General features: G+C 37.0%; 116 protein-coding genes, 1 other RNA gene and 2 other annotated features (1 of these 119 running past the window's edge). Of the genes, 98 read left to right on the forward strand and 19 right to left on the reverse strand.

What is annotated here, in order from left to right; genetic code table 11:
* Positions 1 to 649: 649 nt before the first annotated feature.
* Positions 650 to 2,185, reverse strand: coding sequence for an N-acetylmuramoyl-L-alanine amidase family protein (locus FG382_RS07235; RefSeq protein WP_142538235.1), 1,536 nt, complete (start codon positions 2,183 to 2,185; stop codon positions 650 to 652).
* A 113-nt stretch (positions 2,186 to 2,298) separates the two neighbouring features.
* Positions 2,299 to 2,535 (forward strand) — a binding site (T-box leader).
* Between the two features lie 197 nt (positions 2,536 to 2,732).
* On the opposite strand from FG382_RS07235, the gene hisS reads away from it, so the two are divergent.
* The 5 genes from hisS to FG382_RS07260 all read left to right on the forward strand — a co-directional run bounded on the left by hisS (position 2,733) and on the right by FG382_RS07260 (position 7,204).
* Positions 2,733 to 4,028 (forward strand): histidine--tRNA ligase, encoded by a 1,296-nt coding sequence (gene hisS, locus FG382_RS07240; RefSeq protein ID WP_142538236.1) that lies wholly within the window; start codon positions 2,733 to 2,735, stop codon positions 4,026 to 4,028.
* Positions 4,025 to 5,791, forward strand: coding sequence for an aspartate--tRNA ligase (aspS, locus tag FG382_RS07245; RefSeq protein ID WP_142538237.1), 1,767 nt, complete (start codon positions 4,025 to 4,027; stop codon positions 5,789 to 5,791). The genes hisS and aspS overlap by 4 nt, the downstream gene beginning before the upstream one ends.
* A 112-nt stretch (positions 5,792 to 5,903) precedes the next feature.
* A non-coding RNA gene (gene ssrS / locus FG382_RS07250) (6S RNA) lies at positions 5,904 to 6,091 on the forward strand.
* Positions 6,092 to 6,180: 89 nt separating this feature from the next.
* Positions 6,181 to 6,942 (forward strand): tRNA threonylcarbamoyladenosine dehydratase, encoded by a 762-nt coding sequence (locus FG382_RS07255; protein ID WP_142538238.1) that lies wholly within the window; start codon positions 6,181 to 6,183, stop codon positions 6,940 to 6,942.
* A 67-nt stretch (positions 6,943 to 7,009) separates the two neighbouring features.
* Positions 7,010 to 7,204 carry a hypothetical protein gene (locus FG382_RS07260; RefSeq protein ID WP_142538239.1) on the forward strand — a complete coding sequence of 65 codons (195 nt, stop codon included), beginning with the start codon at positions 7,010 to 7,012 and terminating at the stop codon, positions 7,202 to 7,204.
* Between the two features lie 685 nt (positions 7,205 to 7,889).
* Here FG382_RS07260 and FG382_RS07265 read toward each other — a convergent pair.
* Positions 7,890 to 9,176 (reverse strand): replication-associated recombination protein A, encoded by a 1,287-nt coding sequence (locus tag FG382_RS07265; RefSeq protein ID WP_142538240.1) that lies wholly within the window; start codon positions 9,174 to 9,176, stop codon positions 7,890 to 7,892.
* A 324-nt stretch (positions 9,177 to 9,500) separates the two neighbouring features.
* On the opposite strand from FG382_RS07265, the gene cymR reads away from it, so the two are divergent.
* The 17 genes from cymR (at position 9,501) to mtnN (ending at position 26,687) form a co-directional block, all read left to right on the forward strand.
* A complete protein-coding gene (cymR, locus tag FG382_RS07270) occupies positions 9,501 to 9,923 on the forward strand; it encodes a cysteine metabolism transcriptional regulator CymR (RefSeq protein ID WP_142538241.1) in 423 nt (140 codons plus the stop codon).
* Between the two features lie 12 nt (positions 9,924 to 9,935).
* On the forward strand, positions 9,936 to 11,066 hold the full coding sequence (locus FG382_RS07275) for a cysteine desulfurase family protein (RefSeq protein WP_142538242.1): 1,131 nt from the start codon (positions 9,936 to 9,938) through the stop codon (positions 11,064 to 11,066).
* A 28-nt stretch (positions 11,067 to 11,094) separates the two neighbouring features.
* Positions 11,095 to 12,207 (forward strand): tRNA 2-thiouridine(34) synthase MnmA, encoded by a 1,113-nt coding sequence (gene mnmA, locus FG382_RS07280; RefSeq protein WP_142538243.1) that lies wholly within the window; start codon positions 11,095 to 11,097, stop codon positions 12,205 to 12,207.
* 14 nt (positions 12,208 to 12,221) lie between these two features.
* Positions 12,222 to 12,878, forward strand: coding sequence for a tetratricopeptide repeat protein (locus tag FG382_RS07285; RefSeq protein WP_142538244.1), 657 nt, complete (start codon positions 12,222 to 12,224; stop codon positions 12,876 to 12,878).
* Positions 12,879 to 12,908: 30 nt separating this feature from the next.
* Positions 12,909 to 15,320 carry an SF1B family DNA helicase RecD2 gene (gene recD2, locus FG382_RS07290; RefSeq protein ID WP_142538245.1) on the forward strand — a complete coding sequence of 804 codons (2,412 nt, stop codon included), beginning with the start codon at positions 12,909 to 12,911 and terminating at the stop codon, positions 15,318 to 15,320.
* A 37-nt stretch (positions 15,321 to 15,357) separates the two neighbouring features.
* Positions 15,358 to 15,573 (forward strand) — a binding site (T-box leader).
* A gap of 46 nt (positions 15,574 to 15,619) precedes the next feature.
* Entirely contained in the window at positions 15,620 to 18,253 is a 2,634-nt protein-coding gene (alaS, locus tag FG382_RS07295; protein ID WP_142538246.1) for an alanine--tRNA ligase, read from the forward strand.
* Between the two features lie 98 nt (positions 18,254 to 18,351).
* The gene (locus tag FG382_RS07300) at positions 18,352 to 18,618 is read left to right on the forward strand and encodes an IreB family regulatory phosphoprotein (RefSeq protein ID WP_093266172.1); all 267 of its coding nucleotides are present in this window, start codon (positions 18,352 to 18,354) and stop codon (positions 18,616 to 18,618) included.
* Positions 18,619 to 18,620: 2 nt separating this feature from the next.
* A complete protein-coding gene (gene ruvX / locus FG382_RS07305; protein WP_142538247.1) occupies positions 18,621 to 19,040 on the forward strand; it encodes a Holliday junction resolvase RuvX in 420 nt (139 codons plus the stop codon).
* A 10-nt stretch (positions 19,041 to 19,050) separates the two neighbouring features.
* Entirely contained in the window at positions 19,051 to 19,338 is a 288-nt protein-coding gene (locus tag FG382_RS07310) for a DUF1292 domain-containing protein (RefSeq protein WP_142538248.1), read from the forward strand.
* A 103-nt stretch (positions 19,339 to 19,441) separates the two neighbouring features.
* The gene (gene mltG, locus FG382_RS07315) at positions 19,442 to 20,560 is read left to right on the forward strand and encodes an endolytic transglycosylase MltG (RefSeq protein WP_142538249.1); all 1,119 of its coding nucleotides are present in this window, start codon (positions 19,442 to 19,444) and stop codon (positions 20,558 to 20,560) included.
* Between the two features lie 246 nt (positions 20,561 to 20,806).
* Entirely contained in the window at positions 20,807 to 21,442 is a 636-nt protein-coding gene (locus FG382_RS07320) for an O-methyltransferase (RefSeq protein WP_142538250.1), read from the forward strand.
* 4 nt (positions 21,443 to 21,446) lie between these two features.
* Positions 21,447 to 22,376, forward strand: a complete 930-nt coding sequence (locus FG382_RS07325) for a peptidase U32 family protein (protein WP_142538251.1) — start codon at positions 21,447 to 21,449, stop codon at positions 22,374 to 22,376.
* A gap of 17 nt (positions 22,377 to 22,393) precedes the next feature.
* Entirely contained in the window at positions 22,394 to 23,668 is a 1,275-nt protein-coding gene (locus tag FG382_RS07330) for a peptidase U32 family protein (protein ID WP_142538252.1), read from the forward strand.
* Complete coding sequence (gene udk, locus FG382_RS07335; RefSeq protein WP_142538253.1) at positions 23,668 to 24,306, forward strand: uridine kinase; 639 nt, start codon at positions 23,668 to 23,670, stop codon at positions 24,304 to 24,306. Before FG382_RS07330 ends, udk begins: the two co-directional genes overlap by 1 nt.
* A 113-nt stretch (positions 24,307 to 24,419) precedes the next feature.
* Positions 24,420 to 24,893: a transcription elongation factor GreA gene (gene greA / locus FG382_RS07340; protein ID WP_142538254.1), complete on the forward strand. Its 474-nt coding sequence runs from the start codon at positions 24,420 to 24,422 to the stop codon at positions 24,891 to 24,893.
* A gap of 359 nt (positions 24,894 to 25,252) precedes the next feature.
* On the forward strand, positions 25,253 to 25,936 hold the full coding sequence (locus tag FG382_RS07345; RefSeq protein ID WP_142538255.1) for a YrrS family protein: 684 nt from the start codon (positions 25,253 to 25,255) through the stop codon (positions 25,934 to 25,936).
* Positions 25,937 to 25,994: 58 nt separating this feature from the next.
* Positions 25,995 to 26,687, forward strand: a complete 693-nt coding sequence (gene mtnN, locus FG382_RS07350) for a 5'-methylthioadenosine/S-adenosylhomocysteine nucleosidase (RefSeq protein WP_142538256.1) — start codon at positions 25,995 to 25,997, stop codon at positions 26,685 to 26,687.
* A gap of 197 nt (positions 26,688 to 26,884) precedes the next feature.
* Here the strand turns inward: mtnN and sigK are convergent, their stop codons facing one another.
* Together sigK and pssA are read right to left on the reverse strand one after the other, a co-directional pair.
* On the reverse strand, positions 26,885 to 27,613 hold the full coding sequence (sigK, locus tag FG382_RS07355) for an RNA polymerase sporulation sigma factor SigK (protein ID WP_142538584.1): 729 nt from the start codon (positions 27,611 to 27,613) through the stop codon (positions 26,885 to 26,887).
* A 269-nt stretch (positions 27,614 to 27,882) separates the two neighbouring features.
* On the reverse strand, positions 27,883 to 28,422 hold the full coding sequence (pssA, locus tag FG382_RS07360) for a CDP-diacylglycerol--serine O-phosphatidyltransferase (protein WP_142538257.1): 540 nt from the start codon (positions 28,420 to 28,422) through the stop codon (positions 27,883 to 27,885).
* An 89-nt stretch (positions 28,423 to 28,511) separates the two neighbouring features.
* Here pssA and FG382_RS07365 point away from each other — a divergent pair, with 89 nt between their 5' ends.
* From FG382_RS07365 to FG382_RS07420, 12 genes are all read left to right on the forward strand, one after another.
* Positions 28,512 to 29,294 (forward strand): phosphatidylserine decarboxylase, encoded by a 783-nt coding sequence (locus FG382_RS07365; protein ID WP_142538258.1) that lies wholly within the window; start codon positions 28,512 to 28,514, stop codon positions 29,292 to 29,294.
* A 38-nt stretch (positions 29,295 to 29,332) separates the two neighbouring features.
* Positions 29,333 to 29,854, forward strand: coding sequence for a YqeG family HAD IIIA-type phosphatase (locus tag FG382_RS07370; RefSeq protein ID WP_142538259.1), 522 nt, complete (start codon positions 29,333 to 29,335; stop codon positions 29,852 to 29,854).
* Positions 29,851 to 30,954: a ribosome biogenesis GTPase YqeH gene (yqeH, locus tag FG382_RS07375; RefSeq protein ID WP_142538260.1), complete on the forward strand. Its 1,104-nt coding sequence runs from the start codon at positions 29,851 to 29,853 to the stop codon at positions 30,952 to 30,954. Before FG382_RS07370 ends, yqeH begins: the two co-directional genes overlap by 4 nt.
* A 12-nt stretch (positions 30,955 to 30,966) precedes the next feature.
* Positions 30,967 to 31,797, forward strand: a complete 831-nt coding sequence (gene aroE / locus FG382_RS07380; protein ID WP_142538261.1) for a shikimate dehydrogenase — start codon at positions 30,967 to 30,969, stop codon at positions 31,795 to 31,797.
* A complete protein-coding gene (gene yhbY / locus FG382_RS07385) occupies positions 31,784 to 32,089 on the forward strand; it encodes a ribosome assembly RNA-binding protein YhbY (RefSeq protein WP_142538262.1) in 306 nt (101 codons plus the stop codon). Before aroE ends, yhbY begins: the two co-directional genes overlap by 14 nt.
* Complete coding sequence (locus FG382_RS07390) at positions 32,086 to 32,658, forward strand: nicotinate-nucleotide adenylyltransferase (RefSeq protein WP_142538263.1); 573 nt, start codon at positions 32,086 to 32,088, stop codon at positions 32,656 to 32,658. Before yhbY ends, FG382_RS07390 begins: the two co-directional genes overlap by 4 nt.
* Entirely contained in the window at positions 32,648 to 33,223 is a 576-nt protein-coding gene (yqeK, locus tag FG382_RS07395; protein WP_142538264.1) for a bis(5'-nucleosyl)-tetraphosphatase (symmetrical) YqeK, read from the forward strand. Before FG382_RS07390 ends, yqeK begins: the two co-directional genes overlap by 11 nt.
* Positions 33,220 to 33,573, forward strand: a complete 354-nt coding sequence (rsfS, locus tag FG382_RS07400) for a ribosome silencing factor (RefSeq protein WP_142538265.1) — start codon at positions 33,220 to 33,222, stop codon at positions 33,571 to 33,573. The genes yqeK and rsfS overlap by 4 nt, the downstream gene beginning before the upstream one ends.
* A complete protein-coding gene (locus tag FG382_RS07405) occupies positions 33,573 to 34,310 on the forward strand; it encodes a class I SAM-dependent DNA methyltransferase (RefSeq protein WP_142538266.1) in 738 nt (245 codons plus the stop codon). Before rsfS ends, FG382_RS07405 begins: the two co-directional genes overlap by 1 nt.
* A 70-nt stretch (positions 34,311 to 34,380) precedes the next feature.
* Positions 34,381 to 35,013: a helix-hairpin-helix domain-containing protein gene (locus tag FG382_RS07410; RefSeq protein WP_229677368.1), complete on the forward strand. Its 633-nt coding sequence runs from the start codon at positions 34,381 to 34,383 to the stop codon at positions 35,011 to 35,013.
* A 62-nt stretch (positions 35,014 to 35,075) separates the two neighbouring features.
* A complete protein-coding gene (locus FG382_RS07415) occupies positions 35,076 to 35,639 on the forward strand; it encodes a ComE operon protein 2 (RefSeq protein ID WP_142538267.1) in 564 nt (187 codons plus the stop codon).
* Between the two features lie 14 nt (positions 35,640 to 35,653).
* Positions 35,654 to 37,924 carry a DNA internalization-related competence protein ComEC/Rec2 gene (locus FG382_RS07420; RefSeq protein ID WP_229677367.1) on the forward strand — a complete coding sequence of 757 codons (2,271 nt, stop codon included), beginning with the start codon at positions 35,654 to 35,656 and terminating at the stop codon, positions 37,922 to 37,924.
* A gap of 45 nt (positions 37,925 to 37,969) precedes the next feature.
* Here FG382_RS07420 and FG382_RS07425 read toward each other — a convergent pair whose 3' ends face one another.
* Complete coding sequence (locus FG382_RS07425; protein ID WP_093266124.1) at positions 37,970 to 38,104, reverse strand: YqzM family protein; 135 nt, start codon at positions 38,102 to 38,104, stop codon at positions 37,970 to 37,972.
* Between the two features lie 155 nt (positions 38,105 to 38,259).
* Between FG382_RS07425 and holA the strand changes: the two genes are divergently transcribed.
* Both holA and FG382_RS22925 read left to right on the forward strand, forming a co-directional pair.
* Positions 38,260 to 39,264 (forward strand): DNA polymerase III subunit delta, encoded by a 1,005-nt coding sequence (gene holA / locus FG382_RS07430; RefSeq protein ID WP_142538268.1) that lies wholly within the window; start codon positions 38,260 to 38,262, stop codon positions 39,262 to 39,264.
* A 191-nt stretch (positions 39,265 to 39,455) separates the two neighbouring features.
* Positions 39,456 to 39,692, forward strand: a complete 237-nt coding sequence (locus FG382_RS22925; protein WP_211356374.1) for a hypothetical protein — start codon at positions 39,456 to 39,458, stop codon at positions 39,690 to 39,692.
* Between the two features lie 322 nt (positions 39,693 to 40,014).
* On the opposite strand, the gene rpsT is transcribed toward FG382_RS22925, so the two are convergent.
* Positions 40,015 to 40,263, reverse strand: coding sequence for a 30S ribosomal protein S20 (gene rpsT, locus FG382_RS07435; RefSeq protein ID WP_142538269.1), 249 nt, complete (start codon positions 40,261 to 40,263; stop codon positions 40,015 to 40,017).
* A gap of 159 nt (positions 40,264 to 40,422) precedes the next feature.
* On the opposite strand from rpsT, the gene gpr reads away from it, so the two are divergent.
* From gpr to recO, 24 genes are all read left to right on the forward strand, one after another.
* Entirely contained in the window at positions 40,423 to 41,436 is a 1,014-nt protein-coding gene (gpr, locus tag FG382_RS07440; protein ID WP_142538270.1) for a GPR endopeptidase, read from the forward strand.
* 55 nt (positions 41,437 to 41,491) lie between these two features.
* On the forward strand, positions 41,492 to 42,307 hold the full coding sequence (spoIIP, locus tag FG382_RS07445; protein ID WP_142538271.1) for a stage II sporulation protein P: 816 nt from the start codon (positions 41,492 to 41,494) through the stop codon (positions 42,305 to 42,307).
* A gap of 234 nt (positions 42,308 to 42,541) precedes the next feature.
* Positions 42,542 to 44,371 (forward strand): translation elongation factor 4, encoded by a 1,830-nt coding sequence (gene lepA / locus FG382_RS07450; protein WP_142538272.1) that lies wholly within the window; start codon positions 42,542 to 42,544, stop codon positions 44,369 to 44,371.
* 63 nt (positions 44,372 to 44,434) lie between these two features.
* The gene (gene hemW, locus FG382_RS07455) at positions 44,435 to 45,571 is read left to right on the forward strand and encodes a radical SAM family heme chaperone HemW (RefSeq protein WP_142538273.1); all 1,137 of its coding nucleotides are present in this window, start codon (positions 44,435 to 44,437) and stop codon (positions 45,569 to 45,571) included.
* 87 nt (positions 45,572 to 45,658) lie between these two features.
* On the forward strand, positions 45,659 to 46,696 hold the full coding sequence (hrcA, locus tag FG382_RS07460) for a heat-inducible transcriptional repressor HrcA (protein ID WP_142538274.1): 1,038 nt from the start codon (positions 45,659 to 45,661) through the stop codon (positions 46,694 to 46,696).
* A 15-nt stretch (positions 46,697 to 46,711) separates the two neighbouring features.
* The gene (gene grpE / locus FG382_RS07465) at positions 46,712 to 47,278 is read left to right on the forward strand and encodes a nucleotide exchange factor GrpE (RefSeq protein WP_142538275.1); all 567 of its coding nucleotides are present in this window, start codon (positions 46,712 to 46,714) and stop codon (positions 47,276 to 47,278) included.
* A 49-nt stretch (positions 47,279 to 47,327) separates the two neighbouring features.
* Positions 47,328 to 49,160: a molecular chaperone DnaK gene (gene dnaK / locus FG382_RS07470; RefSeq protein WP_142538276.1), complete on the forward strand. Its 1,833-nt coding sequence runs from the start codon at positions 47,328 to 47,330 to the stop codon at positions 49,158 to 49,160.
* Between the two features lie 129 nt (positions 49,161 to 49,289).
* Positions 49,290 to 50,411 carry a molecular chaperone DnaJ gene (gene dnaJ, locus FG382_RS07475; RefSeq protein ID WP_142538277.1) on the forward strand — a complete coding sequence of 374 codons (1,122 nt, stop codon included), beginning with the start codon at positions 49,290 to 49,292 and terminating at the stop codon, positions 50,409 to 50,411.
* A gap of 13 nt (positions 50,412 to 50,424) precedes the next feature.
* Positions 50,425 to 51,369 (forward strand): 50S ribosomal protein L11 methyltransferase, encoded by a 945-nt coding sequence (gene prmA / locus FG382_RS07480; protein WP_142538278.1) that lies wholly within the window; start codon positions 50,425 to 50,427, stop codon positions 51,367 to 51,369.
* Positions 51,370 to 51,379: 10 nt separating this feature from the next.
* Positions 51,380 to 52,120, forward strand: coding sequence for a 16S rRNA (uracil(1498)-N(3))-methyltransferase (locus tag FG382_RS07485; RefSeq protein WP_142538279.1), 741 nt, complete (start codon positions 51,380 to 51,382; stop codon positions 52,118 to 52,120).
* Between the two features lie 15 nt (positions 52,121 to 52,135).
* Entirely contained in the window at positions 52,136 to 53,479 is a 1,344-nt protein-coding gene (mtaB, locus tag FG382_RS07490; RefSeq protein WP_142538280.1) for a tRNA (N(6)-L-threonylcarbamoyladenosine(37)-C(2))-methylthiotransferase MtaB, read from the forward strand.
* A gap of 85 nt (positions 53,480 to 53,564) precedes the next feature.
* Positions 53,565 to 54,236, forward strand: coding sequence for a deoxyribose-phosphate aldolase (gene deoC, locus FG382_RS07495; RefSeq protein ID WP_142538281.1), 672 nt, complete (start codon positions 53,565 to 53,567; stop codon positions 54,234 to 54,236).
* Between the two features lie 103 nt (positions 54,237 to 54,339).
* A complete protein-coding gene (rpsU, locus tag FG382_RS07500; protein WP_016426884.1) occupies positions 54,340 to 54,513 on the forward strand; it encodes a 30S ribosomal protein S21 in 174 nt (57 codons plus the stop codon).
* A 256-nt stretch (positions 54,514 to 54,769) separates the two neighbouring features.
* Entirely contained in the window at positions 54,770 to 56,095 is a 1,326-nt protein-coding gene (locus tag FG382_RS07510; protein ID WP_142538282.1) for an NfeD family protein, read from the forward strand.
* Positions 56,095 to 57,099 (forward strand): flotillin-like protein FloA, encoded by a 1,005-nt coding sequence (floA, locus tag FG382_RS07515; RefSeq protein WP_142538283.1) that lies wholly within the window; start codon positions 56,095 to 56,097, stop codon positions 57,097 to 57,099. Before FG382_RS07510 ends, floA begins: the two co-directional genes overlap by 1 nt.
* A 29-nt stretch (positions 57,100 to 57,128) precedes the next feature.
* Entirely contained in the window at positions 57,129 to 57,572 is a 444-nt protein-coding gene (locus FG382_RS07520) for a hypothetical protein (protein WP_142538284.1), read from the forward strand.
* Between the two features lie 289 nt (positions 57,573 to 57,861).
* Positions 57,862 to 58,968, forward strand: coding sequence for a sporulation protein YqfD (locus tag FG382_RS07525; RefSeq protein ID WP_142538285.1), 1,107 nt, complete (start codon positions 57,862 to 57,864; stop codon positions 58,966 to 58,968).
* The gene (locus FG382_RS07530; protein WP_142538286.1) at positions 58,965 to 59,924 is read left to right on the forward strand and encodes a PhoH family protein; all 960 of its coding nucleotides are present in this window, start codon (positions 58,965 to 58,967) and stop codon (positions 59,922 to 59,924) included. Before FG382_RS07525 ends, FG382_RS07530 begins: the two co-directional genes overlap by 4 nt.
* A 124-nt stretch (positions 59,925 to 60,048) precedes the next feature.
* Positions 60,049 to 62,160: an HD family phosphohydrolase gene (locus tag FG382_RS07535; protein ID WP_229677366.1), complete on the forward strand. Its 2,112-nt coding sequence runs from the start codon at positions 60,049 to 60,051 to the stop codon at positions 62,158 to 62,160.
* Between the two features lie 20 nt (positions 62,161 to 62,180).
* A complete protein-coding gene (gene ybeY, locus FG382_RS07540) occupies positions 62,181 to 62,666 on the forward strand; it encodes an rRNA maturation RNase YbeY (RefSeq protein ID WP_142538287.1) in 486 nt (161 codons plus the stop codon).
* Positions 62,653 to 63,018: a diacylglycerol kinase family protein gene (locus FG382_RS07545; protein ID WP_142538288.1), complete on the forward strand. Its 366-nt coding sequence runs from the start codon at positions 62,653 to 62,655 to the stop codon at positions 63,016 to 63,018. The genes ybeY and FG382_RS07545 overlap by 14 nt, the downstream gene beginning before the upstream one ends.
* An 11-nt stretch (positions 63,019 to 63,029) precedes the next feature.
* Positions 63,030 to 63,437 (forward strand): cytidine deaminase, encoded by a 408-nt coding sequence (locus tag FG382_RS07550; protein WP_142538289.1) that lies wholly within the window; start codon positions 63,030 to 63,032, stop codon positions 63,435 to 63,437.
* Complete coding sequence (gene era / locus FG382_RS07555; RefSeq protein ID WP_142538290.1) at positions 63,424 to 64,344, forward strand: GTPase Era; 921 nt, start codon at positions 63,424 to 63,426, stop codon at positions 64,342 to 64,344. The genes FG382_RS07550 and era overlap by 14 nt, the downstream gene beginning before the upstream one ends.
* Before the next feature lie 175 nt (positions 64,345 to 64,519).
* Entirely contained in the window at positions 64,520 to 65,302 is a 783-nt protein-coding gene (gene recO, locus FG382_RS07560) for a DNA repair protein RecO (RefSeq protein WP_142538291.1), read from the forward strand.
* Positions 65,303 to 65,598: 296 nt separating this feature from the next.
* Here the strand turns inward: recO and FG382_RS07565 are convergent, their stop codons facing one another.
* Complete coding sequence (locus FG382_RS07565; RefSeq protein ID WP_142538292.1) at positions 65,599 to 66,981, reverse strand: glycine--tRNA ligase; 1,383 nt, start codon at positions 66,979 to 66,981, stop codon at positions 65,599 to 65,601.
* Positions 66,982 to 67,545: 564 nt separating this feature from the next.
* Between FG382_RS07565 and ccpN the strand changes: the two genes are divergently transcribed.
* From ccpN to FG382_RS07665, 19 genes are all read left to right on the forward strand, one after another.
* Complete coding sequence (ccpN, locus tag FG382_RS07570) at positions 67,546 to 68,184, forward strand: transcriptional regulator CcpN (RefSeq protein WP_170206467.1); 639 nt, start codon at positions 67,546 to 67,548, stop codon at positions 68,182 to 68,184.
* Between the two features lie 11 nt (positions 68,185 to 68,195).
* Entirely contained in the window at positions 68,196 to 69,005 is an 810-nt protein-coding gene (locus FG382_RS07575; RefSeq protein WP_142538293.1) for a pyruvate, water dikinase regulatory protein, read from the forward strand.
* Positions 69,006 to 69,222: 217 nt separating this feature from the next.
* The gene (dnaG, locus tag FG382_RS07580; protein ID WP_142538294.1) at positions 69,223 to 71,052 is read left to right on the forward strand and encodes a DNA primase; all 1,830 of its coding nucleotides are present in this window, start codon (positions 69,223 to 69,225) and stop codon (positions 71,050 to 71,052) included.
* Positions 71,053 to 71,080: 28 nt separating this feature from the next.
* Positions 71,081 to 72,205: an RNA polymerase sigma factor RpoD gene (gene rpoD, locus FG382_RS07585; RefSeq protein ID WP_142538295.1), complete on the forward strand. Its 1,125-nt coding sequence runs from the start codon at positions 71,081 to 71,083 to the stop codon at positions 72,203 to 72,205.
* An 81-nt stretch (positions 72,206 to 72,286) separates the two neighbouring features.
* A complete protein-coding gene (locus FG382_RS07590; protein WP_142538296.1) occupies positions 72,287 to 72,850 on the forward strand; it encodes a hypothetical protein in 564 nt (187 codons plus the stop codon).
* Between the two features lie 432 nt (positions 72,851 to 73,282).
* On the forward strand, positions 73,283 to 74,239 hold the full coding sequence (locus tag FG382_RS07595; RefSeq protein WP_142538297.1) for a sugar kinase: 957 nt from the start codon (positions 73,283 to 73,285) through the stop codon (positions 74,237 to 74,239).
* A 9-nt stretch (positions 74,240 to 74,248) separates the two neighbouring features.
* Positions 74,249 to 75,268, forward strand: a complete 1,020-nt coding sequence (locus FG382_RS07600; RefSeq protein ID WP_142538298.1) for a zinc-binding alcohol dehydrogenase family protein — start codon at positions 74,249 to 74,251, stop codon at positions 75,266 to 75,268.
* Positions 75,269 to 75,282: 14 nt separating this feature from the next.
* Positions 75,283 to 75,903: a bifunctional 2-keto-4-hydroxyglutarate aldolase/2-keto-3-deoxy-6-phosphogluconate aldolase gene (locus FG382_RS07605; RefSeq protein WP_142538299.1), complete on the forward strand. Its 621-nt coding sequence runs from the start codon at positions 75,283 to 75,285 to the stop codon at positions 75,901 to 75,903.
* 18 nt (positions 75,904 to 75,921) lie between these two features.
* Positions 75,922 to 76,998 (forward strand): mannonate dehydratase, encoded by a 1,077-nt coding sequence (gene uxuA / locus FG382_RS07610; RefSeq protein WP_142538300.1) that lies wholly within the window; start codon positions 75,922 to 75,924, stop codon positions 76,996 to 76,998.
* Positions 76,995 to 77,831: an SDR family oxidoreductase gene (locus FG382_RS07615; protein ID WP_142538301.1), complete on the forward strand. Its 837-nt coding sequence runs from the start codon at positions 76,995 to 76,997 to the stop codon at positions 77,829 to 77,831. The genes uxuA and FG382_RS07615 overlap by 4 nt, the downstream gene beginning before the upstream one ends.
* A gap of 96 nt (positions 77,832 to 77,927) precedes the next feature.
* On the forward strand, positions 77,928 to 78,953 hold the full coding sequence (locus FG382_RS07620) for a LacI family DNA-binding transcriptional regulator (RefSeq protein ID WP_142538302.1): 1,026 nt from the start codon (positions 77,928 to 77,930) through the stop codon (positions 78,951 to 78,953).
* A 34-nt stretch (positions 78,954 to 78,987) separates the two neighbouring features.
* Entirely contained in the window at positions 78,988 to 80,241 is a 1,254-nt protein-coding gene (locus FG382_RS07625; RefSeq protein ID WP_142538303.1) for an MFS transporter, read from the forward strand.
* A 77-nt stretch (positions 80,242 to 80,318) separates the two neighbouring features.
* Entirely contained in the window at positions 80,319 to 81,830 is a 1,512-nt protein-coding gene (locus FG382_RS07630; protein ID WP_142538304.1) for a UxaA family hydrolase, read from the forward strand.
* Between the two features lie 12 nt (positions 81,831 to 81,842).
* Positions 81,843 to 83,327, forward strand: a complete 1,485-nt coding sequence (locus FG382_RS07635) for a tagaturonate reductase (RefSeq protein ID WP_142538305.1) — start codon at positions 81,843 to 81,845, stop codon at positions 83,325 to 83,327.
* A 3-nt stretch (positions 83,328 to 83,330) separates the two neighbouring features.
* Positions 83,331 to 84,344 carry a zinc-binding alcohol dehydrogenase family protein gene (locus tag FG382_RS07640; protein WP_142538306.1) on the forward strand — a complete coding sequence of 338 codons (1,014 nt, stop codon included), beginning with the start codon at positions 83,331 to 83,333 and terminating at the stop codon, positions 84,342 to 84,344.
* Positions 84,345 to 85,125: 781 nt separating this feature from the next.
* A complete protein-coding gene (locus FG382_RS07650) occupies positions 85,126 to 86,265 on the forward strand; it encodes an acyl-CoA dehydrogenase family protein (protein WP_142538308.1) in 1,140 nt (379 codons plus the stop codon).
* 136 nt (positions 86,266 to 86,401) lie between these two features.
* Positions 86,402 to 86,776 (forward strand): cytochrome c550, encoded by a 375-nt coding sequence (gene cccA, locus FG382_RS07655; RefSeq protein ID WP_142538309.1) that lies wholly within the window; start codon positions 86,402 to 86,404, stop codon positions 86,774 to 86,776.
* 96 nt (positions 86,777 to 86,872) lie between these two features.
* A complete protein-coding gene (locus FG382_RS07660) occupies positions 86,873 to 87,565 on the forward strand; it encodes a tRNA (adenine(22)-N(1))-methyltransferase (RefSeq protein WP_142538310.1) in 693 nt (230 codons plus the stop codon).
* 3 nt (positions 87,566 to 87,568) lie between these two features.
* Complete coding sequence (locus tag FG382_RS07665; RefSeq protein WP_142538311.1) at positions 87,569 to 88,687, forward strand: Nif3-like dinuclear metal center hexameric protein; 1,119 nt, start codon at positions 87,569 to 87,571, stop codon at positions 88,685 to 88,687.
* Between the two features lie 40 nt (positions 88,688 to 88,727).
* Here the strand turns inward: FG382_RS07665 and FG382_RS07670 are convergent, their stop codons facing one another.
* The gene (locus FG382_RS07670) at positions 88,728 to 89,708 is read right to left on the reverse strand and encodes a 4-hydroxy-3-methylbut-2-enyl diphosphate reductase (RefSeq protein WP_142538312.1); all 981 of its coding nucleotides are present in this window, start codon (positions 89,706 to 89,708) and stop codon (positions 88,728 to 88,730) included.
* 327 nt (positions 89,709 to 90,035) lie between these two features.
* On the reverse strand, positions 90,036 to 90,644 hold the full coding sequence (gene vrrA, locus FG382_RS07675; protein WP_142538313.1) for a VrrA/YqfQ family protein: 609 nt from the start codon (positions 90,642 to 90,644) through the stop codon (positions 90,036 to 90,038).
* Between the two features lie 104 nt (positions 90,645 to 90,748).
* On the opposite strand from vrrA, the gene FG382_RS07680 reads away from it, so the two are divergent.
* Entirely contained in the window at positions 90,749 to 92,047 is a 1,299-nt protein-coding gene (locus tag FG382_RS07680) for a DEAD/DEAH box helicase (RefSeq protein ID WP_142538314.1), read from the forward strand.
* Positions 92,048 to 92,060: 13 nt separating this feature from the next.
* On the forward strand, positions 92,061 to 92,945 hold the full coding sequence (locus tag FG382_RS07685) for a deoxyribonuclease IV (protein ID WP_142538315.1): 885 nt from the start codon (positions 92,061 to 92,063) through the stop codon (positions 92,943 to 92,945).
* An 18-nt stretch (positions 92,946 to 92,963) separates the two neighbouring features.
* Here the strand turns inward: FG382_RS07685 and FG382_RS07690 are convergent, their stop codons facing one another.
* A complete protein-coding gene (locus FG382_RS07690; RefSeq protein WP_142538316.1) occupies positions 92,964 to 93,224 on the reverse strand; it encodes a hypothetical protein in 261 nt (86 codons plus the stop codon).
* A 105-nt stretch (positions 93,225 to 93,329) separates the two neighbouring features.
* Here FG382_RS07690 and FG382_RS07695 point away from each other — a divergent pair, with 105 nt between their 5' ends.
* The 3 genes from FG382_RS07695 to FG382_RS07705 are packed head-to-tail and all read left to right on the forward strand — an operon-like array spanning position 93,330 to position 95,349.
* Positions 93,330 to 94,097 (forward strand): metal ABC transporter ATP-binding protein, encoded by a 768-nt coding sequence (locus FG382_RS07695; protein WP_142538317.1) that lies wholly within the window; start codon positions 93,330 to 93,332, stop codon positions 94,095 to 94,097.
* Positions 94,094 to 94,939, forward strand: coding sequence for a metal ABC transporter permease (locus FG382_RS07700; protein ID WP_142538318.1), 846 nt, complete (start codon positions 94,094 to 94,096; stop codon positions 94,937 to 94,939). The genes FG382_RS07695 and FG382_RS07700 overlap by 4 nt, the downstream gene beginning before the upstream one ends.
* Positions 94,939 to 95,349, forward strand: a complete 411-nt coding sequence (locus tag FG382_RS07705) for a Fur family transcriptional regulator (RefSeq protein WP_142538319.1) — start codon at positions 94,939 to 94,941, stop codon at positions 95,347 to 95,349. The genes FG382_RS07700 and FG382_RS07705 overlap by 1 nt, the downstream gene beginning before the upstream one ends.
* Before the next feature lie 134 nt (positions 95,350 to 95,483).
* Here the strand turns inward: FG382_RS07705 and FG382_RS07710 are convergent, their stop codons facing one another.
* From FG382_RS07710 to FG382_RS07730, 5 genes are all read right to left on the reverse strand, one after another.
* Complete coding sequence (locus FG382_RS07710) at positions 95,484 to 96,014, reverse strand: GNAT family N-acetyltransferase (protein WP_142538320.1); 531 nt, start codon at positions 96,012 to 96,014, stop codon at positions 95,484 to 95,486.
* 143 nt (positions 96,015 to 96,157) lie between these two features.
* Positions 96,158 to 96,739, reverse strand: a complete 582-nt coding sequence (locus FG382_RS07715) for a hypothetical protein (protein ID WP_142538321.1) — start codon at positions 96,737 to 96,739, stop codon at positions 96,158 to 96,160.
* Positions 96,740 to 96,751: 12 nt separating this feature from the next.
* Entirely contained in the window at positions 96,752 to 97,873 is a 1,122-nt protein-coding gene (gene ispG / locus FG382_RS07720) for a flavodoxin-dependent (E)-4-hydroxy-3-methylbut-2-enyl-diphosphate synthase (protein ID WP_188713322.1), read from the reverse strand.
* Positions 97,874 to 97,973: 100 nt separating this feature from the next.
* Positions 97,974 to 98,297, reverse strand: a complete 324-nt coding sequence (locus FG382_RS07725; RefSeq protein WP_142538323.1) for a hypothetical protein — start codon at positions 98,295 to 98,297, stop codon at positions 97,974 to 97,976.
* A gap of 48 nt (positions 98,298 to 98,345) precedes the next feature.
* Positions 98,346 to 98,705: a DUF1189 family protein gene (locus FG382_RS07730; RefSeq protein ID WP_244950524.1), complete on the reverse strand. Its 360-nt coding sequence runs from the start codon at positions 98,703 to 98,705 to the stop codon at positions 98,346 to 98,348.
* 319 nt (positions 98,706 to 99,024) lie between these two features.
* Here FG382_RS07730 and FG382_RS07735 point away from each other — a divergent pair, with 319 nt between their 5' ends.
* The 9 genes from FG382_RS07735 (at position 99,025) to phoU (ending at position 108,921) form a co-directional block, all read left to right on the forward strand.
* Positions 99,025 to 100,656 (forward strand): Na/Pi cotransporter family protein, encoded by a 1,632-nt coding sequence (locus FG382_RS07735; RefSeq protein WP_142538325.1) that lies wholly within the window; start codon positions 99,025 to 99,027, stop codon positions 100,654 to 100,656.
* Complete coding sequence (locus tag FG382_RS07740) at positions 100,656 to 101,141, forward strand: DUF456 domain-containing protein (protein ID WP_142538589.1); 486 nt, start codon at positions 100,656 to 100,658, stop codon at positions 101,139 to 101,141. The genes FG382_RS07735 and FG382_RS07740 overlap by 1 nt, the downstream gene beginning before the upstream one ends.
* Positions 101,142 to 101,396: 255 nt before the next feature.
* Positions 101,397 to 102,005, forward strand: coding sequence for a superoxide dismutase (locus tag FG382_RS07745; RefSeq protein ID WP_142538326.1), 609 nt, complete (start codon positions 101,397 to 101,399; stop codon positions 102,003 to 102,005).
* 95 nt (positions 102,006 to 102,100) lie between these two features.
* Positions 102,101 to 104,335, forward strand: coding sequence for a peptidoglycan D,D-transpeptidase FtsI family protein (locus FG382_RS07750; protein WP_142538327.1), 2,235 nt, complete (start codon positions 102,101 to 102,103; stop codon positions 104,333 to 104,335).
* Positions 104,336 to 104,514: 179 nt separating this feature from the next.
* Positions 104,515 to 105,510, forward strand: a complete 996-nt coding sequence (locus FG382_RS07755) for a PstS family phosphate ABC transporter substrate-binding protein (RefSeq protein ID WP_142538328.1) — start codon at positions 104,515 to 104,517, stop codon at positions 105,508 to 105,510.
* A gap of 83 nt (positions 105,511 to 105,593) precedes the next feature.
* Entirely contained in the window at positions 105,594 to 106,541 is a 948-nt protein-coding gene (gene pstC, locus FG382_RS07760; RefSeq protein WP_142538329.1) for a phosphate ABC transporter permease subunit PstC, read from the forward strand.
* Between the two features lies 1 nt (position 106,542).
* Positions 106,543 to 107,421 carry a phosphate ABC transporter permease PstA gene (gene pstA, locus FG382_RS07765; RefSeq protein WP_142538330.1) on the forward strand — a complete coding sequence of 293 codons (879 nt, stop codon included), beginning with the start codon at positions 106,543 to 106,545 and terminating at the stop codon, positions 107,419 to 107,421.
* A 20-nt stretch (positions 107,422 to 107,441) separates the two neighbouring features.
* Positions 107,442 to 108,242, forward strand: coding sequence for a phosphate ABC transporter ATP-binding protein PstB (gene pstB, locus FG382_RS07770; RefSeq protein WP_142538331.1), 801 nt, complete (start codon positions 107,442 to 107,444; stop codon positions 108,240 to 108,242).
* 19 nt (positions 108,243 to 108,261) lie between these two features.
* Positions 108,262 to 108,921: a phosphate signaling complex protein PhoU gene (phoU, locus tag FG382_RS07775; protein ID WP_142538332.1), complete on the forward strand. Its 660-nt coding sequence runs from the start codon at positions 108,262 to 108,264 to the stop codon at positions 108,919 to 108,921.
* Positions 108,922 to 109,061: 140 nt separating this feature from the next.
* Here the strand turns inward: phoU and FG382_RS07780 are convergent, their stop codons facing one another.
* Positions 109,062 to 109,529 (reverse strand): endolytic transglycosylase MltG, encoded by a 468-nt coding sequence (locus FG382_RS07780; protein WP_142538333.1) that lies wholly within the window; start codon positions 109,527 to 109,529, stop codon positions 109,062 to 109,064.
* A complete protein-coding gene (locus FG382_RS07785) occupies positions 109,526 to 109,879 on the reverse strand; it encodes a hypothetical protein (protein ID WP_142538334.1) in 354 nt (117 codons plus the stop codon). Before FG382_RS07785 ends, FG382_RS07780 begins: the two co-directional genes overlap by 4 nt.
* A gap of 174 nt (positions 109,880 to 110,053) precedes the next feature.
* Here FG382_RS07785 and rpmG point away from each other — a divergent pair, with 174 nt between their 5' ends.
* The 5 genes from rpmG to FG382_RS07810 all read left to right on the forward strand — a co-directional run bounded on the left by rpmG (position 110,054) and on the right by FG382_RS07810 (position 114,398).
* Positions 110,054 to 110,203, forward strand: a complete 150-nt coding sequence (gene rpmG / locus FG382_RS07790; RefSeq protein ID WP_093265860.1) for a 50S ribosomal protein L33 — start codon at positions 110,054 to 110,056, stop codon at positions 110,201 to 110,203.
* Positions 110,204 to 110,274: 71 nt separating this feature from the next.
* Positions 110,275 to 110,847 carry a 5-formyltetrahydrofolate cyclo-ligase gene (locus tag FG382_RS07795; RefSeq protein WP_142538590.1) on the forward strand — a complete coding sequence of 191 codons (573 nt, stop codon included), beginning with the start codon at positions 110,275 to 110,277 and terminating at the stop codon, positions 110,845 to 110,847.
* 1 nt (position 110,848) lies between these two features.
* Positions 110,849 to 111,043, forward strand: coding sequence for a YqgQ family protein (locus FG382_RS07800; protein ID WP_142538335.1), 195 nt, complete (start codon positions 110,849 to 110,851; stop codon positions 111,041 to 111,043).
* Between the two features lie 222 nt (positions 111,044 to 111,265).
* Positions 111,266 to 113,170, forward strand: a complete 1,905-nt coding sequence (locus FG382_RS07805) for an LTA synthase family protein (RefSeq protein WP_142538336.1) — start codon at positions 111,266 to 111,268, stop codon at positions 113,168 to 113,170.
* A 115-nt stretch (positions 113,171 to 113,285) separates the two neighbouring features.
* Complete coding sequence (locus tag FG382_RS07810; protein ID WP_142538337.1) at positions 113,286 to 114,398, forward strand: YqgU-like beta propeller domain-containing protein; 1,113 nt, start codon at positions 113,286 to 113,288, stop codon at positions 114,396 to 114,398.
* 47 nt (positions 114,399 to 114,445) lie between these two features.
* On the opposite strand, the gene FG382_RS07815 is transcribed toward FG382_RS07810, so the two are convergent.
* Both FG382_RS07815 and FG382_RS07820 read right to left on the reverse strand, forming a co-directional pair.
* On the reverse strand, positions 114,446 to 114,625 hold the full coding sequence (locus FG382_RS07815) for a DUF2759 domain-containing protein (protein WP_142538338.1): 180 nt from the start codon (positions 114,623 to 114,625) through the stop codon (positions 114,446 to 114,448).
* A 210-nt stretch (positions 114,626 to 114,835) separates the two neighbouring features.
* Positions 114,836 to 115,343, reverse strand: the final stretch of a protein-coding gene (locus FG382_RS07820) for a recombinase family protein (RefSeq protein WP_142538339.1). It continues 905 nt past the right edge of the window; the window shows 508 of its 1,413 coding nt (coding positions 906-1,413); its start codon lies beyond the right edge, outside the window — the gene reads right to left on this strand; the stop codon is at positions 114,836 to 114,838.

Consider the following 115,343-nt stretch of genomic DNA (forward strand, 5'->3'; position numbering starts at 1 on the left):
TCCTCATAACTTTCATTGCCTTCTAAATAGCGCATTATCATATTGAATTTTTCTTCGGCTGTAAATCTAGCCATAAAAAACACCCCGCAAATGTTAGTTTAGCGTCTAACATTTACGGGGCAGTTCAATGCAATTTTGGCTGCTCATCGCTTCATTATTAGTTGTCGCTTACTATTGTAAAAAATTTATCACTTTTCTAGTTAGTGACCTTGATTCAAAAGTATTTGAAAAATAAGTAAGAGACTTCCTGTTATGAAAATAAATGTGCAAGTTACATACCATCTTCACAGGCTAATTTAGAAGAGTATCTCCGCTAATTTTCCACTCTTAGTAAAAGAGAATCTGCTCGAAAATAAATAGCAGTAATTGTTAAAAGAAGTACTCGAGTGTCCGAAATTGTATCTTCGGGCACTACTATTACTGGTAGGAAAGTATCTTTTCACTAATTATCCAAAAAGATTTAGACCTTATTCTTACTGTTGAAAAATGGCGACGGACAGATTAACGCAATATGATTACCGAAAAAAGAAAAGCTGGTCGTGACGAAAGTCACGACCAGCTTTTCTAATAAATCAAACGTTAATGATATTGCAAGTTAGTCTGTCCAAAAACCTCCAGGTATTATCCTTAAATGTCACTGACACTTTTCTTAGTCTAACTCATTATCAAAATAATTAATAATTCCATTATAGATTCCATGTGTTGCTTGATCTCTAAAATGTCTTGTAGTGACATTGCGTTCTTCGGTAGGATTACTCAAATACCCTAACTCTATTAAAATTGCATTTTGTTTATTTTCGCGTAAAACTAAATAATTTCCTGGCTGTGTTCCACGATCTTTAAGGGGAATCATATTACCTAAACCAGCGTGTACATATTCCGCTAGTTTCTTTTGATAACCGTGCATATAATACGTCGTATATCCACGGACAGTGCTATTTTCCACCGCATCATAATGTAAACTAATAAATGCATCTGCTCCTGCTTGGTGACCGATTGAAACCCGTTTACGCAGATCCACGTAAACATCTGATTGTCTTGTCATAATGACGTTAGCACCAGCTGCTTGTAATTTAGAAGAAAGCAATTCAGCTGTCAACAAGGTAATATCCTTTTCATCTGTTCCAAGAGCTCCTGTAGTACCGCGGTCATTACCTCCATGTCCTGGATCAATTACAATGGACAAGCCTTTCAACGTACCTTTTTTTCTAGGTTTCTTTTTTTCTTGTATTGGCAAATCCGTAGTTACAACCGAATTTGATGACGAGACTAGCCAGCTTGCTACATAGGCTATTGATTGGTTCTCCAAAATAACTTTATACCAATCGTTTACTTTGTCAGTTACTTCAAATGTTTCTCCGGCATCTACTCGCTTTACAACCGCACTATTAGTCGAGCCATCTGAACGTAAATTAGTCCCATTGTATAAAATGGTAATCGTATTAGTTGTTGCGGTAGATGTGGAATTGCTCGGTTCATTTAAGAATGTACCGTAAAAACTGTATATCCATCCAATTTTTCCGTTTTCTAATTGTACCTTGACCCAATTATGATTTGTATCAAGTACTTCAAATTGAGCTCCTCTGGCGACTTTTCCAATTTGCTTAGAGGAAAGGTCCGCTTTTGCCCGAACATTCAATACATCCACAGATACAACAAAAAGCTTCTCAGAATTTTTAGTGTTAGAGCTCGTTTTTTCATTTCCCGATTGGTCGGCAATTGTAATATATGCTGTGTTTACCCAGCCTTTTCTCCCTTGAAAATCGATTTCAATCCATTCACCCTCTGATTTATAGGCAGGGGTTTGATCTCCTTCACTAAGCTGCCCGATAACGGCAGAGGAGGTAGATGGTTCTGTTCGTACATTTAAGCGATTTACTTTAGAAACGATTTGTTTATTTGTCATTTCAATTGCTTCGCTTGATGTATACCAACTGGCAACCCAACCAGTCGTGGATCCATATTTAATTTGAATCCAATCATTTTCTTTGTCGATCACAACTAGTTTGTCACTTTTTGTAACTGCACCAATTGTATCGTATGTAAGTCCTGGGCCTGATCGAACTTTCAACGAAGGAACATTTACGGTTACTTCGTTTTCCTGTGCATCTACTGAAATAGTTGGTATTAGTAGAATGACAGCAAGGATTAAAATGGTCATTTTTTGCACTATTTTATCTTTCATTGAATCACTCCCACTACCATTGTAAATATTCTGATATAAAATTTCTACCTTTTCTTCAAAAGGGTTGACTTATTTCCCTTACGTTATTAAGATAAAGTATAATTAAAAACTAAAACAAACCGATGACCGAAAAAGTAACTGTTTTAAGCGGATGGTAAGAGAAGGAAAGACGTGGCTGAAATCTTTCCTACAGACGAACTCAGTGAACAACATTCGAGAGGATTTTTGTCGAAAAAGATTTTCTTTAGTAGGCAAAAACGGACCTGGCCGTTATCCAGAGTTGAGAGGGTCAGTTTTTTTGACCAACTAGGGTGGAACCGCGGAAGCTTATATAAGCTCTCGTCCCTTGCTATATGCAAGGGATGAGGGCTTTTTTATTTTTATTTAACGGGTGTTAGATGCTCGTTGAATAAAAATAAAGTCTCCGCCGGCATGTCTCAGTTCGCGACGTCCTGCATGACCTACCTCCTGTAGGCCTCAAGCTCGGTTCATAATCTGGACACAATTACTCCAGGTCGTAAATGAAAAAAAGAAAGGGGCAATAGCCATGGATATTAAAGTGCCAAGAGGAACACAAGACATTTTGCCTTCTGAAACAGCAAAATGGCAAGTGGTAGAAGATTTAATAAGAGAAACTTGCCGTATGTACCAATACAAAGAAATTAGAACACCTATTTTCGAACATACGGAACTATTTACAAGAAGTGTTGGAGATACTACAGATATCGTCCAAAAAGAAATGTATACGTTCCAAGATCGTGGGGATCGTTCCCTTACACTTCGTCCGGAAGGTACAGCATCTGCGGTTCGTGCATTTGTTGAGCATAAAATGTTCGGATACCCGGATCAACCAGTGAAGTTATATTATATGGGTCCTATGTTCCGCTATGAAAGACAACAAGCAGGTCGTTATCGTCAATTTGTTCAATTTGGAATCGAAGCAATTGGAAGTGCAGACCCAGCTATTGATGCAGAAGTAATTTCACTTGCAATGTCGGTTTATCAAAAAGCAGGCTTAAAAAAGCTAAAGCTCGTTATTAACTCGCTTGGTGACACGGAAAGTAGAGTGGCGCACAAAGAAGCGTTAGTAAATCATTTTGAACCGCATATTGAAGAGTTTTGTTCGGATTGTCAAAATAGATTGCAAAAAAATCCACTTCGTATTTTAGATTGTAAAGTAGATCGAAATCACCCATTAATGGCAACAGCTCCTTCTTTAACCGATTATTTAAACGAAGAATCCGCTGCTTATTTTGAAAAGGTAAAAGAATATTTAACACTTTTAAATATTCCGTTTGAAGTAGATCCTAACTTAGTACGTGGACTGGATTATTATAATCACACTGCTTTTGAGATTATGAGTGCAGCTGAAGGTTTTGGCGCAATTACAACACTTGCAGGTGGTGGAAGATATAACGGACTAGTGGAAGAGCTTGGAGGACCGGCTTCACCAGGTATCGGATTTGCAATGAGTATAGAACGATTATTACTTGCGATTAATGCAGAAAATAATCAATGGTCAGATCTATCTTCTTTAGATGTATATGTAATTGGAATGGGGGAAGCTGCAAAGAAAAAAGCAGTCGAGCTTACCTATGAATTACGTCAAAATAATATCACCGCAGAGATGGATTATTTAGACCGAAAAATAAAAACACAAATGAAATCAGCGGATCGTCTAAAAGCAAAATTAGTGCTTGTTATCGGCGATGATGAACTTGAAAAACAAAGTGCAATGTTAAAGGTTTTGGCTACATGCGATCAGCATCTTGTACCGTTTAGTGCTTTGATTGAACAAGTACAAAGTAATATATTGACCCAAGTGGAGGCAGAAGAACAATGAACAGAACGCATACAAGTGGACAGTTAAATGAACAGCATATTGGAGAGTCCGTCCAGTTAATCGGATGGGTACAAAAACGAAGAGATTTGGGAGGATTAATATTTGTAGACGTTCGCGATCGCTCAGGTTTAGTCCAAGTTGTATTTAACCCAGAGATTTCGGAAACAGCAATCCAAGTTGCGGAAAAACTTCGTAATGAATACATCATTCAAGTAAAAGGAACAGTTATTGCTCGTGCAGAAAACCAAGTGAATCCAAATATTCCTTCTGGTGCAATTGAAATACATGCGCAAGAAATTGAAATAATCAACGAAGCGAAAACTCCACCATTTGCAATCGAAAACAATACAGATGCTGGAGAAGATGTTCGTTTAAAATATCGTTACTTAGATTTAAGAAGACCGGCTATGTATGACACATTTAAAATGCGTTCTGACATTACCAAAACGGTAAGACGTTTCTTAGATGACGAAGGATTTTTAGAAGTGGAAACCCCGATTTTAACAAAATCCACACCAGAAGGAGCACGTGACTATTTAGTGCCTAGTCGTGTGCATAATGGAGAGTTTTATGCGTTACCGCAGTCTCCTCAATTATTCAAGCAATTGTTAATGGTCGGTGGATTTGAACGTTACTATCAAATCGCTAGATGCTTCCGTGATGAAGATTTACGTGCAGACCGTCAGCCTGAATTCACCCAAATCGATATGGAAATGAGTTTCTTATCGATGGATGAAATTTTAGAGATGAACGAGCGCATGATGAAAAAAATCATGAAAGAAGTCAAAGGCATTGATGTCACTATTCCTTTTGCACGCATGGATTATGATGAAGCAATGGCCCGTTACGGATCAGACAAACCAGATGTGCGGTTTGGTTTAGAGTTAGTAGATTTATCGGAAACTGTTAAAGATAGCGCATTTAAAGTATTTGCTTCTGCAGTTGAAACTGGCGGGCAAGTAAAAGCGATTAATGTAAAAGGAGCAGCGGCTAATTATTCACGCAAAGATATCGATGCGTTAGGTGAATTTGCCTCTGTGTATGGTGCAAAAGGTCTTGCTTGGTTAAAGGTGGACGAAGAAGGGCTTAAAGGACCTATCGCTAAGTTTTTCGAAGGAGAAGCAGCATCTAGCTTAATCCAAACATTAGAAGCTTCTGCAGGAGATTTATTATTATTTGTAGCCGATAAAAAATCAGTTGTAGCAGATGCTTTAGGCGCACTTCGTTTAAAATTAGGAAAAGATTTAGGATTAATTGATGAAAACAGCTTCGAATTTTTATGGGTTGTGAACTGGCCATTATTTGAATACGATGAAAAAGAAGGGCGTTATTACGCTGCACACCATCCGTTCACACGCCCATTCGATGAAGATCTTTCATTAATGGATACTGACCCAAGTAAAGTGCGTGCGCAAGCGTATGACTTAGTATTAAATGGCTATGAGCTTGGTGGCGGATCATTACGTATTTATTCGAGAGAGGTTCAAGAGAAGATGTTTGAAATTCTTGGATTCTCAGAGGAAGAAGCAAAAGCACAATTTGGCTTCTTAATGGAAGCTTTTGAATATGGAACACCTCCTCATGGTGGAGTAGCATTTGGTTTAGACCGTGTAGTAATGTTGCTTTCTGGTAGCACAAACTTACGTGATACCATTGCTTTCCCGAAAACAGCAAGCGCTAGTGACTTATTAACGCAAGCACCAAGTCCGGTAGCACAAGCGCAACTGGAAGAGTTAAATTTAAAAATAAGTAATACACAATGATTTCATTTAGAAATATGAAAAAAGTCATGAAACACATCGTTCAGAATAGTTAGAAAATAACACGATAAAATGATTGAAGTTTCATAAATCGTATGCTATTATACAAGTAATACGAATCCTGATGTGTTCGCAACATGCAATCAGTTTTGACCGAACAATTTCTATCGTCGGGAGTCTGACTTTTATTATGAATGACATGCCCTAATATAAGGGACGTCAAAATTAATAAAGAGGACACCCACCTGCTGAGTGCGGGTTCAAAACGATACGCTTTATATTGTCGGCACGATTGGGATTCGTCCTAGATTACTAATGTCCCTCTAGCAATTGTTGCTGGAGGGTTTTTGTTGGGTTAAAACCAACTAATTTGATACAGATGGAGTGTTTATATGTTACATCAATTTTCTAGAAATGAATTATCAGTAGGAAAAGAAGGCGTAGATTTAATCAGAAACACGACAGTCGCTATTTTAGGTGTCGGGGGAGTAGGCTCTTTTGCGGCAGAAGCATGTGCAAGAAGTGGAGTCGGTCGAATTATTTTAGTGGACAAGGATAATGTAGATATTACAAATATTAATCGTCAGTTAGTAGCATATATGTCAACAATCGGTCGTTCAAAATCAGCAGTGATGAAAGAACGAATTGCTGATATTAATCCAGAATGTGAAGTAATTGATATGCATATGTTTTATACAGAAGAAACGTATGAACAATTTTTTGCGATGGATATAGATTATGTTATTGATGCATCTGATACTATTATTTATAAAGTGCATTTGATGAAAGAATGCTTAAAACGTGGTATTAAAATAATTTCAAGTATGGGAGCGGCTAACAAAACAGATCCTACTCGTTTCCAAATTGCCGATATTTCCAAAACGCATACAGATCCTATTGCAAGAGTAATCCGTACGAAATTACGCAAGGAAGATCATATTACAAAAGGGATTCCAGTTGTGTTTTCCGATGAAAGTCCAATTGTTGTACGTGAGGATGTTGTAGGAACAGTAGGAAAACCAGATGCGGCAATCCGTAAAGCAAAAATGCCACCGTCTTCCAATGCTTTCGTTCCATCTACAGTAGGGCTGATATGCGCTAGCTGGGTTATCAATGATATTACGAAAGAAATTCCTATTAATCGAGTAAAGTAATTAGTTGCAGTTTTTTCCTTTTCCCTTATACTAAAGTTAATACATTGAGGAATGAGAGGGATAGATAATGACAGAATCGACTAATCAAGAAGCACCTAAAAAGAAAATGTCTTTGCAAGAAGCAGTGAAACAAAAGCTAGAAGAAAAGAAAAACCAAGCAAATGGTGGTAAAGCCCAAGCAAATGGACCAGTAGCTAACCAAAAAGCAAAAAGCCAAATGACGAAAAAAGTAAGCAATACACGCCGTAAAATGGGTGTGTAATCGTTTTCCATTAAAAAGCATCTCATGAGATGCTTTTTTTGGTGAGAAAATTGGTTAGTTGGAATAATTTCAGTTTTAGTTGGAAAATGGAGAGGTTTAGTTGGAAAAACCCTCACTTTAGTTGTAAAAAAAGCATATTTAGTTGTAATATCCATTTTTATGGGAATGGATGTGTGCAAACTATGATAAAACCTGCCATAGATAGAGTGCATCTAGTCATTTTAAAAAGCATCTCATGAGAATCCTCTCGTGAGATGCTTTTTTTGATGAGAAAATTGGTTAGTTGGAATAATTTCAGTTTTAGTTGGAAAATGGAGAGGTTTAGTTGGAAAAACCCTCACTTTAGTTGTAAAAAAAGCATATTTAGTTGTAATATCCATTTTTATGGATTGGATGTGTGCAAACTATGATAAAACCAGCCATAGATAGAGTGCATCCAGTCATGTTAAAAAAGCATTTCATGAGAATGCTCTCGTTGGATCCTTTTTTGTGTGAAAATTGGGTACTTGGAATAATTTCAGTTTTAGTTGTAAAAAAGTATACTTAGTTGTAATATCCATTTTTATGGGAGATTACGAGTTGCCTAAGTTATATCCTCGCTAAACTTGTGTACCGACCCAATCCAACCAGTATTCTATATAAAAACCCAGATTAGCACCACACCGCGCTAATACGGGTTTGAACACTATTTTTCTTTTTTAAACTTTTCTAAACGATTATATATAGCAGCTAACCGTTTTTCTTCTCCTGCTTCAATCGGCTCGTAAAATTTTGTTCCAACTAAATTATCCGGTAAATATGTTTGGTTTACCCAGCCGCCAAAAGTTCCGATTTTATGATCATGTGGATATATATATCCTCCGTGTCCAAGCTCTGCTGCTCCCGCGTAATGGGTATCCTTTAAATGTTTTGGAATTTCTCCAGTTTTCCCAGCATGAATGCTTGCGATTGCGGAATCGAGCGCTGAATATGCTGAATTGGATTTCTCTGATAAACACATAAGCACCACTGCATTTGCTAATGGAATACGAGCTTCTGGTAATCCCAGCCTTTCTGCAGACTGAATTGCTGAGAGTACTTGTGGACCAACAGAAGGATTTGCTAAGCCAATATCTTCATAGCTCATAACAAGCAGTCTTCTAGAAACTGCAACTAAATCTCCATTTTCAAGCAAATGAGCCAAATAATATAGTGCCGCATCGGTATCGCTTCCTCGTACAGATTTTTGCAGGGCGGATAATAGATTATAAAAGTGTGATCCTTTTTTATCACCAAAAACTCCGACTCGGTCAACTAAGCTGTTCAATATACTATCTTCAACTTTAGTCACGCCATCTTCTTCGAAGCTTGCAAAAATAGTAGACTCTAATAAAGTTAATGCTTTTCTTGCATCTCCATTTGCTGCGTCCGCTATTTTTTTTCGCTGTTCATCTGTAATGGCAATGGCCATTTTTCCTAACCCTTTTTCCTTATCAAGCAATGCTCGCTCTAGAAGGCTGTCCACATCTTCGGTTGTAAGTCGTTTTAGTTGTTTTATTTCCCCGCAGCGAGAGCGGATCGCGGGATTTACATCATGAAATGGATTTTCGGTAGTAGCGCCAATTAAAATGATCGAGCCATTTTCGACATGGGGAAGAAGGGTATCTTGTTGCAATTTATTGAATCGATGAATTTCATCTAGAAATAAAATCACTTTCCCGCTAATTCGTGCATCTGCTACTACATCTTCCACATCTTTTTTTCCAGCTTTCGTTGCATTGAGAGCGACAAAAGGTAGCTTCGTCGTTCCTGCAATAGCAAATGCTAACGAAGTTTTTCCTACCCCAGGATCTCCATATAAAAGCATAGAAGGGACATGACCATTTTTTATCATTTTATATAAAGCGGTATCTTTTCCGATAACATGTTGCTGTCCTGCAATTTCATCGATCGTTTGTGGTCTCATTCGATATGCTAAAGGTTCGTTGCTCAAAACAATCTCTCCTCGTTCAAACATCTGTTCTTTAATTATAGCGAAGTTTCTAGGAAAAGTCATTTTGAATTCGCTCTAGCCCTTAGTTATGCTATACTTATGAAAGTATTTTTTACTTTTTCAACAGAAGTGTATCGCTTCTGCTGAAAAAATTAAAGCCCCCGGCGAATGTCACAGATTTTGAAAGAAGTTAAGGAAGGCAGTATAATTTCGAGACGTACTGTCCCAACGACTTTATGAGCAACATCCTGTTGACTTTCATTCAAAATCTGGACGCAATTACGCCAAGGTGTAATTGATATAAATTTAATGAGGTGGAATATATTGAAATTTTCAACAAAAGGTCGATATGGATTAACGATTATGGTCGCTTTAGGAAAACAGTATGGTGAAGGACCTATCGCTCTTCGACAAATTGCAGCAGAGTATAATTTATCAGAGGCATACTTAGAGCAAATCGTTTCTCCATTGCGAAATGCAGGACTTGTTAAAAGTGTGAGAGGTGCTTACGGAGGATATATGCTATCGAGTAAGCCGAATGAGATTACTGCTGGTGATGTAATTCGTGTTTTGGAAGGACCGATTCAAATAGTAGAAGGTATTGAAGAGGAAGAACCACCACAACGCGAACTATGGATGCGTATACGAGACGCAGTAAAAAATGTGTTGGATACAACGACAATAGAAGATTTGGCTAAATATACAGAAGATAATCCAGATGATCCTGGATACATGTTTTATATTTAAGGAGTCGTACAAATGACTAGAATTTATTTAGATCATGCTGCTACTTCCCCAATGGCGGAAGAAGTTATACAAACATTTACAACAGAAATAAACGAAGAATTTGGGAATGCATCAAGCATTCACCAAACAGGTAGAAATGCAAGAAAAAAATTAGACCAAGCACGTAATGTTTTTGCAGCTAGTATCGGTGCTCATGAAACAGAAATTACGATAACAAGCGGCGGGACGGAAGCGGACAACTATGCCTTATTTGGTATTGCATACGCTCGAAAAAACGAAGGCAAGCATATTATTACAACGCAAATTGAACATCATGCAGTGTTGCATGCTTGTGAACAATTAGAACGTGAAGGATTTGAAGTAACGTATTTACCAGTGAATAAAGAAGGCGTCATCGATATCAATGACTTGAAAAATTCGCTGCGAGAGGATACTATTTTAGTTTCTGTTATGTATGCAAATAATGAAGTTGGGGTGATTCAACCAATTCAAGCTATTGGAGAGTTATTAAAAGATCATCCAGCTTATTTTCATACAGATGCAGTACAAGCATACGGTAGTTTTGAGATAGATGTGCATGCATTACATATCGATTTACTTAGTGTGTCTAGTCATAAGATTAACGGACCAAAGGGAATAGGATTTTTATATGCACGTAAAGGAATCTTATTAAAACCTTTGTTTTATGGTGGGCAACAAGAACGAAAAAGACGTGCAGGGACTGAAAATATTCCAGCGGTAGTTGCTTTTGCAAAAGCAGTGGAACTAAAGCAAGCAAATTTACAAGAAAGCATTTCCCGAAATGTTCAGTTGAAACAAGCTTTCCTAAAGCAACTCGAAAGTAATGGTGTTCAGTTCACAATAAACGGTTCACAGGAAAATGTATTGCCGCATGTATTGAATATTAGCATCCCGAAAACGGATGTAGAAACGTTTTTAGTACAACTTGATTTAGCTGGAATCGATGCTTCAAGTGGCTCTGCATGTACTGCAGGTTCTATTGATCCATCACATGTTTTAGTAGCGATGTATGGGGAAAACTCACCGGAGCTACGCAACTCTGTCCGCTTTAGTTTTGGGATCAATAATACAGAGCAGCAAGTAATTGAAGCTGCAAATAAAATAAGTAAAATTGTTCATTAAGTTGAATGATTGAAATGAGTGATTAAAAGTGAAAAAAATAGAAGATACACGGGTAGTGATCGGAATGTCAGGTGGAGTGGACTCCTCCGTTGCTGCTTATTTATTGAAAGAACAAGGATATGACGTTATCGGTATTTTCATGAAAAACTGGGATGATACCGATGAATTTGGCGTTTGTACTGCTACCGATGATTATGAAGATGTTATTAAAGTGTGCAACCAAATTGGAATTCCTTACTACGCGGTGAATTTTGAAAAACAATATTGGGATAAAGTATTTTCCTATTTCTTAGAAGAGTACAAAGCGGGTAGAACACCAAATCCCGACGTTATGTGCAACAAAGAAATTAAGTTCAAAGCATTTTTAGAGCATGCATTGGCATTAGGCGCTGACTATTTAGCGACTGGGCACTACGCTCAAGTAGAAGTACGTGATGGGCAAACTCGCATGTTACGCGGTAAAGACAATAACAAAGATCAAACCTATTTCTTAAACCAATTAAACCAAGAGCAATTAGATAAAGTTATGTTCCCAATAGGCCATTTAGAAAAGAAAAAAGTTCGAGAAATCGCATTAGAACAAGGTTTAGCAACTGCAACGAAAAAAGATTCTACTGGTATTTGTTTTATCGGAGAAAGAAACTTCAAAGAATTTTTAGGTCAATATTTACCAGCCCAAAAAGGTGTTATGGAAACAATGGATGGTAAACAAATGGGGCATCATGATGGATTAATGTACTATACAATTGGACAGCGCCATGGTTTAGGCATTGGTGGCTCTGGAGACCCTTGGTTCGTTATTGGAAAAGATTTAGAACGAAACGTATTATTAGTAGGTCAAAATATTAATAATGACGCACTTTTTTCAACAAGTTTAACTGCAACTAATCTATCGTTCACGACGACATTAGAAAAACCAACTACCTTTAATTGCACAGCAAAATTCCGTTACCGTCAAGAAGATGTTGGTGTTCATGTAGAGCTACTTTCGGAAGATAAAGTACTTGTAACATTTGACCAACCAGTTCGCGCAATTACACCAGGACAAGCAGTTGTATTTTATCAAGGCGATGAATGCCTAGGTGGAGCAACAATTGATGAAGTGTTTAAAGATGGACTGAAATTGGACTACGTCGGGTAACTGGAGGTTTTACCATGAATTACAATGAATTAGGTATTCAAGCAATACAAGAAGAAAATTATGAAAAAGCAGCAGAATTATTTACAAAGGCGATCGAAGAAAATCCTAACGAAGCCATTGGTTATGTAAATTTTGGAAATCTACTTTCTTCTATGAATGAAAATGATCGTGCAGAACGATTTTTTCAAAAAGCAATTACATTGGATGAGCACGCTGCAACTGCCTATTATAGTCTAGCAAATTTATACTATAATGCAGACCGTTTCGAGGAAGCTGCAAAGCTTTATGAAAAAGCAATTGCCAACGGAATTGAAGGAGCAGATGCATACTTTATGCTAGGGAAAAGCTTTGAAAAAGAAGGACATACAAAGCTTTCCTTGCCATATTTACAACGTGCTAATGAACTTGCACCAGAAGATATTCAGGTTGCTCTTTCCTACGGTATAGCACTAGCAAGTATGGAAATGTTTGAGCAAGCAGAACCTATTTTTAAAAAGATTGTAGCTCAAGAAGCAGAAAATGCGGATGCACATTACAATTTAGGTGTATTGTATGCTGTATCAACTACAGATACAGAAGCTGCTCTGCATCATTTGAAAGAAGCATTTACAATCCAACCAAATTATGATCAAGCGCGCTATGTGTACGACATGATTTCCTTACGCAATTAATCGAACAGTTTAAACCTCGGAGGCGATAGTATGACAAACGAAATGAACAAGGATAAGCAGTTTATATCGGGTCGTCCTATCGTCTCTATTTTTCATAATCCTCAAAACCTATTTTCCATCATCAAATTAAAAATTAAATCTACGAATACTACATATACCGATAAGGAAATAATTGTCACTGGTTATTTTCCGTCACTTGTTTTAGAAGAAGCTTATAAATTTACTGGATTTATCAAAAATCACCCAAAATACGGTGTTCAATTTCAAGTTGAGACCTTTCAAAAGGAAGTACCAGCAACTGAGCAAGGAATTGTTCATTATCTGTCGAGTGATATGTTTCCTGGAATAGGGCGCAAAACAGCCGAAACAATCGTGAAAAAACTCGGTTCAAATGCAATTAATAAAATATTGGACGATCCACAAGCTTTAGATGTGATTCCGCGCCTTGCAGAAGAGAAAAAACAAACGTTACGATCCGTTTTAGAACAAAACTTAGGTTTAGAAAAAGTAATGATTCAACTAAACGAATGGGGTTTTGGACCTCAAATTGCGATGAAAATATATCAAGCATATCGGGAAGAAACGGTTACTGTTTTAACGAAAAATCCATACCGTTTAATCGAAGAAGTGGAAGGTGTGGGATTTGTCCGGGCGGATGAGCTTGGCTATAAATTAGGTATTCAAGGAAATCACCCGGATCGTATAAAAGCAGCTATTTATCATCTATTGCAAACCGCTTCTTTAAGTGAGGGGCATGTCTTTTTATATGCAGAGCAGTTGTTGGAATCAGTGAAAAAGTTACTAGAAACCGCTCAAAGAGAAGAAATTCCGTTTGAAGCGATTTCCAAATGCTGCATCGAACTTGCGGAAGAAAGCCGAATCGTTGGGGAAGTGAATCGTTTTTATATTCCTTCACTTTATTACTCGGAAGTTGGAATTGCTTCTAAAATTGAAACACTGCTTGGTGAAAATGACACACATCATAAATTTCCACTAGCCGAGATGAAAAAGCATTTAGGCGGGATAGAAGAAAGGCTAGGCGTTCAATATGCTACTACTCAAGTAAAAGCAATTGAAACGGCTTTAAATGCTAGTATGTCGTTATTAACAGGAGGGCCGGGTACTGGTAAAACAACAGTAGTCCGGGGAATCGTTGAGTTGTATGGAGAACTTCATGGGCTTTCACTCGATCCAAAAGAATGGGCAAAGGATAAAAAGCCATTTCCTATTGTGTTAGCTGCTCCAACTGGTAGAGCCGCAAAACGGTTGAGTGAGTCAACGGGATTACCTGCTATGACTATTCACCGACTGCTAGGATTTACAGGTCAAGAAGATGACGATGCTGAAGGAAATGAAATTGAAGGGAAGCTTATTATTATTGATGAGACATCCATGCTCGACACATGGCTCGGACATCAATTGTTAAAAGCAATCCCAAAAGATGCCCAAGTGATTTTTGTAGGAGACCAAGATCAATTGCCTCCGGTTGGACCAGGGCAAGTGCTGAAAGATTTACTTGCTTCTAAACGAATTCCAACCGTCGAACTAATAGATATTTATCGCCAATCTGAAGGTTCTTCTATTATTGAATTGGCCCATGATATGAAAAAGGGAACGGTTCCGCAAACATTATTGGATAAAACGAGAGATCGCTCATTTATTAAGGCTTCGACGGAACAAATACCAAAAGTCGTGGAGCAAGTTTTGAAAAGTGCTTTATCCAAAGGTCATTCTATCCGAGATATCCAAGTTCTGGCTCCAATGTATAGAGGACCGGCTGGTATTGATGCGTTAAACAAAATGATGCAAGAAATGGTTAATCCAAATCCTGACGGTAAACGAAAAGAAATGATTTTTGGTGAAACTATTTACCGAATCGGCGATAAAGTGCTTCAACTTGTCAATCAGCCGGAAAGTAATGTCTTTAACGGAGATATGGGGGAAGTAGTGAGTATTTTCAAAGCTGCTGAGACCGTTGAAAAAAAAGAAATGCTCGTTGTTTCTTTTGATGGTACGGAAGTAACGTATGAAAAAAATGACTTGAGCCAAATTACATTGGCTTATTGCTGCTCGGTGCATAAATCGCAGGGTAGTGAATTTCAAACCGTTATTATGCCAGTGACAAGAACTTATATGAAAATGCTCCGTCGCAACCTTTTGTACACAGGAATAACGAGAGCAAAAAATTTCTTGATACTATGTGGGGATCCGGAAACTTTTAAATACGGGGTTGAGCGGACAGATGACTTACAACGTTTAACAACATTGAAAGAGCGCTTGGTTGGAAGTGAAGAAGAAACGGTGGAGGAAGTGGAAAATGCCTCTCCAGAAGAAATTTTGGAAGACACAACTCTTCTAACTGCCGATAACTATCATTTGATTGATCCACTAATTGGCATGAAAGGAATTACGCCTTATCAATTTATGGAGGCAGACAATTGACATTGGGACAATTGTTTCTTATAATCAATTGCATATAACGAAAATGTTGACGGAGAAAGTACTATTATTACCTGACTAGAGAGGGATTCCATGGCTGGAAGAATCCCCAGTGTATAATAATTAGGAAAGCTACTCTTGAGTGCAGTTAAAACCTGCCGTATTGCTGCGTTAAAGCTTCTTTAAGAGACATATTTGGCTATAAGCTAATATGTAACTAGGGTGGTACCGCGAAATAATAGCTTTCGTCCCTTTTTGGGATGAGGGCTTTTTTTATTTCAAAAATTTAGGAGGAATTTAAGATGAAACAATTAACAGGCGCTCAAATCAGACAAATGTATTTAGACTTTTTTATCGAAAAAGGACATACGCAAGAACCATCTGCCCCACTAGTACCAATTAACGATCCGTCTTTACTTTGGATCAATAGTGGTGTTGCAACATTAAAAAAATATTTTGATGGTCGTGTTGTACCAGAAAATCCACGTATTACGAATGCGCAAAAATCGATTCGAACTAATGATATTGAAAATGTTGGAAAAACGGCAAGACATCATACATTCTTCGAAATGCTTGGAAACTTCTCTATCGGTGAATACTTTAAAAGAGAAGCTATTGAATGGGCATGGGAATTCTTAACAGATGAAAAATGGATTGCTTTTGCACCAGAAAAATTATCGATTACGGTTCATCCTGAAGATGAAGAGGCATATAATATTTGGAAAAATGAAATTGGTATACCGGAAGAAAGAATTATTCGACTTGAAGGTAACTTCTGGGATATTGGGGAAGGTCCAAGTGGTCCGAACTCTGAAATTTTCTATGATCGTGGAGAAAGCTACGGTAATGACGAAAATGATCCAGAGTTATATCCAGGTGGAGAAAATGAACGTTATTTAGAAATTTGGAACTTGGTATTTTCTGAATTCAACCATAATCCTGATCATACGTACACTCCACTACCAAAACAAAATATTGATACTGGTATGGGTCTGGAACGAATGGCAAGTGTTGTACAAGATGTTCCTACAAACTTTGATACAGATTTATTTATCCCAATTATTCGCCAAACAGAAAGCATTTCTGGAAAAACATATCGCTCAAACGCTGAAGATGATATAGCGTTTAAAGTAATTGCAGACCATGTACGTACCGTTGCTTTTGCAATTGGGGATGGTGCACTACCATCCAATGAAGGTAGAGGTTATGTGCTTAGAAGATTACTTCGCCGCGCAGTACGTTTTGCAAAACAACTTGGTATCGAGAAACCATTTTTATATGAGCTTGTTCCAGTTGTCGGAGAAATAATGCAAAGCTTTTATCCAGAAGTTTCTGCGAAAAAAGACTTTATCATGCGTGTTATGAAGACAGAGGAAGAACGATTCCATGAAACACTTCATGACGGTTTAACAATTTTAGAAAAAGTAATCGAAGAGCAGCGTGCAAAAGGGGAATCATTTATCCCTGGGACAACTACTTTTACTCTATATGACACGTACGGCTTTCCAATTGAATTGACAGAAGAATACGCAGAAGAAGCAAATATGACAGTAGACCACGAAGGATTCCAGACAGAGATGGAAGCGCAACGATCTCGTGCTCGTGCTGCTCGACAAAATGTCGATTCGATGCAAGTTCAATCAGAAGTATATAGCAATCTTCATGATGAAAGTAAATTTGTTGGTTATGAGACGTTAACCGTATCAACTAAAGTTTCATCGATTATTCTTGGACAAGCATTGGTGAAATCGGCTAGTGAAGGCGATGAAGTACAGGTTATCTTAACGCAAACTCCATTCTATGCTGAAAGCGGAGGGCAAATTGCGGACCATGGAACTATAGAAAATGAGTCTTTTAGAGGATTTGTAAAAGATGTACAAAAAGCACCGAATGGACAAAACCTGCATACGGTAGTAATTGAATCGGGTGAGATAAATACAGATACAACTGTAATGGCAAGTGTAGATACATCACTACGTGGTCATACGATTAAAAATCACTCAGCAACACATTTATTGCATCAGGCGCTAAAAGATGTTTTAGGAACTCATGTAAACCAAGCGGGTTCTTATGTGGGTCCTGATCGTCTACGTTTTGACTTTTCGCATTTTGGACAAGTAACAAAAGAAGAGCTTGAAAAAATTGAACGTATAGTAAACGAAAAAGTGTGGGATAATATCCCGGTAGTTACTGGTTATCATAATATCGATGATGCAAAGAAAATGGGTGCAATGGCGTTATTTGGTGAAAAATACGGTGATATAGTCCGTGTTGTACAAATGGGATCATTCTCCCTAGAGCTTTGTGGAGGAGTTCACGTACAAAATACTTCTGAAATCGGATTCTTCAAAATCCTTTCAGAAAGTGGGATTGGAGCAGGTACTCGACGTATTGAAGCTGTTACAGGTAAAAGCGCTTACGAGTTTGTAAAAGAAGAAGAACATGTCCTAGAAGAAGCAGCAAGCTTATTGAAAGCTCAACCAAAAGATGTTGTTTCTAAAGTAGGGCAAACTTTACAAGAACTAAAAAATACACAAAAAGAAAATGAATCACTTTCTGCAAAAATTGCTAATAGCCAAGCAGCTTCTGTATTATCTTCTGCACAAACGATAAACGATGTTACCGTGTTATCCGTAAAAGTAGAAGCAAAAGACAATAATCAGCTGCGTCAAATGATGGATGATTTAAAGCAAAAACTTGATAAAGCGGTAATCGTCCTTGGAGCAATTGACGGGGAAAAAGTAATGATTTCTGCTGGAGTGACAAAAGATTTAGTAGGTGGGAACTATCATGCAGGAAATATCGTCAAACTAGTAGCAGAACAATGTGGTGGAAAAGGCGGCGGCCGACCTGATTTCGCAATGGCTGGTGCAAAAGACGGTAGTAAACTAGAGTCAGCATTAAATTCTGTTTACGAATATATGAAATCTATCTAAAAAAATTAGGTATATTTGATACTATTTCCAATTTCGGTTATACTGAAAATATTAGATAAGTAAAGTTGCCTACTAAAATCGAAAGCGAGGTGCTGATCATGAGTTCATTTGATAAAACGATGAAATTTAATTTTCCTGAAGAATCGATGGAACAGGAAGTCAAACATGTGATGCTACAAGTGCACTCTGCACTAGAAGAAAAAGGGTATAATTCTATCAATCAAATTGTAGGCTATCTACTATCTGGTGATCCAGCTTATATTCCTCGCCATCAAGATGCGCGTAATATGATTCGAAAACTAGAACGTGACGAGATTTTAGAGGAATTGGTAAAATTTTATATTAAAAGAAATAATGAGGCTTAAAAATGCGAATTATGGGGTTAGACGTCGGTTCCAGAACTGTTGGCGTTGCAATAAGTGATGCAATGGGTTGGACGGCACAAGGTATTGAAACCATCAAAATTAACGAAGACGAACTAAATTTTGGTTTGGATCGTATTGATGAATTGGTAAAGCAACACGAAGTTAAAGAATTTGTGGTTGGTTTCCCGAAAAACATGAATAACACTATTGGTCCTCGGGCGGAAGCATCTGAACGTTATGCGAAGCTACTAACCGATAAATACCATTTTCCAGTTACAATGTGGGATGAAAGATTGACAACGATGGCTGCAGAACGTATGTTAATAGATGCAGATGTTAGCCGTAAAAAACGGAAACAAGTAATTGACAAGATGGCCGCTGTAATGATATTACAAGGCTATCTTGACAGAAAAAACAGATGAGGTGACTGCAATGGATCATGGTCAAGAAAATATTACAGTAGTAGATGAAAATGGTAATGAGCAGCTTTGCAACGTACTATTCACATTTGAATCAGAAGAATTCGGAAAATCGTATGTGCTTTATTATCCAGTAGGTGCAGAAGAAGATGAAGAGGAAGAAATCGAGATTCACGCATCTTCATTCACTCCAAACGAAGCAGGCGAAGACGGAGATTTACTTCCGGTAGAAACGGATGCTGAATGGGATATGATCGAAGAGATGTTAAATACATTTTTAGCTGAAGAAGACGAAGATTAATCGATTAATCATCCAAAAAAGGAAGGAAAGAGGCTCTCCTCGTTCCTTCTTTTTCTTTTTGGTCATTATCTAGTATAATGAATTGGAATAAGGGGGGAAACCCGTGGGAAACGAATCAAAAAAAGAGATAATGTTTGATCGTATGAAAACAAAGAAAAAAGAAGTGAAGCTTGTCAGAAGAATAGTGTTAGCCATCGTACTTTTTCTTCTTATTGTAGGTGGAGTCGGTGGATATATTGCTTATAGTTATGTGAAAAGTGCATTAGAGCCAATGGATCCAGCTTCAGAAGAGCAAGTAGAAGTAGACATACCAATTGGTTCTGGTTTAGATACAATTGCCACAACACTAGAAGCGAATGGGATTATTAAAAACGCAAAAATATTTAAATACTATGCCAAGTTTAATAATGAATCTAATTTTCAAGCCGGAAACTATAACTTAACAAAAGCGATGACGTTAGATGAAATTATCAAAAGTTTGAAAAATGGTAAAGTATACAGGGAACCGTTGTTTACTCTGACAATTCCAGAAGGTCTTACACTAGAACAGATAGGACAAGTAGTGGAAAAGAAAACCGGAAAATCTGCTGACGAATTTTTTAAGCTTGTAACGAGCGATGAATTTGTGGATAGAATGATGGTTAAGTATCCAAATCTACTCTCAGCTGAGATTAAAGGAGAAAATGTTCGGTATGCATTAGAAGGATATTTATATCCTGCAACTTACCCTTTTTTCGAAGAGGATCCATCATTGGAAGTAATAGCAGATACAATGATTTCCAATACAGAAAAAACAGTATCAGCCTATTATGATCTTTTGCAAGCAGAGGAAAAAACAGTGCACTGGCTATTGACATTTGCCTCACTGCTAGAAGAAGAAGCTACTGCACAAACGGACAGAGAAACAATTGCAAGCGTTTTTTACAATCGACTGGAAATCGATATGCCATTGCAAACGGATCCTACCGTTTTATATGCACTAGGTAGCCATAAAGATCGTGTACTGTTTGAAGATTTGGAAGTGGATAATCCATATAATACATATCAGAAAGTAGGCTTGCCGCCGGGTCCAATAGCGAATGCAGGAAAATCATCTATTGAAGCCGTATTAAATCCAACAGATACTGATTATTTTTATTTCCTTGCTGACAAGGAAGGACAAAATCACTTTTCTGAAACGTATGAACAACATCTTCAAAAAATAGACGAATATTTAAAATAATATGCCGCAGGAGAAGGAATGATGTCGCATTCCTTCTCCTGCTATGCTATTATAAAATATGTTTTTGACAATAGAAATGCGGATGCTCCTATGACAGGGTTACAGTGTAAGTTTGCGATATCGTGAAACCATGAATGTATGGCCTGCAAGCTGCAACCACCCAATAGGTAAGGCGTTTTGAGCCAGACAGTTACTAGGTAAAAAAGTATACGCTTTCTTATCTAATTTAAAAGGGGTTAGCTAGTAATGAACGTAAGTGATGAATTTTTAAAAGACTTGATCAAACCTCGCTCCGATATTTTTATGGAAATGGAGCAATATGCAAAAGAAAACCATGTGCCTATAATGCAGTTAGTCGGGATGGAATCCTTACTTCAACTTCTTTCCTTACAAAAACCGACATCGATTTTAGAACTCGGAACTGCAATTGGTTATTCGTCTATGCGAATGGCAACAAAGCTAACAGAAGTAACAATTGTAACGGTAGAACGAGATGAGCAAAAAGCAGAGCTTGCAAAAAGCTATATAGAGCGTGCAAACTTGCAAAATCGTATACAGGTTATTATAGGGGATGCTTTAGAAATTTCACAAGAGCACTTGGCCAACCAAACATTCGATGCAATTTTCATCGACGCTGCAAAAGGACAATATAAAAACTTTTTTGAGAAGTACGCTCCATTGTTAAATGATGGTGGCGTTATTTATTGTGATAATTTATTGTTAAACGGCTTGTCCGAATTGCCAATGAGCGAAGTACCAAGAAGAAAAAGAACAATGGTACGCAACCAGCATCAATTTATGGAGTGGCTGATAAATCATCCAGATTATGATACGGCATTCCTACCGGTCGGAGATGGCATGTTAGTTAGTATTAAGAGGTGATATGATGAAGAAGACAGAGCTATTAGTAACTCCCGCTAGTCTGGAACATTTGGATGAGTTAATCACCGCCGGGGCAGATGCATTTTTAATTGGGGAGCAGTTTTATGGTTTGCGCTTAGGTGGAGAATTTACAATAGAGGACATTAAAGTTGCAAGAAAACGCACAAAAGAACATAATAAGAAATTATATGTGGCCCTAAACGGACTATTTCATAATGACAAAGTAGATGCCCTTGCGCCTTATATGCAAAAACTTCAGGAAATCGGTGTGGATGGTATTACATTTGGAGATCCTGCTGTCATTATCGCAAGACGTGAAGCAGAAGTTACTATTCCATTGCACTGGAGTACCGAACAAACAGCAACAAACTATTTTACGGCTAATTATTGGGGCAAGCGTGGAGCAAACCGTGCCGTGTTAGCACGTGAGCTGAGTTTAGAGGAAATAGTGGAAATAAAAGAAAATGCTGATGTACAAATAGAAGTACAAGTTCACGGAATGACGTGTATGTTCCAATCGAAACGTTCGTTATTAGGCAATTATTTTTTGTTCCAAGATAAAGCGATGGAAATAGAAAACCGTTCTAACCATAAAAATATGTTTTTACATGATAAAGAACGAGGGAATAAGTATCCAATTTATGAAGACCAAAATGGTACCCATATATTTAGCCCAAATGATATATGTATGATAGATGAGCTAGACGAACTTTTAGATGCGGAAGTGGATAGTTTGAAAATAGATGGGATTTTACATGATCCATCTTATGTAACAGCTATTACAGGCTATTATCGTCAAGCAATAGATGCATACTATGATTCTTCAGCCAACTATAAAAAGATAAAAAAAGAATTGTTCAATAAAATAAAAGAAATACAACCTCCACTCAGACCATTAGACACTGGTTTCTTCTTTAAAGAAACCGTCTATTAAGGAAAGGAAGGTTATTAGTGACGGTTACTAAATTAGATAATATTAGCGAGCTAGTAAACGGTAAGCGCGTTATAACGAAAAAGCCGGAGTTACTAGCACCTGCAGGTAGTTTAGAAAAACTGAAAATTGCTGTTCATTATGGGGCTGATGCTGTATTTATCGGTGGTCAAGAATTTGGGTTACGTTCAAACGCAGGAAATTTTTCGATTGAGGAAATGCGGGAAGGCGTCGAATTTGCGAACCAATACGGGGCGAAAATTTATGTAACAACCAATATTTTTGCACATAATGAAAATATGGATGGTCTGCAGACGTATTTACAAGCTATTGAAGATGCTGGTGTAACCGGAATCATAGTAGCGGATCCGCTGATTATTGAAACCTGTCGTACTTTTGCGCCTAAGCTAGAGTTACATTTGAGCACTCAGCAATCATTATCCAACTGGAAGGCTGTACAATATTGGAAAGAAGAAGGGCTTCATAGGGTAGTGCTCGCTCGTGAAACGACTGGTGATGAAATTCAGTTGATGAAAGAAAAAGTGGATATAGAAATCGAAACATTTGTGCACGGTGCGATGTGTATTGCGTATAGCGGTAGATGTACGCTTTCTAATCATATGACTGCCCGTGATTCTAACCGCGGTGGGTGTTGCCAATCTTGTCGATGGGATTATGATTTATATGAACAAAACGATGGGGAAGAGCTTCCGTTATTTCAAGAAAACGATATTCCATTTGCGATGAGTCCAAAAGATTTAAAACTGCTCGAATCCATACCAAGAATGATTGATATGGGGATAGACTCCTTAAAAGTCGAAGGACGTATGAAATCCATCCACTATATTGCAACGGTTGTGAGTGTTTATCGAAAAGTAATCGATGCATATTGTGCGGATCCAGAAAACTTTGTGATGAAACAAGCATGGCTTACAGAGCTTGAAAAATGTGCAAACCGTGAAACGGATACAGCATTTTTTGAAGGTGAACCTAGTTTTGAACAACAAATGTACGGAGTACACGATAAAAAGCTCGGTTACGATTTTGTCGGACTTGTGCTAGACTATGACGAGGAAACGCAAATAGTAACGCTTCAACAGCGAAATTATTTTAAACCAGGTGATGAAGTAGAGTTTTTTGGACCCGAAATTGAAAACGTTCGAATAAAGATAAATGAAATAACGAATAAAAAAGGACAAGTGTTAGATGCAGCAAGACATCCTTTAGAAATAGTACAATTTAAGTGTCCTGTTAAATTGTACCCAAATAACATGATGAGAAAGGGGCTAAAATAATGTCAAGTCGAACTCCTCTTATCATAGGAATCACTGGCGGATCTGGTTCTGGGAAAACGAGCGTAACAAATGCAATTAGTGATGTATTCAAAGACCATTCCGTTGTCGTGATCGAACAAGATTATTATTATAAAGACCAAAGCCATTTAAAATTTGAAGAACGATTAAACACGAACTATGATCACCCACTTGCGTTTGATAATGATTTGCTTATTGAACATATTCATGATTTATTGAACAATAAAGCAATTGAAAAACCGGTGTATGATTATGCTCAGCATACGCGATCTAATGAAACAATTACAATTGAACCAAAAGATGTAATCATTCTTGAAGGAATATTAGTACTTGAGGATGAGCGTCTCCGTAATTTAATGAACATTAAATTATTTGTCGATACAGACTCAGATTTACGTATTATTCGCCGTATTTTGCGCGACATCCACGAAAGAGGTCGTACAGTTGAATCAGTAGTAGAACAATATCTCACGGTCGTTCGACCAATGCATAACCAATTTATAGAGCCGACTAAAAAATATGCAGATATCATTATTCCTGAAGGTGGACAAAATGAAGTGGCAATAGATTTAATGGTTACAAAAATAAAAACAATTCTTGAAACTGACGTTATTGTATAATATGATGATTGGTGATTGACAATAATTTCATGAAATTCATATCATTTTAAAGTTCAGCATATGAATGGTACATGAACATGTTTTAAGTGTGTATTTAAAGGAGTGTATGGGAAGTGTCAACAGAGAAACAATATCCAATGACCGTTGCTGGGAAACAAAAATTAGAAGAAGAATTAGAGTTATTAAAAACGGTTAAACGTAAAGAAGTAGTAGAACGTATTAAGATTGCAAGAAGCTTCGGTGACTTATCCGAAAACTCGGAATATGATTCTGCAAAAGAAGACCAAGCATTTGTAGAAGGTAGAATTTCTACACTTGAGTCGATGATTCGAAATGCAGTTATTATTGAAGAAGAAGGCAATAATGATACTGTATCACTAGGGAAAACGGTGACATTTATCGAAATTCCTGATGGTGATGAAGAAACTTATACAATCGTTGGTTCAGCAGAAGCAGATCCACTGGAAGGTCTAATTTCAAATGATTCACCTATTGCTAAAGGTTTACTTGGTAAAACAATTGGTGAAAAAGTGAAAATAGTCACTCCAGGCGGAGAAATGGACGTAGAAATAAAATCGATTTCATAACACTAAGAAAGAGGTAAACGACAATGTTTACCTCTTTTTTCAATTGAAAAGGATTCCTGTAAGGTAAATCAATTTAATCATAGTATATTGAAAAAAATATAGAGTAATAGTAAGTGTTTTTCTAATATAAAGATCAGGAGCAACGATGGATGGGTCAGGCTTTCGTTATGAGACCAATGTCTCTCTCATAGACTGGCATCCTCATAAAAGGGTATCTTTTGTCCAAAGCCTTCCCTAGACTTTAGGAATAGGTATTAATCTATAAGGCCCCTATAATTTTGTTTATAGAAAATGAAACAAAATATACTTTATTAACGTCTTATAATATTGTATTCTCTAATCTATGGAGGAGGAATTAGATGCAAGAAAATAATCGTCGTATGAACTCAAGACTAAATAGAAAGAAAAAAACAAATAAAATACTAAATATATTAATTGGTATAGTCTTACTTTTAATTATCATAGTAGTTGTAAATATTGTAACGGACGATGATACAGAGGAAGCAAACGTAGAACAAACTGTTTCGGATAATGAAGAAACGGTGGATGACACTTCAGAAGAAAAGTCAACTAATCAAGAGGAAGAAGATCCTTCTGCAAACGAATCCGCTACACAAAATGAGTCAAACGAATCTTCATCGAGTGAAGTAGAAGACGATACAACAGTAGATCAATCTCAGGGTAATAACGATTCTAGTACTACTGAACGACCTAGCAGCAGTCCAATCAGTGAAAATGAAACTGTAGATCCTTCATGGGAACCAATCGGCACAAAACAAACTGGTGAGCATGTCTCTAGCTACGATAGTTCGTCAGTTGACTGGGCAGAAAAGGTAGAAGCACTTGCATATGCCGCAGGACTGGATTCTTCCAATATGTATGTAAAGTTTTTAGGCAATGGTGGAAGCCCTCAAAAATCGATTGGAACCGTCACTTCGAAGGATGGAAAAGAAATTTATCGTATCCATTTAGAATGGGTAGATGGCCAAGGATGGAAACCAACGAAAAGAGAAAAGTTGTCAACATTAGAAGACGCCTCTTGACTTCAAGGGCGTCTTTGTCTTATTTTAAAAGAAGTGCTTTTAGAGAGGAGCAAAAAAGATGAAAATTGCAGTTATCGGTGCAATGGAGCAAGAAGTAGAATTATTAAGAAATGCAATAGAAAATGCAGAAACAAACTTAATTGCAAATAGCGAGTTTACTATCGGTACATACAAAAATCATGAAGTAATTCTTTTGAAAAGCGGAATTGGTAAAGTAAATGCCGCAATGGCCACAGCTATTCTTTTAAACGAATATAAACCGGACTATGTCATTAATACAGGTTCAGCTGGTGGCTACGATCCATCCCTTTCAGTAGGAGCAATTGTTATTTCAGATGAAGTTCGACACCATGATGTAGATGTGACAGCTTTTGGATATGAGATAGGACAAGTGCCACAACTTCCCGCTGCTTTTAAATCGGACGAGCATTTGATGAAACTAGCGGAAGCTGCAGTAAAAGAAATTGGAGAACATGAAGCGGCTACTGGATTAATAGCTACTGGAGATATTTTCATGCATAATCCTGAAAAAGTAGAAGAGGTTCGACGTCATTTCCCGCAGATGAAAGCATGTGAGATGGAAGCAGCAGCTGTAGCACAAGTTTGTCATCAATTCGAAGTTCCTTTCGTTGTTATCCGCTCTTTATCGGATATCGCAGGAAAAGAATCTTCTATTAGTTTTGATGAATTTTTACCTGTTGCAGCTAAGCATTCGACTGAAATCGTATTACGTGTAGTAGAGAGATTATAATTTGTCATGAATTAGACAAAATAGAATAGTTACTTTTATATTAATAATTTTTCCGTTCTATGCTATGATAAAGGAACAAACGCTTTCATTTTCTTAGAGGGGGTAATGGAATGATCTTTTTAATGGGAATGTCTATTTTAATTACGGCTGTTTTAGCATTCATTATGATAGCAGAGACAAGTGAGGATTAAGTTCTTCTAAGCTCTTTTGGTGTTTGATACATCAAAAGAGTTTTTTTCATGAATATAAGACTGGTATAGTTTGACGAGTGCACGTTTTTCGATTCTTGAAACGTAGCTTCTAGATATTTTTAATTGCTTCGATATTTCTTTTTGGGTCATTGGCTCATGCCCAAGTAAGCCATATCGTCTAATCACAATATCTAGCTCTCGTTTATCTAAATGAGATAAATGTGTATACAATCTGTTTGTATCTTCCTCATCAACCAGTTGTTCATCGGTACTTTTATCCATATTCTGAAGCAAATCTGTTATCTCTAAAGAATGGCCATCTTTATCCATTCCGATTGGTTCATGCAATGAAACGTCTTTTTGTACTTTTTTCAATGAACGTAAATACATAAGAATTTCATTTTCTATACATCTTGCTGCATAAGTTGCTAGCTTTGTTTTTTTGGTGGGTGTATAGCTATTTACTGCTTTCATCAAACCAATTGTACCAATGGAGATATAATCGTCTAATAACTCGTGTTTTGGATGGAATTTTTTGACGACATGTGCCACAAGCCGCATATTTCGTTCGATTAGTTCGTCTCTTGCGGACAAGTCACCTTCCAAAAAACGATCGATCATTACTTTTTCTTCTTCTGGCGTAAATGGTTGATGAAACGCCTGACCCTTTAAGTAACCGAGAACAAGAGGGAGATCTGAGACAACACTTATGAATGCAGTCAAAAGACCAGAAATACTATTCACCTCCATCAAGTTATACACTATTACTATATGTCGAAAAACATAGGAATATGAAAAAAACGACTGCAAGTAGCAATCGTTCAAATTCCTTAGAAAAGTATTTATCCCGCATTAACGGGCAGTAAGACTCCCACTTCAAGATTTAAGAAAAGCGATAAAGATAAGTGGGAGATCACGGGGACTAAAAGCGCGACGTCCATGTCGCAACGTCCGCACTAGCACGTCCTGTGCGTCGGAAAACCCCGACTGATTGAAGTTTCACTTTATACTTTTTTAAGCGTAAAAGTACTGATCATTAAAAAAGCAAGAATGATAAATAAAAACATATAAGAAACAGAAGGTATCATATCAATAGCAAAATAAGATAACGTTAATATAACCCCTGCTACGGTAATAGGCAGCCCTGTAAAAAATCCATTTGCTTCCGATATATTGAAACGGGCAAGTCTAAATGCGCCACATGCAATATAAATGATTGTTATTGCCATTCCTGCTGTACTAAATTCTTGTAAGACGAGGGAATACAATAACAACGCAGGCGCTACACCGAAAGATATAATATCACTCATCGAGTCGAGTTGTTTTCCAAGTTCTGATTCAAGATGAAACTTTCTTGCAACCATTCCATCGAAACGGTCTAATAAACCAGCTATAAATATAAATAACACGCTGTATGCTGGAGAATCATTCATCGTTGCCATAATGGCTGCGCCGCCAAAAGCAAGATTTGCAATAGTAATCATATTTGCTGCATGTGATTTCAATTTTTTTCGGGTATTGGACATAATACTTTGTAAATACATTGTAAATCACTCCTTTACAAACCAACTATTTTGTTTATTATACTTTGAATAAGTAAAAAATGTAAGCAATTGTTTATAGGGAGATAGAGATGAGAGAAAAATTATATCAATCGATGATTGAGTTAACGAATGGTAAATGGTCCTCCGCTATCATTCAATCCTTTGCTCGATCCAAGTTAAGTAAAACAATCATACCCTCCTATATTAAATATTTTAATATAACGTTACAAGATGTTACTCGACCTATAAAAGATTTTTCTACTTTGCATGAGTTTTTTATACGAGAAGTGTCTACAGAGAGCAGACCAGTACATCTTGGGACAAACAGTATTATAAGCCCTGTCGATGCTACAGTAGAAACATTTGGTCCTATTACGGAAGATGGCATTTTTATAGTGAAAGACAAACCGTATTCCTTAGAAAACTTACTAGGTTCGCCAAAGATTGCAAAGCAGTTTGTAAATGGAAAGTATATCATTTTATATTTGAGCCCAGCTGAGTATCATCGTATCCATGCCCCGGTAGACGGGGAAGTGATTCGTCAATATATGCTTGGAAAAAAATCTTATCCAGTTAATAAATGGGGTCTCCAATATGGAAAAGAAGCAATCAGTGGAAATTACCGTTTGTTAACACAATTACGTATGCCAAACAATAAGCAATGTTTCCATATTAAAGTGGGGGCAATGTTCGTCAATTCGATTGAACTAACAAATGCCTCTTCCAAATGGAAAAAAGGTGAGGAAGTTGGTTATTTCTCGTTTGGATCAACTGTTGTTTTATTATTTGAAGAGGGTAGTATGGAGTTTTCTGCTACTTTGAAAGCTGGAAAGTTTGTACGAATGGGTGAGATTGTGGCAAATATGCTATAATCGTAAAAAGAAAAAGAGCCGAATTGGAGTGTTCGTTTTTGTATTCATATTTTATACCAAGTGAATTTGTGAGAAGCATCTTTCATATAACACCAGAGTTTTTAAAAGAAAAAGGTGTGAAAGCGGTTATTACAGATTTAGATAATACACTAGTAGAGTGGGATCGACCTAATGCAACACCAAAGTTAATTGAATGGTTTACTAGCATGAAAGCTGCTGGCATTCAAGTAACAATTGTTTCTAATAATAATGAATTACGAGTTAAGTCTTTTGCAGAACCACTTGAAATCCCTTTTATCTCAAAAGCACGTAAACCGTTAGGAAAAGCTTTCAAACAAGCGGTGAATAAAATGAATGTAAATCGTGAAGAAACAGTTGTAATTGGAGACCAGCTCTTAACGGATGTGTTCGGTGGAAATCGACAAAAGCTTCATACGATTTTAGTCATTCCGGTTGCAAATTCAGATGGGTTTGTAACAAAATTTAATCGTATCGTTGAACGAAGAATTTTTAGTTATCTTGATAAAAAAGGTCAAGTAACATGGGAGGAAGAAGAGTGACAGAAGCACCAAAATGTATCGGCTGTGGAACAATTATTCAAACAGAGAAAGTAGGAGAGCCGGGGTATGCCCCAATTTCTTCATTGGAAAAAGAAGACATCATTTGTCAGCGTTGTTTTAGATTAAAAAACTACAATGAATTACAACCTGTTTCGTTAACAGATGATGATTTTTTACGAATTTTAAACGGTTTAGGAACGCAAAAAGGATTAATCGTAAAGATTGTCGATATATTTGATTTTAACGGTAGTTGGTTACCTGGACTACATCGTTTTGTAGGGAATAATCCGATTTTGTTGATCGCGAATAAAGCGGACTTATTACCAAAGTCAGTGAAGAAAAATAAAGTAATTAACTGGATGAAGCAAGAAGCAAAAAAATTAGGTTTGTCCCCAATTGATGTGTTATTTGTGAGTGCACATAAAGGAACAGGTATGCCTGAGGCAATGGAAGCAATCGAGCATTACCGCAAAGGCGAAAATGTCTATGTTGTTGGATGTACAAACGTTGGTAAATCAACTTTTATCAATCGTGTTATTAAACAGGCGACAGGAGAAGATGCAGTTATTACAACCTCTCACTTCCCTGGAACAACACTTGATATGATTGAAATACCATTGGACGATGAAAAAGCACTTTATGATACACCTGGTATTATCAATCATCATCAAATGGCGCATTATTTAGATCCGACCGAGTTAAAATTTATCACACCGAAAAAAGAAATTAAGCCAAAAGTGTTCCAATTGAACAGCGAGCAAACGTTATTTTTAGGTGGATTATCACGTTTCGATTTTATCAAAGGAGAACGTTCAGCATTTACTTGTCATATAGCAAACGATATTCCGATTCATCGAACGAAACTTGAAAATGCGGACAACTTATATAAAGAGCATAAAGGGAAGCTATTATCCCCGCCATCGGAAGAGTTTGCAGATTTATTGCCACCTTTAGTGCGTCATGAATTTAAGATTAAAGATGCAAAAACAGATATTGTGTTTTCAGGATTAGGGTGGATCACTGTCCAACACGGTGGCGTAGTTGTCGCTGCACATGCACCAGCTGGTGTAGAAGTATCCATTCGACCATCGCTTATATAGGGGGTTTTTTAGTTGAAAAAATGGTTTGCTGTTATAGGAAAGCCAATTGCACATTCGCTTTCTCCTTATATGCATAGTGCATGGCTTAAGGAGCAACATATAGATGCTAGTTATATACCAATTCTCGTTGAAGAAGAAAAGCTTCAGGATGCCGTGAATTCGCTAAAGCTACTAGGTTGTAGCGGTTGGAATGTAACCGTGCCATATAAAGAAGCAATTATTCCTTATTTAGATGAAATAGACCAATCAGCAAGAGGCATCGGAGCCGTCAATACAGTTGTAAAAACGGAAGATGGTCGGTTTGTTGGATACAATACAGATGGCTTAGGGTTTATCGAATCACTTGGACCGATCAGGCAAACCAATCATATTCTAATTGTTGGTGCTGGAGGCGCTGCAAGAGGTATCGTCCATGCCTTTAAACAACTAGGTTTTTCGCATATTGCGATTGCTAATCGCACATTTGCTAATGCAAAACGTCTTGTGGAAGAATTACAGCTTGGACAAGCAATCACATTAGAAGAAGCAGAAGATACCCTTGCGCAGTTCGATATCATCATTCACACAACTCCCCAAGGGATGAAAAATAGCACAGCAACGCTACCAATTCAGCTTAACCAAATAAAAGAACATGCAATTGTTGCGGATATTGTATATAATCCTTTAGTTACCCCTTTTTTAGAGGAAGCGAAAAAATACAATGTTCGCACGGTAAATGGATTAGGAATGCTCGTACACCAAGGGGCAATAGCCTTCTCGTATTGGAATGGAGTCAAACCAAATACGGAACAAATGGTAGAACGTCTAACCGAGCAATTAGGAGGAAATTATGTTAACAGGTAAACAAAAAAGATTTTTACGCAGTCAAGCACATCACCTATCCCCAATTTTTCAAGTTGGAAAAGGTGGAGTTAATGATGCGATGATTAAACAGATTGGCGAGGCATTAGAAGTTCGTGAATTAATCAAAATTAGCATTTTACAAAACTGTGAAGACGAGAAGCAGGAAGTAGCAGAAGCACTTGCAAAAGGGGCTGGCGCTGAACTAGTCCAATTAATCGGTTTAACAGTTGTATTATATAAAACATCAAAAAATAATAAACGAATCGAGCTTCCAAAAGCGAGTCGAGCATGAGTAAAAAAATAGGGATTTTAGGGGGTACATTCAATCCGCCTCATATTGGTCATTTAATCATCGCCAATGAAGTATTGCATGCACTACGTCTAGATGAAGTGCGGTTCATGCCAAATGCAACTCCTCCACATAAACAGAAGGACGAGCAAGTAACGACAGCTCAAAGATTAAAAATGCTTCAGCTGGCGATTCGTGGTATTCCGAATATGACAGTGGAAACAATTGAAATAGAGCGTGGAGGTACTTCCTATACAATTGATACGATGGAAATGTTAATGGAGCGAGAGCCGGAATCGTCGTTTTATTTCATTATTGGTGGCGATCAAGTGGAATATTTACCAAAATGGCATCGTATTGATGAACTTGTTCAAAAAGTACAATTTGTAGGTGTTCCTAGACCAAATACATCAATAGTAACTGCATATCCTATTAGTACACTTACGATTCCTCAAATAGATGTATCTTCTACCCTTATTCGAAATCGATTAATGAATGGGCTTACGACAAAATATCTGATTCCCGATCGAGTGAATGATTTCATCCAAAAGGAGAAGTTGTATGAAATTTGAGCATGTAATGGAGCAGATGAAGAATAGAATGCCTGAAAAACGCTATATCCATACTAGAGGAGTAGCGACAACGGCCGTTCATCTTGCCGAAAAATATGGAGAAGATAGCGAAAAAGCAGAGCTTGCAGGTATTTTACATGATAGTGTGAAATACGCAGATAAGGAATGGCTGAAAGAGAAAATTATCTCAGAAAAGATGGATCCTATTTTATTGGAGTTCCATCACGAACTTTGGCACGCTCCTGTAGGGAGTTATGTAGCTAAAAATGAATTTAACATTAATGATGAAGACATTTTAAATGCGATTAAATACCATACTACAGGTCGAGCGTGTATGTCACGACTTGAAAAAATAATCTACATCTCCGATATGATAGAGCCTAGCCGTAATTTTCCAGGAGTAGAGCTTCTCAGAAAAAAGGCGGAACTAGATTTAGAAGATGCAATGATTAGTTGTATCCAGCATAGTATGACCTTTTTGATCGAAAAAAAACAGCCGGTGTTTCCGGATTCATTTCATTGCTACAATGATTTGATACAAAAGAAAGGAAAAGTGAACGAATGACAACGACAAAATCATTAGTAGAAATTGCTTATAAAGCAGCAGACGATAAACGAGCAGAGGACATCGTCGTATTAAATATGCAAGGCGTATCTTTATTAGCAGATTACTTTTTAATCTGTCATGCAAACTCAGACCGTCAAGTACAAGCGATTGCAAAAGAATTGGAAGAGCAAGCGACTATTGCAGGATTCCACGTAAAGCGTTTGGAAGGCTTCGATGAAGCTAGATGGATTCTTGTAGATATGGGCGATGTAGTAGCACATGTATTCCACAAAGATGAGCGTGCTTATTATAATTTAGAGCGCCTTTGGGGAGACGCACCAATGATTGAAGTTGGGCAAGATGCATAATGGCAATGTACGACCGATTTGCCTATATTTATGATACACTTATGTCCGATATACCATATGACAAATATGCAGAATGGGTGCAGGCAACTGCACCTGTTTCTAGCGGAAAACGATTAGTTGATATAGGATGTGGCACGGGTGTCTTGAGTGTGAAATTTGCAAAAGCAGGCTATGATGTAATGGGGATAGATTTATCGGAAGCGATGTTAACGATTGCACAAAATCGTAGCTTAGAAGAAGGCACAGATATTTCTTTCTTGTGCCAATCAATGTCTGAATTAGACGGCATCGACAACGTAGATGTAGCAGTAATCGCCATTGATTCGCTCAATTATTTGGAAACCTTCGAAGAAGTGAAACAAACATTCGGACGTATTTATGAGGCACTTACTTCAGAAGGACAGCTATTTTTCGATGTGCATTCCTTATATAAAATGGATACCATTTTTCCCGATGGTCCGTTTACTTATGAAGACGAACAAGTTGCATACATATGGCATACGGAAATAGGCGAGGAAGCACATTCTATTTATCATGACATGACGTTTTTTGTTCGAGATGAAACAGGCTATTATGAGCGATTTGAAGAATCACATTATCAACGAACATATCCTTTAGAAACTTTTACGGAGCTTTTAAAACAAATTGGTTTTGCTTCCGTCGTTGTTTCCACATCTGTTTTTGGTGAACAGGATGAAAAAGAAATTGAACGTTATTTTATACATGCTACCAAATAATCCTTTTCAAAGAGAGGTAAATTTAGTATAGTTTTTATAACTCCATATAATTTACCTCTTTTTCGAGAGGATGATATTTCTGCTTCGTTCATTAGTTCAGAAATACAAGAAAAAGCTGTTGCTCCCAACAACAGTAATTACGATAATATTATTTTTCGTTATTCAATCCCAATTTAAATCAGCACCTCCCACAGCTGATGTCGTACAACCTATCCCATTTGAAAATTCCTTTGAAGAAAACCAAGAAGATACAACTGAATATGTAGAAGATATCGCTATTTTTGTAGAAGTAAAAGGCGCGGTAAATAACCCCGGAGTGTATGAACTCACGGATGGTGATCGTGTGTTAAATGCAATTGAGCTTGCTGGCGGTTATTTAGCGATGGCTAATAGTAAAAATATCAATCATGCACAAAGAGTAGTAGATGAAATGGTCATTTACGTACCGCTTGAAGGAGAAGAAATAGAAGCATCAGAAACAATAGAGTCAACGCAATCGGCTAATTCCAATTTAGTAAATATTAATAAAGCAGATGCTACAATGCTCACTACTTTACCTGGAGTCGGTCCCGCAAAGGCAGAAGCAATACTCGCATACCGAGAAGGAACCGGCAATTTTAAAGAAAAGCAAGATTTAATGAATGTAACCGGTATTGGTCAAAAAACATTTGAAAAATTAGAACCTCTAATAACTGTGAAGTGATATTGACTGTTCACGATAAAAACTACTACACTAGAAGAAGTATATATATTGGAGGTAGTTATATGGAGCGAATTACATGGGACCAATTTTTCATGGCACAAAGCCATTTACTTGCTTTAAGAAGCACTTGTACTAGGTTAGCAGTAGGGGCAACAATCGTTCGAGATCGACGCATTATGGCAGGGGGCTATAATGGCTCTATTTCAGGTGGTGATCATTGTATCGATCATGGCTGTTACGTTGTTGATAATCATTGTGTACGTACAATTCATGCAGAAATGAATGCGTTATTACAATGCTCGAAATATGGTGTATCGGTAAATGGAGCAGATTTGTATGTGACCCATTTTCCTTGTTTGCCATGTACGAAATCAATTATTCAAGCAGGAATTTCACGACTCTACTATGCACAGGATTATAAAAACAACGAATATGCAATAGAGCTCTTAAAACAAGCGAATGTAGAAATGATTCAAGTACCTTTTGATGAGCGTAAAATTGACTTTTTAGGCGATGAAAAAGTTGCGCTTTACATGGAGCTGCTAACGAAGTTACGTGAGAAAGGAGCAAGTATGGAAGAATTGGCGCCTTATGAAAAGAAGGTGGTAGAATTATTCGGCGTATAACCATTCAAGGAAATATGATCTACGTAGCTTTATCAGTTGTAATTGCTACGATCAGTGCGTATGAATCGGCAAAACTACTACTGTTATTTGTTATCTTATTTTGTTGGTTAGTGTACAAGCAAAAGCAACTACTTTTTACTATCGGCACAATCATCATTGGTATAGCTTCTTATTTTTGTGTGCAAGCAGTTATGCCGATGCAAGCAAGTGAAATACATGTTAAGGAAATAACCTGGACGGACGTTTATCGGATCAATGGACAATATATCCGAGGGTTTGCTATTTCGGAAGATGGTGAAAAGTGGTATGTTCAACTTAAGCTAGGTACGGAAACTGAAAAAGCTGCACTTATGCAAACTTCAATTGCTGGAATGGTATTTCAAGTGATTGCAGAAGAAGTAGAAAAACGTCCTGCATCCCATGCTTATGCATTTAACATGGATTCCTATATTAAAAGTAATGGTGCAGTTGGTCAGATGGCTGTAGAAAAGTATCAAATCATCGAGAAAAATGAGTCTTTTCTTGCGTATATGGCAGAAAAGCGATTTGCGATGAAAAGTCATATACAAAATACGTTTCCATCTTCTCTGCAGTCAGAAGCCGAAGCACTTTTAATCGGAAGCAGAGAACAAATGCCTTCTGACATAAAAGATGCTTATCAAACATTAGGAATTACGCATTTGTTTGCAATTTCGGGTCTTCATGTGGCTTTACTGGCATTAATGGTATACGAAGCATTGATACGGATCGGGATAAGAAGAGAAACGGCGAACTTAGTTCTACTTATCGCTCTTCCACTTTATGCATTTATCGCTGGAGGAGCTCCATCTGTATGGAGATCTGTTTCGGTTACTGAAGTAGTTTTACTTAGTTTATTATTTAAGAAAAAACTTGCCATCGATGATGCATTTTCTTTAAGTGTGATTGGTTTTGTCTTACTAACTCCATGGGTCATTTTTCAAATTGGTTTTCAATTATCGTATTTGGCCGCATTTTCGCTTATATACTCGTCTGTGTTTTTAAAAAATAGTACTTCATATGTGATGCAGTCTTTTGTGATTACAGCCCTGTGTCAATTAATTGTTTATCCAATTCTTCTTTATCAGTTTTATGAAATTTCCATATCCTCATTCCTCGCAAATTTATTTTTTGTACCGCTGTTTTCATTTATCATATTACCTATTAATCTCTTTTTCCTGATTCTTACGTATATTTCTACTTCAGCTAGTGATTTTCTTTTCCATTTATATGAACCAGTACGCCGTTTGTTAGGTGAATTTATCATCTACTTAGGAAGTTTACCTTATCAAATCTGGAATCCGATGAAACCGTCTCTGCTGCTTGTATTCCTGGCTTATGGCACCGTGTTGTTCTTTTTTATCTCGATCGAACGAAAGAAGCAGCTTGTTTTTTGTAGTTTTCTTCTTTTGTTGCCGATGGGTATTATGCAAGTTACTCCTTATTTAGATTCTTCGACGAAAATAACTTTTTTAAATGTAGGGCAAGGGGATTGTATCGTTATTGAAATGCCTTATAGAAAAGAAATAATCATGATTGATACAGGTGGAGTCTTACGGTTTGAACAAGATGCATGGAAAAAAACTAATGAAGACTATGAAGTGGGAAGGCAAATTGTTGTACCTTTCTTAAAAGGGAAAGGCATAAATAAACTAGATACACTTGTACTTACGCATGCAGATGCGGATCATATGGAAGGTGCCGAGGAGATTTTACAGGAAGTTCACGTCGATGAAATTCATATTACACCTGGTTCTACTAATAAAAATGGCATGCGAGATTTGATGGAGGAAGTAAGGAAGCAACAAATTCCTATGATAGAAAAAGTCGCGGGAGAAAAGATAGATTCGAGCTATTTTCAGTTTCAATATATCTACCCATGGGATGCTACATACGAAGGAAATAATGATTCGCTTGTCCTATCCATGCAAAATCGCTATTTTCATGGATTATTTATGGGGGATGTAGAGAAAGAAGGAGAGTTGGAATTAGTCAGTAGATACCCGGAAGCTTTAAAAGATATCACATTACTAAAAATTGGACATCATGGAAGTAAAACTTCAAGTGAGCAATCCTTTTTAGAACTCACAGATCCAGCTGTTTCAATCATTACTGCAGGATTTGGAAATAGATTTGGTCACCCACATCAAGAGGTAGTCGATCGTTTAGATGAGCTTCAAATTCCCTTTTTCCAAACAGGTAGAGAGGGTACGATTGAAGTAGAGATAACGAAAGGTGGAGAGCTATTAGTGACAACTCCCCAGTAACTAAAAAAGGGTTTGCCTAGTATAGACAAAGCCCTTTTCTAGTGATTATCGAGAAACAAACTCAACAATTACTGCAATTGCGAACATAATTGTAAAAAATCCAAAGGAGACTACAAAACCTACGCCCGAGTCAATAGCGTCGTTACGCTTCGACTGTACATTTTGTTCAAATTCATTCATTATTACCCCTCCTATTTCCACCTAATTATATAGGATAGCCTATTAAAAATCTACATGGAATCTTTTATTTCTCTATTCCTTCTGACAATGTCACAAATTATTCACTACTTTTACGCTATAATAAAGACAAACATACAGTGGTAAGGAGATCTAGAATGATTTCAGAAAAGTGGATGCAAATAGCAAACGATGATTTGTCGGATGTTTATTTATTATACGGAACAGAAGCGTATTTTATAGAAGAGACAGTAAAAAGATTGAAAAGGAAGTTAAATGAACATGGAGAAACTGAAATAATAACATTCGATTTAGAAGAAAAAAGTGTAGACGAAGTAATATACGAAGCCGATACAATTCCTTTTTTCTCAGATAAAAAGCTTGTGATTGCTAAAAATGCATTCTTTTTAAAAGCAACAGAAAAAGGGAAAGAAAAAATAATGCACGATACAGTTGGTTTAGAAAAGTGGCTACAAAGTCCTTCTCCAACGGCAATAGTTGTATTTATCGCACCCTATGAAAAATTAGATGAGCGTAAAAAAATTACAAAAGCCATAAAGCAATCTGCTAACGTAATCGAGGCAACTAGCTTGCAAGCCCATGATTTAAAAAGCTGGGTGCTTCATGAGCTTAAAACACATGGTAAAACAATGTCTGAGGAAACGATTGAGCGTTTCATCGAATTTGGTGGAACCGATTTAGTTCATTTGCAAACAGAATTAGCGAAAATCGCGACATATGTGGGAGAAACGGTAGAAATAGATACAGAGACAGTGAAAAAATTACTCGTCCGAACATTAGAGCAAGATGTTTTTACACTTGGAAATGCTTATTTTGCGGGAAACAAAAGCGAAGCGATAGCCATTTACCATGATCTATTAAAGCAAAAAGAAGACCCGTTAAAGTTAAACGCATTAATCGCGACACAAGTAAGGTTAATGGTGCAAGTAGGTCATCTAAAGAAAAAGGGGTATCACGCCCAACAAATAGCAGGCCAACTAAAAGTTCATCCATACCGAGTAAAATTACTTTTTGATAATCCTATCTTGTATAACGAAGAAAAACTACTACAGACCTTAAATGATCTAGCAACTGTAGATTTGCAGTTAAAAACATTAAATATTAATCGAGACCGGATCTTAGAATTGTTTTTGATGAAATAAATAGTTGATTAACCAATTTCCTCTTGCACTTTTTCGGTTTGCTTTGGACGAAATAATCACTACATCATTATTGGAGGGGGAGTGTATCAGAAAGTGACTGCGTCACTTTCTGATACACTATTTTTGATAATGTTGTTGTGGTTATTTGTCTATCACATACCTACAAAGTTCAAAAGAAAAATGCAATCTCTTTGGAAAATGAAAGAAATGCCTTTCTATCTATTAAGGAAGTGACCAAAGATGCAATTTCGGTCACTCTATTGCTTTCTATCTTGCGTTCCTTGCTTACTCTTTTCAAAGTTAGTGCTGGCAATATGTTGACGCTATATGGAAGAGGGACACTTCTTTCCAATCGAAAAGGTGGAAAAAATAGAGTAGGACTGAGCAGCCAAAATTGCATCTTTGGCTGCTTTTATATAGATAAGTAAGTGGCTATTCTTTCGTTCTCAAAAGCTTTAGCACTTGTATTAACGGTATTTATGGAGTGCGATGGACAAACGATCTTCACACGATTACCGAGAAGATCTGCAAGGGATGCGACAAAGTCGCATCCCTTGCAAATCAAGAAATTCGGTTAATGGTGTAGAACTCGTTTTCGTCCAAAGTACTTCAAAAGCACAGTTTTTTAAGAGGCTATTTAGTGTGCTATCACCATTCTAAGAAGTAATTTACTAGAGGCACTTTTGGTTAGCCAATATGTCTAGAAATAAATAAAGACTGACCGAATAAATCCGGTCAGTCTTATTTAAATTACGCTTTTTTCATTAATTGAGCTTTCTTACGAGTAGCTGCGTTTTTATGAATTAAACCTTTAGAAGCTGCTTTCTCCAATTGTTGGATTGCAGATTTAATAAGTTCTTTTGCGTTTTCATCATTGTTAAGTGCAGCATTGTCCGCTTTTTTTACAGCAGTACGCATTGCAGATTTAGCAGTAGCGTTTTGAGCGTTCAACGTAGCGTTTTTCTTAACACGTTTAATTGCAGATTTAATATTTGGCATAACTTTCACCTCCTAAAATGGTCTCGAGATGATATTTCTTTGTTGAAACTGTCTAATACAACAAGCATTATTTTAACAAACGAAAAAACAAATTGCAATATATAAATGCAAAGAATATTTACTTGACACATCGGCCAAACTATTTTGGAGGTGAATTTTATGTGGGGACGAACAGATTTATTAGATGAATCAGATGAAATGGTAAGACATCGTTCAAAAGAAGATAAGAATACGTTGGAAAAATCCGAGGGTATAAAATTTGATGAAAGTAGAGAAGGGGCAGTTTTAGTAACGTCTATTGAAGTAGACGAAAACGGAGAAAAGGAACTAGGGAAGAAAAAAGGAAAATATATTACTTTAACAGATTTAACAGTGAGTCCGGATGATGATCGAAGCTTTCAGCACTTAGAAAGAGTATTTGTTGAAAAGCTAAGGGAAATGCATAAAAACATTAAACTGACGAAGTCATCTAAAATCTTAATAATAGGGCTTGGCAATGCACTCATCACACCAGATGCCATAGGTCCAAAAGCGATTGAAATTTTACAAAGTTCTGCATTGACTGCTGAAGAACATATAAAAGTCGTTATGTACGCACCAGGTGTAACAGGTCAAACAGGATTTGAAACCAGCGACTTTATAGAAGCAATAAGCAAGGCATTTCAACCAGATCTAATCATTGTATTAGATGCGCTAGCTGCTAGAAACAGTGAGCGACTTTGCAAAACAATCCAAATCACCAATACTGGTATACATCCTGGTTCAGGTGTTGGAAACCAGCGAAAAGAAGTTTCCGAGGAAGTCTACGGTGTGCCAGTTACGGCCATTGGAATACCGATGGTTGTGGACGGTCCTGTTCTATACGCAGATGCGATGGAACAAGTTATTCACTATATTGCATCCAAAATAGAAGAAAAGGGAAGTCCTTCATCGGCATTAGCCGTAACCCCGATGGTTTCTAGCAAAAAACCAACGATCGATAAAGCAATTTTACAACCTATCTTTGGGGAATGGGTCACTTGGCCAACTGAGGAAAAAAGAAAATTGTTCGAGGAGGTTTTTGTTGGAAGGAATCCTTCTTTATTTGTGACCCCGAAAGAAACTGATGCATGGGTGGAACAATATGCTCATTTACTTTCTAATAGCTTAGAGACATGGATCACTAGCAGATGATGTCGTTCTAAAATTCCACTTTTCCACATACGATTATGTGAGGAGAGTGGAATATATGGCTAAATCCCTGAAGAATTTAACAAGCATCTTAATCCTTTTGTTTTTAGCACCTATCATTATCGCTACCATCCAAACACCTCTTTTTAATGCTCAACCGGAACAAGCGGAACAAGTAGAAGAAAAAGAAAAAGAGGATACCCCAGTAGTCTATGCAGCACAATTGGAAAAGAAACCAGTCGTCCAAGAAGTAGTAACGGAACCAAAAAAAGCATTTGTTTACTTTACTCATTCGCAAGAAGCTTATCAACCGATACTTGCAGCACAAGGTGAAAAAATAGCTATTTATCATCCGATAAGCAATATTACGACTTTTCAAGATCAAATTAATGCCCAGTTTGCATTTCATCAACTAGAGACTACCTTTTTAGAAAACTACAACAAGAAAGAGATGGATGACTATAATTCCATACGGCCATTAGTACAACAAGCAATCGGGCAAGATAAATATGACATCATCTTAGATATTCACAGAGATTCTGCAAAAGCAAATGTAACGACACTTAAAAGTGGGGAAGCAAGCTACGCTAAATTTATATTCGTTATTGGCCGAGAGCATCCTAACTACAGATGGAATGAGCAACTAGCACAAAACCTCTCTAACCAATTAAATAAATTAGTACCTGGCATTTCACGCGGGGTACTACCGAAAGAAGGAAAGGGAGTAGATGGTGTATACAATCAAGACCTTTCCGGAAACTTAATCAATGTAGAATTAGGTGGCATTGATAATACCGAAGAAGAAATTAATCGTTCGATTGCAATTCTAGCGAAAGCTTTATCGAATATGTTAAATGAACAGTTGCCCTCATAAGTAAGAAATAGAGATGAAGCAATTCACATTTGCTTGATCTCTTTTTGTTTGAAAATATTCTCCTAGATTGTGTTATGTACAGGTTTTTGATAAGATTAAAATCTGGCAAAAAATTATTTAAATGGACTTTTTTCTAGAAAAATAATGAGCGTGTACATAAAATATTTCAGTAATATTTCTTAAACAATCCTTTATCTGTTATAATGCAAGTAGTTTAATTAGGAGTGAACAAGTATGAATCATGAAGAGAGATTAGCACGACAGAAAAAAATACGTAACTTTTCGATTATCGCGCATATTGACCACGGTAAATCGACGCTTGCTGATCGTATTTTAGAAAAAACACAAACAGTAACATCAAGAGAAATGCAAAGCCAATTACTCGACTCCATGGACCTAGAAAGAGAACGTGGAATTACGATTAAATTGAATGCCGTTCAATTGACATATACAGCAAAAGATGGAGAAGAATATATTTTCCACTTAATCGACACGCCAGGACATGTCGATTTCACCTATGAAGTATCGAGAAGTCTAGCTGCTTGTGAAGGAGCAATACTTGTTGTTGATGCTGCTCAAGGAATCGAAGCCCAAACGCTTGCAAATGTATATTTAGCATTAGATAATGACTTGGAAATTTTACCGGTTGTCAATAAAATCGATTTACCTGCTGCCGATCCAGAACGAGTGAAACAAGAAGTGGAAGATGTAATCGGATTGGATGCTTCAGAAGCAGTACATGCTTCTGCTAAAGCTGGAATTGGTATTGAAGAAATTTTAGAACAAATAGTTGAAAAAGTTCCTGCACCTACTGGAGACCCTTCAGCACCACTTAAAGCACTTATATTTGACTCATTATTTGATCCATACCGTGGGGTAATTGTTTATATTCGAATTATGGAAGGTACGGTGAAACCTGGGGACAAGATTAAAATGATGTCTTCTGGGAAAGAATTCGAAGTTGTTGAGACAGGCGTATTTACACCAAAAGCTACAATGCGTTCAGAACTAACTGTTGGTGACGTTGGATTCTTAACTGCATCCATGAAGCATGTGGGCGACTCGAGTGTAGGGGATACGATTACATTAGCTTCGAACCCAGCTCAAGAAGCGCTACCAGGATATCGAAAAATGAATCCAATGGTATTCTGTGGTTTATATCCAATCGATAACTCTAAATATGTAGATTTAAGAGATGCGCTTGAAAAATTAGAGTTAAATGACTCCGCTTTAGAATTTGAACCGGAAACATCCCAAGCGCTAGGATTTGGGTATCGTTGTGGCTTCTTAGGACTTCTTCATATGGAAATTATCCAAGAGCGTATTGAACGTGAATTTAAAATTGATTTAATAACGACAGCTCCGAGCGTTATTTATGATGTTAAGTTAACAAGTGGGGAAACGATTAAAGTAGATAACCCATCGATGATGCCGGAAGTACAAAAAGTAGATAAAATTGAAGAGCCATATGTGAAGGCTTCAATTATGGTTCCGGAAGATTATGTTGGTTCAGTTATGGAGTTATGCCAGCGTAAACGCGGAAACTTTATCACGATGGATTATTTGTCATCTGCACGTGTGAATATAATTTATGAAATCCCACTTTCAGAAATTGTATATGATTTCTTTGATGCACTAAAATCTAGTACGAAGGGCTATGCATCCTTTGATTACGAGTTAATCGGTTATAAAGAATCGAAATTAGTGAAGATGGATATTCTGCTTAATAGCGAAAAAGTAGATGCTTTAAGCTTTATCGTACACAAAGACTTTGCATATGAGCGTGGAAAAGTAATTGTAGAAAAGTTAAAAGCACTAATACCAAGACAGCAATTCGAAGTGCCGGTACAAGCGGCAATCGGTCAAAAAATTGTTGCTCGTTCAACGATTAAATCAATCGGTAAAAACGTATTAGCAAAATGTTACGGGGGAGATATTTCCCGTAAACGTAAACTTCTTGAAAAACAAAAAGAAGGTAAAAAACGTATGAAGCAAGTAGGTTCTGTAGAAGTACCTCAAGAGGCATTCATGGCAGTTCTAAAAATGGACGAGCCAAATAAATAAAAAGGAAGAAGGGGGCCAAAGTATAATAGCCCTCTTTTTCTTATATAGAGAGTTGGAAACAGTATGGTACGAGGAGTATATATCCATATACCTTTTTGTCATCAAATTTGTAATTATTGTGATTTCAATAAATTCTTTTTTCATAATCAGCCGGTCGATGAATATATTGAGGCGCTAGGGCAAGAAATGGCTTTATGGAAGGATGATTTACAAAATGCATCCATTGAAACAATCTTTATAGGTGGAGGCACTCCGACTTCATTGTCTGTTAAGCAATTGGATCGCTTATTTACACTTATCGAAACACATATCCCTATGGAAAAGTTAGTAGAATTCACTTCAGAAGCAAATCCGGATGAATTAACTCTAGAAAAAATGCAGCTGATGCGTAAGTTTGGAGTAAACCGTTTAAGTATGGGTGTACAAACTTTCGATCAAGACTTATTAAAAGTCCTTGGAAGAACGCATTCCAATGATCATGTATATAAAGTAATCGAATATGCGAAACAAACGGATTTTCCTTCGATCAGTATAGACCTGATGTATGGTTTACCAAATCAAACAATGGACCAATGGAAAGCCTCATTAAAAGAAGCATTCCGCCTGAACATTCCCCATATTTCTGCATATTCTTTACTTGTTGAACCAAAAACAATCTTCTATAATCTGTTATCGAAAGGTAAGCTGACACTTCCAGGGGAAGATCTGGAAGCGGACATGTATAGCTATTTAATGGATGAAATGAAGTTGCATGGATATGAGCAATATGAAATTAGTAATTTTGCCCATCAAGGAAAGGAATCCAAACATAATTTGCTTTATTGGGATAATGATGAATATATTGGGCTTGGAGCAGGAGCGCATGGGTATGTAAATAGTATGCGTTATTCCAATCATGGTCCTTTAAAAAAGTATATGCATACTATCGAAATGATGGAAAAACCTATTATGATGCAAAAAGAAGTTACTCGGGTTGAAAAAATGGAAGAAGAAATGTTTTTAGGCTTGCGTAAAAATGAAGGGGTTTCCCTAGCACGTTTTGAACAAAGATATGATCAAACTTTACAACAAGTGTATGGAATAGAAATAGATGAACTTTTGGAAAAAGAGTTTGTTACGATCGAAAATGGCTTTATCAAACTTACAAAAAGAGGACGCTTTGTTGGGAACGAAGTATTTCAATATTTTCTTACAAGCTAAATCGTTGACAGTTCTCTATAGATTTGTTAAATTTTCTATATAAGTATTAGCACTCTATATGAGCGAGTGCTAACAGAGGTGATAATCATGCTAACTAATCGGCAATTATTAATATTGCAAGTAACGGTAGATGATTTTATCGAAACCGCTCAACCAGTTGGATCTCGCCAACTTTCGAAAAAGGAGGAAGTTCCATTTAGTCCTGCTACTATTCGAAATGATATGGCAGATTTAGAAGAAATGGGCTATTTAGAAAAAACACATACTTCGTCTGGTCGCGTGCCTTCGCAAAAAGGCTATCGTTACTATGTAGACAATATGTTAACTCCACAACGAATCTCTAAAAGTGAGATCAAACAAATTCGTTCTATTTTTGAAGAACGTATGGTAGAGACGGAACAAGTAATTCGTAAATCTGCGGCTATTTTGTCCGAATTAACGAATTATACCTCTATAATGCTAGGCTTAGATGTGAGAAAACATCGTGTCAAACGTTTTTCTATCGTCCCTTTAACGGATGATTCCGCTGTTGCTATTATTGTGACAGATAGTGGACATGTAGAAAATCGTGTATTTTCCATACCGGAAAGCTTTACTGCATCGGATATTGAGAGAATGGTCAATTTGATTAATGAACGTTTAGTAGGTGTTCATTTACATGAGCTCCCTGCTAAACTAGAAGCTGTTACATTAGCAGTTTTAAGACAAAATAATGGTCGTTTAAACGACTTACTAGGTTCATTAAACAAAGCGCTAACAATTGAACATGAAGATAAAGTTTACTACGGTGGAAAAATGCAACTGCTAAATCAACCTGAATTTAATGATGTAGAAAAAGCACGAAGTATTATGTATTGGATGGATCATGTAAATCAAATGCCTGGGCTATTCCATTTAGACCAAAAAGGAATTCAAATTCGAATCGGTACTGAAAACAACCATCTAGCTATGGAGGATTGTAGTATTATTACAGCTTCCTATGACATTGGGGAGGAACAGATTGGTTCCATTGCAATCATTGGACCTACTCGAATGGATTACAAGCGAGTCGTTTCCTTACTAGATGTGATGAGTGGGGATCTATCGAGAGAATTATCGAAAATTTTACATGGACCGCATGGATAAGGAGAGTTGCTAGTTATGTCAGAACAAAAAGATGAAATTGTAGAAGAATTAGAAGCTGAAAAGCTAGATGAACAAGCAGACGTTCCAGCTGAAGATGAGATAGCTGAAACAGAAGAAGACGTAGTAGAAGAAGTTGATGAGCTAACGCTTGTCAAACAACAATTAGAAGAAGAACAAAATAAAGCGATTCGTCTAAGAGCTGATTTTGAAAACTATAAACGTCGAGTTCAACTAGATAAAGAGGCAGATTACAAATACCGTGCACAATCGGTATTATCAGATATATTGCCAGTGCTAGATAATTTCGAACGTGCATTAGCCGTTGAAACTACTAGTGAAGAAGCTGCTTCTTTAGCTAAAGGCGTAGAAATGGTGTATCGTTCTTTACTAGACGCGGTAAAAAAAGAAGGCTTAGATCAAATTGAAGCGGAAGGCGTTCCTTTTGATCCGAACTTCCATCAAGCAGTAATGCAGGAAAAAGACGATACGAAAGATTCTGGTGTCGTGCTTCAAGAATTGCAAAAAGGGTATAAGTTAAAAGATAGAATTTTAAGACCAGCTATGGTTAAAGTTAACGAATAAAATTTTATTTAGTTGTTTAAATGCACTTTATATTTAGGAGGAACTAATTATGTCTAAAATTATCGGTATTGACTTAGGAACAACAAACTCATGTGTATCAGTATTAGAAGGTGGAGAACCAAAAGTAATTCCAAATCCAGAAGGTAACCGCACAACTCCATCTGTTGTAGCATTCAAAAATGGCGAAAAACAAGTTGGGGAAGTAGCGAAACGTCAATCCATTACAAACCCAAATACAATTGCTTCTGTAAAACGTTTAATGGGTACAAATGAAAAAGTATCTGCAGAAGGTAAAGAATATACACCACAAGAAGTATCTGCCATGATTCTTCAATACTTAAAAGGATTCGCAGAAGAATACTTAGGTGAAAAAGTAACAAAAGCAGTTATCACAGTTCCCGCTTACTTTAATGATGCAGAACGTCAAGCTACTAAAGATGCTGGTCGTATCGCTGGTCTTGAAGTAGAACGTATTATTAACGAACCAACTGCAGCAGCTTTAGCATACGGTTTAGATAAAATGGATCACGATGAAAAAATTCTTGTTTACGATTTAGGTGGGGGTACATTTGACGTATCTATCCTAGAACTAGGAGACGGAGTGTTTGAAGTGCTAGCAACAGCTGGAGACAACCGTCTTGGTGGGGATGACTTTGACCAAGTATTAATGGACTACTTAGTACAAGAATTCAAAAAAGAAAATGGAATTGATTTATCACAAGACAAAATGGCTGTACAACGTCTAAAAGATGCAGCTGAAAAAGCGAAAAAAGATCTATCAGGTGTTACATCTACTCAAATTTCACTTCCTTTCATTACAGCTGGAGAAGCTGGACCACTTCACTTAGAAGTAACAATGACTCGTGCGAAATTTGATGATTTAACAGCTAACCTAGTAGAGCGCACAATGGTACCAACTCGTCAAGCGATGAAAGATGCTGGATTATCCGCTTCTCAAATTGATAAAGTAATCTTAGTTGGTGGATCTACTCGTATTCCGGCAGTACAAGAAGCGATTAAAAAAGAAACTGGTAAAGAGCCACATAAAGGTGTAAACCCAGATGAAGTAGTAGCAATGGGTGCTGCTGTACAAGGTGGAGTATTAACTGGAGATGTAAAAGACGTTGTATTACTTGACGTTACACCACTTTCTTTAGGTATTGAGACTATGGGCGGAGTATTCACGAAGTTAATCGAACGTAATACGACAATCCCAACATCAAAATCTCAAACATTCTCAACAGCAGCAGATAACCAACCAGCAGTAGATATTCACGTTCTACAAGGTGAACGTCCTATGTCAGCGGATAACAAAACACTTGGTCGTTTCCAACTTGCGGATATTCCACCAGCTCCACGTGGTGTTCCACAAATCGAAGTAACATTTGATATCGATAAAAACGGTATTGTAAATGTTAAAGCGAAAGATCTTGGAACTGGAAAAGAACAAAATATTACAATTCAATCGAACTCTTCCTTATCAGACGAAGAAATCGAGCGTATGGTAAAAGAAGCGGAAGCAAATGCAGAAGCGGATAAAGTTCGTAAAGAAGAAGCTGAAGTGAAAAACGAAGCAGATCAATTAGTTTTCATGACAGAAAAAACATTAAAAGATCTAGAAGACAAAGTCTCAGAAGAAGAGAAAAAATCTGCTGAAGATGCAAAAGAAGCATTAAAAGCTGCTCTTGAAGCTGGTAACCTAGAAGATATTAAAGCGAAAAAAGACGCGTTAAATGAAATCGTACAACAGCTTACAATGAAATTATATGAGCAAGCACAAGCTGAAGCTGCTGCAAACGGCGGCGCTCAAGCTGATGCAAAAGACGACGGTGTTGTTGACGCTGAATTTGAAGAAGTAAATGACGATAAAGACAACAAGTAAGTTGTAAGTTAGTCGGTAAGGAAAAGTCAAAGACCGTATTCGGCTTTGGCTTTTCTTACTGTTTAGACGTAGAAAATTTTCCGTGTTACAATATTCATTACGTGTAGGTAAAGAGCAGGAGAGTGAACAATGGATAAACGTGATTATTATGAAGTACTAGGAGTTTCTAAAGGTGCTTCCCAGGATGAGATAAAAAAAGCGTATCGCAAGCTTTCAAAACAATATCACCCGGATATTAACAAGGCTGCAGACGCTGATGCAAAGTTCAAAGAAATTACAGAAGCATATGAAGTATTAAGTGATGATCAAAAAAGAGCTCAATACGATCAATTTGGTCATGCCGGTCCAAACCAAGGATTTGGTGGATTTGGTGGTGGAGACGGCTTTGGCTTTGAAGATATTTTCAGTTCGTTTTTCGGCGGAGGGGGAAGCTCAAGACGACGTGACCCTAACGCACCAAGAAAAGGTAGTGATCTTCAATATACGATGACGATCGAATTTGAAGAAGCTGTATTCGGGAAAGAAACAGAAATAGATGTGGCAAAAGAAGAGACCTGTGATACATGTAGTGGAACTGGTGCAAAACCAGGAACTCACCCTGAAAAATGTTCACATTGTAATGGTCAAGGTCAAGTGAACGTTACACAAGACACACCATTTGGTCGTATTCAGACAAAACGTGCTTGTCATTATTGTGAAGGTACTGGGAAGATCATCAAAGAAAAATGTTCGACTTGTCACGGAAAAGGTACTGTAAATAAACGCAAAAAAATTAAAGTGACGATTCCAGCAGGTGTGGATGATGGGCAACAGCTTCGTGTAAGCGGGCAAGGAGAACCTGGTGTAAATGGTGGACCAGCAGGTGACTTATATATTGTATTCCGTGTAAAAGCCGATCCAAGATTTGAACGAGATGGCGATGATATTTATTATGAACTTCCATTAACATTCGCTCAAGCTGCACTTGGTGACGAAATAGAGGTACCGACTGTTCAAGGAAAAGTGAAGCTAAAAATTCCTGCAGGTACACAGTCTCAAACAACATTCCGATTAAAAGGTAAAGGTGTCAAAAACGTTCACGGATATGGAACTGGAGATCAACATGTCGTTGTAAAAGTGATTACACCGAAGAAATTAACAGAAAAACAAAAGCAGTTACTTCGTGAGTTTGCAGAAATTAGCGGAGATATTCCGGAAGAGCAAGGCAGTTCATTATTTGATAAAATCAAAAGAACGATAAAAGGTGAATAAAGGAGTGGCGCAAGTGAAATGGTCTGAACTATCCATTCATACGACGAATGAGGCAGTGGAAGCAATTAGTAATATTCTGCATGAGGCTGGAGCAAGTGGAGTCGTTATCGAAGATTCAGAAGAGTTATTAAGAGAAAGAGAAGATGTGTTTGGTGAAATCTATAACTTAAATCCAGACGATTTCCCAGTAGATGGTGTTCGAGTGAAAGCTTATTTAGCGGAAACTAGTTTTCTACTAGAAACAGTGGAAGAGATCAAACTTGCGATTAACAACTTACAAAACTTCAATATCGATCTTGGTCATAATAGTGTAACAGTACAAGAAGTAGACGAAGAAGATTGGGCTACTGCTTGGAAAAAATATTATCACCCAGTTAAAATATCGAATCGTTTTACAATCGTACCAACATGGGAAGACTATGAGCGCGTAAATACCGATGAATTGATCATTGAACTAGATCCAGGTATGGCGTTTGGAACAGGAACGCACCCAACTACTGTCATGTGCCTACAAGCACTTGAAAAAACAGTACAAAAAGGAAACAGTGTGATTGATGTTGGAACTGGTTCAGGAGTCCTGTCTATAGGAGCAGCAAAATTAGGGGCAGCAACTATTCATGCATTAGATTTAGACGAGGTAGCTGTTAAATCTGCAAAAGAAAATATCGTTCTAAACAAAGTAAGTGATGTTGTTCAAGTAACACATGGTAATTTATTGGACAATGTGAACGAAAAAGCAGATATCGTTGTTGCCAATATTTTAGCTGAAATTATTATGACATTTACAAATGATGCTTATTCCATCGTAAAAGATGGTGGATTATTTATCACATCAGGTATTATTGCAACGAAAAAAGAAGATGTTCGTAATTCCTTGCAGCAAGCAGGATTTGAAATTGAAGAAGTAATGATGATGGAAGACTGGGTTACAATCATTTCTAGAAAGCCAGTGAAGTAAGGAGACGCTCATGCAACGTTATTTTACAAATGAACCTATAGAGGAAAATAATACAGTAACGATTACAGGCGAAGATGCGCATCATATGATTCAAGTGATGCGCATGTCTTCTGGTGATGATGTATATGTAGTAGCGAACAACCAGACATACACAATGACCATCTTAGAAGGTACTTCTAAATCTGTGCTTTTACAGATAAAAGAAAAGCATGTACAATCCACAGAATTACCGATAAAAGTTTCCATTGTATGTGGACTTCCAAAAGGTGATAAGTTAGAATTAATAACGCAAAAAGCGACAGAGCTTGGTATGCATACACTTTATCCATTTGAAGCGAAACGCTCCATTGTCAAATGGGACAAACAAAAGAACGAGAAAAAAATCACTCGTTTACAAAAAATCGCAAAAGAAGCCGCAGAACAATCTCATCGTTCCTTTATCCCACTAATACATAAACCAATCTCATTAGCCGAGCTGTTGGAAATTTCTAAATCGTATGATGTGAAATTTGTTGCGGATGAAGAAGACGCAAAGCTTGAACAGCGACAAAAGTTTGCTGACAAACTAAAAAAGGTGTATGATAAACAATCGATACTAATCGTTTTTGGCCCGGAAGGTGGGCTCGATCGTCAGGAAGTACAACTTCTGTTAGAAAATGAGTTTCAACCCATTGCACTTGGACCAAGGATTCTACGAACAGAGACTGCACCGTTATATGCGCTTGCTGCAATTTCTTATGAATATGAATGAAAGAGGTGTGAGGACTTGTCATCCGTTGCATTCCATACATTAGGCTGTAAAGTTAACCACTATGAAACAGAGGCTATATGGCAATTATTTAAAGAAAACGGCTATGACCGTACTGATTTTGAAAAACAATCAGATGTATATGTGATAAACACATGTACCGTAACCAACACTGGTGATAAAAAAAGTCGACAAGTGATTCGTCGTGCTATTCGCCAAAATCCAGATGCTGTTATTTGCGTAACTGGTTGCTATGCACAAACATCACCAGCAGAAATAATGGCAATTCCTGGAGTAGATATCGTCGTAGGGACACAAGAACGAACAAAAATGCTTGATTATATTGAGCAGTATAAAACAGAGCGTCAACCGATCAATGCAGTAGGGAATATTATGAAAAACCGAGTATATGAGGAACTGGATGTTCCTGCTTTTACCGATCGTACGCGCGCATCATTAAAAATTCAAGAAGGCTGTAATAACTTTTGTACTTTTTGTATAATCCCGTGGGCTCGTGGGTTAATGCGTTCAAGAGACCCAGAAGAAGTGGTTCATCAAGCGCAGCAGCTTGTAGATGCAGGTTATTTAGAAATTGTATTAACAGGCATCCATACAGGAGGATACGGCGAAGACTTAAAAGATTATAATTTAGCACAGCTTTTAAGAGATATCGAATCCAAAGTAAAAGGCTTAAAACGTCTTCGTATTAGCTCGATAGAAGCAAGCCAATTAACAGATGAGGTAATCGATGTATTAAGAGATTCTAATATTGTTGTAAGACATTTACACATTCCAATTCAATCTGGTTCTAATACCGTATTAAAAAGAATGCGTAGAAAATATACGATGGAATTTTTCGCTAATCGATTGGATAGACTGAGAGAAGCTCTCCCAGACTTAGCGATTACTTCGGACGTGATTGTTGGTTTCCCGGGTGAAACAGAAGAGGAATTTATGGAAACGTTTAATTTTATTCGTGATCAAAGATTCTCTGAACTTCATGTATTCCCTTATTCGAAACGTACAGGTACGCCTGCGGCAAGAATGGACAACCAAGTAGATGAAGAGATAAAAAATGAGCGCGTTCACCGATTAATCACATTGAATGATCAGCTTGCTGCACAGTACGCATCTCGTTTTGAAGGGGAAGTATTAGAAATAATCCCAGAAGAAAAATACAAATTAGATCCGGGCAGTAATTTATATGAGGGATATACTGATAATTATTTGAAGGTTGTTATCCCTGGTACAGAAGATTTAATAGGAAAACTAGTACGAGTTAAAATTACGAAGGCTGGTTACCCATACAATGAAGGGCAATTTGTTCGTGTGCTAGAAAATGCAGAAATACAACTTGTATAAGTCAGTGAGTATAATCTCACTGGCTTTTTTTTTGTTTTTCCATTATGATATAGAGGTACGTACAACTCGAAAGGGAGATTATATAATGACTCAAAATATTGCAGCATTAATCGATCATACATTGTTAAAACAAGATGCTACTAAAAACCAAATTGAAAAACTTTGTGAAGAAGCAAAAACTTATACTTTTGCCTCTGTTTGTGTGAATCCGACTTGGGTAAATTTAAGTGCACAATTGTTACAGAATACACCAGTAAAGGTTTGTACGGTAATTGGTTTCCCACTTGGTGCAAGCACGACAGAAGTAAAAGCATTTGAAACGACAAATGCCATACAAAACGGTGCACAAGAAATCGACATGGTTATAAACGTTGGTGCGTTAAAAGATCGAGATTATAATTTTGTACAAAAAGATATCGAGGCTGTAGTACAAGCTGCTAAAGGAAAAGCAATTGTAAAAGTTATTTTAGAAACTTGCTTGTTAACAGATGAAGAAATTTTGAGAGCTAGTGAAATATCTAAGCTTGCAGGAGCAGATTTTGTCAAAACTTCTACTGGATTTTCTACAGGAGGAGCAACAGTAAACGCTGTGAAGCTAATGCGCGGTGCAGTCGGTCCAGAACTAGGAGTTAAGGCTTCTGGTGGTGTTCGCAGCTTGTCGGATTTACAAGCGATGGTAGACGCAGGGGCAACTAGAATTGGTGCAAGCTCAGGTGTAGAGATTGTTCAAGGCTTGGAAAGTAAATCTGATTATTAATTTAGGCGAAAGTATTGACCAAGTGTAAAGTATACGGTATAATTTTTTAGTACATAACACTAGGTTATGTGCTTGACGTGTGTTCGGAGGGAGGGAAAAAGAGATGTCAAAAACTGTCGTTCGTAAAAACGAATCGCTTGAAGATGCTCTTCGCCGCTTCAAACGTACTGTATCTAAAAGTGGTACAATTCAAGAGGTAAGAAAGCGCGAGTTTTATGAAAAACCAAGCGTAAAACGTAAAAAGAAATCTGAAGCTGCCCGTAAACGTAAATTCTAATTTAAATTTACCAAGCTTCGAAGCATTGGTTTCTAAAACCAAGCGTGAAACGTAAAAAGAAATCAGAAGCTGCACGTAAACGTAAGTGGTAAATTAATCCCAACCATCCCTACGTTCAAAACACGTACTGTATGATTAACATTTACAATTATGTAAACCGAGAAAATTTATTTTCTCGGTTTATTTTCATTTTTGAAACTTTTATGATGCTCATCCGTATAAAGTAATATACATATAGATGAAGGGAGGTTTAAGGATGAAATTGTCACGGTACATTATTTATTTCTGTTTATTGATATTGTCATTTTTCCTAGTTGTACCCACATTCACTGCTGATGCACCGAGTGTTTATAAAATCCCCATCCATAAGGAAGTGGAAAAAGGTTTATATGCTTTTTTAGAGCGTTCTATACATGATGCAGAAGAAGCAGGAGCAAGCGCGATTATTTTTGAAATAAATACCCCTGGTGGCTTTGTGGATTCCGCGCAGAAAATTGCAGATTTACTTGATGCTACTTCGATTCGAAAAATAGCCTATATAAACTCGGAAGCGCTATCAGCAGGAGCTTTTATAGCATTGCATATGGATGAAATTTATATGTCCCCGAGTGGCACAATAGGAGCAGCTGCGGTAATTGATAGTATTGGCAATACTGCAGATGAAAAAGCAAATAGCGCCTGGAAAGCGAAAATGATAAATGCTGCTAAACTTACGGGGAAAGATCCAAAATATGCACAGGCAATGGCGGACGATCAGGTAGATTTAGCCCAGTATAGAGCACCAGTAGGAAAATTATTAACACTTACTGCTGGAGAAGCACTAGAAGTAAAATACTCAAATGGAACGGTAAAATCTTTGGAAGAGTTGTTAGATAGGACAAATCTTTCGAATGCAAAAGTCATTGAATCAGAAGAGACATTTATGGAATCGGTTGCGCGCTTTGTTACACATCCAATTATCGTGCCAATTTTATTGTCAATTGCAAGTTTGGGTTTGATAGTTGAGCTGTATTCTCCAGGATTTGGAGTTGCAGGGACGATGGGACTTATCTCTATTGCATTGTTCTTTTTTGGGCATTTAGTTGCTGGTCTTGCAGGCTATGAAACATTGATTATTTTTATTGTTGGGGTTCTTTTAATAATAGCCGAGTTCTTCCTGCCCGGAGGAATTAGTGGTATATTAGGTGCAGCTGCTATTATTTTTAGTATAATACTAGCAGGAGGCAATATTGTACAAATGAGTATTGCTGTTTTAATTGCTTTAACAGTTGCTATAGTGGGAATGGTGATTATTATGAAATTCTTTGGAAAGCGGTTGAAAGCATTTAACAAGATTATCTTGTCAGATGCAACAACAACGGAGCAAGGATATGTCTCCAACGAAAATAGAATTGATTTAATTGGCAAAGTGGCCGTTACAATGACTGCCCTTAGACCATCCGGAACTATACGTATCGACAATGAGCGAATCGATGCAGTATCCGATGGTAGTTTTGTTGCGAAGGATAAAAAAGTTATGATTATTAAAGTAGAAGGCTCTCGTATTGTTGTGCGAGAAGTCGCGGAGGAGGAGGCAACATAATGTTATTCACTGGATCAACCATTACGTTAATTATTGTGATCGTTTTAGCATTTATCGTGCTATCTGTGTTCTTTACGTTTTTTCCGATCACACTTTGGATTTCAGCGCTTGCAGCTGGCGTAAGAATTAGTATTTTTACACTTGTAGGGATGAGGTTGCGTCGAGTAATTCCATCACGCATTGTTAATCCACTTATTAAAGCACACAAAGCTGGTTTAAAAGTGGCTATCAATCAATTAGAAAGCCATTATCTTGCAGGTGGTAATGTAGACCGTGTTGTTAACGCTCTTATTGCGGCACACAGAGCAAATATTGAGCTTACATTTGAACGAGCAGCAGCAATCGATCTAGCTGGTCGTGACGTATTAGAAGCCGTGCAAATGTCTGTAAACCCGAAAGTAATTGAAACACCATTTATCGCCGGGGTTGCGATGAACGGGATTGAAGTAAAAGCGAAAGCGCGTATTACCGTTCGTGCCAATATCGACCGTTTAGTTGGAGGTGCGGGTGAAGAAACAATTGTTGCACGTGTTGGGGAAGGTATTATTTCTACCATAGGGTCGAGTACTAGCCATGAACGCGTGCTTGAAAATCCGGACTTAATTTCTCAAACTGTATTGGCTAAAGGATTAGACTCTGGTACAGCTTTTGAAATTCTCTCGATTGATATTGCGGATGTTGATATAGGTAAAAATATTGGGGCTGAACTTCAAACAGAGCAAGCAGAAGCAGATAAGAAAATCGCACAAGCAAAAGCGGAAGAACGCCGTGCAATGGCTGTTGCCTCTGAGCAGGAGATGAAAGCGAAAGTAGTAGAAATGCGTTCTAAAGTAGTGGAAGCAGAAGCAGAAGTTCCACTTGCGATGGCAGAAGCTTTAAGAGAAGGTAATATCGGTGTGATGGATTACATGAATTATAAAAATATCCAAGCAGACACGAGCATGAGAGATTCCATTAGCAAAGTTGGAGGAGATAAACCTTCTACAGAGGAGCTAAAAGACTAGTCTAAAACCGCGGAAAGGAGGTCTTCTCCTTGGAAGGTATTATTTTACTCATCGTTTCTTTACTTATAAGTACAATTTTTGGAAAGAAAAAGCAAAACCAAAATCCAACAAAAGTACCTAAGCAAGGAAATAAAGGTCCTGAGATTAAGCCTTTTGTAGAGAATCCTTTTAAAAACTTAGGGGAGCTAGCAAAGGAATTTAAACAAGAACAACAAGCAAAAATAGAACGTAGACCGACTGTTCCAAAGCAAGAACCTATTCAACCGGTGACGGTAGAAAAAGTTCAGCGTGAAGTCAGTCGTGAGCAAGGTGCACAAAGATCATCTGGTCGTTTATCTGTTCACCAAGGAAATAGACCAGTTGTACCCACTGCAAAGCCAGTGGTGGCGAGCGTTTTACCGGAAACGAAGGATGAGCTTGTTCGAGCAATTATTTTGTCTGAAATATTAGCTCCACCAAAATCCAAAAGATAACTCATGAACACCCCTTTACATGCATAAATTCATGTAAAGGGGTGTTTTTTATAAAACAATTATTTCCACTCCACGCGAGTATTATGATTGATAATTTCAATGACATTATTTTAGATTACGAAATAACCCTTCTTAAGTTAAATGAAAACAGCGTATTATGTTCGTATGATCATTATTTGCTGGAAATTAATGCAGATAGTTTACAGATAAAATCTCTATCGTCGGATCGTCTGCATTTAACAGTAGAAAGTCTAAACTTTTTTAATATAACTAGGAAGGATCGTACGTAATGGCAAGCCTTATACGAGTACAAATTCCGATAGCTACAGATCAACATGCTCTATTCCAGCGTTTGTTTGCTATAAATATCCATGTATACAACGTATATAGCAGAGAAAATTATTTATACTTTTCTATAAAAAAGAAAGACTTAAGGGCATTTCGAAAAATAAGGAAAGTAATGAGAATACCAGTACAGTTAGTGGATGAATCAAAAAAAGGAATCATTTCACCTCAATCGTACTCTCTCATAGGTGTCGCTCTATTTTTTATAATACCTGTTTTACTGGCACAGTTTATTTGGACAATTCATATCGAATCGGATTCACCTGAAAATAATATTTTGTTATATGAAGAACTAAAGGCACTGAATATTAAAGAAAAAATGCTAACTTCTTCGTTACCAGCTGAACAAGAAATAAGGCAGAAGATTTTATTGAAGTACAAAGAGTATTCATGGGTGCACTTTGCACAATCGGGTTCTACGTTAATCGTATCGCCGATGCTTGCCCCCAAAAAAACGGAACGAGACATAAAAGACGCACCACCAGTCCATTTAATCGCTAAGAGAAGTGGTGTTATAACAGATTTTGAGCTAGTAAAAGGAGTAAGAGCTGTACAGAAGAATGTGGCAGTTAAAAAAGGGGATACGCTCGTAAATGGATTCGTGACGCAAGGAGATAAACGAATAATAACGAGTGCGGAAGGAAAAGTATATGCAAACTATTGGATTGAACTTCAGTTTGAACTTCCCAAAAAAGTATCGATTGTAAAGCCAAATGAAAAAGAATTACTTATTCAAAAAAAGGGTAAGTCTAATGTTCCATATTGGAAGGAGATTGTTCTTCCTTCTTTCTTGCAAAAATATCTAGAGGCTGGTTATGTACAAAAAAACATAGAAGAATCTTACGAGTTAAGTGAAAAGTCGATCGAGCGATTAATACGTCCATTACTATTTCAAAAAATAATCAATGATTTGCCAGCGGGTACACAAATAATAGAAGATAAAGTTTTGCAGGTCTCAATACAAAATGATAAAGTAAAAGGGAAGGTATTATTATTAGTAAATGAAGACATTGCAACACCCCAAGTTATACCCCAAGGAGACGAAGCATGAGCGAACAAAAACAATTCGATATAAATTTGCAGGACCCAGCAGAAGCAGTAATGCTTCTCGGAATATCAGATAAAAATGTAAAGCTAATTGAGGCGGAACTAAAGGTACAACTAATTACAAGAGGCGAACAAATACAAATTGTTGGCGAAGAGAAAAATGTTGAAGAAACAAAAAAGCTAATGATACAGCTTCTTTCAGTTATTCGCAAAGGCATCAATATTAACCTAAGAGATGTTACCTCTGCTATTGAAATGAGCTTGAATGGAACGATTGAATACTTCTCAAGCTTATATGATGAAGAAATTGCAAGAAATACAAAAGGCAAAGCTATTCGTGCTAAAACGATTGGTCAAAGAGAATATATACAAGGAATTCGACATTCAGATTTAACGTTTGGGATTGGTCCAGCAGGTACAGGTAAAACGTATCTTGCAGTTGTGATGGCCACACAGGCTTTAAAAAATGCACATGTGAAAAAAATCATTTTAACACGTCCTGCTGTAGAGGCAGGGGAGAGTCTAGGTTTCTTACCTGGAGACTTAAAAGAGAAGGTAGACCCTTATTTACGCCCATTATATGATGCATTGCATGATGTGCTAGGAACAGAACAGACAGACCGTCTAATGGAGCGAGGTACAATTGAAATTGCACCGCTTGCTTACATGCGTGGTAGAACGCTGGATGACGCTTTTGTTATTTTAGATGAAGCGCAAAATACAACGAAAGCGCAAATGAAGATGTTTTTAACACGTCTTGGTTTTGGTTCGAAAATGGTTATCACAGGAGATAAAACACAAATAGATTTACCAAAAGGTGCTGAATCTGGATTGATTGTGGCTGAGAAAATTTTAGGCCATGTTGCTGGTATTCATTTTCAATACCTGGAACAGGGAGATGTCGTTCGTCATCCATTAGTTGCTAAAATTATTCAAGCATATGACGAGCAACAATCATAGTATTTCTATAAAGCAACGGTCCATTAGCTGACTGTTGCTTTTGTTAATTTTCAGGAAATAGTAATGACTAGTTTCGACTTTAAGGTATAATAAGGGGACAAGCTGTGAAGGAGCTGAATTTAGAGTGAAATTCATTTTGTTAAAATGGAAAGAATGGCGCAATAATAAGTATCTCCCTTTTGTGATCATTCTCTTAACAGCGATTTGCATGTTCTTTTTATTAATTGGTAATGTGAAAGAAAGTAAATATGATATAGAACGATTCCAACTTTCACCTGATACGATACGTTCTGTTAAAACGATGGAAGATCCCGTAAAAACAGAAGAAGAAAAAGAACAAGTAGCTTCAGAAGTTCTTCCGGTATATCAATTTCAAGACGAAACTGCTGATAACCAGGCTGCGATTATTCGTTCTATTTTTGACAGCGTACTAGAAGTGAAAAAAAATTCGAGTGAAGAACTAGCCCAAGAAGGTGCAGCTACATCACTTGCAAAATTGAAAGATGAACTGGACGTTTTAGCAGAAAATGCAAGTGTCATTCCTTTAAGTGATGAAATGCTAACTATTTTACTAAAGCAGTCAGCTCCTGTTTTACGAGAATCAAAGGAGAAATTGGCCACCATTGCAGAAAATGCATTAAATGAGCCGATACGAACTGAAAGTGTTCCGTCTGCGCGTGAAAAAGTTGCTTCCCAGGTTACAAACTCATTTGGATTTTCCGCAGAGTATATGAATATCCTCATCAATATAGCGCGAGGTGCAATTGTAGCGACGGAAATCGAAAATGATGAGCTTACGGAATTACGGATTGAGCAGGCAAAAGCAAGTGTTGAACCGACTCGAATTTTGCAAGGGCAAATACTCGTGCAAAAAGGAGAATTAATAGACCGAGAAGTTTATAGACAGATTGAATTACTCGGGATGTTAACGGATAGAACATCTTATAAACCACCTATAGGTGTTGGTATATTTGTTATTCTTACAATGTGGATCTTATTTGCACAAACGTTTCGTAAGAAAGAGAAAGCCATTACAAATGCTAAAAACTTGGTTGTCGTCGCTTTTAGTCTAATCGTTTCTGTCTTAATCATGAAAGTATTACAATCAGTTGCATATAATTTTGATGTAGTCATTTCCTTTATATTCCCGACTGCATTGGTTTCCATATTTGTTTACTTATTAGTAAATGAACGTGCAGCACTTATCACTAGCTTTGTTGTTGCTGCTTATGCGGGCATTATTTTTCAAGAAGGGTATACAAATGTATTTCAAATGGAAATTTCGTTATACATATTATTCGGGAGTGTAGCAGGTATTTTTGCGATGCAACGAACTCATAATAATTCTCAAATATTTAGGGGAAGCTTTGTCGTTTCAGCGGTAAATATATTATTTATATTGTTTTATTTATTAATGACAAAAACGACCTATGAATTTAACGATATCTTGTTTTATGTTGGAGTTGCCGTATTATCGGGTATACTATCTGGAGCTCTAACAATTGGGATATTACCATTTTTTGAATCCGTTTTTGGCATATTGTCTACGATGCGGTTAATCGAACTATCTAATCCGAATCATCCATTATTGAAAAAAATATTAACGGAAACACCTGGGACATACCACCATAGTTTAATGGTCGCAAACTTAGCGGATGCTGCCTGTGAAGCGGTTGGTGCAAACGGGCTATTAGCACGTGTTGGTAGCTATTATCATGATGTTGGAAAAACGAAACGTCCTGGATTTTTTATCGAAAATCAAGTGAATGGCTACAACCCGCATGATAATTTACCACCAGAAACGAGTCGTGATATTATTATTGCACATGCTGTAGACGGAGCAGAAATTTTACAGAAACATAAAATCCCAAAAGAGATAGTTGATATCGCGGAGCAACACCACGGGACTAGCTTGCTCAAATTCTTTTACTATAAAGCAAAAGAAATGAAAGAAGATATAGCAGAAGGGCAGTATAGGTATCCGGGACCTAAACCTCAAACGAAAGAAATTGCGATTATTTCGGTTGCTGATAGTGTGGAAGCTGCTGTCCGTTCAATGAAAGAACCAAATGCAGAAAAGATTAGGGAACTGATTCAATCCATAATTAAAGGAAAATTACTAGATGGTCAATTTGATGAATGCGATCTATCTTTAAAAGAAATAAAGATAATGGAAGAAAGTTTCTGTACGACGATGAATGGAACATTTCATTCGCGAATAGAATACCCAAAATAAGGACGTAAGGGGCTAAAAAAATGCTAGAACTAGATTTAATGGACGAAACACAAACACTATCCGAGGAAGCAATTAAACTTGTTGAAAAAGTATTAACTTCTGCTGGAGAGCAGCTAGGTGTAAAAGAAGGCAGTGAAGTAAGTGTTACATTTGTGACCAATGATGCTATTCAAGAAATCAATAAAACATACCGCAAAAAAGATATGCCAACAGACGTTATTTCCTTTGCAATGGAAGAGATGGGAGAAGGCGAAATCGAGATTAAAGATGCAGATTTACCGACATTACTTGGTGATATTATCATATCTGTTGAACGTACGACGGAACAAGCCGCATCTTATGGACATACTTTTGAACGTGAGCTTTGTTTTTTAGCAGTCCATGGTTTTTTACATCTACTCGGTTATGATCACGGGACAGAGGAAGAAGAGAAAGAAATGTTCAGTATACAAGAAACGATTTTACAGGCTTTTGGTTTAAAGCGTGAAGGCCATGAACATTCGTAAATTTTTTAAGTCATTCGTATTTGCCTTTCAAGGCATTATACTAGTAATAAAAAGTGAACAAAATTTCCGTTTTCATGTACTGGCTGCAGTTGTAGTTTTATTGGCAAGTTTTCTAACGAGTTTGTCCAAATGGGAATGGATAATCATTGTAATGTTAATTTGCGGGATGTTCATGATAGAATTAGTAAATGCGTCGATAGAACGTGTTGTAGATTTAGCATCCCCTGAGCTGCATCCGCTTGCAAAACAGGCAAAAGATTTAGCAGCAGGGGCTTGCCTGGTGTATGCCATTTGTACAATAATCGTTGGTTTGATCATATTTATCCCGAAATGGTCGGGAATATTATTTTAGAGGTGAACAAGATGGATAAAAAAATGTTATTAGAAGCATCTATTAAAGCAAGAGAAAATGCGTACGTACCTTATTCAAAATTTCCTGTTGGAGCCGCACTTTTAACGAAAGACGGAGAAGTGATCCAAGGCTGTAATATTGAGAATGCATCTTTTGGCTTGACTAACTGTGCGGAACGTACTGCTATATTTAAAGCAGTATCTGAAGGAAAAAAAGAGTTTGCTGCGATTGCAGTTTCAGGAGATACAGAGGGACCAGTGTCTCCGTGCGGCGCATGCAGACAAGTACTTGTAGAATTTTGTGATCAGGATATGCCAGTTTTCTTGACAAACTTAAATGGGCAGGTTTTAGAAACGACAGTTGCGGAATTATTACCAGGGGCATTTAAAACGGAGGATTTGGAATATGGAGCAAAATAATAAAGGCTATAAATCAGGATTTATCTCCATTATCGGACGTCCAAACGTTGGTAAATCTACATTCTTAAATCGAGTAATTGGACAAAAAATTGCTATCATGAGTGATAAGCCCCAAACAACACGAAACAAAGTTCAAGGTGTCTTAACGCTAGACGAAAGTCAAATGATTTTTATAGATACACCGGGTATTCATAAACCGAAGCATAAGCTAGGTGATTTCATGTTGAAAGTAGCTAAAAACACACTTCGCGAAGTGGATGCAATTTTGTTTATGGTGAATGCAACGGAACCAAGAGGTAAGGGTGATGAGTTCATTATTGATATGCTTGAAAATAATGATACACCTGTATTCCTAGTTATCAATAAAATCGATCAAGTACATCCCGATGAGCTAATCTCGATTATCGAGTCGTATAAAGACAAATATGATTTTGCAGAAATAGTTCCGATTTCCGCATTACAAGGAAATAATGTAGAGCGATTGCTTGAAACCATTCAGACATACTTGCCGGAAGGTCCTCAATACTACCCTGCGGATCAAGTAACAGATCATCCCGAGCGATTCATCATTTCTGAATTAATACGTGAAAAAGTACTTCATTTAACTCGTGAGGAGATTCCTCACTCTATTGCGGTTGTAATTGATAAGATTAAAAAAGAAGAAGATACTGAAAAAGATATGATTCGTGTAATGGCTACAATAATAGTGGAAAGAGACTCCCAAAAAGGTATTGTGATCGGGAAAAGAGGCGCGCTTTTAAAAGAAGTAGGCACGAGAGCTCGCCACGATATCGAAATGCTACTTGGAACGAAAGTGTTTTTAGAATTATGGGTAAAAGTACAAAAAGATTGGCGCAATAAATCGACTCATTTACGTGATTACGGATTTAGAGAAGACGAGTATTAAGAAACGCATAAGCGCCTATGTTGAAGAAATACAGTCTAGGTTCGAAACGTTGTGGTGCTGCGAAAAGCTCATTACGTAATAAATAAACATTTTGCAACAGACTGTATGATCTGCTTTTGCAAACCACAGGCAGACAAGGCGCTAAAGCAAGACACTAAGAAGGAAGGGAAGGCTTTTGCTTCAAAAAGTAGAAGGCATCGTCTTACGGACTTCATCTTACGGAGAAACGGATAAAATAGTCACGATATTTTCACGAGAATTAGGAAAAAGAGCGGCGATGGCTCGAGGTGCTAAAAAACCTACGAGCCGTTTATCTTCGATATCTCAGCCTTTCACCTATGGCTATTTTTTAATTCAGCAAGGTAGAGGAATGGGCTCTTTACAGCAGGGAGAAATTATCGACTCTATGCGCTCCATTCGAGAGGATATTTTTACTACTGCATATGCTAGTTTTATCATGGAGCTAGTGGATAAATTAATAGAAGATGAATCTCCGAAACCGCATATTTTTGCTATTTTGCAAGAAGCGCTGGAGGCAATTTCGGAAGGATATGATCCAGAAGCAATTAGTTTATTTGTAGAATGGAAGATGCTGCCCATTGCTGGCATTTATCCGGTGTTGCACCAATGTGCCAACTGTGGAGCAACGGACGGGGAATTTGCCTTTTCTTTTGCTCAAATCGGTTTTCTTTGTCACAGGTGCTTCTCGGTCGATCCATATTTAATAAGGTTAACACCAGCACAGGTAAAGCTAATCCGTACCTTTTATACTGTGCCGATTAGCCAGGTTGGTAAGCTTACATTGAAAAAAGAAACAAAAGGCTTTATCAAGAAAATTGTACGAACTATTTATAACGAACAAGTGGGGATTCGATTAAAGTCCCAAGGGTTTTTAGATCAAATGGAAAAAACTCCAGAATTTTTTAACCCGAAAAAAGATCCAAGTTCAGAAGACTAATTCTTCGAACTTGGATCTTTTTGCTTATAGAAAACTATTTTGAAGAGTGAGGAGCTATCAGAACAATGAAGATGCGTAAGCGAGCATAGATTCCTGGGAAACGAGCAAATAGATTCCCCCGAGCATAAAACTAAGACAAGCGAGCAATGAAATGACTTAAGGAAGCATAAATTCCTACTATCCGAGCAAAGGAATTTCAGTCTGAACAATTGATTGAGCTAATCCCAACACAAATCGGTTTCTCTAACCCTAAACAAAAAACCAAATTAGACAAACGTCTAATTTGGTTAAAAAAATTAAAACTGTAATTGTTCTTCAATATAAGCTTTTACATCAGCAATCGGCATTCTTGTTTGTTCCATTGAATCACGGTGGCGAACCGTTACTTGGCCATCTGTTTCTGAATCGAAATCGTATGTGATACAGAATGGTGTTCCGATTTCGTCTTGGCGACGGTAACGTTTACCGATTGATTGTGACTCGTCATAGTCAACCATGAAATGTTTACTTAAATCAGAGAATAACGCAGTTGCGCCTTCTGATAGTTTTTTGGACAATGGTAAAATTGCCGCTTTCACAGGAGCTAGAGCAGGGTGGAAGCGTAATACAGTACGTTTATCATCACCCTCAAGCATTTCTTCGTCGTATGCCTCGCAAAGGAATGCTAGTGTAACACGGTCTGCACCAAGAGATGGTTCGATGCAATAAGGTACATAGCGCTCATTCGTAATAGGGTCTATATAGTTAAAGTCTTCTCCTGAATGCTCCATATGTTGCTTTAAGTCAAAATCAGTTCGGTCTGCGATACCCCATAACTCGCCCCAACCAAATGGGAATTTATATTCGATATCTGTTGTTGCATTCGAATAGTGGGAAAGTTCATCTTCTGAGTGGTCGCGTAAACGAATGCTGTCTTCTGCAACACCTAAATTTAATAACCAATCTTTACAGTAGTTACGCCAGAATTCAAACCATTCCATATCTTCGCCTGGTTTACAGAAGAATTCTAATTCCATTTGTTCGAATTCTCTCGTACGGAAAGTAAAGTTACCAGGAGTAATTTCATTTCGGAAGCTTTTCCCAACCTGTGCAATACCGAATGGCATTTTTTTACGCATAGAACGTTGTACATTTTTGTAGTTAACGAAGATACCTTGTGCTGTTTCAGGACGTAAGAAAATTTCGTTCGTAGAAGATTCTGTTACCCCTTGGAAAGTTTTGAACATTAAGTTGAACTGACGAATATCTGTATAGTCGAATTCTCCACAAGTAGGACATACTACATTATGTTCTTTCATGATTTCTTCCATTTTTTCAAATGAAAGTCCATCAATAACCATTTCAATTCCTTTTTTCTCAAGTGCATCTTCGATAATTTTGTCCACACGATGACGAGATTTACATTTTTTACAGTCAATCATTGGATCGTTAAAATTGCCGATATGCCCAGATGCTACCCATGTTTTTGGGTTCATTAGAATGGCTGCATCCAAACCTACATTGTACGGTGATTCTTGAACGAATTTTTTCCACCATGCTTTTTTAACATTGTTTTTTAATTCTACACCTAGTGGACCGTAATCCCATGTGTTGGCAAGTCCGCCATAAATTTCAGACCCTGGGAATACAAATCCTCTTTGTTTTGCTAGACTTACGACTGTTTCCATTGAAAATTCCATAACAAACCCTCCTATTTTGACTTTATTCAGCAGAAGCCCCTCGCTTCTACAAATGCTGGATAATGCAATAATTTCTTCTATTCAAAGGGGATTACCCTAGCTGAATGTCGAAGAACTCTGGCTAAGATCGCCGCGTCGTGCGGCAACGCCTGAGTGACCAACATCCTGTTGGCCCAAAGCCTCCGGCGGATGCCACAGATTTTTAGGGGAGTTAATTGAGCAAGCTCAATTCAAAATCTGGGCGCAATCACGTCGAGACGTGATTGATTAGTGCTTTCAAAAAGAAAAAACTCGTCTCCGGGCTAATTTAGCCCGGGGACGAGTTTTATAACCCGCGGTTCCACCCCGATTGATTGTACAATACAATCCTCTTTAAAAGCATAAGCTCCAAGCTGCCGTTTCCTGTTTTGTGGTCTTTCACCGTCACCACTCGCTACATTACAGTACTTATAATGCTCTTCAACGCTTTATTATTTGTTGTTATTGTAACATGAGCCAGTTTACTTCGCAATAAAGGAGTAAGTAGTATATAATAATTTAGTATATGCATAACTATTTGAGGCGGTGATTCCAATCGAACTCAACAAACGGCAAAACGAAATTTTGGACATTGTTAAAGGAAATGGCCCTATTACAGGGGAGCAAATTGCAGAACGTTTAAAGCTAACCAGATCTACGTTACGACCAGATCTTGCAATTTTAACAATGGCTGGCTTTTTAGATGCCAGACCGCGCGTTGGTTATTTTTATTCTGGTAAAAAAACGAGTCAAGCTATCTCAGATAATATAGCCCAGATGGTAGTAAAAGACTTCCAATCTATTCCGGTTGTTGTAGAAGAAAGCATGACAGTGTATGATGCTATATGTCATATGTTTTTAGAAGATGTAGGATCTTTATTCGTAGTGGATAAACAATCTCTATTGTCTGGTGTACTTTCAAGAAAAGATTTCTTACGAACGAGCATTGGAAATCAAGATTTAAATAAAATGCCAGTACATATGATTATGACGAGAATGCCCAATATTACGTATTGTATGAAAGAAGATACGCTTATTGAAGTGGCAAATAAACTAATGAGTCGTCAGATTGATTCATTACCTGTAGTAAAAGAACGAAAAGATGGTTTAGAGGTAGTTGGAAGAATTACGAAAACGAATATTACACGTGCTTTCTTGTCTTTAGCCGATGACCATGACTTATAAGGAGTGACACAATGAAAATGTTAAACCTATTTATTGTCTCAGATTCAATCGGTGAAACGGGAGAACTGGTGGCAAAAGCGGCGGTAAGTCAGTTTAGACCAGGTCTACAGCATACCAAGTTAAAAAGATTTACTCATATTGATTCATTGGATCATATTAAAGAAATTACGGAACTAGCGAAAGAACAAAATGCTATTATTTTATATACGCTTGTACAAACAAAGATGCGTGATGCGTTGATAGAAAACTGTAGGGCATATGGATTAGATTCAGTTGACCTGATTGGTCCTGTAATTCATCTTTTAGAACGAAATTTAGATGAAAAGCCATTTGAAGAGCCAGGTTTAGTTCGCAAGCTGGATGAAGATTATTTCAAAAAAATTGAGGCAATCGAATTTGCGGTAAAATATGATGATGGAAGAGATCCAAGAGGCTTATTGCAAGCAGACATCGTATTAATCGGGGTTTCTAGAACTTCTAAAACGCCATTGTCCCAATACTTGGCACATAAAAGATATAAAGTGGCAAACGTCCCATTAGTTCCGGAAGTGGAGCCTCCCGAAGAATTGTTTCTGGTCGATCCGGCAAAATGCTTTGGACTAGTAATCACACCAGAAAAACTAAATTCCATTCGAAAAGAAAGATTAATAGCTATTGGTTTAAATGACGATGCTAGTTATGCTAAAATAGAACGGATAAATGAAGAAATAGCTCATTTTGAAAAAATAGTAAATAAAATAGGGTGTACAGTCATTGAAGTGACAAATAGGGCAGTAGAAGAAACGGCCAATCTAGTAATCAATCACATTCAACAAAAATAATTATAAAAAAATGAACCGATTCACATTTGTGAAAAGGTTTTTTTGTATTGCGAATCGAATAAACTATAGATTAATAATATGAAATGTTTTATAATAGTTAATTGTGGAAAAAATAATTACTATATGAAACTTTTTTTATGAATTATTTTGTCGTTTCTTGCAGGATTTTTCTTGTTTATCTCGAATTAATAAAGTAGCGAGTAAAGATGGTGAAATAATGACAAATCGTATAGAAGAAGAAGTTATCGAACAAGTTAGGAATAACACAGATATTGTCGATGTTATTAGCGAATATGTTCAACTAACGAAAAGAGGTAGAAATTATTTTGGTTTATGCCCTTTTCACGGAGAACAAACACCATCTTTTTCAGTAACGCAAGAGAAACAGATTTTTCATTGTTTCGGGTGTGGTGCTGGTGGAAATGTAATTACATTTTTAATGGATATCGAAAATCTTTCGTTCCAAGATGCAGTAAGTAAACTTGGAAGCCGGATTGGACTTTCGATTGAAGAGAGCTCCTCCAATCATTCAGAAGCAAAAGCACCTGTATCAAAAGAAGTAGCTATTATGAAAAAGGCGCATGAATTTGCGAGCGATTATTTTCATCATTTGTTACTTCATACGGAGGAAGGAGAAAATGCATTACATTACTTAGAAGAAAGAGGGTTTTCTACTGAAGTCATCGAAAAGTATAAAATCGGGTGGTCTTTACCTAATTGGGACGCCTTAACAACATTATTAGCAAGAAAAGGTATGGATTTACAAGAAATAGAGAAAACTGGGCTTATTATCCGAAAAGAAAATGAATTAAAGTATTTTGACCGATTTAGAGGAAGAATCATGTTTCCGGTTTTCGATGAAACGGGACAGGTAATAGCCTTTTCAGGGAGAATACTGGAAAAAAGTGAAAATGAAGCAAAATATTTAAACAGTCCAGAATCACCAATATTCCAGAAAAGTCAGGTACTTTATAATCTAGATAAAGCTCGTCTAGAAATTCGTAAACAACGAAATGTAATAATCTTCGAAGGCTTCCTAGATGTCATTGCAGCATCTACTGCTGGAATTTCTAATGGAATTGCAACAATGGGGACGGCTTTGACGTCTCAACATATAACAAAACTGAATAGATTGACATCAAACGTCACATTATGTTATGACGGGGATAAAGCTGGTATGGAAGCAGCTAAAAGAGCAGCAATTGCTTTGCAGGCTCAAAACATTCAAACCGAAGTAGCAATTATTCCGGATGCTATGGATCCAGATGATTATATTAAAAACTACGGAGAAGAAGCTTTTCGCGCAAAAATTATAGAAAAGCCCCATTCGTATTTATCCTTTATGATGATTGTTTCTAAACGTGATAAGAATTTTAACAATGAAAATGATACTTTACAGTATATTCAAGAAATATTGGAAATACTGAGTGAGAGAAATTCTTCTGTAGAGCGTGATTTATACATTCGACAACTTTCACAAGAAACAAATGTTTCTGAGGAAGCAATCTATCAGCATTTGCGAAAGCTTCAAGGAAAAAAAGCAAAACAATTTAAAAGTGAACCAACCATACCTCTTCCAAACAATCAAGAATTGACTAAAAAGAAGAGGACTATTTCAGCAGATGAGAGAGCAGAACGAATGCTACTTGCTCATATGTTGCACAATGCACAAATAATCGATATAGCCAGAAATAATGCTGGAGAACAATGTTTTATAAGGGATGCATACGAGGCAGTTTATGTACGCTTAACCGGATTTTATGAACAGTATCCAGACGGAGATTATCAACGATTTTTGGAAGTATTAAATGATGCACAACTTAGAAATATAGTTATGGAAGCTGCGCTCTCAGAACGTGATCCAGAACATGAAACTGAGGAAGTCATGGACTGCTTGCGCCATATTCGAAAATACCGGATAGAGCAACAAATTGAGCGAAAGTTACATGAAGCAAAAGAAGCAGAGAAAATGACGGATATGACAAAAGCTTTGCAACTCGCTCAAGAAGCTATTCAGTTAAAAAAGTCGTTAGCAACTTTTGAATAAACATCCGGTAGTAAAAGGAGGATTTCTTATGGCGGACAAGTCTGAACGTACAAAAGAAACGGATATTGAATTATCATTAGAAGAGGCAAAAAAACAATTAATCGAATTAGGTAAAAAAAATGGAGAGTTAACGTATCACGATATTGCGGAAAAACTCGCTCATTTTGAATTGGAATCGGATCAGATTGAAGAATTTATCGATCATCTAGAAGGCAAAGAAATTGAACTTAGCCGTAAAGATGGAGATGAAGAAGATTTAGATCGTTTAATGAAAGGGAAAGAAGAAACTTTCGATTTAAATGATTTAAGTGTGCCGCCTGGTGTGAAGATTAATGACCCTGTTCGTATGTATTTAAAGGAAATCGGACGTGTAGACCTTTTGAAAGCGTCTGAAGAAATTGCGCTTGCAGAAAGAATAGAACAAGGGGATGAAGAAGCTAGAAAACGTCTAGCAGAAGCAAACCTTCGTTTAGTTGTAAGTATTGCAAAGCGTTATGTAGGTCGCGGAATGCTATTCTTAGATTTAATCCAAGAAGGAAATATGGGACTTATCAAAGCAGTAGAGAAGTTTGATCACCGTAAAGGGTTCAAATTTAGTACGTATGCTACTTGGTGGATTAGACAAGCTATTACTCGTGCAATCGCAGACCAAGCCCGTACGATACGTATCCCGGTGCATATGGTGGAAACGATTAATAAATTAATTCGTGTACAAAGACAATTATTACAAGACTTGGGCCGTGAACCTTCTCCAGAAGAAATTGGAGAAGAAATGGATTTGCCTCCAGAAAAGGTTCGTGAAATCCTAAAAATTGCACAAGAACCGGTTTCTTTGGAAACACCTATTGGAGAAGAAGATGACTCTCATTTAGGCGATTTTATCGAAGATGCGGATGCACAATCCCCTTCAGATCATGCTGCATATGAATTATTAAAAGAACAATTAGAAGATGTTTTAGATACTTTAACAGACCGAGAAGAAAATGTACTACGTCTTCGCTTCGGGTTAGATGATGGCCGTACGAGAACACTGGAAGAAGTAGGTAAAGTGTTTGGTGTCACACGCGAGCGTATTCGTCAAATTGAAGCGAAAGCACTACGTAAACTTCGTCATCCTTCTCGCAGCAAGCGTCTAAAGGATTTCTTAGAATAAGATTAGGAAGAGACATCCTTGTAGGGTGTCTTTTTCTGCTTTATACTTAAGGATGACTGCTAGATGAAATGAGGACGAGACATGTCAGTTCAACGTAAGCAAATTATCCTAAATGAAATAGCATTTTGGAAGAAAAACAAACTACTTCCAGAACATTATTGTGACTTTCTAATAGCTCTTTATGCCCGAGGAGAAGAGGTAGAGGATGAAAGGAAAGAAAAGTCATCCCAAGCTTTATTAGCGAAGAAAAAAGTAAATAAAACTTTTTTATATGTAACACTTGGATTCCTTACTGCTCTATTAATAGTATCACTCATAATCATTACTACCGCTGCATTTATTCCCATTATTGCAGCAGGAATGGCGATATGCTTATTTTTATACATAGCTATTAAACTAGCAAAAACTAAATCGATGATGATGCCCTTATTATTCGTTTTTTCGGCACTATTACTATTAGGCGTTTCTTTTAAAGTGTGGGATGTTTATTTTGTTGATTACCCATTAGTGTTAATTGGACTAATGATTGGGAATTGTTTATTGTGGTTATTTTCCGGTTTGCTTATGAAACTCGTATATTTTAGTATATCCGGTATTATTGGAACAGCACTTATTTTATTTTACTTATTTAAATTTTATCTTTAATCATACAAACGTCAACATACAACCTGTTGGCGTTTTTTTTGTTGGCGCTTTTGAATGATCTGAACGAAATGGTTGGTCCATTATTAATATGACTTCCTGATGGGGGGATGCGAATTATTGCATTCCTATCTATTTTTTGGGTGGATGTATAATAGTCGTTTGTCAGCTATACATCAGCTATGATTCATCAGTTGAATATAATATTAGATAATTATAGCTATAATTCCCCTGTTTTATATGTTAAAAAAGCATCTATGAAAAAAATAACTTACTATTTTAAATTTAACTTGAAATTGAAAACCCTTTCAGATTATAATCTATATAAACCGATTTACTAAACCGGTTTATAAACAAACATATACATATTTATTACTAATTTAGTTGTTAACTAGAGTAGAAAAAGTTCTGTTCATGTGAAAGGAGTATATGATTTTGGTTTCGAATTTTGGTGTTTTCACACTAGGGGATGCTCTGATTACATTTAATCCATCTGATACTGGGCCTCTAAGATATGTTTCAACTTTCTCACGAAAAGTGGGAGGTGCTGAATTGAACTTTGCAATCGGTTGCGCACGCTTAGGACTTAGTTCGAAGTGGATGAGCCGATTAGGTGGGGATGAATTCGGTCGAGTAATTTATAATTTTGCACGTGGTGAAGGAATTGATGTTTCGGAAGTGAAGCTTATGGATGGTTATCCTACTTCTTTAAACTTTAAAGAAATTAGGGAAGATGGTTCCGGAAAAACATTTTACTACCGTTATCAATCACCCATTTTAACAATGGAACCAAGCGATATTACAGAAGCAGTACTTAAAGATGTGGATCTTGTTCATTTAACAGGCGTTTTCTTAGCAATAGATCCAAAGAATCTTGATATTACGATGCAAGTGTTAAAGCTTGCAAAGAAAAATAACATTCCGGTTTCATTTGACCCAAATATTCGGTTGAAGCTCTGGACGATAGAAGAAGCAAAAGCTGCGTATATGAAAGTTTTTCCCTATGTTGATATTTTACTAACCGGTAAAGATGAAATTGAGTTGATACATGGAGATTCTTCGAACGAATCGTTAGAGGAATTAGCAGAAGAATTCAAAATCGCTCATCTGGTTATTAAAGATGGTGGAAACGGTGCGAAAGTATTTATAAACGGCCAATGGCATGAAAAAGAAGCATTTAAAGTACAGCCAATTGATACGGTCGGTGCGGGTGACGGCTTTGATGCAGGTTATGTTTATTCTTATCTACATAATTATTCTCCACTAGAGAGCTTACAATTTGCCAATGGAGTAGGGGCACTTGTTACAACAGTTTCAGGTGACAATGAAGGACTTCCTGAACTCGATGAAGTATTTGCTTTTATTCGAAATGAAAAAATTATTGAGAGATGAGGGGAAATAATGAAAGCGGTTCAAGTAAGAAAAGCTTATGACTTAGTCATTAATGAAATAGAAAAACCCCAGATTTCTTCTGATACAGATGTTCTCGTGCAAGTGAAACGTGTTGGCATTTGTGGTTCAGATATGCATATTTATCATGGAACGAACCCACTCGCAACTTTACCGAGAGTTGTCGGACACGAAGTAGCTGGTGAAGTAGTAGAAGTTGGAAATGCGGTAACGAAATTGAAGGTTGGAGATCACGTAGTAGTAGAGCCAATCAGGTACTGCGGCGAATGTTATGCATGCCGTAAAGGACGCCAAAATGTGTGTGAAAATCTATCCGTTTTTGGTGTGCACGAAGATGGTGGAATGCGAGAATACTTTGTACTTCCAGAAAAACAGCTGCATGCCGTGGATTCTTCAATCGACTGGAACGAAATAGTAATGGCAGAACCATATTCAATCGGCGCACAGGCTACTTGGAGAGGACAAGTGGAACAAGGGGATACAGTTCTTATTCAAGGTGCAGGACCAATTGGTATATGTATATTAAAATTTGCTAAATTGCGCGGCGCTACTGTAATGGTTTCTGACTTAAGTGAAGAACGATTGGCATTTGCTCGAGAAAATGGAGCAGATGTGACGGTGAATGCGGGAACTGAGAATGTGAAAGAGCAAGTGGCAAAATGGACAAATGATGAAGGTGTTAACAAAGTAATAGACGCTGTATGTTTACCGTCTACATTTGAACTCTCCGTAGATGTTGTTTCGCCTGCAGGAACTGTAGTTGTACTTGGTTTTGATGAAAGACCATCACAAATACCTCAGATGCCTATTACGAAAAAAGAAATAACAATTGTTGGATCTAGATTACAAACTAATCAGTTTGCTCAAGTAGTTGAATTTTTAAATGACGGAAAACTTAGACATAACGGCTTAGTTACCCATACATTTGCATTAGCTGACGTCCAAGAAGCATTTACATTCGTTGAAAATAATCCGGATAAAGTTCGTAAAGCTGTCATTGTTTTTGACTAAGGAGGTTCCTACAGATGAAAAAACATGAAATATTAAACCAACTAACCGAATCCACAGTAGTTGCTGTTATTAGAGGGGAAAGTGCGGAAGAAGCCGTACAACTTACTAAAGCAGCAGTAGATGGGGGCATTCGAGCAATTGAGTTAACGTATACAACACCACAGGTACAAAAAGTGTTTGAAGAATTGCATAACGCAGATGCGCTTTTAGGTGCAGGAACGGTTCTTGATCCAGAGACCGCAAGACATGCAATCTTATACGGTGCCAAATTTGTTGTAAGCCCTCATTTCAATGCAGAAGTCGCAACTGTTTGTAATCGATATGGAATTCCTTATTTACCAGGTTGTATGACAATTAGAGAAATGGTACTTGCATTAGAAGCTGGCTGTGACATATTAAAACTTTTCCCTGCCAACAATTTCAGTCCATCTTTCATTAAGTCAGTTAAAGGTCCACTTCCACATGTACAAATTATGCCAACAGGTGGGATAAACGCTGGGAATATGAAGGAATGGATCGATGCTGGGGCAGTAGCAGTTGGAGTAGGTAGTGATTTGAACAAAGCTTATAAAACAGGTGGCTACGATGCTGTTGTAGAGGCTAGCAAAAAGTATATAGAAGCTAGTACAAACTAAGAAGGAGTGGTAGTTAAGATGAATATTACATTTCGCTGGTATGGTAGAGACAATGACACAGTAACACTCGATCAAGTAAAACAAATTCCAGGCACAAAAGGGATTGTATGGGCACTTCATCAAAAGCCTGTTGGAGAAGTTTGGGAAAAAGATGAGATTAAATCGGAAATCGATTATATCCACTCATTCGGTTTTCATGCCGACGTTGTGGAAAGTGTCAACGTTCATGAAGCGATTAAATTAGGTAATAGTGAACGAGATCAATATATTGAGAACTATAAAGAAACGATTCGTAATCTTAGTGAATTTGGCGTTAAAGTCATTTGCTATAATTTCATGCCAATTTTCGACTGGACGCGTACAGAAATGTTCCATCCATTGGAAGATGGCTCTACAGCTTTGTTTTTTGAAAAATCGAAAGTGGAAAATTTAGATCCACAAGAGCTTGTGAAAACAGTGAGTGAGGCATCTGACTTAACTTTACCTGGTTGGGAACCAGAAAAAATGGCTCGCATTGCCGAATTGTTTGAAGCTTATAAAGAAGTAGATGAAGAAAAGCTTTGGGAAAATCTTGCGTACTTCTTAAACGCAATATTGCCGGTTGCCGAATCAGTAGGTATCAAAATGGCTATTCATCCGGATGATCCTCCGTATTCAATTTTCGGACTTCCAAGAATTATTACTGGTGAATCAAGCTATGAAAAGCTAATCGCAATTTCTGATTCTGCTGCAAACGGCTTCACCATGTGTACTGGTTCAATGGGTGCAAATCCAGATAATGATATGGTTCAAGTAGCTAGAAAATATGCTTATCGTTCACCTTTCTCTCATATCCGTAATGTGAAAATTTCAGATAATGGAGACTTTGTAGAAACGTCTCACTACACAAGTGATGGCTCAATAGATGTAAAAGGTGTAGTACAAGAGCTACATAAACAAAACTACGATGGCTATGTAAGACCAGACCATGGACGTCATATTTGGGGAGAAGTTTGTCGCCCAGGATACGGGTTATATGACCGTGGATTAGGGATTATGTACTTACTTGGTTTATGGGATGCATATGAAGCGAACAAGGTGGGGGAGTCCCAATGATTCCAATACATGAAAATTTAAAAGACCGTGTAGCAGTTATTACTGGTGGCAGTGGTGTTTTATGTTCAGAAATGGCGCGCGAACTTGCGCGCCAAGGCGTGAAAGTAGCCGTTTTAAATAGAACTGCTGAAAAAGGGCAAGAAGTAGTTGCTGATATAGTGGTAGCTGGTGGCTCTGCTATTGCTTTACAGGCCGATGTGCTTGATCGAATTTCTCTAGAGAAAGCAAAAGAAGAAACATTAAAGGCTTTTGGACGAATTGACATGCTTATTAATGGAGCGGGTGGAAATCATCCAGATGCCATTACAGACGGCGAAATTTTTGAGGAAGAAACAGAGGGAAAATCTTTTTTTGACCTAGAGGAAACAGGATTTTCTACTGTATTCGCAACGAATTTCACGGGAACGTTCCTGGCAAGCCAAGTGTTTGGAAAAGAATTATTGAAATCGACATCTCCAGTTATTATTAATCTGTCATCCATGAGTTCTTATGCACCGATGACAAAGGTACCTGCTTATAGTGCGGCAAAAGCATCGATCAATAATTTTACCATGTGGATGGCAGTTCATTTTGCCGAAACAGGATTAAGAGTCAATGCAATTGCTCCAGGATTTTTCTTAACAACACAAAATAGAAATTTACTCTTGGATGAAGAAGGAAACTATACAGCAAGATCCTCTAAAATTATAGCTGGGACACCGATGAAACGATTTGGTAAACCAATAGATTTATTAGGAACTTTACTCTATCTTGTAGACGAAACATGTTCCGGATTTGTCACTGGAACTACTATTCCAGTGGATGGCGGATTTATGGCTTATTCTGGTGTATAATTTTCAAGTGGATAGAGCCTTAAAGAACTTTTCTCATATAAAGTATTTAAAGGCAGTCTAAGCAATAAAAGAGAATAGTAAATGGGGTTCTGAAAATTGAAACATATTACAATAGCAGATGTAGCAGAGCATGCAAAAGTATCTAAAAGTACCGTCTCTCAATATTTAAATAAGCGGTACGAGTATATGAGTGAACAAACACGTAAGAGAATTGAAACTACTATTGAAGAATTGAATTATATTCCTAACAGTGTAGCGAGAAGCTTAAAGCAAAAATCGACCTTCACTGTTGGGGTAATAGTAGCTAATATTTTGCACTCATTTTCTACGCAAGTAATTCGAGCAATTGAAAACTATTTTCATGAAAACGATTTTCATATTATCGTATGTAATGCTGATGATGAACCAAAAAAGGAAAGAAAGTATATTGAAATGTTACTTGCTAAACAAGTAGATGGCTTTATCATTTTTCCTACAGGCGGAAATCTTGATTTATATGAAAGTATAAAGAAGCAACATATACCAATTGTTTTCATGGATAGAAAGATAGACGGTATGAATATTGCCACGGTCATGCTAGATAATGAAATGGCAACCTCGCTTGCGATTGATCGTTTCGTTGAAAGCGGTTTCGATAGAATTGCAATTATTACAATGTCTATTATTCGGAATATTAGCCCTCGGGTGGAACGTATTGAAGGGTATAAAAAAGCACTTAGTCGACATGGATTGCAGGTAAACCCAGCTTATATTAAAACGGCTGATGTACATGATATTCAGCAAGTAATCCATGAACTTTTTATAACCGAAAAACCACCAGAAGCAATTATTGCAGGGAATGACATTGTACTAGCAGCTTTGTTGAAATATATGAAAGAAAATAATTTAAAAATACCAGACGATGTTGCGGTTATTGGGATTGATGAAGTACAATTTGCAAGTTTCTTTTCGCCACCCGTTACTACTATTTCACAGCCTGCGGTAGAAATGGCGAATAGGACGGTAAAATTATTATTAGATCAAATAAATAACAAAGTTAACACAAATGAAACAGGTGTCGTCAGATTACAACCTAGTTTAATAAAAAGAGAATCATGTTCACGTATAGATAAATCGTTTTAGTTAAAAATCATTCAAATGGTAAGGGGCAAAATATATGTTTTCTAAAGATAAACGTGCTGTGCTTATTCTATTATTTTTAGCAGGAGTTATAAACTATTTAGATAGATCGGCTCTTTCTATTGCAGCACCATATATTAAAGATGATTTAACATTAACTGCTACGCAAATGGGGATTATTTTTAGTAGTTTCTCTGTTGGGTATGCTATCTTTAACTTTTTAGGTGGAGTTGCATCTGATAAATTCGGTGCAAAAATGACATTGCTCGTAGCAATGATTGTTTGGTCACTTTTCAGTGGTGCTATTGCACTTGCAGTTGGTTTTGTAAGTTTAATCGTTATTCGTATTTTGTTTGGTATGGGAGAAGGTCCGCTTTCTGCGACGATTAATAAAATGGTAAACAACTGGTTCCCAGCGGATCAACGGGCTACTGCAGTTGGTTTAACTAATAGTGGAACTCCACTCGGTGGAGCTATTGCAGGTCCTATTGTTGGATTTATCGCTATTTCGTACGGTTGGAGAGTTTCATTCGTTATTATCATGTTAATCGGACTTATTTGGGCATTTTTCTGGTGGAAATTTGCTAAAGAAAAGCCAGCAGCAAAAGCGAAGGAAAAAGAAATAAAAGAAGTAAAAGAAATTGCTGCTACTACAGTGAGAAAAGTGCCACTTACATTTTATTTAAAACGTCGCACAATATTGTTTACTGCTTTTGCATTCTTTGCTTATAACTATGTATTGTTTTTCTTTTTAACATGGTTCCCAAGCTATTTAATCGATGCACGTGGTTTAAGTGTAGAAGACATGAGTATTATTACGGTTATCCCTTGGATTGTCGGTTTTATCGGTCTTGCAGCAGGTGGATTTGTTTCCGATCTATTCTTCAAAAAGTTTGCTGGTAAAGGCGTTCTTTTTGCACGTAAAGCTGTCTTAGTCCCTTGTTTGTTCGTCTCTGCGGTATGTATTGGTTTTGCAGGGCTTGTTACTACAACGGTGGGGGCAGTTACCTTGGTTGCTCTTTCGGTATTCTTCCTATACTTAACGGGAGCAATTTACTGGGCAGTTGTACAAGATGTTGTTGACCAAAGCAATGTTGGTTCTGTGGGAGGATTCATGCACTTCTTAGCGAACACAGCTGGTATCATTGGACCAACATTAACAGGATATCTAATCGACACTACTGGTACATATACAGCAGCATTCTTATTAGCTGGTGGGTTAGCAGTATTTGCATCTATTGCGGTAATCTTCTTTGTTAAGCCAATCATGAAAAAGGCTGCTGTTGCGTAATAACTTTTCAAAGGAACAGCGATCAAGCTGTTCCTTTTCTTTAATACAAAATACAAGTGAAAGAGGTATGCTTTAATATGACTGTTAACCAATCTATCATCCAAATACATCCTTCTGACAATGTGTGGATTGCGCTAAGAGATTTTGAAAAAGGGGAATGTATCGAAAAAGAACAGGTGAAAATCACACTTCAAGAGAATGTTCTTCGAGGACACAAAATAGCAGTAAGTCCGATAAAAAAGGGAGAAAATATTCTCAAGTATGGTTTTCCGATAGGGCATGCTACAAAAGATATCGCAATCGGTGAATTTGTTCACTCGCATAATGTAAAGACAAATTTAGAAGGTGAATTGAATTATTCATATAAACCAAAAAAGAGCAGTTCAATCGATAATCATAATCCTTCAACAGAGACACCTACGTTTCTGGGATATAAACGTGAAAACGGGGATGTTGGGGTAAGAAATGAATTATGGCTCATTAATACAGTTGGTTGTATTAATAAAGTTGCTGAAAACTTAGCGAAAATGGGTAACAACGTGCTAAAAGCATCGAATTTCGATGGTGTGCAGTACTTCGCGCATCCATACGGCTGCTCTCAGTTAGGGGATGACTTAGAATATACACAAAAAATATTAGCAAATTTAATCCATCATCCGAATGCCGGAGGAGTAGTAGTACTTGGACTCGGTTGTGAAAATAATTATATTGATTTGTTTAAAGAAGCAATCGGAGAATATAACCCAAACCGAGTAAAGTTTATGAGTGTTCAAGCGGAAGAAGATGAAATGGAAAAAGGCCTTGAATTAATGCAAGAGGTATTTGACTATGTAACTTCATTTGAACGAGAGGAAGTTCCTGTTTCCGCCCTAAGAATTGGACTTAAGTGTGGTGGAAGTGATGGACTTTCTGGTATTACAGCTAATCCATTATTAGGGTCTTTTTCTGACCGCCTGATTAGCTATGGTGGTTCTACTGCATTAACGGAAGTACCTGAAATGTTCGGTGCGGAAACCATTTTAATGGAACGTGCAAGAGATGAAGAAACATTTCAGGACATCGTTCATCTTATCAATGATTTCAAAAACTATTTCATAAAATACGACCAACCAGTTTATGAAAATCCATCTCCTGGAAACAAAGAGGGTGGAATTACTACACTAGAAGAAAAATCATTAGGCTGCGTACAAAAAGGCGGATTTTCTACCGTACAAGATGTGATTCCTTATGGCTCTCGTATAAATAAGGACGGCCTCACCTTGATCCAAGGACCAGGAAATGACTTGGTATCGGTAACAGCGCTTGCAACATCAGGATGTCAAATTGTTCTTTTTACAACAGGAAGAGGAACTCCATTTGGGGGCCCAACACCAACTGTGAAAATTTCTACTAACACACCTTTAGCAGAGAAAAAGAAAAACTGGATTGATTTTAACGCAGGTAAGCTTGTAGAAGACGCTTCGATGGAACAAATGACAGATGCATTTTTCGACTATATTGTCGATTTGGCATCTGGAAAGAAATTAACAAACAATGAAGTATTCGGATTCAAAGAAATTGCCATTTTCAAAGACGGAGTCACTATGTAAGGGGGCAAACAGATGAATATACTGCCTGATTTAAATCTAGCAACTTATAAAGAGTTAACGAGTCAATCAGTTAAAAGGGAATATCCAAAACGAGTGTTGCAAATAGGCGATGGAAACTTTATTCGTGGGTTTGTAGATTGGATGATTTATGAATTAAATAGAAAAACAGACTTTCAAGGAAGTATTGTTTCGATGCAAGCGACACCTAGAGGAAAAACGGTCCCAAAACTTCAAAAACAAAATGGTTTGTTTACTTTGCTATTAAGAGGTATTCAAGATGGGGAAGAAGTGAATGAAAGACATGTAGTAGATTCGATTGCGCAAGCGATTAATCCATATGAAGACTGGGCAGAAGCATTAAAGGTAGCGGAGTTAGACGAGGTAGAGTTTTTATTTTCTAATACGACAGAAGCAGGGATTCAATATGAAAAGGAGACATTTGTAAAAGAAGTTTCTCCTATGTCATTTCCTGCAAAAGTGGTTTCGCTTCTTTACCATCGTTATAACCATTTTCAAGGAGCTGTAAATAAAGGATGGATTATTATCCCGTGTGAGCTCATTGAAAATAACGGGGACCAGTTAAAAAATATTTGCTTGAAGATTGCAGATGACTGGGAGCTTCCTGCTGACTTTACTAATTGGATGAACTCGGCTTGTACTTTTTGTAATACACTTGTAGATCGAATCGTACCTGGTTATCCAAAACAGGAAGATACATTACTATTTGAACAATTTGGCTATAAGGATGTCCTGTTAACGGTTGGCGAACCATATCACCTCTTTGTTATAGATGGACCAGATTTTATACAACAGAAACTTTCTTTTAAAGAAGCTGGTTTAAATGTTCAATTTGACAAGATAGAGACTTATCGAGAATTAAAGGTGAAGCTACTTAATGCACCGCATACGATGCTAGCTGCTATTGGATTACTATTAGAAATTGAAAGTGTAAAAGAAGGTATGGAAAATCCTTTGGTGTCTTCCTTTATTCAAAAAACCTTAAAAGAAGAAATCAGAGAAACTTTACCGCCAATTGGAAAAGATAAAGCTCTTCCTTATATGGAACAAGTATTTGATCGGTTTGCGAACCCAACGATCCATCATCGTTTAGCGGATATTAGTTTAAATAGTTATGCTAAATTTAAAGCAAGAATATGGCCAAGTTTATATACATATTATACTGAATTTGGTTACCCACCCACAAGATTAGTATTTGCGTTTGCAGCGCTGCTCCAATACTTTGCAGGGGTAAAAACCACTAGTAAATATGAAGTGAAAGATGATCAGAATGTTATCCAAAAGTTTCAAGCATTTATTAGTGTACCAACTCCTTCGTTAGAGGAAATGGCAAAATTTGTTGAGTCTATTATAAAAGAAGATTTTCTACAAACAAACGAAGACATGGAGAACATATCTTTAGCTGTAGCAAAAGAATGGCAGTTTATCCGTGAAGTAGGAATGAAAGTAGCATTAGAAAAAATCGAAGATGGAGTGTGACTTATGAAAGCAATCACATGTACAGAACCTGGAAAAATGGATGAAATTACATTAGATAAACCGGAAAACCTTGCAAATGGAGAAGTATTAGTTGCGATAAAACGAGTTGGTATTTGTGGTACGGATATACATGCGTTTGGTGGCAACCAACCTTTTTTTAGTTATCCACGAGTATTAGGGCATGAACTATCAGGAGTGGTTGAAGCTATATCAAATAATGTAGAAAACGTGCAAGTTGGAGATACAGTAACGATTATTCCATATTTACATTGTGGGAAATGCTTAGCATGTACTATCGGTAAAACAAATTGTTGTACCGAGATGCAAGTGTTAGGTGTGCATGTGGATGGAGGAATGGCTGAATATTTGAAAGTTCCTGCTAGTCATGTGTTTGCGGTTAACGAATTATCCTTAGATGACGCAGCCATGGTTGAACCTTTGAGTATTGGAGCACATGCAGTTCGAAGAGCAGCTATAAAAGAAGGGGAAACAGTATTAATCATTGGTGCAGGTCCGATCGGGCTAGGTGCCGCTCGTTTTGCAAAATTACAAGGAGCAAAAACGATCATGATGGACATTAGTGAAGAGCGTTTACAATTCTCCAAGGAATGGGCAGACTGTGACTTAACGGTAACTGCCTCTGAGAACGCAATCGATCAATTGAAAGAAGTAAACAATGGGCCCCTACCTTCAATTGTAATGGATGCAACTGGCAATAAACAATCGATGACGAACGCATTTAACTATGTGAATCATGGAGGAAAACTAGTTTATGTGGGGCTTGTCAAAGATACAATTACATTCTTCGATCCAGATTTCCATGCAAAAGAACTAACCCTTCTTGGAAGTCGTAATGCAACCAAAGAAGACTTCGAATATGTAATCAATTGCTTACAAAAAGGCCAGGTTAAATCTAGTTATGTGACAAATAAAATCACCTTCGATGAAGTAAATGCTTATTTCCAAGCTGGAAATTTCCGAACAAACAAAACATTAATCACCGTTACGGAATCTTAATGTATACACTGAATAACTTAACGAAAAGCAAGTAGAAATGGTGTCCTTATTACTTATAAGGACGCTTTTTTTGTGCTTTAGGAAAACTTTTTACAATATAAGATATTGATCATTGGAGCTAAGGCTTTAGATTTATAATTAGTTCAAGCACATTATAGAGAAACTGCGCGGTAAAGATCTCAAGATGTTCGCCATGATTTCCGCTCCAGGCGGACGCTTTCCGTGGGGCGAGCGGTGAGCCTCCTCCTCCGCTAACGCTACGTGCGGGGTCTCACCTATCTCGCTAATCCCACAGGAGTCACCGCCTTGCACTCCAATCAATAGAACCTACTAATAATCACTATAAAGTATGTCTTATTCTATTAATCATAGGTTTTCCCTATAGAAAAAACAATGTAGCACTAGATCTAGTGCATTATGTCTTAGTAATTAGCAAACTCTACTGGATTGTAGCGAAAGGGTGGCGACTCCAGCGGGAACAGCACGAGCTGAAAGCCCCGCAGGAGCGTGAGCGACGAGGAGATTGAAGCCGTGCCCGCGGAAAGCGTCCACCCTGTAGCGAAAATCACGGCGGATACCTAATAAAGCCTTACCACGCAGTTTCCCTATAATGTGAAGTATCACCCTGCATTATTATCCAGTTAAAGGTACTAACATTTTTTTATGCGTGAAGTGCTAGCCCGAGACTATTTCCAATTCTTTTTCATATTAAACTGCAAAACTTTCGTATTTTCAGTATAATAAGAAAGTAAGCGTTTTTATTTACAAAGGGGATGAAGAAATGAATTTCGATTTAACACAAGAACAACAAATGATTCGCAAGACAATTCATGAATTTGCGGATGAAGTAGTCGCACCAGGTGCAATCGAACGAGACAAAACGAAAGAGTTTCCAAAAGAAATCTTTAAACAGCTAGCCGACATGGGGATGATGGGCTTGCCGTTTGCAGAAGAGTACGAGGGAGCAGGAGCAGATACTGTTAGTTTTGCGATTGTAACAGAGGAGCTAAGTCGTGCATGTGCATCAACAGGTATTACTTATTCTGCACATATTTCACTTGGTGGAGCTCCACTAAATTTATTTGGGACAGAAGAACAGAAACAAAAATATCTAGTGCCAATCTGTACAGGAGAGTCGTTCGGAGCATTTGGTCTAACAGAACCTAACGCTGGCTCGGATGCAGGAGGAACTCAAACTACCGCTAAAGAAGATGGCGGGGACTTTGTTATCAATGGAAATAAATCATTTATCACAAATGCCAGTCATGCGAAGCATCTAGCTTTAACGGCTATAACAGATGTAAAAGATGGAAAAAAAGAAATATCAGCGATTATTGTACCAACTGATGCTGAAGGTTTTACCGTCATCGATAATTACGAAAAAATGGGCTTAAATGCATCTAATACAACAGAATTAGTGCTTGAAAATGTGCGAGTACCGCAGGAAAACTTGCTTGGAAAACGTGGAAATGGGTTTAGACAATTTTTAGTGACGCTTGATGGAGGACGGATTGGTATAGGTGCAATGGCAGTTGGAATTGCACAGGCTGCATTTGACCGTGCATTACGCTATTCAAAGGAACGGAAACAATTTGGAAAAACCCTTTCTGAATTTCAAATAACCCAATTTAAGCTAGCAGATATGGCGATGAAAATAGAATTGGCTCGAACAATGGTTTATAAAGCGGCATGGCTAAAAGATCAAGGACGAGCATTTGGAAAAGAAGCTGCTATGTGTAAACTGTATGCATCCGAAATTGCGATGGAAGTGGCAGATCAAGCCATCCAAATTCATGGTGGATATGGGTATATGAAAGAATATGAAGTAGAACGTTTCATGAGAGATGCAAAACTGCTTGAAATTGGAGAAGGAACATCTGAAGTTCAACGCATGGTTATCGCAAGACATATCGGTTGCTAAGTCGAAATTATGTCTAAAATGTCACAAAGAAATAAAACTTCCTCTTTAAGACTTTTCGTTTTCGTTAGAATGCAGTACAATATTAGTGTTGACTAATTCTATTTAGAAAAGTATATAGCAAGAGGGAGGGTAAATTATGAAAAAGAATCCAATTATTCCGTTTTTATTAATTATGGGATTTGGTATTGGTTTAATTTTCTTCTTATCAATTCAAGGTGTAAATAACAAAGAAGAAATTGCTGCTACAGAAGAAGCTGCTGAAGGCGGTGCAGCTGAAGGAGAAGCGACTGCTGGTGAATTTGATCCAGCTGAGTTTGCACAAGGGAAATGTATTAGCTGTCACGGTGCCAATTTTGAAGGACAAGGCAATTTCCCATCATTAGTAGGGACTGCTCTTTCAGAAGATGAGGTTAAAGACGTATTAGCTAATGGTAGAGGTGCAATGCCAGGTGGTTTAGTACCAGCTGAAAACATCGATGCTATGGCTGCATGGGTTAAATCTTTAGAATAGTATCATATTTTTTTCAAAAAGACCTTTGATTCTACAAAAGAATCGAGGTCTTTTTTACTTTTTGATATAATGAGATGTAGAAGAGGTGTTTACAATATGAATGCAAAAAATTTATCGGAAAGACTAAAAATAGTTGCTTCCTTTGTAGAAAAAAATAAAACTTTGGCGGACATCGGAAGTGATCATGCTTATTTGCCTTGTTACTTAGTACATACAGGTATTATTAAAAAAGGAATTGCAGGCGAAGTGGTAAAAGGCCCATTTGAATCTGCGCAAAAGCAAGTGAGAAGTGAAGGTTTAGAACAACAAATAGATGTACGTTTTGGAAATGGACTAGAAGTAATTAAAGAGTCAGATCATGTCCAAACAATTACAATAGCTGGTATGGGTGGTCCGCTTATTGCCTCTATTTTAGAAGCTGGAAAAGACAAACTTGATGCGGTAGAAACGTTAATCTTACAGCCGAATATTCATGCAAAGGCAATACGTGAATGGGCGATCAAAGAAAACTGGAAAATTACTAACGAAACTATACTAGAAGAGCATGATAAAATTTATGAAATTGTTGTTCTTCAAAAAGGGAATATGGAGCTTACTGATCAAGAACTACTTGTTGGACCTTATTTGATGAAAGAAAAATCAACTGTTTACCATAAAAAATGGTCCAATGAATTGCGGGAATGGCAACGAATCATGGATCAGTTAGATAAAACCGCACTGTCCCAGGAAGTACAAAATAAGAAAGAAGAACTCGAAAGAAAAATAGCTTTAGTAGAGGAGTCGTTATAATAAATGAAGCAACCAAATGGTCAACAGATCATCTCTCTTTTTGAACAATGGGCACCAAAATCACTAGCTGTCGAAGGTGACTCGATTGGACTACAAATCGGTACGCTAAATAAGTCAGTGTCAAAAGTACTTGTTACACTTGATGTAAATCCAAAAGTCGTGCAAGAAGCAGTAGAACTCGGCTGTGAGTTAATTATCGCGCATCATCCTCCAATATACCGCAAAATGAAAAATATGCGGACAGATTTGCCACAAGGAAGACTAGTAGAACAACTGATCAAACATGATATCGCGGTATATGCTGCACATACAAATCTTGATATAGCCACTGGTGGAGTAAATGATTTGTTAGCAGATGCATTACATCTAAAAAATGTCGAAATAATGGAGCAAACAACTGCTGAAAAGTTAATGAAGTTAGCGGTATACACACCTAAAGAATCGACGGAACAAGTAAGAGATGCTCTAGCTAACGCAGGGGCTGGACAAATTGGTGATTACACTAATTGTAGCTTTACCTCGCCAGGTGAAGGACGTTTCAAACCTTCAGCAAGTGCAGATCCTTATATCGGAAAAGCAAATGAGCTTGCCGTTGTCGAGGAAGATAAACTAGAAGTAGTGTTTCCTATTTCTATTAAAAATCGAGTGCTGAAAGCTTTGCTTACGTCGCATCCATATGAAGAGCCTGCATATGATCTTCTATTAATGGATCTAGAAGTGAATGAAAAAGGTCTTGGAAGAATTGGAACATTACCAAACCCAGTTACGCTTTCTGAATATGCGCAAACTGTAAAGCAGCAACTACAGGTTCCATTTGTTCGTGTAGTTGGACCTTTGGATAAAACGATTCAGAAGGTTGCAGTATTGGGCGGGGATGGCAATAAATATATACAAACTGCAAAAAGAGCAGGGGCAGATGTATTTATTACTGGTGACCTGTACTTTCATGTGGCACAAGATGCTGAGGCAATCGAATTAGCGGTAATCGATCCTGGTCATCATATCGAATCTATTATGAAAACAGGTGTGGCAGATTATATGAATACAGCATGTATCGAAAAGAAGCTTACTTGTTCATTCATTCCATCTAAACTTTCGACAGAACCATTCCAACTTATATAAAAAGAAGCTGCTTCCGGTGAAGAGAAGCAGCTTCTTTTTATTAGTTATTTACTGGGTATGGTTCAATTCGTTCTACCGGTTTTGGAACTTTGATTTTTGGTAATATTTTTTCGTGTATAACTTTTTTCGTTGTGTCGTGTGTAGTAGGATCTTTCGGATCATACTTCTCAAGAAACTGAATTACTTCTTTCACAATTGGAGTAGGAGTGGATGCTCCAGCGGTAACTGCTACATGATTTATATTATCTAACCATTCTAGCTTTAAATCCGAAATGTCCCCGATGCGATAAGAAGGAGTACCTGCTATTTCCTCTGAAACTTGTGTCAGTCTATTAGAGTTGTTACTCATCGGATCTCCTACAACTATTAATAGCTCCGCTTCACCTGCTTGTTCGGCAACTGCTTCTTGTCTAACTTGTGTCGCAAGACAAATTTCTTTATGCACATCAATATGTGGATATTTTTCTTTTAATTTTTCCATTAAATGTACAACATCCCATTGAGACATTGTTGTTTGGTTTGTTACAAGTAATTTATCTGTTTGGAGGTTTAAATTTTCAACATCCTCTAAAGTTTGAACAAGGTGCACTTTATCCGGTGCAACTCCAATTGCACCTTCTGGCTCTGGATGACCTTTTTTACCAATATAAATAATGTCATAGCCTTCCGCTGTTTTTTCTCTAATCAGATCATGAGTGACAGTAACATCCGGACAAGTTGCATCAATTGATACTAATCCTTTTTTACGTGCTAATTCCTTTACTTCAGGGGATACCCCATGGGCCGTAAAAATAACAGTACCTTCGTCCACTTTAGATAGAATGTCTAAACGGTTTTCACCATCTAATGTAATAATTCCATCTTGTTCAAAAGCATCTGTTACATGTTTGTTATGGACAATCATTCCTAATATATATATTGGCCGTGGAAGAGAAGTATCAAGTGCAGCATTGCGGGCAATAATCATTGCATCCACTACACCATAGCAATATCCTCTTGGCGAAATTTTTTGTACAATCATTTCAGAAACTCCCTTCTGGTGCAAACATACATCTATTATAACGGAGCCCTAACATGAATACAAAAGTTTAACTTTTTTCACTATACAGAGTATCGGCTTTTTACTTATAATCGATCCAACTGCACCGCCAGCCCCTGGGGGTCAAATGTGAAAAAGCTGCTCCTGCGCAAGCTCGTCGCAAACAAAAAAGCTTGTGGTGGCTGGGGAGCTGCCTCCTTGGCCCGCACGATACGGGTTATGTCTGCCTTGCCACACGATGTGGCGCACTTGGCAGACCTCCCCCGTCCCCATTTGCCTGTCGGGGCTAACATAGGCGCTTCCGCTTTTCTAGAAAGGTGGTTGGAAGATACGTGGAAGAGAAACACCATTTGTACTTGCTGCGGCTGTTCTTGCTACATTTGAAGCTGCTGAAGCAGCCGAAGCGACATTTGCTGTGGCATTAGTTGCAGCAGCGGTATTTGGGACATTTTGAAACCCGCGGTATAGCTTTAATAATGCAGGCACATTTTGAATCATAGGAGCGTACTGTCTAACCATAGGAGTGAGTTGTTGAGCAGTATTTAAAAACTTATCAGCTGTTTGCAAATAGGACATTGCTTTACTAGGACCTTGCGCTGCCTGTGCAGCTTGTGCTCCCTGGGCCATCCCTCCAAATGGGTTATTCGCTTGCATCCGACCAGCCATATTCCCGATATTACCTAAAAAATTTCCAGTCGGACTATTAGGTCCCATATTAGAAGCTATATTTCCGAGATTACTAAGAAAGCCTCCACCTTGGCTAGGAGCGGCTGTAGGAGCAGAAAAGTTTCCTAGACCCCCGCCAAAAAATCCCCCAGCAGGTGAAGATGGTGGAATTTGAGGAGCTCCTGTCAAGTTAAAAAAACCACCTCCACTATTTCCGCCTTGAGAAAACGGATAAAAAGATTCGTAGCGCATGTTTTCATCTCCTTTCGAACAAATAAAGTCTAATCTATTCTATGCAAATTATACGTTTTATGTACAATCGTGGTACAATAAAGAAATGTGAGGGAGGGACTAAAATGTCCAAATATACAGATTATAATTTTCAGCCTTTTTTGCAAAATGCAATTGATAAATTAGGCTTCCAAGAACCAACGCCAATTCAAAAAGAAATGATTCCTTTAGTGTTAAAAGGGAAAAGTGCGATTGGTCAAGCACATACTGGAACAGGAAAAACACATAGTTTTTTGATCCCAATTGTTGAAAAAATAGATGCGAGTAAACAAGAAGTACAAGCAATTATTACATCACCAACAAGAGAGCTTGCAACTCAAATATACAATGAGTTGAACAAGCTAGTAGAAGGTACAGAAATCCAGACGAAATTATTTATCGGTGGAACGGATAAAGCACGTGCGATTGAAAAACTAAAAACACAACCCCAAATCGTCGTAGGTACACCCGGAAGACTTCGTGATTTAACTGTAGAGCAAGCATTACTAGTGCATACATCGAATATTCTAGTAGTCGACGAAGCGGACTTGGCATTCGACTTAGGATTTATAAATGAAATCGATCAGTTTGCTTCCCGTATGCCAGAGAAACTTGAAATGTTTGTATTCTCCGCAACGATTCCTGAAAAGTTACAACCATTCCTGAAAAAATATATGGATGCACCTGTTCATATTAAAATTGGAGACAAGCGTCCGGTTGCAGAAGGAATCGACTTCACTGTCGTGCCAGTTCGTAGTAAATCACGTAAAAAACGCTTGCTTGAAGTTATGGAAGGGATTAATCCATATTTAGCAATTATTTTCGCCAATACAAAGCAACATGCAAACGAAGTAGCGGGCTTCTTGCAAGAAAATGGGATTAAAGTCGGCGTTGTGCACGGAGATATCGCCCCACGTGAACGTACACGTGTGATGAAACAAATTCATGATTTGGAGTTTCAGTATATTGTCGCAACTGACTTGGCGGCGCGTGGGATTGATATTCCAGGTGTAAGCCATGTCATTAACTATGAGATTCCAGATGATTTAGAGTTCTTCATCCATCGTGTTGGAAGAACTGCACGTGCAGGTCTTACTGGTTTAGCGATCACTTTGTATGAGCCATCGGATGAAGATGCATTAAATCGTATTGAGAAGATGGGGATTACATTTGAACATAAAGATGTGACAAACGGCGAATGGTCCGAGTTAAAAGAAAGACATGCTCGTAAAAACCGTCCAAAAATGGAAAATGAAATAGATGCGAAAGCGAAAGCATTAGTACGTAAGCCTAAAAAAGTAAAACCAGGTTATAAACGTAATATGAAATGGGAAATGGAAAAAGTAAAGAAAAAAGAACGTCGTATTAAAAACCGTAAGAAATAAGGGGGACATACCAATGCTATTAGGGTCACATGTTTCGATGAGTGGAAAAGAAATGCTGCTTGCATCAAGTAAAGAAGCAGCATCATATAGTGCAAACACCTTTATGATTTATACAGGTGCACCTCAAAATACTCGTAGAAAACCTATAGAAGAATTGAATATAGAAGCCGGATTACAACATATGAAAGAAAATGGATTATCTAATATTGTTGTACATGCCCCGTATATTATTAATCTTGGTAATACAACAAAACCAGAGACATTCGCACTGGGCGTAGATTTTTTACAAAAAGAAGTAGAACGGACTGCTGCTATTGGAGCAACGCAAATTGTTTTGCATCCTGGAGCGCATGTTAGTGCAGGAGCAGAAGCTGGAATTGCTAAAATTATCGAAGGCTTAAATGAAGTGCTGACACAGGATTACCCGGTTCAAATTGCATTAGAAACAATGGCTGGAAAGGGTTCTGAATGTGGCCGCACTTTTGAAGAACTTGCTCAAATAATAGATGGGGTTACAAATAATCATCGTCTCTCTATTTGTTTAGATACTTGCCATATTCATGATGCTGGATATGATATCGTGAATGATTTTGACGGTGTTTTAAACGAGTTCGATAAAATCATTGGGCTAGATCGTTTAAAAGTACTGCATATTAATGACAGTAAAAATGTATGCGGTGCAGCGAAGGACCGACATGAGAATATTGGTTTCGGAGAAATTGGATTTGAAACCTTACTAAAGGTTGTGCATCATCCGCAGTTAACGGAAATCCCTAAGATTTTAGAAACGCCTTTTGTAGGAGTAGATGCGAAAACAAAACAAGCTCCTTATAAAGTGGAAATTGACATGCTTCGTTCAAAATCATTTAATCCAGAAGCAATTGATGCATTGAGATAATAAGAAAAAGTACCCTCTTTAGCGAAAAGAAGAGGGTGCTTTTTCAATTATTTCTTTATATAAGGCTGTTGCACGTTGTTCACCAAGCAATTGAATAAGTTTTTGCTGGATGGATACAGGTACCCCTAATACAAGCCAGGATAACGAAATCTCCTGTAATAGGGGATGCACTCCATCTAATTCTTTATCGGATAATTTAATATCAAACCCTTTTAAAATTGTCTTAAATTCCTTTTTAGAGCAGTTTTGTAGCTGCCCAATAAACTTCGCTATATCCATTTAAACTTCCTTTCAAGTAATATTTATTTACAGAAGCCAGATTTTCCACTATACTTGAATATTGTAAATCGTAACGATTATGAATTAGAATAGAGGAAATTATATATGGCCACACCATTAATACAATTAGATAACGTATCTTATCAATATGAACAAACAAAAGCGTTAAAGGATATAAATTTAAAGATTGAAGAAGGAGATTTTTTAGCCATTATTGGTCCCAATGGATCTGGGAAATCTACTTTATTAAAAATAATTCTTGGTTTATTAAAACCTACAAGTGGAAGAGTCCAATTATTGGGGCAACCAGTGGATCAATTTAAAGAAAAAGAGCAAATCGGTTATGTTTCTCAAAAATCAAATGCATTTAATACAGGTTTTCCTGCTACAGTAGCCGAAGTCGTACGAAGTGGGCTGGTGAAAAAAATTGGTTTATTTCACCGTTATCCTAAAAATGTTCATCTAGAAGTTCGACAAGCACTTAAATCGGTAGGGATGGAACAGTTCGCACATCGTAATATTGGAGAACTTTCCGGTGGGCAACAGCAACGTGTATTTATTGCAAGAGCATTGATAAGCAATCCAAAGGTGTTAATACTTGATGAGCCGACGGTAGGTATAGACAGTAAAAATGTTCGTTCGTTTTATCTTATGTTATCTCATTTGAATCGGGAACATAATATTACAATTGTTTTAGTAACGCATGATGTCGACGCTGTGTCAAAAAGTATTAGTCATGTAGCCTGTTTGAATCGGACAATTCATTTTCATGGGTTTAAAAACGATATGGATACAATGAGTGATGAGCAACTAGAAGCTTGGTATGGACATGCAGTTCGAAAAGTGGATCATCGAAGTGAGGTGCAAGTATGATAGAATCAATACTTCGTTATGAGTTTCTACAAAACGCCTTTGCAGCCGGATTGATCATTGGCGTGATTGCACCACTTCTAGGGGTGTTTATCGTGGTACGTAGACTATCGCTAATTGCTGATGCACTTAGTCATGTGACACTTGCAGGAATTGCAGGGAGTTTGTACTTAAGCCAATCTATTAGTGCATTGGGATTGTTAAATCCATTATATTTAGGTATTACTGCTTCTGTGACGGGGTCGTTGTTTATCGAACGTCTTCGCAGACTGTATAAGCATTATGAAGAACTGGCAATTCCTATCATTATGTCAGCTGGTCTTGGCTTTGGGGCAATTTTCATCTCGCTTGCCGAAGGATTTAGCTCTGATTTATTTAGTTACTTATTTGGTTCTGTTTCAGCGGTAAGTAGACAAGATTTGTGGATTGTCGTCATTATTGCATGCATCGTTGTGGTATTTTTGAGTTTCTTTTTTAAAGAATTATTTGTTTTGTCTTTCGACGAGGAGTATGCCAAAGCATCGGGACTACCTGCAAAATGGGTTCATGTGCTGTTTATGATAGTGACAGCATTAGTTATTGCAGGCTCCATGCGCATTGTTGGTATATTGCTAGTGTCTTCTTTAATCACGTTACCAGTCGCAGCAGCGATGCGTATTTCCAAAAGTTTTAAACAAGCAATTTTTTTCTCTATTGTTTTTGGAGAACTGGCAGTTATTGTTGGCCTAGCAAGCGCATTTTATTTGGATTTAGCGCCCGGTGGTACAATTGTTGTCGTTTCTATTATTATCTTACTTCTGACGATATACCTTAAAAAATGGACGAAGAAGGGAGTTCCTGCCTAATGAATATAGAAAAAGCATGGGAAATTCTTAAAAAAGAAGGCTTTAAAAAAACGGACAAGCGTGAACAAATATTAGAGATTTTTTCGCAAACGGAAAAATATATTACAGCAAGAGATATTTTAGATGTGATGATGGCAGAGCATCCGGGGATGAGCTATGATACGATCTATCGAAACTTAAGTACCTTTGTTGATTTAGGTATTTTAGAAGAAACAGAGCTTACTGGAGAAAAGCATTTTAGAATGCAATGTGAAGCGGATCATCATCACCATCATTTTATATGTATGTCTTGTGGGAATATTAAAGAAATTAACTATTGTCCGATGGAGACGCTGCAAAATGCGATTCCTGGATATGAAATTGAAAATCATAAATTTGAAATATACGGTAATTGTCCGAATTGCCATTAAATAAACCTCGCCAAATCAATGTTTGGCGAGGTTTAATTTTATTCCATACATATAAACTATGTCATCACTTTATATTTTATCCGACATACGAATTCACTCATGGAAGTTACTGAGAATAGGTAAAGATTATAAGATTAATGACTTGGATTGATTATTGCCAACATCTGATGATCTTCCCAGTGGCCGTTTATCTCTACATTTTTCTTAGCAATTCCTTCTTTATGAAAACCAACTTTTTCTAATACTCGAATGGAACCAATGTTATGGGGCATAACCCCAGCTTCAATTCGATGCAAGTGAAGAGTATCAAAAGCATAATTAACGACTAACTTTGCAGCTTCGGTTGTGTAACCTTTGCCGTTTTGTTCTTGATCTAATGAATACCCAAGAATCGCACATTGACGAGGTCCACGCATCACTTGAAATAATCCGATGGTTCCGATGAGGAAATCATCATTAGATCTAAATATTCCGAAACGATACTCCATATCTTTATCTGTATTCTGTTGCCATTTTTCGATTAATTCTTTTTGGGCTTCTATAGTAAAAAAATTAGATGGACGAGTAATTGAATAGTTTTCAAAAAAAGCTTGATTTCTCTTTTCTAAATTCAATAACTCCTCTGCATCTGAAAGGGTGAGAGGGCGTATATAAACGTTTGACATGAAATCTTCCTTTCTGTGAGAAATAACCAACATAATTATATCATAAAGAATTAACCCGATTTCTAGATACAACCTCTAGTTTAAGTATAAAATAAATAGATAGAAAAAAGACCTTGTCTTCTATTGACAAGGTCTCTTGAAAATTATTTATGCAAAGTAAGCGCAAATTCTTTTTCAATCCAGCTATTTGCCTCAATCCAATTGTTTACTCGTATAACTCCTTTAGGAGAGGGTTGCTGATTATATGGTGTGTTAAATAATAACACGGGAATGTTTAATTCCTCATTTATTTCAACCGCATTGTCATGCTTATCTTCAAAGAAAACGTGGACGCCATGCTTTCTAGCTGTTTCGATTTTGTTATGCGTACCGATCAATTCAATGTGATCGTATAGCAGTTCTTGTTCTTTGAACCAGTTTAACGTTACATCCATCACATTTTCCCCACGAGCTGATATGAAGTATAATTCATATTTTTCTTTCCAAGCAGATAAGACAGCATGCGCATCGGCTTGAATAGGGGAAGTCGCATAAATAGTTGCTTCTGATTTTTTAAACCACTCATAAAATTCTTTTTCATTGACAGGAAAAGCTTTTGTTAAGTCATATTCTTTAATGTCACTTAACTGTAAATTACATTTAAATGCTTCATTAATATGTGGAAGCAAAGAAGTAGGGCAAGTTACTGTCCCGTCTATATCGATTCCGAATCGAATATTCGTCATATTTCCGACCCCTTATGCCTTTTGTATTTCTTCTTGTTCTTTTTGTTTTTGTTCTAGTTCTTGCTGAGCAAAATATTCTGCAGCAATTTTATCGATTTCAATTTTTAACTCTTCTACCATTGTTTCTTCTGGTACTTTACGTACTGTTTTTCCTTTACGGAACAAAAGACCTTCTCCGCGCGCTCCGGCAATTCCGATATCTGCTTCACGCGCTTCACCAGGACCATTTACTGCACAGCCTAAAACCGCTACTTTAATCGGTGCTTTAATATTGGAGATATATTCTTCTACCTCATTTGCAATGGAGATTAAGTCAATCTCAATACGTCCGCATGTAGGACATGAGATGAGTGTTGCTGCATTGGAGGATAAGCCAAATACTTTTAACAATTCGCGTGCAACTTTTATTTCTTCTACTGGGTCAGCACTTAGTGAAACACGAAGCGTATTCCCGATACCCATGGATAGTAGTGTACCAAGACCAGCCGCACTCTTTATTGATCCAGCAAAAAGTGTTCCAGATTCTGTGATACCTAAATGCAATGGGTAGTCAAAAGCTTGAGAAGCCTTTTTGTATGCTTCCACTGCTAAGTTAACGTCTGAAGCCTTCATTGACACGATAATATCGTGAAAATCTAAGTCTTCTAATATTTTAATATGGTGCAGTGCGCTTTCTACCATACCATCTGCAGTTGGATAACCGTATTTCTCTAAAATTTTCTTTTCTAAAGAACCAGCATTTACACCAATGCGGATAGGAATACCTTTCGCTTTTGCGGCGTTTACTACTGCCTCTACTTTTTCTTTACGTCCGATGTTACCTGGATTAATACGAATTTTATCTGCACCTTGCTCAATCGCAATTAGCGCTAGTTTATAGTCAAAATGGATATCCACAACTAGTGGTATATTAATTCGTTTTTTTATCTCTCCGATCGAATACGCGGCACGTTCATCAGGACAAGCGACACGAACGACTTGACAACCAGCTTCCTCTAGTCGCAAAATTTCTGCAACTGTTGCTTCCACATCATGTGTTTTTGTTGTCGTCATACTTTGGATAAATAGTTCGTTACTTCCACCTATAGTTAAGTTTCCTACTCGAACTGGACGAGTTTTGGAACGATGAATTATTTCACTCATGTAATTCTCTCCTTCTCGAGGCTTTTTGCCATCACTATCCACCATTTTATCAGTCTTTCGAAGGTATTGACAAGGAAGAAACCTCTATTTGTTAATTTTTACATTGTGCAGGTGATATATATACGGGTAAAAGTACTTGCTCACCTGCTAGAAAGCTTTGGTTGCTAAGATGCGGATTCAATGTATAGAAATCATTTAATCTCTCTGTAAAGGTTACGGATTTTGCTGCTGGATACATGGAAAATAACGAATAAATAGTATCTCCTCCAACAATTTCAACTGCAATATAATCGAGTGTTTCTATACATTCTTCTTCAGCCGGGTAATATGCAAGTGGGATTGTACCTTCGAATAAATCTACTTTCACTATATAGAACGAGATTAAGAGTAAGATAGTTGCTAAGAATATTTTCATCATAAAACCCCCTTGTCCTAATCTATGCATAAGTAAGGGGGCGTATGATTATCTTTTTATAGGATAATACTTAGTAGCGAGTAGTAAATAGACTAAAGTTATTACATAAATGGCAATCTGTACATAACTGCTCGTCCATTGTAATAATATCGCCAAAATAGCTATGAGCATTGGAACCGTACTAGCAAAGAGGGTTGTCCGCCATATATGCCTGTATTCTCCTTTTCGTTTTCTTAAATAGAGAATAATCGATCCAATATAAGCGAATATACTAATTTGTACAAAGATTATGAGCGTATTAAATACAAATAAAAATAGAAATGCAAAAGGATAGAGAAGCCACTGAATTTCTGAAAAGTACTCAAGCAAGCCCTCCATACTTGTTTGCTGATCTGATATTCCGTTCATAAAAAAAATGAATGATATCACTGTCATGATGAAAATATAACTAAATATGTATTGCATCACTTTTCCTATAGGAATTAGTCGAAAAGCCGCAATTTTTTTAGGACTATGTAAACTTGCCTTAAAAATCTGGAATAAATTCACGAATGTCACCCTTTCCTACTTATATTAGCATTTTACAACAGAAGAGGACAAAAAAAGCCATGAAAATCGTAAAGAAATTATTATTATGTATACTTTCGCTTTATATTTCCTTTATACTTTATCCATAATACTTTCCTTTTTCATGGGAAAATTGTCGAAATAGGAGTTGAATTACAACGTGGAGCTGAATTGGCAAGAGATGCTCTTTGAGTTTTTTGGTGGATTAGGGATTTTCTTATTCTCCATTAAGTTTATGGGTGAAGGCTTACAAAAAGCTGCGGGAAATAAGTTGCGGGATATACTTGATCGGTATACAACAAATCCACTAATGGGGGTTATTGCAGGATTACTCTTTACTGTATTAATCCAATCTAGTGCCGGGACTATTGTAATCATAATTGGACTTGTCAGTGCCGGCTTTATGACTCTCCGTCAATCAATTGGAGTGATCATGGGTGCAAATATAGGGACAACAATGAAAGCATTTATATTTGGCTTTGAAATTGGAGACTTTGCCTTACCGATAATGGCGATAGGTGCATTTATTATATTTTTATTTAAGAAGAAAATGGTACAGCATATTGGGGAAGTGGCTTTTGGATTTGGAGGTTTGTTTTTAGGATTAGAGTTAATGATGAGTGGGATGAGCCCTCTGCAGAGATTATCCTCCTTTACTGATTTCACCTTGCAAATGAGTGATCAACCATTATTGGGTGTAATAGCAGGGACAGCTATGACAATACTCATTCAAAGTTCTAGTGCTTCTGTGGCAATCTTACAAGGAATTTATGCAGAGGATTTAGTTTCTTTACATGGTGCTTTACCTATTTTATTTGGTGATAATATTGGTACTACTATTACAGCAATTCTTGCTTCTATAGGAGCCTCAGTCAGTGCAAGGCGGGCAGCTGTTGCGCACGTCTTGTTTAATGTTGTAGGATCCATTGTATTTCTGATTTTCTTAACACCTTTCACTTTATATATGGAATGGATAGCTGATGTGTTTTCATTGGAAAATAAAATGCAAATCGCATTTGCGCATGGAACGTTTAATGTAGTAAATGTCATTTTACAGTTTCCTTTGATAGGAGCATGGGTATATTTATTAGTGAAATTTTTACCTGGCGAAGATGTGAATATTAAATATAAACCGAAACATTTAGAGGAAGATTTGATAGAGGATTTTCCATCGATAGCAATTGGACAAGCAAAAGAAGAGATATTGCGTATGGGCAATTTTAGTATTCAAGGATTAGAGAAAACATTTGAATATTTAAAAACTGGAAATAAGCAAAATGCGGATGATGCATATCATTTAGAAGATGCCATTAATCATCTCGATACAAAAATAACAAATTATTTAGTGAAAATATCATCTCAACCTCTTTCAAGCCAAGACTCTACGAGGCACTTTATGTTGCTGGGTACAACTAGAGACCTAGAAAGAATAGGCGATCATTTTGAAAATATTATAGAGCTAATAGATTATCAAGAAGAACAACACTTCCACTTGACGCAAGATGCTTTAGAGGATATTTCGGCGATGTTTGAGTTAACCATTAACACGGTAAAAAAAGCAGTAGAAGCATTGGATTTAAATGACGATTTCTTAGCGCAAGAAGTAGCTGAACAAGAACATGTTATTGATCGAATGGAGCGTCAATTTAGAAAGAACCATATTATTCGATTGAATGAGGGCTTATGTAGCGGTCATGCAGGAGTTATGTTTGTAGATATATTAAGTAATCTTGAAAGGATAGGTGATCACTCTGTGAATATTGCGGATGCGATTTTAGGTAAACGTATATGATAGAGATTCTTGGATGGATTCTGATAATTCTTAGTTTTATTGTTGCGTTTGTCGGTACATTTTATCCGATAATTCCTTCTGTAGTCTTTATGCTGCTTGGTTTTGTGTTATATGGACTGTTTTTCTCTTTTGAAGAGTTAAACTGGATGTTTTGGATTATTCAAGTGCTGTTTGTTGTGTTGTTATTTAGTGCAGACATGGCTGCTAATGCTTTTGGAGTAAAGAAGTTTGGAGGTACAAAGGCGGGCGTATGGGGAAGTACAATAGGTTTACTCTTGGGACCTTTTGTTATTCCGGTCGCAGGAATATTAATCGGACCATTTCTTGGAGCAGTGCTTGCAGAGCTTATTGTAACGAGAGAAGGCTTTAAACAAGCAGTAAAATCGGGAGTCGGTTCTTTGATCGGCTTTCTGACATCTTCCGTTGTGAAAATTATCATTTTATGTGCAATGCTTGTTATTTTTATCTTATTTATTTCGAATTAACGGTCAGTAAGACACCTCGCTTCAAAGTTATGGACTTTTGGGAAGCTTAAGGGAAAAATCCGCTGCTGTAAATGCTCGAATGGTTCTTCTAACAATCAGTGGGGATTGAACCCTCCACAGATTGAAATTCAGTTTTTATAGTTCAGTCAAAAGTATGAGAATATATTAGGTTCTTTTCGTTGAAGGTTTTCTTTAATTTTGATACGCTATTATACGGAAAGAATTTTCTAAAATATTCTTTAGGAGGAAACAAACATGGCATACGAATTACCACAATTACCTTACGCGTACGACGCACTAGAACCACATATTGATAAAGAGACGATGAATATTCATCATACGAAACACCATAACACATATGTAACAAACTTAAACAATGCAGTAGCAGGTAAAGCTGACCTAGAAAGCAAATCAGTAGAAGAGCTAATCGCTGATTTAGACGCTCTTCCAGAAGATATTAAAACAGCAGTACGTAACAATGGTGGCGGACATGCTAACCACTCATTATTCTGGGAAATCCTTTCACCAAACGGTGGCGGAAATCCAACTGGTGAACTAGCTTCAGCAATCGATGCTAAATTCGGTAGCTTTGACGCTTTTAAAGAAGAGTTCGCAAAAGCTGCAACAACTCGTTTCGGATCAGGTTGGGCTTGGTTATCCGTTGCTAATGGAGAATTAGAAGTTTCTTCAACTGCTAACCAAGATTCACCAATCATGGAAGGCAAAACACCATTATTAGGATTAGACGTTTGGGAGCATGCTTACTACTTAAACTATCAAAACCGTCGTCCTGACTACATCGGTTCATTCTGGAATGTAGTAAATTGGGATGAAGTTTCTAAACGTTACGAAGCTGCAAAATAATCTCATACAAAAAAGAAACTTAGCACACACTTTTACGTCTAAAAGTGTGTGCTTTTTATGTTACAATAAAAGCTAATAATGAAGTAGGTGAACTTATGCGAAAAACCCCAAACAAACGTGCACAAAGTGTAAAAGCAAAACAACGAGCTAATATCACTTTTCGTATGAATATACTTTTCTTTTCGATATTCATACTTTTTACAATTCTAATTTTACGTCTAGGTTATTTACAAATAGTCAAAGGCGAAGATTATACAAGAGATTTAGAAAGAAAAGAAGAAGTACCTGTCAATACTAGTGTACCTCGAGGCCGTATCTTTGATAGCGAAGGTAGAATTTTAGTAGATAATAAACCGCAAAAAGCAATTACATACACAAAAATGCAAACAACTACCGCAAAAGATATGTATGAAATAGCAGAAGATTTAAGTTTGCTGATTGAAAAGGATACAAACGCTATAACAAAAAGTGACTTACAAGATTTTTGGTTATTTAAACATAGCGAAGAAGCGAATGATTTAGTAACAACTAAAGAACGCAATGAAATTGAAAGCGACGAAGACTTGTCGAAAAAAGATAAAAATGCTGCGATTAATCGGCTGATACGAAGCAAAATCACAGAGGAACAATTAAATTCATTCACACCAGAGGAGTTAGAAATAATTGCGATTTACCGAGAAATGGCATCTGGATACGCTTTATCCCCGCAAATTATTAAAGGGGGAGACGTTGCTAACAAAGCACTTAAACCTGGTCAAATTTCAGAAGAAGTAACGGTAGAAGAATTTGCACGAGTATCCGAACGTTTAGGAGATTTAAAAGGGGTCAATACCACGACGGACTGGAGAAGAGTTAAAAATTCTACACTTGCTATTTTAGGAACAACCACCTTGCCAAAAGAAGGTATACCTAAAAATCGGTTAGATTATTTCTTATCGAGAGACTATTCTCGTAACGATCGTGTTGGAAAAAGTTATATTGAACAGCAGTATGAGGAAGTGCTACAAGGACAAAAAAGTGTTGTTAAAAATATCACGGATGGAAAAGGTCGTGTAGTTGACGTCCAAACTGTTTATGAGGGAGAGCCTGGGAAAGACCTCGTCTTAACAATAGATAGCGAACTCCAAACTGAAATGGAAGCTATATTAGAAAAGAAATTAGTAGAAATGAAAAATAAAAACAAGGGTACAAAATATTTAGATAGAGCATTTTTAGTAATGTTAGATCCTTATACAGGAGAAGTTTTGACAATGGTAGGAAAGCAAATTGTAAAAGACTCCGAAACAGGGAAACAGACGGTACGAGATTACGCGTTTGCAGCTTTTACAACAGCATATGAAGTTGGTTCTACTATAAAGCCCGGTACAGTACTTACAGGGTATCGCGAAAATGCATTGTCTCCAGGAGACGTATTAATAGATCAACCCATTCGTATAAAAGGCTCTAACCCTAAAAGTTCCGTGTTTAACCGATATGGCAGAATTCCTATGAGTGATTTAGAAGCACTTGAACGTTCTTCCAACTCTTATATGTTCCAAATTGCATATCGTGTAGCCGGCAGAACTTATCAACCAAATCAAGGGATAAATTTTGGTCCAGAAGCGTTTCAGAAAATGCGCAATGGCTACGCGCAAATGGGACTTGGCGTTCCAACAGGCATTGATTTACCTGGAGAAGTGTCAGGAGTAGTGGGCGGTATAGAAATGGGGAAACTACTTGACTTAAGTATTGGTCAGTATGATACATATACACCTTTGCAACTTGGCCAATTCGCTGCGACACTTGCGAACGGGGGGAATAGAATTCAACCTCACGTTGTGAAAGAAATTAGAGAACCATCTCCTGATGGTGTACAGTTAGGGAAAATTGTAAAAGAGATTACGCCGAATATATTAAATACAGTAGATAATACAAGAGCTGAAATTGAGCGGGTTCGTCAAGGGATGCAACGAGTGTATTTTGGCAATAAAGGATCTGCACGGTCTGCTTTTTCAAGTGCACCTTATACTGCTGCTGGTAAAACAGGTACAGCACAATCTTTTTATACAGATCCCGAATTAAAGAAAAGAGTCGCTACTGTCAATTTAACTCATATTGGATTTGCTCCATTTGATAATCCAGAAATAGCATATGCAATCGTCGTTCCACAGGCATCAATAGAATCTAGTTATAAAACTAACTTTGTCACTCCAATCGCTCGAGAATTAGTTGACAAATATTTTGAGATAAAACAAAAAAATAATGCATTAAAAGATAATGATTCTTCTGCAACACCACTCATTAAAGCTCCATATACAAATGATTCAATTGATGAAAAAAATGCCGAATGATATTCTAAAAAACCGATTAGCCTATTAATAGAATAGGCTGGCCGGTTTTTTTTATTCTAATCATTTTTTGTACAGTTTACAAAAGCTTTACATTACATTCATACCGACTCAACATGAAACCTTTAAAGTAGTTTTTGTAAGAAAGAAAAGAAAAACATAATTTTAGGGGGATTTACCTGATGAAAAGCTGGAAGTATTTAATGATGACGACAATGATTGGCTCAGCGCTTGCGCTTGCGGCATGTGGAGATGATTCTGACACAGAGACAACGGAAGAAACTCCTACTGAAGAAACAGCATCAGAAGCAGGGACAGAAACAGAAACTCCTGCAGCTGAAGAAGCAGCAATTGAAGGAACAGTATCTGGTGACGGTTCAAGTACTGTAGCGCCAATTACAGAAGCACTTGTTGAAGAATATGCAGGAGTACAACCTAAAGTTCAAGTAACAGCTGGTGTATCTGGAACAGGTGGCGGTTTCGAAAAATTTATCGCTGGCGAAACTGATTTCTCTAACGCATCACGTCCTATTAAAGAAGAGGAAGCTACAGCACTTGCAGATGCAGGTATTGACTTCACTGAATTCCAACTTGCGAATGACGGCTTAACAGTAGTAGTTAGCCAAGAAAACGACTGGGTGGAAGATATGACAGTAGAAGATCTAAAAAAATTATGGATTGAAGATGGAACTGCTAAAAAATGGTCTGATATTAACCCAGAATGGCCAGCAGAAGAAGTAGTATTCTATTCACCAGGTACAGATTCAGGAACATACGATTACTTTGATGAAGTAATTCTTGATGGAGAAGATCTGGTTAAATCTGCAACTCTTTCTGAAGATGACAACGTATTAGTACAAGGTGTACAAGCTGATAAAAATGCAATTGCATTCTTTGGTTATGCATACTACTTAGCAAACCAAGATACTTTAAAAGCTGTAAAAATTGGTGGGGTTGAACCTAACAATGAAACAATTGAATCTGGAGAATACTCTCCACTATCACGTCCATTATTCGTTTATGCAAGTAATAAAGCACTTTCTGAAAACCCAGCATTCTATGATTTTATGAAATATTCACTTGAAAATGCAGGTGAGATGGCTGAAGCAGTTGGATATGTAAGTCTTCCAGCTGAAAAGTATGAAGAAGGTCTATCTACTTTAGAAGGTTTAAAATAAGTTTAAAAGGTAAACCGGGTGTAAGTGAATGAGTAGCATAACTGCTACTCTTTTCTTACGTTTTGGTAAAAGGGGGATTCACCGTGGCTCAAAAACAAGTATCTGATCAACCATCAGTGCAAGAGCTAATTGCAAAATCAAGCAATAAAAAGCAAAAACAACTGGTAGAAAAATTAATTCCAATTATTTTGTTCATAATTGCCTCTATCTCTGTATTAACGACAATCGGAATTGTTTTAACTTTGATTGTTGAAACAATAATTTTCTTTAAAGATATTCCTGTGTTTAGCTTCTTATTCGGTACTGAATGGTATCCATTTGCTAATAAGGAACCTGCTTTTGGAATTCTTCCATTGATCGCTGGAACGTTAAAGGTCACGATCATAGCAGTAATTGTGGCAGTACCTTTTGGTATTGGATCCGCTATATTCCTAAGTGAATATGCTTCTGACACTACAAGAAGAATTATTAAACCCATTTTAGAAATTTTAGCCGGAATTCCAACGATTGTTTATGGTTTCTTTGCGTTAACATTTGTAACGCCGTTATTGCAACAATTTATTCCAGATTTAAAAATATTCAATGCATTAAGTCCAGGTATTGTTGTTGGAATAATGATTTTACCAATGATTGCGTCTTTATCGGAAGATGCAATGTCATCTGTACCAAATTCAATTCGTGAAGGTGCACTTGCAATGGGGTCAACCAAGTTGGAAGTTGCGCTTAAAGTAGTAGTTCCAGCCGCTTTATCGGGAATTGTTGCTTCTGTTGTACTTGCCATTTCTCGAGCAATTGGAGAAACAATGATTGTTTCACTTGCCGGAGGGTCTACGCCAAAATTCGATTTCGATGTAACAGGATCGATTCAAACAATGACTGCCTATATTGTACAGGTATCATCTGGTGATGCGGGCTATGGAACCACTATCTACTATTCAATTTACTCTGTCGGTTTTACATTGTTCTTATTTACACTAGTGATGAACCTTATTGCTCACGCTATTTCGAAAAAATATCGGGAGGAATATTAAAATGAAATATATCAATCATGAATCAGTTGTAAAAAGAATGATGAGTCGTCTCACTATTAATAAGGTTTTTAAAGTAATTTTCTTCTTTGCTACCTTATTCGCGTTACTCACATTAGCTATATTGTTTTATAGAATTATTACACAAGGTATCGGTTATTTGACGCCAGAATTTTTCCAAAACTTCAGCTCTCGTTTTCCTGCAAAAGCAGGAATTAAAGCTGCGCTTATTGGATCTATTTGGTTAATGTTTGTAGTTGCTCCTGTATCTATTATTTTAGGAGTAGGGACTGCCATTTACTTAGAAGAATATGCGAAGAAAAATAAATTAAGTGATTTTATTCGAATGAATATCTCTAACCTTGCTGGTGTTCCGTCTGTTGTATTCGGATTACTTGGGTTGACAATTTTTGTCCGTGCTTTGTCACTAGGAAATAGCGTTTTAGCTGCAGGATTTACAATGAGTTTATTAATACTTCCTGTTATTATCGTTGCGTCCCAAGAAGCAATTAGAGCTGTACCAAACGATGTTAGGGAAGCGTCATATGGAATGGGTGCTACAAAGTGGCAAACAGTTGTAAAAATTGTATTGCCATCTGCGATTCCTGGGATATTAACAGGTGCTATTTTGGCACTGTCAAGAGCTGTAGGAGAAACAGCACCACTGATCGTAATAGGGATTCCTGTTATAATTCAGTTCCTTCCGACTGGATTACTTAGCCAATTCACCGCATTGCCTATGCAAATTTACGATTGGGCAAAACGTCCACAGCAGGATTTTCAATTTGTAGCGGCTGCTGGAATTCTTGTTTTAATGATCTTTTTATTGATTATGAACTCAATTGCTATATTTATTCGTAACAAATTCTCAAAAAGGTATTAACATAACTAGGGGGAAGTAAAATGGTACAGTCGTTAGAAAATGGGTCAAATACGTTAAATGGTGCATCCAATATTGTTTATAATACAAAGCAGTTGAATTTATGGTATGGGAATCACCATGCATTGAAAGATATTAACTTGCAAATCAAGGAAAATGAAGTAACTGCAATCATCGGGCCTTCAGGCTGTGGAAAATCAACCTATATTAAAACACTAAACTGTATGGTAGAATTAGTACCAACAGTAAAAACTTCTGGACAAATTTTATATCGTGAACGTAATATTTTCGACAATGATTATGGTGTGGAAGAGTTGCGTACAAAAGTAGGGATGGTGTTCCAGAAACCGAATCCTTTTCCTAAATCTATTTACGATAATATTGCATATGGTCCTAGAATCCATGGCATTAAAAACAAAAAGATTTTAGATCAAATTGTGGAAAAAAGTTTGCGAGGAGCGGCGATATGGGATGAAGTAAAGGATCGTCTTCAGACAAATGCATACAGTTTATCCGGTGGACAACAACAACGTATTTGTATTGCTCGTTGTTTGGCAATTGAACCAGATGTTATCCTAATGGATGAACCTACATCGGCGCTAGATCCTATTTCAACTTTAAAAGTAGAGGAACTTATTCAAGAACTAAAAGCAGATTATTCAATCATTATTGTTACACATAACATGCAACAAGCTGCTCGTATCTCCGATAAAACTGCATTCTTTTTAAATGGAGAAGTAGTAGAATTTGATAATACGGATGTTATATTTTCAACTCCTGAAGATAAGCGTACAGAAGATTATATTTCAGGTCGTTTCGGATAAGGAAAGGGGTAAAGGGAAGATGGTAGGAAGAGAAAAGTTCGATGCAGAACTACGAAAAGTGCAAGACTTGCTATTGGAGTTAAGTAATACCGCTATTGATACATTGGATAAATCAATGGATTATTTATTAGGAAATGATATTGAAGGTGCCTTAACAGTCATTAATAACGATATTCATATTAACCATATGGAAGAGGAGATTAATGACCGTGTCATTTTATTAATTGCCAAACAGCAACCAGTTGCTACTGATTTAAGAAGATTGATGGTGCTTGTAAAAATAGCTTCCGATATGGAACGTATCGGCGATTATGCAGTTAATATAGCCAAAGAAACAATTCGTATTGGAAAAGATGAACATATTGAGCCAATTCATTTGTTGGATGAAATGCGAGTTAAGACAATTTCAATGTTAAAGCAAATACTAGACGCGTTTATCCATGAAAATATGGAGGATGCTAAGAAAATTGCGAAACAAGATGATGAAGTAGATGAGTTATACGGGCATGCTATTCGAACACTTTTAAATGTAGGTGTAAAAAAACCAGAGCAGCTTAGCCAAGTTACCCAACTATCATTCGTATGTCGTTATTTAGAGAGATCAGCCGATCATGCTACAAATTTAGCGGAGCGTTTACTGTATTTACTAAAAGGAAAGCATTATGAGCTGAATAATTAAAAGAAAGCACAGTGTCCTGTCACTCAGGGACCTGTGCTTTTTCATATAAAGTGGTAGAAGAAGGTAAATTCGGTTCCGCTATAATTTTCGCTTCGAGACGGAACGATGAGCCTTCATCTCTCCTTTAAAGAAGAATCACTTTACTTGGTGATTATTTCCGCAATTTGTTTGATGGTCATCGTAGAATTAAGTTCAAATTGCCCGATTTGAATTTTACTGGATAAATCTTGAGCGATTAAATAATCTTCGAAATCCTGTTTATTTTGGATAATTCCTGCTTGCTCTAAGGAAGTACTAATATCCCTTGATGTCATACCTGATTGAATATGAAGAACACTATTTGTAGCTTCATTGGAAGCGGTGTCTGCAGTTTCTACCTTTTTTTCCGTTTCAGAAGCTGTTTGTTCTTGTTGCGCATTATCTAAATCGAGTTGCAATTGTGCTAATTGGTTCTTCACATTTTTTAATTCTGTTTGTGCTTGTTTATATGCTTGAGGTGTAATATCACCCTTTGCTTGGTCGTTTTCACCTACCATAAGATGTATTTGGAATGCTGCACCTGCTAAAAATAATCCAACCCCAAGAAAACGTATTGCTGCTTTATTCACCTTTTGCCACCACCGATCACTGATTGTACTTCTTCTACAGTAAGAGAGGAGCGGCTGCTAATTTCTTTTAATGAGTAGCCTTGCTTGTACAATTCAAGAACCTGACTTTTAATGATTTCATGAATGACTGGTTTTTTAATGTGTGTTTGGGGGCTTGCGATTTTCGTTGATTCGATCAATAATTCTTCTTCGATTATTTTTAATCTGCGTTTTAATGCACTTGTTTCTTGATACAAAGAGAAAGAAAGCTCTTCTACCTCAGCTTCTACTTTTTTGTTGGTATCCTTCAATAAAAAGGAAAGGATGATCAATAAAATACCTATAATCATTATTATGACAGAAAAATCCATTGCATTCACCTCTATACTAAAGTTCTTTACTTAATACTACCATATCCAAAAAAACTTTGAATAATTTATCGTGTTAATTGTAGATTTTCTTGAATAATATGCTATAATTGATTAGTCGTATAAATCATGCTCAAGTTTTATATTTAATCCTGGCAAAGAGTGGGAGGGACAACCATGCGCGTTAATATTACATTAGCTTGTACAGATTGCGGAGAGCGCAACTATATTTCTAAGAAAAACAAGCGTAACAATCCAGAACGTCTTGAACTTAAAAAATATTGCTCACGTGAAAAGAAATCAACTCTTCATAGAGAAACGAAATAATAACTTAAACCAAAACCAAATATGGTTTTGGTTTTTTTCTATTGTTTGGAGGGAATAACTTGTCAAAATCCATGCTAAGAAATGAGATGAAAACTCGATTAGCATCTTTAAATCGAGAGTCCTATTTTACTTACTCAACAGAAATTAAAAATCGTCTTTTAATAGAAGAAAGTGTGCTGCATGCTTCTATTATTGGAATTACTATTTCTGCTTTTCCGGAAGTAAATACAGAAGGAATTATAAAGCGTGTATGGGAAATAGGTAAAACTGTTGTAGTCCCAAAATGCAATCCTAAAGACCGTTCCATGACTTTTTATAAAATAGACAGCTATGACCAACTAGAAACTGTATATATGAAGCTATTGGAGCCTAATCCTGATTTAACAGTAGGTGTTTTATCTGAAGATATCGACTTGCTTATTGTACCCGGTGTTGTGTATAGTAAAACAGGTTACCGTATTGGCTACGGTGGGGGATACTATGACCGCTTTTTAACAAATTATACAGGACAAACAATCTCTTTAGCATTTGATTTTCAAATAGTGGATCAAGTGGAAACAGAGATGTTTGATATCCCAGTTGATAAAATAATAACAAATAAAGGAATTATACCTTGTAAACAGAATCGCATAAAGGAAGTATAAGATGAATTCAGTATATGACGTTACGCAATTATTAAAACGTTTTGGTATTTTTGTCTACACAAAAGATCGATTAGCTGATTTAGAAATGATGGAAGAGGAAATAAAAGAGCTTTATCGCATGCAAATGATTGAAGTAAAAGAATATCAATTAGCTTTACTTTTATTAAGGCAAGAGCAAAGTAAATATAAGCAATAACAACGGCAGATACGTAGGATATCTGTCGTTTTTTAATTTTGTAAATAAAATGAAACTTTTTGGATTGTACAACCGTCTATATAAAGAGTGTAAGAATAAGAGACACATTATATAATAACATCAATCATATCCATTATTGTTGATTTATTGTGAAGAAAGTATTAAGATATACTCTGTGACTTTTACTTATTTTTAAGAGTGAAAAAAGGGGAGGATGTAGGCGTGAGAAAGAAAAACTGGCCAACACATTCTATTCTTGTATTAGCTATTGTGGCCACATGGATAAAAACCTATATTGTTTACCACACAAGCTTTGATATGAAAATCGAGAATATAATGCAACAAGTAATACTATTTATTAATCCGCTCAGTTTTATATTGTTTATTTATGGGATTTCATTATTTTTTAAAAATCCTAAATTTAAAAATAGATATATCCTAGTTACAAGTATTATCCTTTCTGTAGTGTTATATGCAAATGCTGTATTTTATCGTTTCTTTACAGATTTCATTACTCTACCGGTCTTATTCCAAACAAGTAATTTTGGAGATCTAGGTACATCGGCAGCAGAAAGCATTTATTGGTCGGATATTTTCTATTTTACAGATGTGGCAATTATTATCCTTGCAATGAAATGGTTAAAAATTAGAGAAGCAACCTCTGTTATTAAACCTACTGTCCGAAGAGCATACTTTGTATTAACGGCAGCAATATTATTTTTAAACTTAGGGTTATCTGAAATCGAAAGACCACAATTATTAACAAGAAGCTTCGACCGGGAAATGTTAGTGAAAAACATAGGCTCTTACAATTATCATCTGTATGACTTGTATATCCAATCGAAATCGCACGCACAGCGGGCGCTTGCTGATGGAAGTGAGCTTGTTGAGGTAAATAACTATGTTCGTTCGAACCAAGCAGAACCAAACGCAGAAATGTTCGGTCTTGCAAATGGTCGTAATTTAATTGTTATTTCTATGGAATCATTACAAAATTTTGTGATTAATAATGATATGAATGGGCATGAAGTAACGCCGTTTTTAAATTCATTAACACAAGATAAAGATACATTTTATTTTTCAAATTTCTATCATCAGACTGGTTTAGGAAAAACATCCGATTCTGAATTCCTTGTAGAAAATTCACTCTATCCTTTAAGTGGGGGAGCAGTATTCTTTACGCATAGTGGAAATAAATTTCATTCGATGTCTGAGAGCTTGAATGAGCAAGGTTATTTTACGAATGTCATGCATCCGAATAATAAGAGCTTCTGGAATCGGGATATGATGTATCAAGCGCTTTCTATACAAAAGTATTATGATGTGAATAGCTATGTGGTAAATGAAGGAGATGCAGTAAACTGGGGAATGAAAGATATTCCATTCTTTGAACAATCCGTTTCGCATATGAAAGAAATGCCACAGCCGTTTTATTCACGTTTAATCACATTAACGAATCATTATCCTTTCGACTTAGATGAAGAGGATCAATTAATACCTCCATATGATTCTAATTCACGAACGCTAAATAAATATTTTCAATCTGTTCGTTATATGGATGAGGCTTTGAAAACATTATTTGACGAATTGAAGGAACAAGGGTTATATGATAATTCTATTATTGTTATGTATGGTGACCACTATGGTATTTCCGAAAATCATAATAAAGCAATGTCCCAATATTTAGGGACAGAAATTACACCATATGTATCTGCAAAATTACAACGTGTACCTTTCTTTGTTCATATTCCGAATAGCGGAAAAGGCGGAGAAATTACAGAGACTGCTGGTCAAATAGATATTCGACCGACGATTTTGCATTTGCTTGGTGTAGAAACTGCTAAAGACATGCAATTAGGTGCAGATGTATTTTCTGATGAACATGAAGATTTCGTTATTTTCCGAAATGGTGGATTTGTTACGGATAAGCTGGTATTTGCAAATAATGCTTGTTATGACAATGCTACTGGAGAAGAAATCGCAATCGATAGTTGTCAGCCATATATAGATCGGACTACACAAGAACTCGGCTACTCTGACCAAATCATTAATGGGGATTTACTCAGATTCTACGATTTAAAAACAGGTAATCTGTTATTAGATCAGGCAGAAACAAAAAATCCATAAGAAAAAGCACAGACATTTGTCGTCTGTGCTTTTTTTGTGAAACAAATAGCAAACTAAGACGTCTAATGATGTGAGCATAATTTTAGTATACAGAAATGGTGAAGGGGGGAGTATATTGAAGAGGGTCGTCATACTAATTTTGTGCCTATTTTTTCTACAAGCGTGCAAAGAAAAAAATATTCAAATTGAAATTCCAGATTCTACAGGTAATGTAGAAGCACCACAATCTTTACCATCAGATGTTGATAATGCTCCCTCTAAAAAGATACCGACCTTGCAATTTGATCGTTCTGTCTTTCATAGTGTCATTGGATGGTTGTCAGATGATGAAATACTTTTTATTTTAATGGAAAATGGAGAGTGGACGGTTCAATCTTATACATTGTCAACGGAGACGTGGAAAAGTATCTATGCAACAAAGACCCCAATTATTCAAGGTGAGATTCATCCTGGTAAAGAAATGATTCTTTTACATACATCAAGTAATTCCTCCTCTGCAGAAGTTATTTTATTACATAAGGATGGTTATGTATTGCAAAGTTTACTTTTCGAATCTGCCGAAATTTATATGAATTGGCACCCAGAAAATCCAAATCTAATCGCATTTACGACTTTTTACGAGGATTGGACATATGATACGTTTATTTATGATGGAACAACCCAAAACTTGAAAACAATTGAAGTAGATAACCCATTTATCAAATGGTATGATGACAATCGTTTAATGGTATTTAAATGGAATGAAAGTAGTCTGGATGGAAGTGATTTATTATTATATTCCATAAAGGATGAGGTTTTGGAAGAAACTGATTGGAATCATTTATTGGATGTTCAGAATTTAGGGAAAAGCATGCTTTATATAACGATAAACGAGCAAAAGGATCTATTTGAATATCGATTAGAAGAGAAGGAAACGAGTCGTGTTTTTGAATGGACCTCTCCTGCCGTTAGCAATTATTCGGAATGGGTTGTGCCGAATATGTCTGTAGTTCAGCCTGACAAGTTAATAATCCTTCAATCGAAAAAGGCCGGTAATTTGGATGAATATACAGATAAAAGTGTACTTTCTAGCATTTCACTTGATGGGGCAAAGCAATTTGGTGAATTAGGTGATGGGCCAATTGACTGTTCTCCGAATGGAGCGGTTTGTCTTGGTGGATATGAAAAAGAAAATTGGATTCAATTAGATCCATTCCAAGAACAGGCTTGGTTAGAGCTGAAAGAATAGAAAAAAGCTGCCATACATATAGTATGACAGCTTTTTTCATGTACGTTTTAGTGTAAACTTGGTGGAAAGCCTTGGTTCAAAATAGTCATGACTGTAAAGAAGCCAAAAACTGCAAAAGTACCAAAGTTAAATAGAACTCCTAGCACATTCTTTTCTTTGAAAGCTTGGAAAGTGCCGATTACAGCTAAAACTGTAACTAGTCCAAAAATAACCATTAATAAGTTCATGAAAGACACTCCTTTCGACATCAGAAAATGAATGTCGCTTTACATATTCCTCTTCTATTGTAATTGTATTCTCCAAATTTGTCGAGTGAAAATAGTGGCGAAACATTGAACAACAGATGGATTATCGTTTAAACTAAGAATGAGGTGATTTAAATGTTGAATATACGTAGCTATCCATTACAAAACGTTCTGTAAAAACAAGTAATACAGTCAATAAAATTCAACTTCTAATATCTCTACAGTAGCCTGGCCTTTCTTAGGATTTCTAGACAATTTTGAAGGGGGATGTTCAACATATCGGAAATATATTTTTCGTATGAAACGTTGTACAAACTCTTGTTGCTTTTCGATATCTAAACCGGAAAAAAGTTGATTAAAAGTAAATACAAGATTTTTTAGGGATTCAACATCCATTTTCTTAACAGGTTTAATTTCACTAATTTTATTTTGTAATTCTTCGTAAAATTCCTTTGTTTCATCCATCAACTTGTCAAATTCTTCATCTGTCATTTTATCGCTAGCCCAAGCTCGTTGATATTTTTCACGTCTGTTTTTTATTTTATTAAGTTGATTTGTAAGTTCTTCTAACTCATTATTTTTTGGTTCAACAACTTCAATGTTGTTAAAGGTGACCACTTTCATATACTCAATCAATGCCTCTTTATACTTAAGTTCCCCGAGGTTCCTTACTTCTGCCTTATTTTTCGCGCATGGTGCA

It is taken from the genome of Psychrobacillus lasiicapitis (assembly GCF_006861795.1).
In the GTDB taxonomy this organism is placed as follows: Bacteria; Bacillota; Bacilli; order Bacillales_A; family Planococcaceae; genus Psychrobacillus; species Psychrobacillus lasiicapitis.

Bases quoted from the DNA above. Each gene is read 5' to 3' on its own strand.
- FG382_RS07235 (WP_142538235.1), bottom strand. From the start codon at position 2,185: ATGAAAGATAAAATAGTGCAAAAAATGACCATTTTAATCCTTGCTGTC.
- hisS (WP_142538236.1), top strand. From the start codon at position 2,733: ATGGATATTAAAGTGCCAAGAGGAACACAAGACATTTTGCCTTCTGAA.
- aspS (WP_142538237.1), top strand. From the start codon at position 4,025: ATGAACAGAACGCATACAAGTGGACAGTTAAATGAACAGCATATTGGA.
- FG382_RS07255 (WP_142538238.1), top strand. From the start codon at position 6,181: ATGTTACATCAATTTTCTAGAAATGAATTATCAGTAGGAAAAGAAGGC.
- FG382_RS07260 (WP_142538239.1), top strand. From the start codon at position 7,010: ATGACAGAATCGACTAATCAAGAAGCACCTAAAAAGAAAATGTCTTTG.
- FG382_RS07275 (WP_142538242.1), top strand. From the start codon at position 9,936: ATGACTAGAATTTATTTAGATCATGCTGCTACTTCCCCAATGGCGGAA.
- FG382_RS07285 (WP_142538244.1), top strand. From the start codon at position 12,222: ATGAATTACAATGAATTAGGTATTCAAGCAATACAAGAAGAAAATTAT.
- recD2 (WP_142538245.1), top strand. From the start codon at position 12,909: ATGACAAACGAAATGAACAAGGATAAGCAGTTTATATCGGGTCGTCCT.
- alaS (WP_142538246.1), top strand. From the start codon at position 15,620: ATGAAACAATTAACAGGCGCTCAAATCAGACAAATGTATTTAGACTTT.
- FG382_RS07300 (WP_093266172.1), top strand. From the start codon at position 18,352: ATGAGTTCATTTGATAAAACGATGAAATTTAATTTTCCTGAAGAATCG.
- ruvX (WP_142538247.1), top strand. From the start codon at position 18,621: ATGCGAATTATGGGGTTAGACGTCGGTTCCAGAACTGTTGGCGTTGCA.
- FG382_RS07310 (WP_142538248.1), top strand. From the start codon at position 19,051: ATGGATCATGGTCAAGAAAATATTACAGTAGTAGATGAAAATGGTAAT.
- FG382_RS07320 (WP_142538250.1), top strand. From the start codon at position 20,807: ATGAACGTAAGTGATGAATTTTTAAAAGACTTGATCAAACCTCGCTCC.
- FG382_RS07325 (WP_142538251.1), top strand. From the start codon at position 21,447: ATGAAGAAGACAGAGCTATTAGTAACTCCCGCTAGTCTGGAACATTTG.
- udk (WP_142538253.1), top strand. From the start codon at position 23,668: ATGTCAAGTCGAACTCCTCTTATCATAGGAATCACTGGCGGATCTGGT.
- FG382_RS07345 (WP_142538255.1), top strand. From the start codon at position 25,253: ATGCAAGAAAATAATCGTCGTATGAACTCAAGACTAAATAGAAAGAAA.
- mtnN (WP_142538256.1), top strand. From the start codon at position 25,995: ATGAAAATTGCAGTTATCGGTGCAATGGAGCAAGAAGTAGAATTATTA.
- pssA (WP_142538257.1), bottom strand. From the start codon at position 28,422: ATGTATTTACAAAGTATTATGTCCAATACCCGAAAAAAATTGAAATCA.
- FG382_RS07365 (WP_142538258.1), top strand. From the start codon at position 28,512: ATGAGAGAAAAATTATATCAATCGATGATTGAGTTAACGAATGGTAAA.
- yhbY (WP_142538262.1), top strand. From the start codon at position 31,784: ATGTTAACAGGTAAACAAAAAAGATTTTTACGCAGTCAAGCACATCAC.
- FG382_RS07390 (WP_142538263.1), top strand. From the start codon at position 32,086: ATGAGTAAAAAAATAGGGATTTTAGGGGGTACATTCAATCCGCCTCAT.
- yqeK (WP_142538264.1), top strand. From the start codon at position 32,648: ATGAAATTTGAGCATGTAATGGAGCAGATGAAGAATAGAATGCCTGAA.
- rsfS (WP_142538265.1), top strand. From the start codon at position 33,220: ATGACAACGACAAAATCATTAGTAGAAATTGCTTATAAAGCAGCAGAC.
- FG382_RS07405 (WP_142538266.1), top strand. From the start codon at position 33,573: ATGGCAATGTACGACCGATTTGCCTATATTTATGATACACTTATGTCC.
- FG382_RS07410 (WP_229677368.1), top strand. From the start codon at position 34,381: ATGATATTTCTGCTTCGTTCATTAGTTCAGAAATACAAGAAAAAGCTG.
- FG382_RS07415 (WP_142538267.1), top strand. From the start codon at position 35,076: ATGGAGCGAATTACATGGGACCAATTTTTCATGGCACAAAGCCATTTA.
- FG382_RS07420 (WP_229677367.1), top strand. From the start codon at position 35,654: ATGATCTACGTAGCTTTATCAGTTGTAATTGCTACGATCAGTGCGTAT.
- FG382_RS07425 (WP_093266124.1), bottom strand. From the start codon at position 38,104: ATGAATGAATTTGAACAAAATGTACAGTCGAAGCGTAACGACGCTATT.
- holA (WP_142538268.1), top strand. From the start codon at position 38,260: ATGATTTCAGAAAAGTGGATGCAAATAGCAAACGATGATTTGTCGGAT.
- rpsT (WP_142538269.1), bottom strand. From the start codon at position 40,263: ATGCCAAATATTAAATCTGCAATTAAACGTGTTAAGAAAAACGCTACG.
- gpr (WP_142538270.1), top strand. From the start codon at position 40,423: ATGTGGGGACGAACAGATTTATTAGATGAATCAGATGAAATGGTAAGA.
- spoIIP (WP_142538271.1), top strand. From the start codon at position 41,492: ATGGCTAAATCCCTGAAGAATTTAACAAGCATCTTAATCCTTTTGTTT.
- lepA (WP_142538272.1), top strand. From the start codon at position 42,542: ATGAATCATGAAGAGAGATTAGCACGACAGAAAAAAATACGTAACTTT.
- hemW (WP_142538273.1), top strand. From the start codon at position 44,435: ATGGTACGAGGAGTATATATCCATATACCTTTTTGTCATCAAATTTGT.
- hrcA (WP_142538274.1), top strand. From the start codon at position 45,659: ATGCTAACTAATCGGCAATTATTAATATTGCAAGTAACGGTAGATGAT.
- grpE (WP_142538275.1), top strand. From the start codon at position 46,712: ATGTCAGAACAAAAAGATGAAATTGTAGAAGAATTAGAAGCTGAAAAG.
- dnaK (WP_142538276.1), top strand. From the start codon at position 47,328: ATGTCTAAAATTATCGGTATTGACTTAGGAACAACAAACTCATGTGTA.
- dnaJ (WP_142538277.1), top strand. From the start codon at position 49,290: ATGGATAAACGTGATTATTATGAAGTACTAGGAGTTTCTAAAGGTGCT.
- FG382_RS07485 (WP_142538279.1), top strand. From the start codon at position 51,380: ATGCAACGTTATTTTACAAATGAACCTATAGAGGAAAATAATACAGTA.
- deoC (WP_142538281.1), top strand. From the start codon at position 53,565: ATGACTCAAAATATTGCAGCATTAATCGATCATACATTGTTAAAACAA.
- rpsU (WP_016426884.1), top strand. From the start codon at position 54,340: ATGTCAAAAACTGTCGTTCGTAAAAACGAATCGCTTGAAGATGCTCTT.
- FG382_RS07510 (WP_142538282.1), top strand. From the start codon at position 54,770: ATGAAATTGTCACGGTACATTATTTATTTCTGTTTATTGATATTGTCA.
- floA (WP_142538283.1), top strand. From the start codon at position 56,095: ATGTTATTCACTGGATCAACCATTACGTTAATTATTGTGATCGTTTTA.
- FG382_RS07525 (WP_142538285.1), top strand. From the start codon at position 57,862: ATGGCAAGCCTTATACGAGTACAAATTCCGATAGCTACAGATCAACAT.
- FG382_RS07530 (WP_142538286.1), top strand. From the start codon at position 58,965: ATGAGCGAACAAAAACAATTCGATATAAATTTGCAGGACCCAGCAGAA.
- ybeY (WP_142538287.1), top strand. From the start codon at position 62,181: ATGCTAGAACTAGATTTAATGGACGAAACACAAACACTATCCGAGGAA.
- FG382_RS07545 (WP_142538288.1), top strand. From the start codon at position 62,653: ATGAACATTCGTAAATTTTTTAAGTCATTCGTATTTGCCTTTCAAGGC.
- FG382_RS07550 (WP_142538289.1), top strand. From the start codon at position 63,030: ATGGATAAAAAAATGTTATTAGAAGCATCTATTAAAGCAAGAGAAAAT.
- era (WP_142538290.1), top strand. From the start codon at position 63,424: ATGGAGCAAAATAATAAAGGCTATAAATCAGGATTTATCTCCATTATC.
- FG382_RS07565 (WP_142538292.1), bottom strand. From the start codon at position 66,981: ATGGAATTTTCAATGGAAACAGTCGTAAGTCTAGCAAAACAAAGAGGA.
- FG382_RS07575 (WP_142538293.1), top strand. From the start codon at position 68,196: ATGAAAATGTTAAACCTATTTATTGTCTCAGATTCAATCGGTGAAACG.
- dnaG (WP_142538294.1), top strand. From the start codon at position 69,223: ATGACAAATCGTATAGAAGAAGAAGTTATCGAACAAGTTAGGAATAAC.
- rpoD (WP_142538295.1), top strand. From the start codon at position 71,081: ATGGCGGACAAGTCTGAACGTACAAAAGAAACGGATATTGAATTATCA.
- FG382_RS07590 (WP_142538296.1), top strand. From the start codon at position 72,287: ATGTCAGTTCAACGTAAGCAAATTATCCTAAATGAAATAGCATTTTGG.
- FG382_RS07600 (WP_142538298.1), top strand. From the start codon at position 74,249: ATGAAAGCGGTTCAAGTAAGAAAAGCTTATGACTTAGTCATTAATGAA.
- FG382_RS07605 (WP_142538299.1), top strand. From the start codon at position 75,283: ATGAAAAAACATGAAATATTAAACCAACTAACCGAATCCACAGTAGTT.
- uxuA (WP_142538300.1), top strand. From the start codon at position 75,922: ATGAATATTACATTTCGCTGGTATGGTAGAGACAATGACACAGTAACA.
- FG382_RS07615 (WP_142538301.1), top strand. From the start codon at position 76,995: ATGATTCCAATACATGAAAATTTAAAAGACCGTGTAGCAGTTATTACT.
- FG382_RS07625 (WP_142538303.1), top strand. From the start codon at position 78,988: ATGTTTTCTAAAGATAAACGTGCTGTGCTTATTCTATTATTTTTAGCA.
- FG382_RS07630 (WP_142538304.1), top strand. From the start codon at position 80,319: ATGACTGTTAACCAATCTATCATCCAAATACATCCTTCTGACAATGTG.
- FG382_RS07635 (WP_142538305.1), top strand. From the start codon at position 81,843: ATGAATATACTGCCTGATTTAAATCTAGCAACTTATAAAGAGTTAACG.
- FG382_RS07640 (WP_142538306.1), top strand. From the start codon at position 83,331: ATGAAAGCAATCACATGTACAGAACCTGGAAAAATGGATGAAATTACA.
- FG382_RS07650 (WP_142538308.1), top strand. From the start codon at position 85,126: ATGAATTTCGATTTAACACAAGAACAACAAATGATTCGCAAGACAATT.
- cccA (WP_142538309.1), top strand. From the start codon at position 86,402: ATGAAAAAGAATCCAATTATTCCGTTTTTATTAATTATGGGATTTGGT.
- FG382_RS07660 (WP_142538310.1), top strand. From the start codon at position 86,873: ATGAATGCAAAAAATTTATCGGAAAGACTAAAAATAGTTGCTTCCTTT.
- FG382_RS07665 (WP_142538311.1), top strand. From the start codon at position 87,569: ATGAAGCAACCAAATGGTCAACAGATCATCTCTCTTTTTGAACAATGG.
- FG382_RS07670 (WP_142538312.1), bottom strand. From the start codon at position 89,708: ATGATTGTACAAAAAATTTCGCCAAGAGGATATTGCTATGGTGTAGTG.
- vrrA (WP_142538313.1), bottom strand. From the start codon at position 90,644: ATGCGCTACGAATCTTTTTATCCGTTTTCTCAAGGCGGAAATAGTGGA.
- FG382_RS07680 (WP_142538314.1), top strand. From the start codon at position 90,749: ATGTCCAAATATACAGATTATAATTTTCAGCCTTTTTTGCAAAATGCA.
- FG382_RS07685 (WP_142538315.1), top strand. From the start codon at position 92,061: ATGCTATTAGGGTCACATGTTTCGATGAGTGGAAAAGAAATGCTGCTT.
- FG382_RS07690 (WP_142538316.1), bottom strand. From the start codon at position 93,224: ATGGATATAGCGAAGTTTATTGGGCAGCTACAAAACTGCTCTAAAAAG.
- FG382_RS07695 (WP_142538317.1), top strand. From the start codon at position 93,330: ATGGCCACACCATTAATACAATTAGATAACGTATCTTATCAATATGAA.
- FG382_RS07700 (WP_142538318.1), top strand. From the start codon at position 94,094: ATGATAGAATCAATACTTCGTTATGAGTTTCTACAAAACGCCTTTGCA.
- FG382_RS07705 (WP_142538319.1), top strand. From the start codon at position 94,939: ATGAATATAGAAAAAGCATGGGAAATTCTTAAAAAAGAAGGCTTTAAA.
- FG382_RS07710 (WP_142538320.1), bottom strand. From the start codon at position 96,014: ATGTCAAACGTTTATATACGCCCTCTCACCCTTTCAGATGCAGAGGAG.
- FG382_RS07715 (WP_142538321.1), bottom strand. From the start codon at position 96,739: ATGACGAATATTCGATTCGGAATCGATATAGACGGGACAGTAACTTGC.
- FG382_RS07725 (WP_142538323.1), bottom strand. From the start codon at position 98,297: ATGAAAATATTCTTAGCAACTATCTTACTCTTAATCTCGTTCTATATA.
- FG382_RS07730 (WP_244950524.1), bottom strand. From the start codon at position 98,705: ATGAACGGAATATCAGATCAGCAAACAAGTATGGAGGGCTTGCTTGAG.
- FG382_RS07745 (WP_142538326.1), top strand. From the start codon at position 101,397: ATGGCATACGAATTACCACAATTACCTTACGCGTACGACGCACTAGAA.
- FG382_RS07750 (WP_142538327.1), top strand. From the start codon at position 102,101: ATGCGAAAAACCCCAAACAAACGTGCACAAAGTGTAAAAGCAAAACAA.
- FG382_RS07755 (WP_142538328.1), top strand. From the start codon at position 104,515: ATGAAAAGCTGGAAGTATTTAATGATGACGACAATGATTGGCTCAGCG.
- pstA (WP_142538330.1), top strand. From the start codon at position 106,543: ATGAAATATATCAATCATGAATCAGTTGTAAAAAGAATGATGAGTCGT.
- pstB (WP_142538331.1), top strand. From the start codon at position 107,442: ATGGTACAGTCGTTAGAAAATGGGTCAAATACGTTAAATGGTGCATCC.
- phoU (WP_142538332.1), top strand. From the start codon at position 108,262: ATGGTAGGAAGAGAAAAGTTCGATGCAGAACTACGAAAAGTGCAAGAC.
- FG382_RS07785 (WP_142538334.1), bottom strand. From the start codon at position 109,879: ATGGATTTTTCTGTCATAATAATGATTATAGGTATTTTATTGATCATC.
- rpmG (WP_093265860.1), top strand. From the start codon at position 110,054: ATGCGCGTTAATATTACATTAGCTTGTACAGATTGCGGAGAGCGCAAC.
- FG382_RS07795 (WP_142538590.1), top strand. From the start codon at position 110,275: ATGCTAAGAAATGAGATGAAAACTCGATTAGCATCTTTAAATCGAGAG.
- FG382_RS07800 (WP_142538335.1), top strand. From the start codon at position 110,849: ATGAATTCAGTATATGACGTTACGCAATTATTAAAACGTTTTGGTATT.
- FG382_RS07815 (WP_142538338.1), bottom strand. From the start codon at position 114,625: ATGAACTTATTAATGGTTATTTTTGGACTAGTTACAGTTTTAGCTGTA.